General features: G+C 69.0%; 120 protein-coding genes, 2 tRNA genes and 1 pseudogene (2 of these 123 running past the window's edge). 56 read left to right on the top strand and 67 right to left on the bottom strand.

Annotated elements, in window-relative coordinates:
- From ACBJ59_RS36260 to ACBJ59_RS36230, 7 genes are all read right to left on the bottom strand, one after another.
- Positions 1-428 carry the 5' portion of a hypothetical protein gene (locus ACBJ59_RS36260; RefSeq protein ID WP_375114690.1) on the bottom strand. Its footprint begins 112 nt before the window's first position, so 428 of the gene's 540 nt are visible here — the first part of the coding sequence; its start codon is at positions 426-428; its stop codon lies beyond the left edge, outside the window.
- 77 nt (positions 429-505) lie between these two features.
- On the bottom strand, positions 506-634 hold the full coding sequence (locus tag ACBJ59_RS36255) for a hypothetical protein (RefSeq protein WP_375114689.1): 129 nt from the start codon (positions 632-634) through the stop codon (positions 506-508).
- The gene (locus tag ACBJ59_RS36250; RefSeq protein ID WP_375114688.1) at positions 631-915 is read right to left on the bottom strand and encodes a hypothetical protein; all 285 of its coding nucleotides are present in this window, start codon (positions 913-915) and stop codon (positions 631-633) included. The genes ACBJ59_RS36255 and ACBJ59_RS36250 overlap by 4 nt, the downstream gene beginning before the upstream one ends.
- A complete protein-coding gene (locus ACBJ59_RS36245; protein WP_375114687.1) occupies positions 912-1,481 on the bottom strand; it encodes a hypothetical protein in 570 nt (189 codons plus the stop codon). Before ACBJ59_RS36245 ends, ACBJ59_RS36250 begins: the two co-directional genes overlap by 4 nt.
- The gene (locus ACBJ59_RS36240; RefSeq protein ID WP_375114686.1) at positions 1,471-2,436 is read right to left on the bottom strand and encodes a ParB/RepB/Spo0J family partition protein; all 966 of its coding nucleotides are present in this window, start codon (positions 2,434-2,436) and stop codon (positions 1,471-1,473) included. The genes ACBJ59_RS36245 and ACBJ59_RS36240 overlap by 11 nt, the downstream gene beginning before the upstream one ends.
- A 92-nt stretch (positions 2,437-2,528) precedes the next feature.
- Positions 2,529-2,864, bottom strand: coding sequence for a hypothetical protein (locus ACBJ59_RS36235; protein ID WP_375114685.1), 336 nt, complete (start codon positions 2,862-2,864; stop codon positions 2,529-2,531).
- Positions 2,861-3,121 carry a helix-turn-helix domain-containing protein gene (locus ACBJ59_RS36230; protein ID WP_375114684.1) on the bottom strand — a complete coding sequence of 87 codons (261 nt, stop codon included), beginning with the start codon at positions 3,119-3,121 and terminating at the stop codon, positions 2,861-2,863. The genes ACBJ59_RS36235 and ACBJ59_RS36230 overlap by 4 nt, the downstream gene beginning before the upstream one ends.
- A 179-nt stretch (positions 3,122-3,300) precedes the next feature.
- Here ACBJ59_RS36230 and ACBJ59_RS36225 point away from each other — a divergent pair, with 179 nt between their 5' ends.
- Complete coding sequence (locus ACBJ59_RS36225; RefSeq protein WP_375114683.1) at positions 3,301-3,789, top strand: helix-turn-helix domain-containing protein; 489 nt, start codon at positions 3,301-3,303, stop codon at positions 3,787-3,789.
- Positions 3,790-3,966: 177 nt separating this feature from the next.
- Positions 3,967-4,350 (top strand): hypothetical protein, encoded by a 384-nt coding sequence (locus ACBJ59_RS36220; protein WP_375114682.1) that lies wholly within the window; start codon positions 3,967-3,969, stop codon positions 4,348-4,350.
- Between the two features lie 58 nt (positions 4,351-4,408).
- Here ACBJ59_RS36220 and ACBJ59_RS36215 read toward each other — a convergent pair whose 3' ends face one another.
- Positions 4,409-4,672 (bottom strand): hypothetical protein, encoded by a 264-nt coding sequence (locus ACBJ59_RS36215; protein WP_375114681.1) that lies wholly within the window; start codon positions 4,670-4,672, stop codon positions 4,409-4,411.
- A 508-nt stretch (positions 4,673-5,180) separates the two neighbouring features.
- Here ACBJ59_RS36215 and ACBJ59_RS36210 point away from each other — a divergent pair.
- Positions 5,181-6,923 carry a hypothetical protein gene (locus ACBJ59_RS36210; RefSeq protein ID WP_375114680.1) on the top strand — a complete coding sequence of 581 codons (1,743 nt, stop codon included), beginning with the start codon at positions 5,181-5,183 and terminating at the stop codon, positions 6,921-6,923.
- Between the two features lie 99 nt (positions 6,924-7,022).
- Here the strand turns inward: ACBJ59_RS36210 and ACBJ59_RS36205 are convergent.
- The 5 genes from ACBJ59_RS36205 to ACBJ59_RS36185 all read right to left on the bottom strand — a co-directional run bounded on the left by ACBJ59_RS36205 (position 7,023) and on the right by ACBJ59_RS36185 (position 9,290).
- Positions 7,023-7,095: transfer RNA gene (locus tag ACBJ59_RS36205), tRNA-Thr, on the bottom strand.
- Between the two features lie 39 nt (positions 7,096-7,134).
- Complete coding sequence (locus tag ACBJ59_RS36200) at positions 7,135-7,365, bottom strand: transposase (protein ID WP_364127574.1); 231 nt, start codon at positions 7,363-7,365, stop codon at positions 7,135-7,137.
- Between the two features lie 85 nt (positions 7,366-7,450).
- Entirely contained in the window at positions 7,451-7,972 is a 522-nt protein-coding gene (locus tag ACBJ59_RS36195; protein WP_375114679.1) for a C40 family peptidase, read from the bottom strand.
- Positions 7,973-8,015: 43 nt separating this feature from the next.
- The gene (locus ACBJ59_RS36190) at positions 8,016-8,978 is read right to left on the bottom strand and encodes a GH25 family lysozyme (protein WP_375114678.1); all 963 of its coding nucleotides are present in this window, start codon (positions 8,976-8,978) and stop codon (positions 8,016-8,018) included.
- A 108-nt stretch (positions 8,979-9,086) separates the two neighbouring features.
- On the bottom strand, positions 9,087-9,290 hold the full coding sequence (locus tag ACBJ59_RS36185; RefSeq protein WP_375114677.1) for a hypothetical protein: 204 nt from the start codon (positions 9,288-9,290) through the stop codon (positions 9,087-9,089).
- A 232-nt stretch (positions 9,291-9,522) separates the two neighbouring features.
- Here ACBJ59_RS36185 and ACBJ59_RS36180 point away from each other — a divergent pair, with 232 nt between their 5' ends.
- Genes ACBJ59_RS36180 through ACBJ59_RS36170 form a run of 3 tightly spaced genes read left to right on the top strand, consistent with a single transcriptional unit; the run spans position 9,523 to position 11,756 of the window.
- Positions 9,523-10,467 carry an ATP-binding cassette domain-containing protein gene (locus ACBJ59_RS36180; protein WP_375114676.1) on the top strand — a complete coding sequence of 315 codons (945 nt, stop codon included), beginning with the start codon at positions 9,523-9,525 and terminating at the stop codon, positions 10,465-10,467.
- On the top strand, positions 10,448-11,191 hold the full coding sequence (locus ACBJ59_RS36175; RefSeq protein ID WP_375114675.1) for an ABC transporter permease: 744 nt from the start codon (positions 10,448-10,450) through the stop codon (positions 11,189-11,191). Before ACBJ59_RS36180 ends, ACBJ59_RS36175 begins: the two co-directional genes overlap by 20 nt.
- Before the next feature lie 46 nt (positions 11,192-11,237).
- Positions 11,238-11,756 carry an NUDIX hydrolase gene (locus ACBJ59_RS36170; protein WP_375114674.1) on the top strand — a complete coding sequence of 173 codons (519 nt, stop codon included), beginning with the start codon at positions 11,238-11,240 and terminating at the stop codon, positions 11,754-11,756.
- On the opposite strand, the gene ACBJ59_RS36165 is transcribed toward ACBJ59_RS36170, so the two are convergent.
- Entirely contained in the window at positions 11,753-12,424 is a 672-nt protein-coding gene (locus ACBJ59_RS36165) for a flavin reductase family protein (RefSeq protein WP_375114673.1), read from the bottom strand. The genes ACBJ59_RS36170 and ACBJ59_RS36165 overlap by 4 nt on opposite strands.
- Before the next feature lie 80 nt (positions 12,425-12,504).
- Here ACBJ59_RS36165 and ACBJ59_RS36160 point away from each other — a divergent pair, with 80 nt between their 5' ends.
- The 3 genes from ACBJ59_RS36160 (at position 12,505) to ACBJ59_RS36150 (ending at position 15,368) form a co-directional block, all read left to right on the top strand.
- The gene (locus ACBJ59_RS36160) at positions 12,505-13,035 is read left to right on the top strand and encodes a DinB family protein (RefSeq protein WP_375114672.1); all 531 of its coding nucleotides are present in this window, start codon (positions 12,505-12,507) and stop codon (positions 13,033-13,035) included.
- 73 nt (positions 13,036-13,108) lie between these two features.
- Positions 13,109-13,861 carry a DinB family protein gene (locus ACBJ59_RS36155; RefSeq protein WP_375114671.1) on the top strand — a complete coding sequence of 251 codons (753 nt, stop codon included), beginning with the start codon at positions 13,109-13,111 and terminating at the stop codon, positions 13,859-13,861.
- A 136-nt stretch (positions 13,862-13,997) separates the two neighbouring features.
- Complete coding sequence (locus ACBJ59_RS36150; RefSeq protein WP_375114670.1) at positions 13,998-15,368, top strand: carotenoid oxygenase family protein; 1,371 nt, start codon at positions 13,998-14,000, stop codon at positions 15,366-15,368.
- Positions 15,369-15,462: 94 nt separating this feature from the next.
- On the opposite strand, the gene ACBJ59_RS36145 is transcribed toward ACBJ59_RS36150, so the two are convergent.
- From ACBJ59_RS36145 to ACBJ59_RS36130, 4 genes are all read right to left on the bottom strand, one after another.
- A complete protein-coding gene (locus ACBJ59_RS36145; RefSeq protein WP_375114669.1) occupies positions 15,463-17,049 on the bottom strand; it encodes a CATRA conflict system CASPASE/TPR repeat-associated protein in 1,587 nt (528 codons plus the stop codon).
- Entirely contained in the window at positions 17,046-17,390 is a 345-nt protein-coding gene (locus ACBJ59_RS36140; RefSeq protein ID WP_375114668.1) for a CATRA system-associated protein, read from the bottom strand. Before ACBJ59_RS36140 ends, ACBJ59_RS36145 begins: the two co-directional genes overlap by 4 nt.
- Before the next feature lie 100 nt (positions 17,391-17,490).
- A complete protein-coding gene (locus tag ACBJ59_RS36135) occupies positions 17,491-18,216 on the bottom strand; it encodes a TetR/AcrR family transcriptional regulator (RefSeq protein WP_375114667.1) in 726 nt (241 codons plus the stop codon).
- Positions 18,217-18,236: 20 nt separating this feature from the next.
- On the bottom strand, positions 18,237-19,442 hold the full coding sequence (locus tag ACBJ59_RS36130; RefSeq protein ID WP_375114666.1) for an FAD-dependent monooxygenase: 1,206 nt from the start codon (positions 19,440-19,442) through the stop codon (positions 18,237-18,239).
- Positions 19,443-19,647: 205 nt separating this feature from the next.
- On the opposite strand from ACBJ59_RS36130, the gene ACBJ59_RS36125 reads away from it, so the two are divergent.
- Positions 19,648-21,087 (top strand): M20/M25/M40 family metallo-hydrolase, encoded by a 1,440-nt coding sequence (locus ACBJ59_RS36125; protein ID WP_375114665.1) that lies wholly within the window; start codon positions 19,648-19,650, stop codon positions 21,085-21,087.
- 33 nt (positions 21,088-21,120) lie between these two features.
- Entirely contained in the window at positions 21,121-21,420 is a 300-nt protein-coding gene (locus ACBJ59_RS36120) for a response regulator transcription factor (protein ID WP_375114664.1), read from the top strand.
- A 41-nt stretch (positions 21,421-21,461) separates the two neighbouring features.
- On the opposite strand, the gene ACBJ59_RS36115 is transcribed toward ACBJ59_RS36120, so the two are convergent.
- The 4 genes from ACBJ59_RS36115 to ACBJ59_RS36100 form a co-directional block, all read right to left on the bottom strand.
- Positions 21,462-22,664: an RNA polymerase sigma factor gene (locus tag ACBJ59_RS36115; protein ID WP_375114663.1), complete on the bottom strand. Its 1,203-nt coding sequence runs from the start codon at positions 22,662-22,664 to the stop codon at positions 21,462-21,464.
- Positions 22,661-22,999, bottom strand: coding sequence for a YciI family protein (locus tag ACBJ59_RS36110; RefSeq protein ID WP_375114662.1), 339 nt, complete (start codon positions 22,997-22,999; stop codon positions 22,661-22,663). The genes ACBJ59_RS36115 and ACBJ59_RS36110 overlap by 4 nt, the downstream gene beginning before the upstream one ends.
- 27 nt (positions 23,000-23,026) lie before the next feature.
- Positions 23,027-23,173: a VOC family protein gene (locus tag ACBJ59_RS36105; protein ID WP_375114661.1), complete on the bottom strand. Its 147-nt coding sequence runs from the start codon at positions 23,171-23,173 to the stop codon at positions 23,027-23,029.
- Between the two features lie 413 nt (positions 23,174-23,586).
- Positions 23,587-25,035: a cellulase family glycosylhydrolase gene (locus tag ACBJ59_RS36100; RefSeq protein WP_375114660.1), complete on the bottom strand. Its 1,449-nt coding sequence runs from the start codon at positions 25,033-25,035 to the stop codon at positions 23,587-23,589.
- A gap of 221 nt (positions 25,036-25,256) precedes the next feature.
- Here ACBJ59_RS36100 and ACBJ59_RS36095 point away from each other — a divergent pair, with 221 nt between their 5' ends.
- From ACBJ59_RS36095 to ACBJ59_RS36080, 4 genes are all read left to right on the top strand, one after another.
- Positions 25,257-25,898 (top strand): dihydrofolate reductase family protein, encoded by a 642-nt coding sequence (locus ACBJ59_RS36095; protein ID WP_375114659.1) that lies wholly within the window; start codon positions 25,257-25,259, stop codon positions 25,896-25,898.
- Positions 25,899-26,095: 197 nt separating this feature from the next.
- Positions 26,096-26,326, top strand: coding sequence for a hypothetical protein (locus ACBJ59_RS36090; RefSeq protein ID WP_375114658.1), 231 nt, complete (start codon positions 26,096-26,098; stop codon positions 26,324-26,326).
- A gap of 136 nt (positions 26,327-26,462) precedes the next feature.
- Positions 26,463-26,825 carry a YciI family protein gene (locus ACBJ59_RS36085; protein WP_375114657.1) on the top strand — a complete coding sequence of 121 codons (363 nt, stop codon included), beginning with the start codon at positions 26,463-26,465 and terminating at the stop codon, positions 26,823-26,825.
- Entirely contained in the window at positions 26,822-28,030 is a 1,209-nt protein-coding gene (locus ACBJ59_RS36080) for an RNA polymerase sigma factor (RefSeq protein ID WP_375114656.1), read from the top strand. Before ACBJ59_RS36085 ends, ACBJ59_RS36080 begins: the two co-directional genes overlap by 4 nt.
- 7 nt (positions 28,031-28,037) lie before the next feature.
- On the opposite strand, the gene ACBJ59_RS36075 is transcribed toward ACBJ59_RS36080, so the two are convergent.
- Positions 28,038-28,712 (bottom strand): hypothetical protein, encoded by a 675-nt coding sequence (locus ACBJ59_RS36075; protein ID WP_375114655.1) that lies wholly within the window; start codon positions 28,710-28,712, stop codon positions 28,038-28,040.
- Here ACBJ59_RS36075 and ACBJ59_RS36070 point away from each other — a divergent pair.
- Positions 28,611-28,922 carry a hypothetical protein gene (locus ACBJ59_RS36070; protein WP_375114871.1) on the top strand — a complete coding sequence of 104 codons (312 nt, stop codon included), beginning with the start codon at positions 28,611-28,613 and terminating at the stop codon, positions 28,920-28,922. The two genes, ACBJ59_RS36075 and ACBJ59_RS36070, sit on opposite strands and share 102 nt — an antisense overlap.
- Positions 28,923-29,274: 352 nt before the next feature.
- Here the strand turns inward: ACBJ59_RS36070 and ACBJ59_RS36065 are convergent, their stop codons facing one another.
- Entirely contained in the window at positions 29,275-29,406 is a 132-nt protein-coding gene (locus tag ACBJ59_RS36065; RefSeq protein ID WP_375114654.1) for a hypothetical protein, read from the bottom strand.
- Between the two features lie 275 nt (positions 29,407-29,681).
- Here ACBJ59_RS36065 and ACBJ59_RS36060 point away from each other — a divergent pair, with 275 nt between their 5' ends.
- Positions 29,682-30,701, top strand: a complete 1,020-nt coding sequence (locus ACBJ59_RS36060) for a hypothetical protein (RefSeq protein WP_375114653.1) — start codon at positions 29,682-29,684, stop codon at positions 30,699-30,701.
- Positions 30,702-30,754: 53 nt separating this feature from the next.
- Here the strand turns inward: ACBJ59_RS36060 and ACBJ59_RS36055 are convergent, their stop codons facing one another.
- Both ACBJ59_RS36055 and ACBJ59_RS36050 read right to left on the bottom strand, forming a co-directional pair.
- Positions 30,755-31,387: a response regulator gene (locus ACBJ59_RS36055; RefSeq protein ID WP_375114652.1), complete on the bottom strand. Its 633-nt coding sequence runs from the start codon at positions 31,385-31,387 to the stop codon at positions 30,755-30,757.
- Positions 31,327-32,436 carry a sensor histidine kinase gene (locus ACBJ59_RS36050; RefSeq protein WP_375114870.1) on the bottom strand — a complete coding sequence of 370 codons (1,110 nt, stop codon included), beginning with the start codon at positions 32,434-32,436 and terminating at the stop codon, positions 31,327-31,329. The genes ACBJ59_RS36055 and ACBJ59_RS36050 overlap by 61 nt, the downstream gene beginning before the upstream one ends.
- Before the next feature lie 327 nt (positions 32,437-32,763).
- Between ACBJ59_RS36050 and ACBJ59_RS36045 the strand changes: the two genes are divergently transcribed.
- Both ACBJ59_RS36045 and ACBJ59_RS36040 read left to right on the top strand, forming a co-directional pair.
- The gene (locus ACBJ59_RS36045) at positions 32,764-33,582 is read left to right on the top strand and encodes a helix-turn-helix transcriptional regulator (RefSeq protein WP_375114651.1); all 819 of its coding nucleotides are present in this window, start codon (positions 32,764-32,766) and stop codon (positions 33,580-33,582) included.
- 26 nt (positions 33,583-33,608) lie between these two features.
- Positions 33,609-34,406, top strand: coding sequence for an SDR family NAD(P)-dependent oxidoreductase (locus tag ACBJ59_RS36040; protein ID WP_375114650.1), 798 nt, complete (start codon positions 33,609-33,611; stop codon positions 34,404-34,406).
- A gap of 595 nt (positions 34,407-35,001) precedes the next feature.
- Here ACBJ59_RS36040 and ACBJ59_RS36035 read toward each other — a convergent pair.
- From ACBJ59_RS36035 to ACBJ59_RS36025, 3 genes are all read right to left on the bottom strand, one after another.
- Positions 35,002-36,072: a CU044_5270 family protein gene (locus ACBJ59_RS36035; protein ID WP_375114869.1), complete on the bottom strand. Its 1,071-nt coding sequence runs from the start codon at positions 36,070-36,072 to the stop codon at positions 35,002-35,004.
- 64 nt (positions 36,073-36,136) lie between these two features.
- Entirely contained in the window at positions 36,137-36,715 is a 579-nt protein-coding gene (locus ACBJ59_RS36030; RefSeq protein ID WP_375114649.1) for an RNA polymerase sigma factor, read from the bottom strand.
- Positions 36,716-36,751: 36 nt separating this feature from the next.
- Positions 36,752-37,105 carry a hypothetical protein gene (locus tag ACBJ59_RS36025; protein WP_375114648.1) on the bottom strand — a complete coding sequence of 118 codons (354 nt, stop codon included), beginning with the start codon at positions 37,103-37,105 and terminating at the stop codon, positions 36,752-36,754.
- Positions 37,106-38,155: 1,050 nt separating this feature from the next.
- Between ACBJ59_RS36025 and ACBJ59_RS36020 the strand changes: the two genes are divergently transcribed.
- Both ACBJ59_RS36020 and ACBJ59_RS36015 read left to right on the top strand, forming a co-directional pair.
- Complete coding sequence (locus ACBJ59_RS36020) at positions 38,156-38,524, top strand: hypothetical protein (RefSeq protein WP_375114647.1); 369 nt, start codon at positions 38,156-38,158, stop codon at positions 38,522-38,524.
- 159 nt (positions 38,525-38,683) lie between these two features.
- Positions 38,684-39,139, top strand: coding sequence for a hypothetical protein (locus ACBJ59_RS36015; RefSeq protein ID WP_375114646.1), 456 nt, complete (start codon positions 38,684-38,686; stop codon positions 39,137-39,139).
- A 3-nt stretch (positions 39,140-39,142) separates the two neighbouring features.
- Here ACBJ59_RS36015 and ACBJ59_RS36010 read toward each other — a convergent pair whose 3' ends face one another.
- A complete protein-coding gene (locus ACBJ59_RS36010; RefSeq protein ID WP_375114645.1) occupies positions 39,143-39,325 on the bottom strand; it encodes a hypothetical protein in 183 nt (60 codons plus the stop codon).
- A 68-nt stretch (positions 39,326-39,393) separates the two neighbouring features.
- Here ACBJ59_RS36010 and ACBJ59_RS36005 point away from each other — a divergent pair, with 68 nt between their 5' ends.
- Entirely contained in the window at positions 39,394-39,552 is a 159-nt protein-coding gene (locus ACBJ59_RS36005) for a hypothetical protein (RefSeq protein WP_375114644.1), read from the top strand.
- A 34-nt stretch (positions 39,553-39,586) separates the two neighbouring features.
- Here the strand turns inward: ACBJ59_RS36005 and ACBJ59_RS36000 are convergent, their stop codons facing one another.
- Complete coding sequence (locus ACBJ59_RS36000; protein ID WP_375114643.1) at positions 39,587-39,976, bottom strand: hypothetical protein; 390 nt, start codon at positions 39,974-39,976, stop codon at positions 39,587-39,589.
- 11 nt (positions 39,977-39,987) lie between these two features.
- Here ACBJ59_RS36000 and ACBJ59_RS35995 point away from each other — a divergent pair, with 11 nt between their 5' ends.
- Positions 39,988-40,155 (top strand): hypothetical protein, encoded by a 168-nt coding sequence (locus ACBJ59_RS35995; RefSeq protein WP_375114642.1) that lies wholly within the window; start codon positions 39,988-39,990, stop codon positions 40,153-40,155.
- A gap of 1,224 nt (positions 40,156-41,379) precedes the next feature.
- Here ACBJ59_RS35995 and ACBJ59_RS35990 read toward each other — a convergent pair.
- The 3 genes from ACBJ59_RS35990 to ACBJ59_RS35980 all read right to left on the bottom strand — a co-directional run bounded on the left by ACBJ59_RS35990 (position 41,380) and on the right by ACBJ59_RS35980 (position 44,106).
- Positions 41,380-41,751, bottom strand: coding sequence for a hypothetical protein (locus ACBJ59_RS35990; protein ID WP_375114641.1), 372 nt, complete (start codon positions 41,749-41,751; stop codon positions 41,380-41,382).
- A gap of 711 nt (positions 41,752-42,462) precedes the next feature.
- The gene (locus ACBJ59_RS35985; protein ID WP_375114640.1) at positions 42,463-43,005 is read right to left on the bottom strand and encodes a hypothetical protein; all 543 of its coding nucleotides are present in this window, start codon (positions 43,003-43,005) and stop codon (positions 42,463-42,465) included.
- A gap of 498 nt (positions 43,006-43,503) precedes the next feature.
- Entirely contained in the window at positions 43,504-44,106 is a 603-nt protein-coding gene (locus ACBJ59_RS35980; RefSeq protein WP_375114639.1) for a hypothetical protein, read from the bottom strand.
- A gap of 427 nt (positions 44,107-44,533) precedes the next feature.
- Between ACBJ59_RS35980 and ACBJ59_RS35975 the strand changes: the two genes are divergently transcribed.
- Positions 44,534-45,004 carry a hypothetical protein gene (locus ACBJ59_RS35975; RefSeq protein WP_375114638.1) on the top strand — a complete coding sequence of 157 codons (471 nt, stop codon included), beginning with the start codon at positions 44,534-44,536 and terminating at the stop codon, positions 45,002-45,004.
- Positions 45,005-45,577: 573 nt separating this feature from the next.
- Here the strand turns inward: ACBJ59_RS35975 and ACBJ59_RS35970 are convergent.
- A complete protein-coding gene (locus ACBJ59_RS35970; protein WP_375114637.1) occupies positions 45,578-46,135 on the bottom strand; it encodes a hypothetical protein in 558 nt (185 codons plus the stop codon).
- Positions 46,136-46,817: 682 nt separating this feature from the next.
- Here ACBJ59_RS35970 and ACBJ59_RS35965 point away from each other — a divergent pair.
- From ACBJ59_RS35965 to ACBJ59_RS35940, 6 genes are all read left to right on the top strand, one after another.
- Entirely contained in the window at positions 46,818-47,561 is a 744-nt protein-coding gene (locus ACBJ59_RS35965) for a tyrosine-type recombinase/integrase (RefSeq protein ID WP_375114636.1), read from the top strand.
- 509 nt (positions 47,562-48,070) lie between these two features.
- Positions 48,071-48,637 (top strand): ArsR/SmtB family transcription factor, encoded by a 567-nt coding sequence (locus tag ACBJ59_RS35960; protein WP_375114868.1) that lies wholly within the window; start codon positions 48,071-48,073, stop codon positions 48,635-48,637.
- A 10-nt stretch (positions 48,638-48,647) separates the two neighbouring features.
- On the top strand, positions 48,648-48,818 hold the full coding sequence (locus tag ACBJ59_RS35955; protein WP_375114635.1) for a hypothetical protein: 171 nt from the start codon (positions 48,648-48,650) through the stop codon (positions 48,816-48,818).
- A gap of 725 nt (positions 48,819-49,543) precedes the next feature.
- Complete coding sequence (locus ACBJ59_RS35950) at positions 49,544-51,049, top strand: hypothetical protein (RefSeq protein WP_375114634.1); 1,506 nt, start codon at positions 49,544-49,546, stop codon at positions 51,047-51,049.
- Positions 51,049-51,951 carry a DNA adenine methylase gene (locus ACBJ59_RS35945; protein WP_375114633.1) on the top strand — a complete coding sequence of 301 codons (903 nt, stop codon included), beginning with the start codon at positions 51,049-51,051 and terminating at the stop codon, positions 51,949-51,951. Before ACBJ59_RS35950 ends, ACBJ59_RS35945 begins: the two co-directional genes overlap by 1 nt.
- 174 nt (positions 51,952-52,125) lie before the next feature.
- Positions 52,126-52,689, top strand: coding sequence for an NUDIX hydrolase (locus ACBJ59_RS35940; RefSeq protein ID WP_375114632.1), 564 nt, complete (start codon positions 52,126-52,128; stop codon positions 52,687-52,689).
- Here the strand turns inward: ACBJ59_RS35940 and ACBJ59_RS35935 are convergent.
- Positions 52,667-53,884, bottom strand: a complete 1,218-nt coding sequence (locus ACBJ59_RS35935; protein WP_375114631.1) for an XRE family transcriptional regulator — start codon at positions 53,882-53,884, stop codon at positions 52,667-52,669. The two genes, ACBJ59_RS35940 and ACBJ59_RS35935, sit on opposite strands and share 23 nt — an antisense overlap.
- A gap of 120 nt (positions 53,885-54,004) precedes the next feature.
- Between ACBJ59_RS35935 and ACBJ59_RS35930 the strand changes: the two genes are divergently transcribed.
- The 12 genes from ACBJ59_RS35930 to ACBJ59_RS35875 all read left to right on the top strand — a co-directional run bounded on the left by ACBJ59_RS35930 (position 54,005) and on the right by ACBJ59_RS35875 (position 61,986).
- Complete coding sequence (locus ACBJ59_RS35930; RefSeq protein ID WP_364666911.1) at positions 54,005-54,418, top strand: hypothetical protein; 414 nt, start codon at positions 54,005-54,007, stop codon at positions 54,416-54,418.
- 8 nt (positions 54,419-54,426) lie between these two features.
- The gene (locus ACBJ59_RS35925; protein ID WP_375114630.1) at positions 54,427-54,720 is read left to right on the top strand and encodes a hypothetical protein; all 294 of its coding nucleotides are present in this window, start codon (positions 54,427-54,429) and stop codon (positions 54,718-54,720) included.
- A 41-nt stretch (positions 54,721-54,761) separates the two neighbouring features.
- Entirely contained in the window at positions 54,762-55,160 is a 399-nt protein-coding gene (locus ACBJ59_RS35920) for a hypothetical protein (RefSeq protein ID WP_364666906.1), read from the top strand.
- A 104-nt stretch (positions 55,161-55,264) separates the two neighbouring features.
- On the top strand, positions 55,265-55,981 hold the full coding sequence (locus ACBJ59_RS35915) for a GntR family transcriptional regulator (protein ID WP_375114629.1): 717 nt from the start codon (positions 55,265-55,267) through the stop codon (positions 55,979-55,981).
- A gap of 122 nt (positions 55,982-56,103) precedes the next feature.
- Positions 56,104-56,529 carry a plasmid replication, integration and excision activator gene (locus tag ACBJ59_RS35910; protein ID WP_375114628.1) on the top strand — a complete coding sequence of 142 codons (426 nt, stop codon included), beginning with the start codon at positions 56,104-56,106 and terminating at the stop codon, positions 56,527-56,529.
- Positions 56,530-56,796: a hypothetical protein gene (locus ACBJ59_RS35905; protein ID WP_375114627.1), complete on the top strand. Its 267-nt coding sequence runs from the start codon at positions 56,530-56,532 to the stop codon at positions 56,794-56,796.
- Positions 56,793-57,104, top strand: coding sequence for a hypothetical protein (locus ACBJ59_RS35900; RefSeq protein ID WP_375114626.1), 312 nt, complete (start codon positions 56,793-56,795; stop codon positions 57,102-57,104). The genes ACBJ59_RS35905 and ACBJ59_RS35900 overlap by 4 nt, the downstream gene beginning before the upstream one ends.
- Before the next feature lie 86 nt (positions 57,105-57,190).
- Entirely contained in the window at positions 57,191-58,612 is a 1,422-nt protein-coding gene (locus tag ACBJ59_RS35895; protein WP_375114625.1) for an FtsK/SpoIIIE domain-containing protein, read from the top strand.
- Entirely contained in the window at positions 58,609-58,812 is a 204-nt protein-coding gene (locus ACBJ59_RS35890) for a hypothetical protein (protein ID WP_375114624.1), read from the top strand. Before ACBJ59_RS35895 ends, ACBJ59_RS35890 begins: the two co-directional genes overlap by 4 nt.
- A complete protein-coding gene (locus ACBJ59_RS35885; protein ID WP_375114623.1) occupies positions 58,809-60,422 on the top strand; it encodes a replication initiator in 1,614 nt (537 codons plus the stop codon). Before ACBJ59_RS35890 ends, ACBJ59_RS35885 begins: the two co-directional genes overlap by 4 nt.
- Positions 60,419-60,610, top strand: a complete 192-nt coding sequence (locus ACBJ59_RS35880) for a helix-turn-helix transcriptional regulator (RefSeq protein WP_375114622.1) — start codon at positions 60,419-60,421, stop codon at positions 60,608-60,610. The genes ACBJ59_RS35885 and ACBJ59_RS35880 overlap by 4 nt, the downstream gene beginning before the upstream one ends.
- Complete coding sequence (locus ACBJ59_RS35875) at positions 60,607-61,986, top strand: tyrosine-type recombinase/integrase (RefSeq protein ID WP_375114621.1); 1,380 nt, start codon at positions 60,607-60,609, stop codon at positions 61,984-61,986. Before ACBJ59_RS35880 ends, ACBJ59_RS35875 begins: the two co-directional genes overlap by 4 nt.
- A gap of 236 nt (positions 61,987-62,222) precedes the next feature.
- Here ACBJ59_RS35875 and ACBJ59_RS35870 read toward each other — a convergent pair.
- A tRNA-Tyr gene (locus tag ACBJ59_RS35870) sits at positions 62,223-62,307 on the bottom strand.
- A 332-nt stretch (positions 62,308-62,639) separates the two neighbouring features.
- Between ACBJ59_RS35870 and ACBJ59_RS35865 the strand changes: the two genes are divergently transcribed.
- Both ACBJ59_RS35865 and ACBJ59_RS35860 read left to right on the top strand, forming a co-directional pair.
- Positions 62,640-63,131, top strand: coding sequence for a YajQ family cyclic di-GMP-binding protein (locus ACBJ59_RS35865; protein WP_187414195.1), 492 nt, complete (start codon positions 62,640-62,642; stop codon positions 63,129-63,131).
- A gap of 278 nt (positions 63,132-63,409) precedes the next feature.
- Positions 63,410-63,883, top strand: a complete 474-nt coding sequence (locus ACBJ59_RS35860) for an NUDIX hydrolase (protein ID WP_375114620.1) — start codon at positions 63,410-63,412, stop codon at positions 63,881-63,883.
- Here the strand turns inward: ACBJ59_RS35860 and ACBJ59_RS35855 are convergent.
- The 8 genes and pseudogenes from ACBJ59_RS35855 to ACBJ59_RS35820 all read right to left on the bottom strand — a co-directional run bounded on the left by ACBJ59_RS35855 (position 63,858) and on the right by ACBJ59_RS35820 (position 74,105).
- Positions 63,858-65,351 (bottom strand): hypothetical protein, encoded by a 1,494-nt coding sequence (locus ACBJ59_RS35855; protein WP_375114619.1) that lies wholly within the window; start codon positions 65,349-65,351, stop codon positions 63,858-63,860. The two genes, ACBJ59_RS35860 and ACBJ59_RS35855, sit on opposite strands and share 26 nt — an antisense overlap.
- A gap of 8 nt (positions 65,352-65,359) precedes the next feature.
- On the bottom strand, positions 65,360-66,211 hold the full coding sequence (htpX, locus tag ACBJ59_RS35850; RefSeq protein WP_364130460.1) for a zinc metalloprotease HtpX: 852 nt from the start codon (positions 66,209-66,211) through the stop codon (positions 65,360-65,362).
- A 166-nt stretch (positions 66,212-66,377) separates the two neighbouring features.
- A complete protein-coding gene (locus tag ACBJ59_RS35845) occupies positions 66,378-67,922 on the bottom strand; it encodes an NADH-quinone oxidoreductase subunit N (RefSeq protein WP_375114618.1) in 1,545 nt (514 codons plus the stop codon).
- Complete coding sequence (locus ACBJ59_RS35840; protein ID WP_375114617.1) at positions 67,919-69,733, bottom strand: NuoM family protein; 1,815 nt, start codon at positions 69,731-69,733, stop codon at positions 67,919-67,921. The genes ACBJ59_RS35845 and ACBJ59_RS35840 overlap by 4 nt, the downstream gene beginning before the upstream one ends.
- A 55-nt stretch (positions 69,734-69,788) precedes the next feature.
- Positions 69,789-71,786 carry an NADH-quinone oxidoreductase subunit L gene (locus ACBJ59_RS35835; protein ID WP_375114616.1) on the bottom strand — a complete coding sequence of 666 codons (1,998 nt, stop codon included), beginning with the start codon at positions 71,784-71,786 and terminating at the stop codon, positions 69,789-69,791.
- 251 nt (positions 71,787-72,037) lie between these two features.
- Positions 72,038-72,319, bottom strand: a pseudogene (nuoK, locus tag ACBJ59_RS35830) (NADH-quinone oxidoreductase subunit NuoK); the annotation flags it as partial.
- Positions 72,319-73,023 (bottom strand): NADH-quinone oxidoreductase subunit J, encoded by a 705-nt coding sequence (locus ACBJ59_RS35825; RefSeq protein WP_375114615.1) that lies wholly within the window; start codon positions 73,021-73,023, stop codon positions 72,319-72,321. The gene ACBJ59_RS35825 and the pseudogene nuoK, both read right to left, overlap by 1 nt.
- Positions 73,020-74,105 carry a 4Fe-4S binding protein gene (locus ACBJ59_RS35820; protein ID WP_375114614.1) on the bottom strand — a complete coding sequence of 362 codons (1,086 nt, stop codon included), beginning with the start codon at positions 74,103-74,105 and terminating at the stop codon, positions 73,020-73,022. The genes ACBJ59_RS35825 and ACBJ59_RS35820 overlap by 4 nt, the downstream gene beginning before the upstream one ends.
- A gap of 269 nt (positions 74,106-74,374) precedes the next feature.
- On the opposite strand from ACBJ59_RS35820, the gene ACBJ59_RS35815 reads away from it, so the two are divergent.
- The 3 genes from ACBJ59_RS35815 (at position 74,375) to ACBJ59_RS35805 (ending at position 77,790) form a co-directional block, all read left to right on the top strand.
- Positions 74,375-75,613 (top strand): serine/threonine-protein kinase, encoded by a 1,239-nt coding sequence (locus tag ACBJ59_RS35815; RefSeq protein ID WP_375114613.1) that lies wholly within the window; start codon positions 74,375-74,377, stop codon positions 75,611-75,613.
- A gap of 626 nt (positions 75,614-76,239) precedes the next feature.
- Positions 76,240-77,142: a hypothetical protein gene (locus ACBJ59_RS35810; RefSeq protein ID WP_375114612.1), complete on the top strand. Its 903-nt coding sequence runs from the start codon at positions 76,240-76,242 to the stop codon at positions 77,140-77,142.
- Positions 77,143-77,421: 279 nt separating this feature from the next.
- Positions 77,422-77,790, top strand: coding sequence for a nuclear transport factor 2 family protein (locus ACBJ59_RS35805; protein ID WP_375114611.1), 369 nt, complete (start codon positions 77,422-77,424; stop codon positions 77,788-77,790).
- 465 nt (positions 77,791-78,255) lie between these two features.
- Here ACBJ59_RS35805 and nuoH read toward each other — a convergent pair whose 3' ends face one another.
- The 4 genes from nuoH to ACBJ59_RS35785 all read right to left on the bottom strand — a co-directional run bounded on the left by nuoH (position 78,256) and on the right by ACBJ59_RS35785 (position 80,901).
- Entirely contained in the window at positions 78,256-79,197 is a 942-nt protein-coding gene (gene nuoH / locus ACBJ59_RS35800; RefSeq protein ID WP_375114610.1) for an NADH-quinone oxidoreductase subunit NuoH, read from the bottom strand.
- Entirely contained in the window at positions 79,190-79,729 is a 540-nt protein-coding gene (locus ACBJ59_RS35795) for an NADH-quinone oxidoreductase subunit C (RefSeq protein ID WP_375114609.1), read from the bottom strand. The genes nuoH and ACBJ59_RS35795 overlap by 8 nt, the downstream gene beginning before the upstream one ends.
- On the bottom strand, positions 79,726-80,247 hold the full coding sequence (locus ACBJ59_RS35790; protein ID WP_375114867.1) for an NADH-quinone oxidoreductase subunit B: 522 nt from the start codon (positions 80,245-80,247) through the stop codon (positions 79,726-79,728). Before ACBJ59_RS35790 ends, ACBJ59_RS35795 begins: the two co-directional genes overlap by 4 nt.
- 282 nt (positions 80,248-80,529) lie before the next feature.
- Positions 80,530-80,901, bottom strand: a complete 372-nt coding sequence (locus ACBJ59_RS35785; protein WP_375114608.1) for an NADH-quinone oxidoreductase subunit A — start codon at positions 80,899-80,901, stop codon at positions 80,530-80,532.
- Positions 80,902-81,022: 121 nt separating this feature from the next.
- Here ACBJ59_RS35785 and ACBJ59_RS35780 point away from each other — a divergent pair, with 121 nt between their 5' ends.
- From ACBJ59_RS35780 to ACBJ59_RS35755, 6 genes are all read left to right on the top strand, one after another.
- Complete coding sequence (locus tag ACBJ59_RS35780; protein ID WP_375114607.1) at positions 81,023-82,504, top strand: polysaccharide deacetylase family protein; 1,482 nt, start codon at positions 81,023-81,025, stop codon at positions 82,502-82,504.
- 33 nt (positions 82,505-82,537) lie between these two features.
- A complete protein-coding gene (locus ACBJ59_RS35775) occupies positions 82,538-82,627 on the top strand; it encodes a putative leader peptide (protein ID WP_311132193.1) in 90 nt (29 codons plus the stop codon).
- 124 nt (positions 82,628-82,751) lie between these two features.
- A complete protein-coding gene (locus ACBJ59_RS35770) occupies positions 82,752-84,596 on the top strand; it encodes a 2-oxoacid:acceptor oxidoreductase subunit alpha (RefSeq protein WP_375114606.1) in 1,845 nt (614 codons plus the stop codon).
- Complete coding sequence (locus ACBJ59_RS35765; protein ID WP_375114605.1) at positions 84,589-85,635, top strand: 2-oxoacid:ferredoxin oxidoreductase subunit beta; 1,047 nt, start codon at positions 84,589-84,591, stop codon at positions 85,633-85,635. Before ACBJ59_RS35770 ends, ACBJ59_RS35765 begins: the two co-directional genes overlap by 8 nt.
- Before the next feature lie 128 nt (positions 85,636-85,763).
- A complete protein-coding gene (locus ACBJ59_RS35760; protein ID WP_375114604.1) occupies positions 85,764-86,663 on the top strand; it encodes an NAD-dependent epimerase/dehydratase family protein in 900 nt (299 codons plus the stop codon).
- Between the two features lie 9 nt (positions 86,664-86,672).
- Positions 86,673-87,572, top strand: coding sequence for a glycosyltransferase family 2 protein (locus ACBJ59_RS35755; RefSeq protein WP_375114603.1), 900 nt, complete (start codon positions 86,673-86,675; stop codon positions 87,570-87,572).
- A gap of 3 nt (positions 87,573-87,575) precedes the next feature.
- Here the strand turns inward: ACBJ59_RS35755 and ACBJ59_RS35750 are convergent, their stop codons facing one another.
- Genes ACBJ59_RS35750 through ACBJ59_RS35740 form a run of 3 tightly spaced genes read right to left on the bottom strand, consistent with a single transcriptional unit; the run spans position 87,576 to position 91,808 of the window.
- A complete protein-coding gene (locus tag ACBJ59_RS35750) occupies positions 87,576-88,937 on the bottom strand; it encodes a hypothetical protein (RefSeq protein ID WP_375114602.1) in 1,362 nt (453 codons plus the stop codon).
- A gap of 9 nt (positions 88,938-88,946) precedes the next feature.
- A complete protein-coding gene (locus ACBJ59_RS35745; RefSeq protein WP_375114601.1) occupies positions 88,947-91,028 on the bottom strand; it encodes a glycosyltransferase in 2,082 nt (693 codons plus the stop codon).
- Between the two features lie 3 nt (positions 91,029-91,031).
- A complete protein-coding gene (locus ACBJ59_RS35740; protein ID WP_375114600.1) occupies positions 91,032-91,808 on the bottom strand; it encodes a WecB/TagA/CpsF family glycosyltransferase in 777 nt (258 codons plus the stop codon).
- Positions 91,809-91,977: 169 nt separating this feature from the next.
- Between ACBJ59_RS35740 and ACBJ59_RS35735 the strand changes: the two genes are divergently transcribed.
- The gene (locus ACBJ59_RS35735) at positions 91,978-92,529 is read left to right on the top strand and encodes a dTDP-4-dehydrorhamnose 3,5-epimerase family protein (protein ID WP_375114599.1); all 552 of its coding nucleotides are present in this window, start codon (positions 91,978-91,980) and stop codon (positions 92,527-92,529) included.
- Here the strand turns inward: ACBJ59_RS35735 and ACBJ59_RS35730 are convergent.
- Together ACBJ59_RS35730 and ACBJ59_RS35725 are read right to left on the bottom strand one after the other, a co-directional pair.
- Complete coding sequence (locus tag ACBJ59_RS35730; protein WP_375114598.1) at positions 92,465-93,847, bottom strand: O-antigen ligase family protein; 1,383 nt, start codon at positions 93,845-93,847, stop codon at positions 92,465-92,467. The two genes, ACBJ59_RS35735 and ACBJ59_RS35730, sit on opposite strands and share 65 nt — an antisense overlap.
- 3 nt (positions 93,848-93,850) lie before the next feature.
- Positions 93,851-94,588: a hypothetical protein gene (locus ACBJ59_RS35725; protein ID WP_375114597.1), complete on the bottom strand. Its 738-nt coding sequence runs from the start codon at positions 94,586-94,588 to the stop codon at positions 93,851-93,853.
- Positions 94,589-94,734: 146 nt separating this feature from the next.
- On the opposite strand from ACBJ59_RS35725, the gene ACBJ59_RS35720 reads away from it, so the two are divergent.
- Complete coding sequence (locus tag ACBJ59_RS35720; protein ID WP_375114596.1) at positions 94,735-95,607, top strand: DUF6492 family protein; 873 nt, start codon at positions 94,735-94,737, stop codon at positions 95,605-95,607.
- Here the strand turns inward: ACBJ59_RS35720 and ACBJ59_RS35715 are convergent.
- From ACBJ59_RS35715 to ACBJ59_RS35675, 9 genes are all read right to left on the bottom strand, one after another.
- Positions 95,586-96,605 (bottom strand): hypothetical protein, encoded by a 1,020-nt coding sequence (locus ACBJ59_RS35715; RefSeq protein ID WP_375114595.1) that lies wholly within the window; start codon positions 96,603-96,605, stop codon positions 95,586-95,588. The genes ACBJ59_RS35720 and ACBJ59_RS35715 overlap by 22 nt on opposite strands.
- Before the next feature lie 64 nt (positions 96,606-96,669).
- Positions 96,670-97,545: a glycosyltransferase family 2 protein gene (locus tag ACBJ59_RS35710; protein ID WP_375114594.1), complete on the bottom strand. Its 876-nt coding sequence runs from the start codon at positions 97,543-97,545 to the stop codon at positions 96,670-96,672.
- Positions 97,532-98,986, bottom strand: coding sequence for an oligosaccharide flippase family protein (locus ACBJ59_RS35705; protein ID WP_375114593.1), 1,455 nt, complete (start codon positions 98,984-98,986; stop codon positions 97,532-97,534). The genes ACBJ59_RS35710 and ACBJ59_RS35705 overlap by 14 nt, the downstream gene beginning before the upstream one ends.
- Before the next feature lie 10 nt (positions 98,987-98,996).
- Positions 98,997-99,956, bottom strand: coding sequence for a hypothetical protein (locus ACBJ59_RS35700; RefSeq protein ID WP_375114592.1), 960 nt, complete (start codon positions 99,954-99,956; stop codon positions 98,997-98,999).
- Complete coding sequence (locus ACBJ59_RS35695) at positions 99,950-101,227, bottom strand: DUF4910 domain-containing protein (RefSeq protein ID WP_375114591.1); 1,278 nt, start codon at positions 101,225-101,227, stop codon at positions 99,950-99,952. The genes ACBJ59_RS35700 and ACBJ59_RS35695 overlap by 7 nt, the downstream gene beginning before the upstream one ends.
- Positions 101,224-102,243: an NAD-dependent epimerase/dehydratase family protein gene (locus ACBJ59_RS35690; protein ID WP_375114590.1), complete on the bottom strand. Its 1,020-nt coding sequence runs from the start codon at positions 102,241-102,243 to the stop codon at positions 101,224-101,226. The genes ACBJ59_RS35695 and ACBJ59_RS35690 overlap by 4 nt, the downstream gene beginning before the upstream one ends.
- A 1-nt stretch (position 102,244) precedes the next feature.
- Positions 102,245-102,916: a PIG-L deacetylase family protein gene (locus tag ACBJ59_RS35685; protein ID WP_375114589.1), complete on the bottom strand. Its 672-nt coding sequence runs from the start codon at positions 102,914-102,916 to the stop codon at positions 102,245-102,247.
- Positions 102,895-103,671 (bottom strand): glucose-1-phosphate cytidylyltransferase, encoded by a 777-nt coding sequence (locus tag ACBJ59_RS35680; RefSeq protein ID WP_375114588.1) that lies wholly within the window; start codon positions 103,669-103,671, stop codon positions 102,895-102,897. The genes ACBJ59_RS35685 and ACBJ59_RS35680 overlap by 22 nt, the downstream gene beginning before the upstream one ends.
- Positions 103,668-104,870 carry a class I SAM-dependent methyltransferase gene (locus ACBJ59_RS35675; RefSeq protein WP_375114587.1) on the bottom strand — a complete coding sequence of 401 codons (1,203 nt, stop codon included), beginning with the start codon at positions 104,868-104,870 and terminating at the stop codon, positions 103,668-103,670. The genes ACBJ59_RS35680 and ACBJ59_RS35675 overlap by 4 nt, the downstream gene beginning before the upstream one ends.
- Positions 104,871-104,929: 59 nt before the next feature.
- Between ACBJ59_RS35675 and ACBJ59_RS35670 the strand changes: the two genes are divergently transcribed.
- Positions 104,930-105,508, top strand: a complete 579-nt coding sequence (locus ACBJ59_RS35670) for a dTDP-4-dehydrorhamnose 3,5-epimerase family protein (RefSeq protein WP_375114586.1) — start codon at positions 104,930-104,932, stop codon at positions 105,506-105,508.
- Here the strand turns inward: ACBJ59_RS35670 and rfbD are convergent.
- The 4 genes in view from rfbD to ACBJ59_RS35650 are tightly spaced (at most 28 nt apart) and all read right to left on the bottom strand, a layout consistent with a single transcriptional unit that may run on beyond the window.
- Complete coding sequence (gene rfbD / locus ACBJ59_RS35665) at positions 105,490-106,341, bottom strand: dTDP-4-dehydrorhamnose reductase (RefSeq protein ID WP_375114585.1); 852 nt, start codon at positions 106,339-106,341, stop codon at positions 105,490-105,492. The genes ACBJ59_RS35670 and rfbD overlap by 19 nt on opposite strands.
- Before the next feature lie 28 nt (positions 106,342-106,369).
- Positions 106,370-107,296, bottom strand: a complete 927-nt coding sequence (rfbB, locus tag ACBJ59_RS35660) for a dTDP-glucose 4,6-dehydratase (RefSeq protein ID WP_375114584.1) — start codon at positions 107,294-107,296, stop codon at positions 106,370-106,372.
- Positions 107,293-108,360, bottom strand: coding sequence for a glucose-1-phosphate thymidylyltransferase (locus ACBJ59_RS35655; protein WP_375114583.1), 1,068 nt, complete (start codon positions 108,358-108,360; stop codon positions 107,293-107,295). Before ACBJ59_RS35655 ends, rfbB begins: the two co-directional genes overlap by 4 nt.
- A gap of 2 nt (positions 108,361-108,362) precedes the next feature.
- Positions 108,363-108,377, bottom strand: the 3' end of a protein-coding gene (locus tag ACBJ59_RS35650; protein WP_375114582.1) for a sugar transferase. The gene runs 1,440 nt beyond the window's last position; the window shows 15 of its 1,455 coding nt (coding positions 1,441-1,455); the start codon falls outside the window, past its right edge; it ends in the stop codon at positions 108,363-108,365.

Raw genomic sequence — 108,377 nt, 5'->3', positions numbered from 1 at the left:
GGCGTCCCGTCATGCCAGGCGCCGACGCCCTCGATCAGGTCCTCGATCTGCAGGTCCTCGGGAGAGACATCCGCCCCCGCGAGCACCATGTACAGCTCGCGGGCGGCCTCAACCAGCTCCCGGTCGCCGGGCTCGGCGTGCAGCGGCCACGAGCCCCGCATCGACTCCCAGCACTCGGCGTCCTTGTTCGCCGCGACCGCCAACGCCCCCAGCGCGCACAGTTCGCCCTGCTGGTTGTCGTAGGAGCCGAACGCGCGTCCGTGCTGCTTCAGCAGGTCTATGCCGGCGAGGAGGATCCGGTGGGGTGCGGGGGTTTCCGCCTGCTTCACCTCGTCGGCGTACAGGTTCGGGAAATGCGTCTTCAGCCACTCGAAGTGGTCGACCTGGCGGGCAACGTCGGCCGGCGCCTGGGGAAGTACTCTGTTCATGACTCCTGCTCCTTGTCGTGGTCCGACTTGGGATGAGCGGGTGGTCTGCGAGGTCAGCCCTGGACGGCTGGCCTCGCTCAGTTCTGGGGCTTGCGGTGGTGTCGGCCGCGGTAGACGTCCGCGGAGTCGAGGCGGTCAAGCGAGGAGACCCGCAGCGACAGGCCGAGAGTCATCAGGAAGGCGCCCCAGCGCTCAGCGGCGGTCACGACGCTTCGGCGGTCACGGTCGCGGTGAGCAGCTCGTACAGGCCATGGCATTCGGTGCAGGAGCAGGCCACGATGTAGCTGCCCTCCGACTTCCCGCCCGGCGGGATGATCCGCTCGATGACGTCGCCCGCCCGGTCGTAGGTGGGGCGGAGTGTCGCCTCGCCGGGCGTGCAGTTCTGGCACTTGCACGGCTCCGGGCAGTAGGCGGTGCGTCCGCCACGGCGGTCATCGCGGTGGAAGTCGGCGCAGCCGCACTGGGTACAGGAGTGGGCGATGATCACTTGTCGCCTCCCTGCGCCATGGGCGGGCGGAAGTCATCGACACGCTGAACGCCCTGCTGGCGGAGCCAGTCACCCAGGAGTCGCGCACCGCTGCGGGCTTCGATCTGCGCGAGCCGCCTCTTATCCTCCTCGCGGGCGTTCTCCAGCTCCCACGCTTCCAGGTCTGCCGGCGCAGCCGCGGCCAACCGCACACGGCTCCGCTCAATCGAGAGCGGGGCGCTCAGGATGTCGCGGAGAACCGCTTTCCAGGCGTCTCCTTCGCCCCACCCGAGCGGCATCTGGCCGGTCCGGGCGATGTCGCGGAGGAACTTGTTGGCGCGCCTTGTCGCCGTACCCTCGCGCTGGTAGACCCGACGACGGGCGGCGTCAAGGAACACCTGCGTGTAGTCGGGTTGCTCTTCGAGGCTGTCGGCCGTCCTCTTGACGACCGTCTCCATCCATTCTTTGTCTCCGGAGTCGTACCGTTCGGGGCGCTCGTCCGCCAGCCAGTTGTCGATGAGGTCGTTAAGTTCCTTGAATTCCGGGCTCTCGTCGCCGAGATACTCGTCGGGCTCGTCATGCGCCATTGCGGCTTCTCCATTCGGCGGTGATTCGTTCGAGTTCTTCGCGGTCGCGGTCGCCGAGGCCGGCGAGAATGTCCGCCACGTATGGGCTTTCGAGGCTGTCGAGGACGGTCCGGATCGCGCCCCACCCGCTGACGACGTTGCGAATGCTGGACTGGTGGCGGCGAACCGCGTCGTCGCGTTCTGCTCGCCACTGCTTGGCGAGCGTCAGTGCCTCAGCCCATGTGACCGAGCCGTCCTCCGCTCGCTGGCAGAACGTAGGAGGCGGAGCGCCATCCGCGTTGCGCATCACGTCGTACTCGGCGACCTCATCGCGCAGTTTGAGATCCCTCCGACGCTCATCAAGAAGCTTGAGCGCGGCGGTGAGAGTGAGACGCTCCTCTGTCACCTGGTCCGCTAGATCAGCGGCTTCGGCACGCAGGAGTGCGATGTCGCTGTTGAGCGCGTCCTTTTCCCTTTTTCGCTCACGAGCAACTTCGTACGCCTCGTTGAGCGGCTTTGTGCCAGCCGAGACTGCGTCCGCGAGATCCGGCGCGAATTTGAGGACGACCTGAGCGTGGCCCACGTATTGCTGACTGACGCCCGCGCGAGACGCCGCCTCTTTCTGGCTACTATTTTTTAGTAGCGCCTGCGCCGCAACCATGGCGATCTGCCCCTTGGTCAGGTGCCGCCTGGCAATGTTCACCGCAAGGGCATATCCGTCTGGATCGTCGCCTTCGTATGACACAAACGACGGTTCGATCCCTGCCAGCTTGCATGCGGCATAGCGATTCCGGCCGTCGAGGATGCGCCCCGTAACGTCGAGAACGATCGGCTGAAGCAGACCCCGCGCCTTGATGTCGGCCGCCAACTCCTTCAGTTCGTCGGCGGCGAGCATAGGGAACAGGTCGGCCACCGGGTGGACGCCGATGTCCTCAAGGTCATGAGCGCCGTTGGCGGCGTTCGCGTTCTCGGTCACACGGTCCTCGTGTTCAGAGTTGAGGGTGGGTAGGGAAGCGCGGGATGTCCTCCCGCGCGCCCCGGTCGTCGCATGGCCGGGGCAAAGTCATGTCAAGCGCCGTCGCGGTACAGGCGGCTCACGGTGAAATCCGCAGCCGGGACCTTCGAGTTCTTGGGGGTCGCGGCTCGCGGACGCGGCGTCGGACGCGTGGGAGGCTGTGCCTCGCGGCGCTGCGTACGCTCCGACTTCTCCGCTGGCTTGCGCTTCTTAGGCTCTTGGGCGCCGCTGCGGATGATCTCGGCGATCTGCTCGTCGGTCCACCAGACCTGCCCGCCGATCTTCGTGCGTGGGATCCGGCCGGCGGCTCCCGCCTTGTACATCCAACTCGCGCTCTTGCCGACCTTCTGGCCGGCTGCTGCTGCATCGTGGAGTGTCGGCGGAGTCATGCCGACTCCTCGAGGGCCGCGTCAATCTCGACGACGTGGAACAGGTCGTCGAACGTTAAGCCGTACTGCTGCACCCGGAGGAGGAGACGTGCTTGGAATTGCGGGCCCGGGTCAGAGCGTCCGCGAATGACACGGCTGTACTGCCCTTGGTCAACCCCCAGCGCCTCCGCGACCTCGGTGGCGGTCTTGTAGCCGAACACCTCTTTGAGCTGCTCGTCCACGCCGTCGCGCAGTCGGATGGTTGCTCCTTGACTCATGTACATAGACATTAGCTATGTACATGGCGCAACACAAGAGGTACTGCCCGTTGACCTGGAACGGTCTAGTTCGTAAGGACCTGGTGTTATGAGTGTGGCGCAAGAGATACAGCGCTGACGTGGTCTTATGCACATATGCAAGCTGGACGGACCATGCGCATGGCCCTATGCTCTTGTACATGGTCAAGTCGCCAAGTTGGCCCGTTGACCGCTTCCGCGAACTGATCGACCAAATCTTGCGGGACACCGGGCTGCCTCAAGTCCAACTCGCCGCACTCGTCCCCATGGACCAGTCGCAACTCAGTCGCTGGAAGTCAGGATCAAGCAAACCCAAGCCCGAGAGTCTTCAAGCTCTCGGGGAGGCGCTCGTAGAGCGCTACCCCCACTTGGGAATCGGGCCCGACGAGCTGATCGACACCGTGTACCCCAGGGACACGACCGAGGTCGTTGATCGCGACGACTCTCAAGGGAAGCGCGCCACGAAGCCACCCATCGACTACGCCAACATCACGGATCCTTCCCCACGGGAGTCGGTGATCTTGTCGGCGATGGCCGCTCTTCAGCAAGAGATGCGCGCCCTGCACGAAAAGATCGACGCCCTTGCCGAGGAGCGAAACGCCCGTCACGACGAGGCCGGCAATGGTGCGCAAGATCGAAAGGGAGCTTAGGTCCACCTAAGTACACATAAAGCTGAACATTTCCTGGCAGCGGATTGTCACAGAATGAACACGATCCGCCAAGGGATATGGACCCCATAACGCGAACAGGCGTCATATAAGGGTCCCGACAGCTCATAACGGCGAGGGATTAAAACGAACTGCGCATCCTGGGGAGGTGCGGGCGTTTTGACGTCCCCACGAAGCAACGAGGCTTCCTCGAACGGAAAATCGTCGTACGACACTCTGATCAGAAAGGCACTGCGCCTCCTGCGCCGCTCCTCGGCGCGCGAGGAAGTACTCACAGCCCAACTGGCGCGAGCGTTCCTTGAACGCGACCGCCTCCAACAGCAGCTCATCATCGCCGAGAGCGACGCTCACGCCCAAGCCGAGATCAGCAAGGTCATGCGGTCGGGCTCGGGGGAAAAGCTCGTGGTCATCCAGCACGACGGTATGACCATCCGCGCGATCCTGCACGCGCCCGGAAGGCGGGCACCGGCGCGCGAAGCCGCCGTCTGGAGATGCCTGCGCGACACCGCAATCAATGCGCGGGAGTCGCACCATGAACGATGATCCCGAAAACGTCCAGGAATACCGCCGTCAACGCTTAGAACCAGAGATCGCCGCCATGTCAGTCGAGGTAGATGGCATGGACAAACCAACCCTGATCGTCAATATCGATGATCCCGGCGCGAGAGGCGCGATCAAGAAACTCATCATATGGATCGGAGCGATCAGTATCGGGACCTTCGTCGAATGGGCGCGAAGATCGACCAAAAGGCAAATCGTGGTAGCCGTCGCAGGAACGGCCACGATGACTTACGCCGCCACAGCGGCAGTTGACGAGATCACTAGAGGGAGAGCGCCACAACCCGCACCGATCATTGCTCAGCACGTCGTTACGGTCACACCACAACCACGCTTGACCGTAACGACGTCACCGAGTCCGAAACCTACGCCCTCCGCGAGGCCCACCCGCTCGCCGTCATCACCCCCTCTCCTGGCTGTTCTGTCCTCTCCTCCGGCGCGCTCAGGAGTGTCACGAGAGACCCGCCCGACACCCACCAGGGAGCGAACCTCGCCACCCAGCGGCCCGACAGGCGCCGCAAGTTCACCGACGCCAACCGCACCAGCAACCACCCAACCGTCGACGACCGAACGACCAGGACCGAATCGGGTGGAGACAACCCCCGACGCTGAACCGACCCCGCGTCCATCGTCCGCCCCACCACAGGATGACCCCCCGGAGACGGCCCCGCCCACCCCCGACCGGCCCACGCCGCCCCCCGCGAACGACCGCGACTGTGTGGTAGGCGTGGATCTGCCCCCGATCATCGACATCTGTGTGTTGGGGTAGACCCAACCCCTTTGCCTAACCCCTCACCCTCGCAAGGAGCTGCCTCATGGCGTTCCATCAGATACGTAAGGACGGCGTGATCGTCGCCCGCTGGAAGAAGGCGGACGGCACGTGGGGCACCAAGTCCCGGCACCCCGACACCAAGGAGCATTGGGAATCGCCCAAAGAGGCGGAAGCCTGGGGCGAGTGGATGGAGGACCTCGAACGCCGCGGCCTCGCCCCGGACTACTCCCGCAAGCGCAGGAAACCCGAGCCCGAGCCGGCGGAACCGGAAGTCGACGGCGTCACCGTCGACGAGTGGTTCGCCCGATGGTGGCAAGGACTCGACGTCGGGCTACGCTCCCGCGGCAACTACGCCTACCTCTTCCGGGCTCACGTGCTTCCCGAGTGGGGGGGCTGGAAGCTCGCCGACATCAAGGCGTCCGACGTCAACGCCTGGGAACAGCGCATGCTCAAGGCAGGCTATGCGCGCGATGGGGTCGCGTCCGGCGCGCGGACAAGACTCGCGACCCTGCTCGGCGATGCCGTTACCGAAGGTTTGATCGGCTCCAACCCGGCGCTGAGGCAGCGGCACCGCGGGCGCCGCTCCGGTGTCGGCACCGCAGGCCGCGGTAAGGAGAAGACGGCCATCACGCCGTTCGAGGCCATCTGCCTGTGCGAGCGGATGGGCGTTCTGTCTGGGCGGAACGACGAGACCATCGCAGGGCTGGTGGCGGCGTGGGGGGCACTTCGGTACGGCGAGCTCATTGGCCTGCAGCGGGAGTACGTCAAGCTCGGCCGGGTCCGTGTGGACTGGCAGTTGATCGAGGACGGCGGCAAGTTCTACCTCGGTCCGCCAAAGGACGACTCCAACCGCGACGTGGACCTTCCGCCATTTCTACAGGACCTGCTGAACCGGCAGATCGCCGCCCACCCGGATCAGCGGTGCCGGTGCGCTCCTGTCACGATCGAAGACCAGGACGAGCAGCCGTGCCAGGGCGGAGGACCGTTCGTCTTCCTGGGCGAGCGTGGCGGCCATCACCGGAACTCGAACTTCGCGCGCCGGGTGTTCGACCCGGCCACCGACGGCTGGTATCCGACGTCGAAAGGCCGGCGCGGGACGAAGAAGAACCGCGAGGATGACGCGAAGGACGGCGTGGTGTATCAGCCGGTCCTGGTGGAGTTGGACACGGCATGGCCCGGCGCTCCCCTGCCGGCATGGCCCGCGGCTGTAGCCGGCCAGCCGTACGAGGCTCCGCGGATCCGCGGGTACCAGCGGCGTCCACTCGGGCTCGGCATCAACGCGGCTTCGTCGAGGGCCGACCTGGTGGTGTTCGCCATCGCGCAAGGCATCGCTGAGGAGCAGGCTCGCGACCTGACACGCGATGCCATCCTGGACTTGTTCGTCCGCTCCCGGTACGTGTCGGAGAACGCTCCAGTGGCGTCGTGGGCGCCGATCGCGGAGGGGTTGACGCCACACGACCTCCGGCATGCGCACTCCACGTGGCTGATGGATTTGGGGACGCCCCTGCAGCTTCGCGATGACCGGATGGGGCACGCGTCGCCGGAGATGCGCGGCATGCGGGGAACGTACACGCACGTGTCTCGGGAGTCGCGGGCATGGCTGCGGGAGCAGTTGGAGCGGCTGTGGCAAGACGCCCTCGCTCGGCGGGCGTGGTTCGGGCTTCACTCACCGGTCAAGATCTTGGATGAGCTACTGGCTCCGTTCCGTGACGGGAAGCGGGAACCGATCGCTCCGTTCGAGGCGCGCGGAGAAGTCCTCGAATTCCCTACCTCGCGGGCGGGTTAATGGGCTTCCATCGCGAATCCATCGCGAAAACGTCCCGACGATCAGAAACGCCCGGCTCCGAGTTTTCTCGGACCGGGCGTTTTGCCTGTTCAGATTGCGAGCCCCCAAACGGAATCGAACCGTTGACCTTCTCCTTACCATGGAGACGCTCTGCCGACTGAGCTATAGGGGCCTGTCCGGCGCTGCGGACAGGTGTAACCATACACGGCACTCAGCGATGATGCGAACTCGTTCTGGCCCCCGGCGGCACCTCCGCCGGCCGCCGCGCGGGAAGATCGATCACCTCACACAGATCGGCCAGATCGACGTGCCTGGCCACCTCCGCCACAGAGGTGCAGTCGGCGACCAGCCACCCGTTCCTGCGCACCCGCAGCACCTGCCGCCCGGCCCGCACGGCGCCCACGACCTCGTAGCCGTCGAGACCGACCCATCGCCTGTCCATAGCGGCACAGATTAGCCGTGGGGTCTCTCAATTTCTGCCACGCCACACGCGTTACAGGCATACCGAATCGGTACGAGTCGGAACCTCAGTACCGGTAGAACCCCGCGAAACCCTTCTTCCCCGCGATGTCGTCGACGCGCACGACGGCCCCGGTCTCGGGCGCGTTCATCATCTTCCCCGCGCCCAGGTAGATGCCCACGTGGTGGGTCCTGACGGACCTCTTCGTGACCTTCCCGAAGAACACCAGGTCCCCGGGCCTGGCCGAGGAGACCCGGCGCATCTTCCGCACGTGGTCGTCGGTGTTCCCGGGCCCCAGCACGTCCTCGCCGTGCGCCAGCGCGTACACCCACCGCGCGAACCCCGAGCAGTCCAGCCCGCGCGTCCTGGCGGCCGGGCAGGGCCTGATCTTCCCCCTGTAGCCCCTGCACGTCCCCTTGGACGGGCCGGGGTCCGAGCTGTGGCCGCCGCCCCACGAGTACACGATCCCGCGCTGCTCGATCTCGTACGCGAGCCGCACGATCAGGGGCGGCGCCGGCAGGCCCAGGGGCACGGAGGCCGTGGCGGTCAGCAGGAGCAGCGCTACTGCCACGGTTAACCGGCGCTTCATCCCGCACCCCCTCAAAGCTCGGGCCCCTGGGATTCATCCTGCCTTATCCCGCTTTGAGGGTGAGTTTCACCGAACCGACCGTCACATACATGCCCACGGTGCCCTTCGTCTTCCTGGGCTTGGTGGTGAACGTGAACGTCACCTTCTCCCCGCGCGGCAGCTCCCCGATCCGGCACGACACCGCCGTGCCGCTGTACTTGCACCCCGGCGCCCGCACCACGCGCTGCCCGCCGAACGCCCGTCCCGACACCTTGACGTCCTTGACCGGGTGCGGCCCGGTGTTGGAGATCGTGACGGTGTAGGCCTTCCTGCTCCTGGCCGCGCCGGACACCTTCACCTCGGCGGGCGGGTTGGCCAGCGACTTGAGCTGGGACTCCGAGCCGTTGAACGCGTTCCCGCCGCCGACCAGCGGGCCCTTCTCGGCCGACTGCCAGAACGTGTGCTTCTTCCAGCTCTTCGGCAGCTCGCCCGGCTCGGTGCCCCAGCGGGCCAGCCAGAGCGGGTTGGACCTGAACTTGGTGGAGTCGCCCGTGCAGGTCTGCCACCAGCTCGTCGTGGTGTAGATGATCGCGTGCCGGCCGGTCGCCGCCCGGTACTTCTTGGTGAAGTCCTGGAGCCAGGTGACCATGTCCCCGACGGACAGGCCGTAACAGTTGTTCTTTCCGTTCTTGTCCTTGTACGGGTTGTCCTCGATATCGAGCACACCCGGCAGCGTTTGGCCGTCGCTGACCCAGTTGCCGCCGTTCTGGAGGAAATAGTCGGCCTGAGTTGTCCCATCGGATTCGTGCGGTTGCGCAAAGTGATACGCGCCGCGGATCAGGCCGGCCGCGGCGGCACCGCCATACTGGGCTTCGAAACGGGGGTTGCGGTAGTTCGTCCCCTCGGTGGCGTGCACGAACGCGAACTTCCCGCCCCCGGAGGCCACGCCCTGCCAGTCGATGTCGCCGGTCCAGTTGCTGACGTCCACCCCGGGTACTCCATCGGCCGCCTCGGCGACCCCGGTCATACCGACCATAGCAATTACCGCAAATAACAACAGACGTTTCACGCCGGAGATCATTGCGGAGTTACGCACAATTCCGCAAGCCCAGAAATATCCACCGCTTTTGACGTATCAACCCAATAGACCGGTCCGAGCCCCAGCGGCCGTCCCCAGCCGCCGGCTCCACTCGCGCCTGTCCACGCCGTCCGGCCTTTCGAGCACGTCGGCCAGCGTCTCCTCGATCGCGTCCTTGCTGAAGACGGGCGGGCCGAGCGCCTCCCCCAGCGCCCGCGCCGGCGTCGTCTCGGCACATGCTGGGGATGCTGGCAGAGCCATGTGTGGAAGTCCGTGCGGAAATCGTGCGGACGTGGCAAAGAAACCGCACTTCAGGGGCCGGAAACTCGCCACGTCAGAGGTGGCGTCCCCGACGGTGTTTCCGCAGGTGGGGGCGGTATATGAACGTAACATTCGCGTTTGCCAAACCGGGTTAGTCCTGCCCAAACTGGATTCGATCCTCGACTGCGGCCCCGACCAGGGGTTTCTTCGCCATGCCCGGAGGAGACCGACCATGATCCATGCCCGGGGACTGACCCGAGTGTTCAAAGTGAAGAAGAAGGAGACCGTAGAAGCCGTACGCGGGATAGACCTCGACGTGGAGGCCGGCCAGCTCGTGGCGTTCCTAGGGCCGAACGGCGCCGGCAAGTCCACCACGCTGCGTATGCTCACCACCCTCCTGCCGCCCACCTCCGGCACCGCCTCCGTGGCCGGCCACGACGTGGCCACGGACCCGGCGGCCGTGCGGGCCCGCATCGGGTACGTGGGGCAGCGCAACAGCGCGGGAGAGGACTTCCTCGTCCGCGACGAGCTCGTCACCCAGGGCCGCTGCTACGGCCTGCGCCCCAAGGAGGCGGCCACCCGCGCCGACGAGCTGCTCGACCTGCTGGACCTGACGCCGCTGGCCAAGCGGGTGCCCGGCACGCTGTCAGGGGGCCAGCGCCGCCGCCTGGACATCGCCCTGGGCCTCATCCACCGCCCCGACCTGCTCTTCCTCGACGAGCCCTCGACCGGGCTCGACCCGAAGAGCCGCGCGGAGATCTGGGAGCACATCCTGCGCCTGCGCGAGACGTACGGGACGACCTTGTTCCTGACCACCCACTACCTGGAGGAGGCCGACAACATGGCCGAACGGGTGGTGATCATCGACGGCGGGCGGATCATCGCGGACGGCACCGCGGGACAGCTCAAGAACGACCTGGCCGGGGACCACATCACCATCACCACCAGCACCCCGCAGGAGGCGGAGCAGGCCGCCCGGATCGGCGACGGGACCGCGGACGGCACCACCGTGCGCCTCAAGGTCGCCCAGGCCACCGCCGCGCTGCCCGACTACCTGCGCACCCTCGATGCCGCCGGCATCAAGGTCACCACCGCCGAGACCACCCGCCCCACCCTCGACGACGTGTTCCTGCGCCTTACCGGGAGAAGCCTCACCGATGACGACATTCCTGCGTGACACCACCACCATCTTCTCCCGCGAGTTCAAGCCGAGCCTGCGCAACCCCGCCGCGCTGCTGTTCGAAATGGGACAGCCGCTGCTGTTCCTGTTCCTGTTCGGGTCGCTGCTGGGCGGGGCGGTCGGCTCGTCCTGGCAGTGGTTCGTGCCCGGGATCCTCGTCATGATGTGCCTGACAGGGCCCATGAGCGCCGGCTACACGCTGCTGGTCGAGCTGATCGGGGGCGCGATGGAGCGGCTGATGGTCACGCCGCTGAACCGGACCGCGATGCTGGTCGGCAAGAGCATGAAGGCCATGCTCGTCCTCCTCGTGCAGGCGGTGCTGATCATCGTCCTGGCGCTCCCCCTGGGCTTCGAGCTGCACACGGCGGGCGTGCTGGCGGGGCTGGCCCAGCTCGTGGTGTTCGGGGTGGGCCTTGGGGCGCTCTCCTTCGTCCTGGCCATCAAGTCGGCGCCGGGCGGGACCCTGTTCTACATCGTCAGCCAGTCGATCCTCTTCCCGCTGCTGCTGCTCTCGGGCGTGCTGCTGCCGCTGGAGAGCGCTCCCGGGTGGCTGCGGGTGATGGGGCAGGTCAACCCGGTCACGTACATCGTGGACGCCCAGCGGGCGCTCTTCGCCGGCAACCTGACCGACCCCTCGGTCCTGTACGGTACCGTCGCCGCCTGCGCCATCGCCGCGGTCGGCCTCTATCTGGGCAACCGCAGTCTGCGCCGGGGAGTCTGAGCCTCGCTTTGACATCCGATTCGGATGGCGATGACAGTGAGGAACTATGACTCACACGGTGAAGGCGACGACCACGGTGCCCTGGATCCCGGTGGCGCATCGCCTGGACCTGATCCTCACTGACACCCTCCCGCCCGCCGGCGCGACCACGTCGGCGTTCGCGTTCGTCTCGGACGAGGCCGGCCGGACCCTCATGACGTACGTGGACCGGGAGGGCCGCGGGTGGGACATCCCGGGCGGCCACCTCGATCCTGGCGAGGGCGCCACCGAGGCGGCGGCCCGGGAGCTCTACGAGGAGACGGGCCTTCACCTGCCGCCCTCCGCCCTGTCGATCTTCGCCTGGCAGCGCATCGAGCTCCTGGAGCCGCCTCCGGCGGGCTACCGCTACCCGGCGCTGGCGTACATGGCGATGTTCCGGGCCACGCTGCCGGGGCCGGGCTCCCCGACCCGGCCGCCCGAGGGCTCGGAGAGCACCCGTGCCGACTGGCTCCCCCGGGCCGACATCGAGCGCCTCTGCGGCCGGCGCACGTGGCTGGTCCTGCTGGACGGTTCGGCCCCGCTCTAGGCGGTGCGGGCGCGCTCCAGGTCGCCGTCGGGGCGGTAGAGCCGTTCGGGGATCCGGGCGAGCGTGGAGTGGTGCACCTGGGGGGTCAGCCCGTACAACTTCTGGAAGCTCATGATCAGCGGCCGCCACGCGTCGGGGTCGACGTGGTCGTCCGTGCCCGCCAGGCGGATCCCGTCGTGCACCCAGACGCGCTGCACCCGTACCTCGAACGCCACCACGCCTCCGTCGTCCCCCACGGGGTGGTGGCGCTCGACCACGGCCTCCATCGCGACCGGGCACTCGGCCGCCCGCGGCGGGGCCACCGTCTCGGAGGCCACGGGCGTGAGCCCGGCCCGCCCGAACTTGTCCGGCACGAACCGGTACCCCCGCTGCTCCTTCCGCGCGGGGATGGGGTCGGAGCCGGTGGTGAGCGCCAGCCGGTCCACCGCGCCCGCGAGCGCGTCGGACGGCAGGTTCAGCACGCACTCACCGGTCCTGAGCAGGTTCTGGGCCGTCTTGGCCCGGACTCCCAGCCCCAGCACGGCCCGCCACCCCAGCCAGAACGCCGACGACATGGGGGCCAGGTTGGGCGTCCCGTCCTCGTTCGAGGACGAGATCAGGACCACGGGGGTGCCGAAGTAGAGGATGTTCGGTTCGATAGCGGTGTGCGTGGCGACAACAGTGCTCATGCCCTCCACTGTCGCGCCGGGCCCGCCCCGGACGCTGGCGACCTTCGGACGTCTCGTTCGAGCCGGTGCATGATGGTCGAATGAGCTGGCGCGCGCCGCAAGTCACCCGGATGGGCCAACAGTTCTCGGTCATGGAGGCGGGCGAGCGCGCGGTCGCGGACGCCTGGCTCGACGCCCACCGCGAGACCCTGCTCTGGAAATGCGCGGGCCTGACCGCCGAGCAGCTCAGACGGCGCTGGGTCGAGCCGTCGAACCTGTCGCTGCTCGGCCTGGTCCGCCACATGGCCGAGGTGGAGCGCGACTGGTTCCGTGCCAGGTTCGCCGGGGAGCAGATCCCCTACCTCTACTGCACCGACGACAACCTGAACGCGGAGTTCGACGGGGTGGACACGGCCGACGCGGAGTCGGCGTACGCGACCTACCTCGACGAGATCGCCCAGGTCCGCCGGACCCTCGCCGGCCGCTCCCTGGACGAGACCTTCACCGACCCGAGACGCAGGATCACCATGTCGCTCCGCTGGGTCTACTCGGTCATGATCCAGGAGTACGCCCGCCACAACGGCCACGCCGACCTCCTCCGCGAGCGCATAGACGGCGCCACCGGTCACTGAACCGCCGGTCACCGAACCGCCGGACCGGGCGCCGGAGCTGTGCCAGGGTCGCCGGGGGGAGCACAATGGCGCGATGGCGGCACGATACGAGAACACCGACGCGTTCCGGGGCGCGAACTTCACCGACGCCGACCTCTCCGGCGCGACGTTCCGCTCCTGCGACCTGCGCGGGATCAGGATCGTCGACTCCTGGCTCGTGGACGTCAACCTGTCCGGCGAGGTGCGGAACCTCATCGTCAACGACGTGGACGTCACCCCCTACGTCGAGGCCGAGCTCGACCGGCGGCACCCCGAGCGCGTGCGGCTGCGCGCGATGCGGACGGCCGACGACTTCCGCGCGATGTGGCGCACGATCGAACAACTCTGGTCGGAGACGATCGCCCGCGCCGAGAGGCTGCCGGAACCCGCCCGCCACGAACGGGTCGACGGCGAGTGGTCCCTCGCCGAGACGCTGCGCCACCTGGTCTTCGCCACCGACGCCTGGGCCGCCCGGACGATCCTCGACCGGCCGAGCCCCTTCCACCGCCTCGGCCTGACCCACACCAGCTACCCGCCCTCCGACGCGGCGGCCCTGGGCATGGACCTGGAGGCGCGGCCGTCGTACGCGGAGGTGCTGGAGGCGCGGGCCGGCCGGGTGGCGCTGGTGCGCGGGATCGTCGAGGACCTCACCGACGCCGAGCTCGAACGCCCCTGCACGCGCCCGCCCGCCCCCGGCTACCCCGAGGAGCCGCGCACCGTGGGCGCCTGCCTGCGGGTGGTCATGGGCGAGGAGTGCGAGCACCGCCGCTACGTGCTGCGCGACCTGGCGGTCCTGGAGTCCCGCTGACCGGGGATTTTTTCGCACCGCCGTACGCTGCGCGTTCTCCGCCCGGCTGACGGCCCCGGCAAGAACAAGACTGTTTCTCCCGAAGTCCTCCCGGCATCCTGACGCGGCCGGATCGAACGACGGGAGAACCCTTCAGATGACGACCGCGCACAACCCCGGCCCGCCCCTCCACCTGGCGGGCAACAACGCACCGGTCACCGAGGAGGTGACGGTGGAGCCGTCCGAGGTGATCGGCTCCGTCCCCGAGGAACTGCACGGGACCTACCTCCGCAACGGTCCCAACCCGCGGACCGGCTGGTCGCCGCACTACTTCGCGGGCGACGGCATGGTCCACGCCGTGGTCCTGGACGGCGGGCGGGCCCGCTGGTACCGCAACCGGTACGTACGGACCCCGCTGTACGAGCACCCCGGCGAGTCCCGCCTGGCCCTGGCCTTCGACCCGACCACCGGGCACGTGGACCACCGGGTCTCCACCGCCAATACCCACCTGGTTCACCACGCGGGCCGGCTGCTCGCCCTGGAGGAGGGAGGCTTCCCGTACGAGATCACCCCCGAGCTGGACACGGTGGGACCGTTCACCTTCGGCGGGGCGCTGCGCACGCCCATGACCGCGCATCCCAAGATCTGCCCGGAGACCGGCGAGCTGGTGTTCTTCGGCTCCCGCCTGCGCCCGCCGTACCTGACCTACTACCGCGCCGCCCCGACCGGCGAGCTGCTCCAGGCGCAGGTGGTCGAGGTCCGGCGGGCGACGATGATGCACGACTTCGCCGTCACCCGCGACCACGCGATCTTCATGGACCTGCCCGTCGTCTTCGACCCGGCCATGGCCGCCGCCGGCGGGATGCCGTGGCGGTGGGACGACGCGCACGGCGCCCGGTTCGGCGTGATGCGCCGCGACGGCGGGCCGGCGCGCTGGTTCGAGGTCGAGCCGTGCTACGTGTGGCACACCATGAACGCCTCAGAGGCGGACGGCGCGATCACGGTCACCGGCTGCCGGGTGCCGACGCTGTGGCGCGACGGCCCCCAGGACGTCGGCGGCGGCCTGCCGAACCTGCACGAATGGCGGCTGGACCTCGCCACCGGCACGGTCGCCGAGCGCCGGCTGGACGACGCGGCGATCGAGTATCCGCGGGTCGCCGACGCCGAGGTCGGGCGGCGCAACCGCTTCGGGTACGTCACCAGCTTCTCGCTGGAGGCCGAGCCGGAACGCTCCGAGATCCACAAGTACGACTTCGCCGCGGGCGCGGCCCGGCAGACGCACCGGCTGCCCGCCGGGCACACCTGCGGCGAGGCGGTCTTCGTCCCGCGGCGCGGGGCGTCGGGGGACGACGACGGGTACCTGATGACCTTCGCCCACGACCGCTCCCGTGGCACCGGCTACCTGGCGATCCTGGACGCGGCCGACCTGGCGGCCCGGCCGGTGGCGGAGATACGCCTGCCGGTCCGCGTCCCCACCGGCTTCCACGGCAACTGGCTCCCTGCTGGGGTCGACGCGGCACAGACCTGAGCGCCGTGTCCCGCGCGGCGCGACTTCGCGCGCCGTGGCCCGCGCTCAGCGGCGTGGCAGCGACCATACCGTTCTCGGCTCGGCGTTCACGTGGTCAGCCGCCCGGCTCCTCGGCACGTCTGACGCGTCGGTTCCGCCAGGCGGACGCGGCGACCGCAACGGCCGCGCAGAGCGCGGACACCGCCGCCGTCCAGGGTGGCGCGGCGAGCGGCACGGGCAGCACGTAGGTCGCCGCCGAGATGGCCAGCCAGCCCACCGCACCGCCGGCGGCCGCGAGGGCGGCGTGGCCCGCGACGGCCGGTCGGGCCGCGACGGGTCCCGGCGAGTACCGGTACGCGACGGTGGGCAGGCACAGGGCCAGCGCGGCCAGCGTCGCGATCAGCGGCGGCTGGATCGGCCCCGGCAACGGGAGCTTGTACGTCAGGGCCTGGATCGCCGCCAGCCCCATCACCAGCGCGCCGAGGAAGGAGGTCTGCAGGAGGGTCAGCCACTCGTGCCGCCGCCGGGCCTCCTCCTCGCGCTCCTGGAGCCGCTGCTGGATGAGGAGCCCGATGACGCGGCCGATCTCGGCGGCGCGTTCCGTGGTGGCCTGGAGGTAGTGGCGGTCGTCGTCGAGCTCGGCCCGGAACCAGTCGATCACCCGGCCGTCGTCGAACAGCACCCGGGGAGACCGGCCGTCCGGCGACAACCCGTCCAGCTCGGAGGCGAGCACCGCCGCCATGTTGGCCTCGGCGATCTCCACCGAACGGCTCATCTCGCCGATCGCGATCGCGGTGAGGTGCAGGCCCGACGAGTCCGCCTGCACCTGGGTCAGCTCCCGCCGGGCGGCGAGCAGCCGGTCGAGGGGAACCGGCTCGTCGGGTACGCCGAGCGCCGCCAGCCCCGCCGCGGCGCCGTCGACGCGGGCACCCAGGTCGCGGAACGACACCTCCGCGGCGTGCACGCGCAGCTGGTAACGCACCTTGGCCATGTGCATGAGGTAGCGGGGCAGCCAGGGGATCCCGGCGGGGTCACCCGACCACACCCAGCGGGCCAGCAGCGCCTGCCGATCGGCGGCGGCCGTGACGACCAGCCGCCTGAGCGCCCGGGCGTCGTCGCCGTCCGGCAGCTCCCAGGCGTCGACCCCGGTCAGCAGGCGCCGCCCGTCCGGTCCCACCGGGGCGCCGTCCTGGCGTACGGCGTCGCGCAGGGCCGCGGGCGGACGTCCCCGGCCACGGCCGGCGGTGTGGGCGGCGAGCAGCAGGCGTACCTCACCGAGCAGGGGCGCCGGGCCGCCCGAGACCTCCAGCCAGGCGCGTTCCAGCGCGCTCCAGCCCATGGCCTCGTCGCGGGCGGGCGCCAGCATGACGCCCAGGCAGAGGACGTCGTGCTCGGACCGCAGCACCAGCTCCCACACCCCCTTCCCCGGGCGTTCCGCCGCGGCCAGCAACGGGGGAAGCGCGCCGGGCAGGTCGTCGGGAGCGCGGCCCGTCAGTCGTGGGGAAGGCGCAACGGTCAGGTCGTCGGGAGGTGCCGCGGGAACGCCCAGCCGTGGAACGGCACGGGTCATGCCGAACGTGTCCGCGCACCGCCGCCAGATGTCGAGAAGGCGCCGCCGGCCCGCGTCCGCCGCCGGCCCGGTCAGCGGGGAGAACAGGTAGACGGCCAGCGCGTGATCCCGGAGCAGCGGTCGCCGCCTCACTCCTCCCCACCCTCCGGCGGACCGGACGGCGCAGGCTCGTCCCGCGAAAGGTACGGGGCCAGCGCGTGCACCAGCTTGTTGACCCGCAGGCGTACCCGCTTCGGCGCCTCGCCCTCGGCCCGTCCGTCACCCTCGCCGAGCTTCATCCACTCGCCCCGGGGTGTCAGCCAGTCGATCGCCGTGACGACCGCCAGGAGCGCCTGATCGTCGCCCAGCGCGACGGCCTGGTCGGCCTCGTCGAGCAGCCCGGCCAGCCGGTCCCATTCCGAGGCCGTACGGGGGACCGTGAGAAGCCCTTCCAGTACGTCGTGGGCCTCCCGGGCGGTGGCCGGCTCGATCATGCGCCCATCGTCCACAAAGGCTCCCAATTCCGCCGAAGGCCCCCGTCCTGCCCGCACCTTACGTTGTTCGGCCCGGGTCGGCACGTCTTCCGGCGCCCGCTCAGGTCGACTGTTCGCCGGCCTGGCCACGGTCGATGAGGTCCAGCACCGCGTCCCGGAGCTCGCGGAAGACGGCGACGACCTCCTCGGCGGCCGCGGCGACGGCCGCCTCACCAGGAGGGACGGGCGGGTCGACCAGCAGGCCCACCGTGTCGGCGAGGAGCGCGTCCGGGTCGTCGACGCCGGGCGGGGCCGAGGCCGGGTCGGAGACGGCGGCGGAGAACCCGGTGAGCACGGCGTGCAGGGCGTAGGTCTGGCCGGCCAAGGGGCGGTCGTCGCGGACCAGGCCGTGGCGGCGCAGGATCGGCAGGACCGCGCCGGCCATGGCGGCGGGGTTGGTGCGGGCGTACAGCTCGCGGTCGCCGGCTTCCTGGGTGAGCAGCCGTACCAGCTCGGGGTCGCTCCTGTGCAGGATCCGCGCCAGCGGGAGCCGGTGCGCGGTGCGGACGATGAACGGGGCCAGGCGGCTGGGCCGGACGTTGGCGGGGTCGGCGGTGATGTGGCCGATGGCCGCTTCCAGGGCGGTCAGCTGGTCGCGGGCGAACAGGCCGCGGATGAGGTCTTCCTTGCTGGGCCAGTAGAGGTAGACGGTGCCCTTGCCGACCCCGGCCGCGCGGCTGATCTCCGACACGGTGACCTTGCCCGCGCCGTGGTCGAGCACCAGCTCGCGCGCGCTGTCCAGGATGCGGGCGGCCTTGCGCGAATGGAGTTCGACCAACTGGCTCACCGGTGTTGTCTCCTCTTTCCTCAGGCCGCGGCGACGTCGACGTTCCTGGCCTGCATGTCCTTGGCCATTATCTTGCCCATCGCCCTGCCGATGCCCGGGGCGCGCATCAGGCGCAACATCCCGGTACGCAGGATCTGCTCCTTGCGGTCGTCGGGGGTGAAGAGCCGGCGCATGGACAGGATGTTGTCCTGCTGGTACTGGATGAACGGCCGCATCCGCGCCTCCCAGGCCCGCAGCGCCCCGGGCAGATCGTGCCGCTGGAGCATGCTGCCCAGCAGCTCGCCGCCGGCGATGCCGCTGGAGGCGCCCATGCCGGAGTACAGGGTCAGGCACCAGGCGGCGTCCCCCATCAGCACGACCCGGCCGCGGTGCCAGCGCGGCATCTTGACCTGGTGCACGGAGTCGAACAGGAACTCCGGGGCCCGCTCGAAGCGGGCCAGCAGGTCCTCCAGGAGCGGCCCGGCGGGCTCGGGCCCGAACGCGGCCCGGACGGACTCGATCGGCGGGCGGCTGAACTCGGCGTCGATGTCACCCGTGCGGTAGGAGAACAGCAGCCCCGGGGCATGGTCGGAGAAGGGGAAGGTCCACACCGACCGGCCCGGCTCGGCCAGCACCATCCCCTCGTTCTGGCGGAAGCCCTCGACCGGTCCGTCCAGGACGGTGGCGCCGATCATGTAGTCCAGCGGGTGCAGGTACTCCTCGGGGCCGAAGGCCAACCGGCGCACCGTAGAGCGCATCCCGTCGGCCCCCACCACCAGGTCGAACCGCTCGGTGACGGTGGTGCCGGCCGCGGTGTCGTGCAGCGTCACCGCCACCCCGGAGTCGTCCTGGACGATGCGGGTGGGCACCGTGGAGTAGCGGATCTCCGCGTCGTCCGGCAGCGCCGAGAACAGCCCCTGCTCCACGTCCCCGCGCAGCACCTGGCGGGGCCCTCCGGGCAGGGCGGCCGGGCTCATCCCCGGACGACGGCGCCCGGCCCGATCGACCTCGTACATCGCGAGGTCCGCGGGCCCGCGGTTGCCGATCGCGTCCAGCACCCCCAGCCGCCCGGCGGAGACGACGCCGGTGCCGAACAGCATGATGAAGTACCCGTTCGAGCGGCGCCCGGCCGCCCGCTCCACCAGCACCGGCTCCCATCCGACCTGCCGCAGCCGCACCGCGGTGGCGATCCCCGCGATCCCCAGCCCCACCACCAGCGCGCGGCCACCCTTGCGCGTGCCTGCCATGACGGCTCCTTTCATCGGTTCGCCCCACCAGGCTACGAGACAAACTGACCAAATTGGTTCTGTGGGTCAATTCGTTGTAGGCGGAGCCGGAGATCGGCAACCTGGAGCACTTCCTGCCCGAGCTGTTCGAGGAACGGGCCGGCCACGAACCGTGAGCCGAATCTCCCTCTGGCGCTCGCGGTGCGGAGGAGGTTGATTCAATGTCATGGAAACGAGTCACCCTCATTCGACCCGCCGTACGTTCCTGACCGCATCGGCCGCCGGCGCCCTGGCCGTACCTCTCGTCGCCGAGCCCGCGTCCGCCACCGGGCAGTCCACCACCGGCCAGTCCGCCACCGGCCAGGACGGCCCAGGCCGTCCGACCCCGCCCCAGCGCCCCGACCGGGAGCTACGCGCCCTGTTACGCGAGGTCGACCCCGTCCGGATCAAGGCGGACGTGCTGAAGATGGTCGCCTTCGGCACCCGGCACACCCTGTCCACCCAGACCGACCCGGTCCGCGGCATCGGCGCCGCCGTGGAGTGGGTCCATGCCCGGTTCCAGGAGATCGCGGCCACCTCGGGCGGCCGGATGACCGTCGAGAGGCAGTCGTTCGTCCAGCCGGTCAGCCCGCGCATCCCCCAGCCGACGACCATCACCAACGTCATCGGCACGCTGCGCGGTGACGCCTCGCCGGCGCGCTTGTACGTCGTCACCGGCCACCTCGACTCCCGCGTCACCGACGTCATGAACGCCACCGCCGACGCCCCCGGTGCCGACGACGACGCGTCCGGCGTGGCCGTGGTGCTCGAACTGGCCCGGCTCTTCGCCACCCGCCGTACCGAGGGCACGCTGGTGTTCGCCGCCGTCAGCGCCGAGGAGCAGGGCCTGTACGGCTCGGCGCACATGGCCGCGCGGCTGAAGGAGGCCGGCGCGGACGTGCAGGCGATGTTCAGCAACGACATCGTGGGCGCCAGCTCCGGCTGGGACGGCACCCGCCCCGAACCGCACACGGTACGCCTCTTCGTGGAGGGCGTGCCGACCACCGAGACCCCCGCCGAGGCGTCCACCCGGCAGTCCGTCGGCGGCGAGAACGACGGCCCGTCGCGGCAGCTCGGCCGCTTCGTCAAGGACGTGGCCGAGAACGACGAGACCGGCATGAAGATCCGGGTGATCTGGCGGCGCGACCGCTACCTGCGCGGCAGCGACCACATCTCCTTCATCCGGCAGGGCTACCCGGCCGCCCGCTTCACCGAGCCGCGCGAGAACTACGACCACGAGCACCAGGACGTACGGGTGGAGGACGGCGTCCAGTTCGGCGACCTGCCGGAGTTCGTCGACTACGCCTACACCGCCCGGGTCGCCAAGGTGAACGCCGCGACGCTGTGGTCCCTGGCCCAGGCCCCCGGCACGCCGAAGAACGTCCGGATCAACGCGACGAGCCTGACCAACGACACCACGCTCACCTGGGACCGCGGCACCGATCCCGACCTGGCCGGCTACGAGATCGTGTGGCGGGAGACCACCTCGCCGGAGTGGACCCACGCCATCGACGTCGGCGACGTCACCACGGCCACCGTCGACCTGGCCAAGGACAACGTGCAGTTCGGGCTGCGCGCCGTGGACCGCGACGGCCACCGCAGCCCGGTCGCCTTCCCCCGGGTCTAGGCCCGGCGGGGCCGGTAGGAGCAGCGCGCGCCGATGTGGACGGTGGCGCGCAACTCCTCGGCGATCACCGGGTCGGCGATGCGGGTGAGGGTGCGCTGGATGGCCTGGCCGACCGCGATCCCGACCCTGACCCCGACCGAACGGACGGTCGCCGAGTACGCCGTGCAAGGGCTGTCCAACCCCGAGATCGCCGCCCGCCTCTTCGTCAGCCGAGGCACCGTCAAGACGCACCTGGCGCACGTCTACGCCAAGCTCCACGTCGCCAACCGCACCGAACTCGCCGGCCAGGCCGCCGACCGGCTCGACACCCTGGAGCGGCGGGAGCTCCCCTGATCGACGGCTCCATTCCGGTGAGCCACCGCCTGGTCAGGACCTCAGTCCCAGCGCAGCCGGTGCTCCAGCAGCTCCTGCTGGGCCGGGTTGACGGTCAGCTCCAGGGCCCGCTCGTCGGCCCGCCGCGCCTCGTCGCGGCGGCCCAGGTCCCGCAGCAACTCGGCTCGGGTGGCATGGAACAGCGCGTAGCGCTCCAGCGCCGGGCCGAGCTCCGCCAGCTCGGCCAGCGCCGCCCGCGGCCCCTGGCCGTAGCGCACCGCGATCGCCCGGTGCAACCGGGTCACCGGCGACGGCGCCAGGCACAGCAGCATGTCGTACAGCACCAGGATCTGTGCCCAGTCGGTGTCGGCGAAGGTCTCGGCCTCGGCGTGACAGGCCACGATCGCCGCCTGCAGCTGATACGGGCCCGGCCGGTGGTGGGCGCGGGCGGCCCGGATCAGCAGGGCGCTCGCATCCTCGATCGCCTTCCGGTCCCACAGGCCGCGGTCCTGGTCGGCCAGCAGCACCAGGCGCCCCCCGGCGTCGAAGCGGGCCGCGCCGCGCGTCCGATGCAGCCGGATCAGCGCCAGCAGCCCGGCCACCTCGGGCTCCTTCGGCATCAGGTTGGCCAGCAGCCCGGCCAGCCATTCGGCCTCCTCGACCAGGTCGCGCGCCTGGGCCCGCTCGGCCGTGCTGGACAGGTAACCCTCGTTGAACAGCAGGTAGACGACCGCCAGCACCTCACCCAGCCGCTCCGGCAGTTCCTCCTGCGACGGGACGCGGTACGGGATCCCGGCCTCGCCGATCTTCCGCTTCGCGCGGGTGATCCGCTGCGCCACCGTGGCCTCCGGCACGACGAACGCCGCGGCGATCTGTGCCGTGCTGAGCCCGCACACGACCCGCAGGGTGAGCGCGATCTGTGCCGGACGCGACAGCGCCGGGTGGCAGCAGGTGAACATCAGCCGCAGCCGGTCGTCGCGCGCGGCGGGCTCCGGCCAGGTGAGCTGAGCGAGCTTGGCGCGGTAGTTCGACTCGCGCCGCAGCACGTCCAGGCCGCGCCGCCGGGCCACGGTGAACAACCAGGCGTCCGGCCGGTCCGGCACGCCTTCCTCGGGCCAGCGGCGCAGCGCGGTCTCGACGGCGTCCTGGACCAGGTCCTCGGCGGCGGAGAAGTCGCCCAGCAGCGACACCAGGGAGGCGGCCAGCCGGCCCGCGTGCTCGCGTACCGTGCCGGCCAGCACCTCCTCGTGCACCGGCTCCCTCATGTGACGGGGCGGATCTCCACGACCGGGCAGGCCGGCCACGAACGGGCCAGCCGCAGCGCCTCGTCCAGGTCGGCCACCTCGACCTCGGCGAATCCGCTGACCACCTCCTTGCCCTCCACGAACGGCCCGTCGGTGACCACCGGCTCCTGCGCATCCAGCCGCACCGTGGTCGCCGTGTGCACCGGCGCCAGGTGCACGTGATGGGTGATCTTGTCAGCGTGCTCGGCGAACCACCGGCCCACCGCCTCATAGGCGGCCTGCTGCTCCAGCTCGCCCATCGCCTCCAGCTGCTTGGCGAACTGCTCGGTCTCGACGAACATCAGCACGTACTTCATACCGGCCTCCTCGATCCTGCGGTGGTGTCAGCTTGCGGGGAGCGTGGCGTACAGATCCACGCCGTTGCCGTCCGGATCGGCCACGGTGGCGTACCGCATCCCCCAGAACGCGTCGAACGGCCCGGCGATCCCGCGGCAGCCCGCCTCGACGAGCTCGGCGTACTCGCCGTCCACCCCGGCCGGGTTGCCGAACTCGAAGCACAGCAGGCCGGACGGCAGGTCGCAGCCGGCGTGCTCGGGCGAGTGCTCATCGATCTCGAACTCCAGGCCCAGCCCGGGCGTATAAGGCGATCGAGGCGTCCATGTCGGACACCACGATGTCGATGATGTTCAGCGTCGGTTTCATGTCCGTCTCCACGGTGCGATCGGCCGGTGCTCTGCTACCCGGCCTTTGACTGGAAGACGATCGGCGAAGCCCCCGGCACGACATGGGCGCGGAGAATCTCGGACGCGTCCACGGTAAATCTCGGACGCGTCCACGGTTCACGAGCGTCGGGCGGGCAGCACGTGGGTGCGGTGGTCTGCCGCCCGGCACGCCGGACGCGGGCGCCCCTCCTCGGGACGCCCGCGCCACACGCCTCACAGCGTCAGAAGTCGTCGGCGGTGCGGATCCGGTCACGGACCCAGACACCGGCCTCCTTGAGGTTGCCCGTCCCGGCGAACGGGCCGTTCGGGCAGGTTCCGGTGGTGAAGACGGCGCCCGTACGGAAGTCGTCGGAGAAGTTCCAGTTCACCCAGCTGATCTTCTTCTGGGCCAGCAGGTCGAGGTACTGCTGCGACCTGGCGAAGTTGTTGGCTCCGTCGCCGGACGCGGTCTGGGTGCCGAACTCGGTCACGAAGATCGGCAGCTGGTCGGCGGCCCGGGACAGCGTGTTCAGGTATTCGGTGCCGTGGGAGGCCGCGTAGAAGTGGAACGTGTACATGATGTTGGCCGCGTTGACCGGGTTGTTGACGATCTCGGTCTCGTTGCCGCCGCCGGAGACGCCGAGCGACGACCACGCGCGGGTGCCGACCAGCACCGGGGCGTCGGGGTCGTACTGCCGGATCACCGGGATGAGCTGGTGCGCGTAGTCGCGGATGACGGACCAGGTGACGGCGTCGCCGTTCGGCTCGTTGGCGATCTCGTACAGGACGTTCTTCTTGCCGTTGTGCCGCTGGGCGATCTCGGTGAAGAACGTCCTGGCCCGGCTGAGGTTGTACATCGGGTCACCGGGGGTGAGCATGTGCCAGTCCACGATCGCGTACATCCCGCGGGCGGTGGCCATCTCGATCAGGGAGTGCACGCGGTCGGTGAACAGCCGGGGGTTGGTCTCGTAGCCGCCCTCCTGGATGTACATCGAGATGCGCAGGACGTCGGCCTTCCAGTCGTTCGCCAGCGCGTCGAGCGAGGCGTCGTTGAGGCACTGGTTGTACCACTGGATGCCGTGGCTGCTCATGCCGCGCAACTGGATCTGCTTGCCGTTCTCGTTGCAGAGCTTGATCCCGCAGACCCGCAGCTGCCCGTTGGCCTGAACCGGAGTGCCGCCCCCGCCGCCCGTGGGAGCGCCGTAGACCTCCATCTCCCACAGGGAGTAGCCGTAGGGGGTGCCGCGTTGCGTGCCGTAGACCCGCACGTACCGGCCGCTGCCGCTGATCGTGAGGTCGTCGGTCGCTCCGTCGCCGGCGGTGGTGGAGTAGACGTCGCTCCAGGTGGACCCGTCGGGCGAGGTCTGCACCCGGTACGCCCTGGCGTAGGCGACCTCCCAGGTCAACCGCACCCGGGAGACGGTGTGCGTGGAGCCGAGGTCCACCCGGATCCACTGCGGGTCCACCCCCTCGGCGCTGGCCCACCGCGTGGACGCGCTGCCGTCCACCGCCTTGCCCGGCTCCAGGCCGGCCGCCTCGACCGAGGAGGCCGTCGCGCTCTTGCCCTGTGACACCAGTGGGTCGGCCGCCGCCGCCCGCGCTCCGGCCGCGCTCGCGCCGGACGGCACTACCAGCGGCACCACCAGCGCGGCCACGACCGCGAAGATCCTCGCACCTGCACTTCGCCTCACGAACGGCTCCGATCTTTCGGGGGTCGCTCAACACCGGGCGCGCCGTCTCCGGCGACCCGGTTAGGAAAGTTTCTTAACTTGCGGCGCAGCTTAAATTGACACCGGGCCTTACACAAGGCCCAAAATTCCAGGAAGGTTCGTCGATTTCGATGAGTTCGCGGCCGCCCACGGGTCCAAGTTCGTACCGGCGAACGAGCCGGGACACGAAGGAGAAGGACACCATGGGCACGATCCACATCGACCTGTTCGCGACGCTCGACCTGGTCGGCCAGGCGCCGGGCGATCCCGAGGAGGACCCCGACGGCTTCCCGTTCGGGGGATGGCAGGCTCCCCTGTTCGACGAGACGGTCGGCCGGCACGTCGGTGCCGGGATGGAGGGCATGGACGCCCTGCTGCTGGGCCGCAGGACGTACGACATCTTCGCCGCGTACTGGCCGGACCAGGTCGACGGCGTCGACGGCGGGATCGCCACGCTGTTCAACAGCATCCCGAAGTACGTCGCCTCGCGGGGCAACCCCGACCTGAGCTGGGCAGGCTCGACGCAGCTGGGGCCCGACCTGGTGGGCGCCGTGCGCGAGCTACGTGACAGGCACGAGCACGTCCACGTGATCGGAAGCCTGAACCTGGTGCAGACCCTCCTGCACGAGCGCCTCTTCGACCGGCTCAACCTGTGGATCTTCCCTGTCGTGCTGGGCGTCGGCAAGAAGGTGTTCGACGGCGGTGAGGTGCCGGCCAACCTGGTGCTCCTCGAACCGCCCGTCACCTCGTCCACGGGCGCCGTACTCCTGCGTTACGGCCAGGGAGCGGGGACCCCCGGGAGCGGGGACATGCGACGCGAAGACCGCGGCGTCGCCTCGGGCTGACGCCTGCACCGTCTGCGGCACGTACCGACTCGCTGAGATCGGCTGGAGGCATGGGGCCAGTCCGCACCTGCCGGTGGAGAGGAGGCTCACGTGTTGTTCACCCGCCTCCGCGCGGGGGTGGTGGCCGGCATGGTGCGGGCAACGAAGGAGTCGAGCCATGGTCGACGATCGCCCATACGGTGTGGCTCGTCGGTTTCGTGCTGCTGGCCATCGCCTGCGTCGAACTGTTCCGCCGGGTACGCAGCCGCGGTGCCGGGCAGATCCTCGCCAGGGTGAGTCTGGCAGTGGCGCTGATCAGCCTCACCGCCTCGATCGCCGAGATGCTCGTCGACCTGTACGTCCTGTTCGCCACCGACGATCACGCGCAGTTGAAGGCCCTTGACCAGCAGATCCGAAGCATCCCGGCCGCCGACCCGATCACGCCGTAGGGTCCGCGGCCCGCCCCTGTCCCGCCGCCGGACAAGATGGCTAGATTTTCTTGAGAGCAGGTGTCGATCCGGGTGCAGCCCGTTCGTAGTCAGGTGACCGGGCGGACGGATCCGCCCCTGGGAGAGGAACACCACCATGCCGCACTACATGTTGTCCGTGCACAGCGTCGAGGGCCAGGTTCGCGAGCCGATGTCCGAGGAGGAGATGCGGCGCTCCCACGAGCGGCTCGGCAGCATCGAGCAGGAGATGAAGTCGTCCGGGACGTGGGTCTTCTCCGGTCGCCTGCACGACGCCGACACCGCCACCGTCGTACGCGCCGCCGGCGGGCAGATCGTGACCACAGACGGCCCCTTCGCCGAGTCCAAGGAGCGCCTCGGTGGCTTCTACCTCATCCAGGCCGCTGACCTCGACGCCGCGTTGGCCCTGGCCGCGAAGGTCACCGCGGCCATCGACACGCCGATAGAGGTACGCCCGTTCGCCGCCGCGTCCGAAGAATGACCGGTGCAGGCCAGGACCTGATCGGCCGGGTCTTCCGCGAGGAGTACGGCCGGTCGCTGGCCATGCTGATCGGCCTGCTCGGCGACATCGACGTGGCCGAGGACGCGCTCCAGGAGGCGTACACGCTGGCGCTGGACAAGTGGCCGGCCGAGGGGCTGCCGCCCAACCCCGGCGGCTGGATCACCACCACCGCCCGCAACCGCGCGATCGACCGCCTGCGCCGCCGGACGCGCGAACGACGTCTCCTGGGCGAGGCGGCGCTGCTGATCCCCGACGGCGACCCGTCCCCGGAAGGAGGGGCCGTGCCCGACGACCGGCTCAGACTGATCTTCACCTGCTGCCATCCAGCCCTGGCGGCCGAGACGCAGGTCGCGCTCACCCTGCGGCTGCTCGGCGGTCTGTCCACCATCGAGGTGGCCCGCTCCTTCCTGGTGACCGAACCGGCCATGGCACAGCGCCTGGTCCGGGCCAAACGCAAGATCAGGGCCGCCCGCATCCCGTACCGGATCCCCGCCGACCACGAGCTGCCCGACCGGCTGCCCCCGGTGCTGGCCGTGATCTACCTCATCTACACCACCGGCCAGCCCGACCCGGGCGAGCGGGGCCTGTGCGGTGAGGCGATCCGGCTGGCCCGCCTGCTGGCCGCGCTGATGCCCGACGAGCCTGAGGTCGCCGGCCTGCTGGCCCTGCTCCTGCTCATCGAGTCCCGCCGAGCCGCGCGCACCCGGCCGGACGGCAGCCTCGTCCTGCTCGGCGAGCAGGACCGTGGCCGGTGGGACCGCGGCCTGATCGAGGAGGGACACGCGATCGTCCGCCGCTGCCTGGCCCGCGACCGTCCCGGCCCGTACCAGCTCCAGGCCGCCGTCAACGCGGTCCACGCCGACGCCCCGACCGCCGCCGACACCGACTGGCCACAGATCGTCGCCCTCTACGACCACCTGTACGCCCTCACCCCCACCCCCGTCGTCGCGCTCAACCGCGCCATCGCCGTCGGCGAGACCCACGGCCCCGCCACCGCCCTGGCCCTGATCGACCGGCTCGACCTGGACCAGTACTACCCCTTCCACGCCACCCGAGCCGACCTGCTGCGGCGCCTGAACCGCCACGGCGAGGCAGCCGCCGCCTACCAGCGCGCCGCCGCCCTGGCACCTCCCGGCGCCGAGCGGGACTTCCTCCACCACGGCGGCCGCACACCGCCACCGTGAACCGCCGTCACCCCATGTGACCTGGGTCGGGGCCGGTGCCGGGCGCGCTGCCGGGGTTCCGGTCCAGGTCGCGGAAGAAGCGCTCCGCGGACGCGTCCTGCGGATAGGTCAGCTCGATGCGCAGCTCGTCCAGGGTGACCTCGGCGGGCGCGTCGAAGCGGGCGACCATCCCGATCGTACGCACCACCTGCCCGCCCGCCCGGAACCACGGGCACACCACCAGCTCGGAGGGCGGCGCCGCCGGGCGGGCGAGACCGCAGACCGCCGATTGGGCGAGGTCGACGAGTTCGCGCAGTTCTTCGTCGAAGGGCGCCAGGGCGAGCTGGTGACGCAGTCGGGCCAGCCCGGCCCAGGCGACCTCGGGCCAGTTCACGATCAACGCCGCGGTGGCCGCCGGGTCGGCGAAGTAGCGGCGGGCGATGTTGGTGCCGACCAGCTCGCCGAACAGCGCCGAGCACGCCCGGTTGGCGGAGATCACGTTCCAGCACCCGTCGACCGCCGCGGATCCGGCCGCTCCGGCCGTCGAAGGCGCCCGGTCGCGGGCCGGGTCTGCACCACCGGCGTACGGCTGGTACCCCGGGTGACCGAGCTGATCGTCGCCTACGACGACGGCGCCCGCACCTTGACCTATGAGGCGACAGGGGCACCGGCGTTCGTCACCCTCGCCCGCAACCGCTGGCACATCACGCCGATCGACGCCGACAGTGCGCGCGCCACCTACGAAGGGCGGTTCGAGACCCGCGGTGCGCTCGGCGGGCTGGCCCGCTGGTGGATCCTCGCCCAGGTCAACCGCACCGGCCGCCACCTGCTCGACGACCTCAAGCACTACGTCGAGCGCGGCACGCCGTCGCCGCGTAAACAGCGTCCACTGGGCAGGCGGACGACCGTCTGAACACGTGGCAGCACCCCTGTCCGGCTGCGTGTCGTGTTCGCAGGGCACCTGGCCCTGGCGCCACCGTCATCGGGATCCACCGCCGCAGCCGGGCAGGCCGGCACCGCGTGATCGTCCAGACACTCCAGACTCCGAGCAGAGCCCACAGTGCGGAACTCGCGTTCAGCAGCCGCCCGTCGAGATCCCAGTGGTCGCGATGGGCCGGGTCCAGGCCCAGCGTCCGCCCACCGCCCACGAGGACCAGAGCAGGCCCAGCCCGGCGGCCACGGCCATCCCGGCGAAACCGATGGTGAGGAAGACCGTCTCCCCTTGCGAGGCGGAGCCGTCGCCGCCATCACCACGGAGACCGCGTTCAGCAGCACCCAGTCGGCGGTGCCGTACCCGTCCAGGCCATGCCGAGCAACCCCGCGCCGACCCAGAAGACCTTGACCGCCACGTACAGCGACATGCTGAGCGCCGCGCCACAACCCGCGAACCTAAGCACCGTGCTCCATCGCGCGCTCACCCCCCACTTCGGCGGCAAATCCACCAGTACCTTGCGTCATTTGACCCCCGAATCCCCAAGCGTGCTGATCTAGACGCGCCCTGAGTGTCGCGGGGTGTCGATCGGACGGGATCCCTCGAGGTGTGAAAAGCGCAGACGCTTCTCCCCTGTCCGGGGAAAGGGCCGTGATGCGTGCCGAAGGGCACCTCTGCCGGCCGCAGGAGGTGCCGAACGGCATCTGGTCCACCGGCCGGCCCGGCCGGAAGGCTTGACGCATGAAATCCTTCACTTCCGGCCGGTACGGCTACGCGGCCGCGCTCTGGGCGCTGCTCTACGGTGCGCTCGGCGCCGGATGGGCGCTGGGGATGCCGGGCTTCCCCTGGGGCGCCGAGGACCCCGACCCCGACGGGCAACTGTCGATCCTGGCCTGGACGACCCCGGGCTTCGGCTGGTGGATCGTCGCCTTCTCGGTGATCACCGCGGTGACGGCGCTGGCGCTGAACCGCAGGAGCGCCAACCGGGCGCCGTTGTTCCTGGCCTGGCCAATCGCCGCGCTCCTGATCCTGGTGATTCCCGACTTCCGGGTGATGATGGGTGTCGCCTACACGCCGTTGCTGCTGGTCGCCCCCGCCTTCGGCTGGGACCTGGGCGGCGCCACGCTGGCCGGCGCCTGGACCTGGCCGGTGCTCAACCAGCTCGTGTGCGCGCTCGGCGGTCTGCTGCTGGCCGCCGCGGCCCTGGCCGCCACCCGCGACCGGGAGCGCGAGAGCTGGTTCACCCCGGAGCGCGGGCGCATCGCGGTGTACGTGGCGGTCGCGGTGCCGTTGTTCTACTGCGCCACCCGGTGGGCGTGGGTGCTGGGCATCCCCCTCGGCGTCAGCGAGGGTTTCCTGGCCGACGCCCCGCAGGGCATGTGGCTGGCGGGCGCCTACCTGGCCACCTTCGGCGCGTGCGGCGGCGTGCTCACCCTGGGGCTGACCCAGGGGTGGGGAGTGATCTTCCCGCGCTGGATGATCGGAGTGCGCGGCAGGCGAGTGCCGCCGCTGCTGGCGGTCATCCCCGCCGGGTTCGTCTCGATCATCGTCACCGTGGCGGGGATCACCTACATCAGGTCGATGATCGCCGGCCGGTTCTCCTGGGCTGAGTGGGGAGCCTGGCTGCCGGAGTGCTTCTGGCCGATCTGGGGCGCCGCCCTGGCCATCGCCACCGTCTGCTACCACCGGCGCCGGAAGTCGGACCCGCGGCAGGCGGAGAAGGCCCAGGCGGTCCTGACCGGAGACGGCGCCGGACGCTGAACCGCACGCTCCCGCACGCGCCCGCACCGCGGTACGGGAGCTGTGGCCCGCGGTCAGGGCTCGGCGCGGCCGGTCGCCCATGCCCAGGCCGCGATGGCGACGCGGTTCCTGGTGCCGGTCTTGCGCTGGACGGCCGCGACGTGGTTCTTCACCGTGCCTGGGGAGAGGAAGAGTTCCGCGGCGATCTCGGCGTTGGTCCTGCCGTGCGCGAGCAGCGCCACGACCTCGTCCTCCCGTTCGGTGAGGACGACGTTCGGCGTACGGTGCGGCAGGTCGTCGTGGCGGCGCAGCAGCCGGACGGTGAGCTGCGGGCTGATCAGCATGTCGCCGTTCATCGCGGCCCTGATGGCCTCGATGAGCAGGGTGGGGCCGGAGCGTTTCAGGATGAACCCGGCGGCGCCGTGCCGCAGCGCCGCGTGGACGTACTCGTCCAGACCGAACGTCGTGACGATCACCACGTGGATGTCGGTGCCGGCGAGGGCGCGGGCCACCTCGATGCCGTCGGCCCCGGGCATCCGGATGTCGGCGAGCACGACGTCAGGTTCGATCGCCTTGGCGGTATCGATCGCGGTGCGGCCGTCGGCGGCCTCGGCCACGACGGTCATGTCCGGCTGGGCGTCGAGAATCATGCGGAAGGCGCTTCGGATGCCTTCCTGGTCGTCGGCGATGAGGATGCGGGTGGACACTCCGGCGATTGTGCCAGCAGCAGATACACGGTCAGCGACCACCCATCGCCTACCGCCCTCGTGACCAGTTCGCCGCCCTGCGCGCGGACAAGCTCGGTCAGACCGGGCAGGCCGGACCCGCCACGCCGGCCGCTCCGCGCTCGAGTCACGCCGTCGTTGGTCATCGTGATCTCCAGGCGGCCGGGTCCGGCGCTGACGCCCAGGTCGACGCGGCCGGCCTGGGGAGCGTGCCGCCGGACGTTGGTGAGGCCTTCGACCACGACACGGTAGGCCAGGGCGGCCGCCTCCGGCGGGATCGCCACCTGCCGGTCCAGCCGCGGGTCCATGGACAGGTGGACCGGAGCGGGGCCGGCGGCGGAGAACCGTTCGGCCGCCTCACGGATGCCACCGAGGCCACCGGTGGAGGTGAGGGGCCGGTCGTGGTGGAGCATGTCCAGGGTACGGTCCAGCATCGACATGGCGCGCTGCCCCGCCACCTCGACGCGTTCGAGCGCCTGCCGCGGATCCCCCGCGACCCTGCCCGCCTGGGCGTGCGCCACCATTTCGCTGATGTCGTGAGCAACGAAGTCGTGCAGGTCCCTGGCGAGCTGGAGTCGCAACGCGGTGCGCGTGTCGGCCACGGCGCGGACCTGCCGTACATCGAGAAAGCGCAGGTAACCCCCCACCGCGACGGCAACGACCGCACCCGCCCCCCAGAACGCGCACACGCCCAGCCCTTCCAGCGGTGAGACCGGCGTGAAGAAGCGCAGCAACCAGGTGGCCGCGGCCACGCCCGCCGCGGGCACGGCCAGCGCCGCCCGCCGAGCCGGCGCGTACCGGGTGATCAGGCCGGCCAGCGTCATGAGCGCCAGGCTCTCGATCATGCCCAGCGCGGCGGCACCCGGCTCGGGCCGCACGGCGCCGATGACATGAGCCAGCGTGACGGCCAGCGAGCCGACCGCGCCCACGCACGTCAGCGCGGGCAAACGCGACCGCAGCGCCGAGCGCGACAACCCCGCCACCGCCACCGTCACGCACACCAGCAGCGACAACGACACGGCGATCCACATCAAGCCCACCGGATCGACGATACGTGCCCCTCCCAACTCGGCCACAGGTGAACGTCACGGAGGCCGTTTGTCCGGAAACGTGCGCCTTTCGGGCGCCCTGCCGACCAGGCGCGACACCGCCCAGAAACCTCCGTCCGCCAGAAACGCTGCGGCACAGCGCGCTCCCACGCCAGTCGGCTGACCGGGCCCGGGCCGGTCAGCAGTTCCTCAGGGGCGGCGACACGCGTGGGCACTCCGGACAAGCGAGGTCCGTTAATCACGACATAGCATGATCTAATGGACATTTCGCGGCTTCCCACAGACGCACGGCAGCGGCGCAGTTCCGAGATGCGCGCGTTCCTCCGGTCGCGGCGAGCCCGGGTGACGCCCGCCGACGTGGGCATGCCGGCAGGCGAGGGCCGCCGTACGCCCGGGCTGCGGCGGGAGGAGGTGGCGGTGCTCGCCGGCCTGGGAGTGTCCTGGTACACCTGGCTCGAGCAGGGACGCGACATCAACGTCTCCGCCGACGTCCTGGACGCGATCGCCAGGGTGCTGCGCCTGGAGCCCGCCGAGCGCGAGCACCTGTACCTCCTCGCCGGCCTCAACCCGCCGCAGGCGGCGCCGTCCGAAGGCCGGGTCCCCGATGCCGTGCGGCGGCTGCTGGAGGGCTGGCTGCCGCGGCCCGCGTACGTCATCGACCGGCACTGGAACGTCCTCGCCGCGAACCGCGCGGCGGAGATCGTGTTCCAGTGCAACGAGTACGACCGCAACTGCCTGGTCAGCTTCTTCACCAACGCCCGCTACCGCGCGGCGGTCGTGGACTGGCACGACGCGGCGCGAGCGATGATCGGCCTGTTCCGGGCGGACGCCGCCCGTTACCCGGACGATCCCGAGTTCGGCCGCCTGGCCGCCGACATGTGCGCCGCGAGCTCCGCCTTCGCCGAGATCTGGGCGGAACTCCCCGTGGGCGGCCCCACCCACGGCACCAAGGCCCTGGAGATTCCCGGCCTGGGAACGCTGACCTTCGAGGCCACCACCCTGCCGCTGCCGGAGCTGCCCGGCCACCGCCTGTCGCTGCACACCCCCGCACCCGGCACGGGAACGGAGGCCCTGCTGCGGCGCTTGGTGGTGGTGTCAGACCCAGGTTCAGCCAACACTGCCGCGTAGGCGCGCACCGTTCGACGATTGTCGGCATGAAGCGATTCACGAACAGAACAGTTCTGATCACCGGCGGCACCAGCGGCATCGGCTTCGCGACCGCGCGCCGGCTCCTCGACGAGGGCGCGTACGTCGTCATCACCGGCCGCGACCAGGCCCGCCTCGACACCGCGGCAGAACGCCTGGGCTCGCAGGGCACCGAGGGCTCCCAGGGCTCCGAGGGCTCCCAGGGCTCCCAGCGGGTCCTGCCCGTCCGCGCGGACGTCAGCGTTGACGCCGACCTCGATCTCCTCGTGCGACGCATCGAAACCTGGCGCGGCACCCTCGACGCGGTCTTCGCCAATGCCGGAATCGCGGACTTCCGACCGGAGTTCACCCCGAAAGACTTCGACCACACCGTCGGGATCAACTTCAAGGGCGTGTTCTTCACGATCCAGAAGGCGCTGCCGCTGATGGGAGAAGGAGGCGCCGTCGTCATCAACGCCTCCTGGACCCTGCACCGCGGCCTCCCGGTGGCCTCGATCTACGCCGCGAGCAAGGCGGCCGTGCACAATCTCGCCCGCACCCTCGGCACCGACCTCGCACCGCGTGGCATCCGCGTCAACTCCGTCAGCCCCGGCTACATCGAGACCGAAATGTACCGGTCCGCCATCGACCCCGACGCGGAGACCCGCATCACGGCGGAGGTGCCGCTCGGCTCGCTCGGCCACCCGGACGATGTCGCCGCCGCCGTCGCCTTCCTGGCCTCGGACGACGCGTCGTACATCACCGGTCAGGACCTCGTCATCGACGGCGGCCTCGTCGGAGCGGCCCCCCTCGGGCTGCGCCTGTGACAGCCGTGGGGGCCCGGTACGGTGCCGGCCGTAGGCAGGAGCCGGACACAACACAAACCGACCTGGCAGCGTCTCCTCTGATCAGGAGGCGTTTCCCTGCTGATGGGAGGTGATGGGTTGGACCCGTCGCAGGCTGAGCCCACGGATTTACAGGGCCAACGGACCCAAATCAGCTCCAGGGCCAGTCGTGTGTTCTGAAGGCTGAGCACCGCCTACGGCTGCCTGACCCCGAGACGCAGCAGAGGCCCGATAGGGCCTCTGAGCTGCGCAGACTGTGTGCGGCAGGCACAAGCTTCGAACTTGCGTAGGCAGAGCCGACGGTTCTACAGGGCGTGGGCCCGTTGATGGCTGCACAAGGCATCTGACCTGCGATGTCGCACTCACAGTCACCCTTGCAGGCTCGTCCCTAGCTTCGTCGCCGGTGAGAGCTGCTACGTGATCGACTGACTTGGCGGCGGGAAGGCGGAGGCGGCGTTCCTGCGGTGGCTGGATGAGCTAGTCAGGTGTCCGCCCTCAGCGCGGCGCCTCACTGGAGATGCCCCGCACCGCATGCATCCCACCGGCCCGCCGGCCAGCCCGGCTGGCGGGCCCCCGCCTAAGGGCGTTGCCCGGGTTCGTCCACCACGGCGATGGCGGTCCGGGTGGATTGGCGGTAGACGGCGCCCGCCTCGATCACCCAGCCGCCCGTCGGGCTGGGGCTGGGGGATTCGCCGCCGCGCCACACGAAGAACCCGTTGTGGAGCGTGTGGTCGCGGACGGCGGTCTCCCTGACGGCGCGGTAGGCGAAGGTCTCCGGGTCCAGGAACAGCTCCGACCGCAGCCATTCGCGCGCCTCCAGGCTGACCGCCAGCGCCGGACGCCCCTCGGGGTCCGTCGCCGCCTCGTTCACCGTGACCCCCGGCAGGAGCGCCATGGCGCGGAAGACCGTGGCCTCGACCTCGGGCGGCACCACGTTGTCGGAGAGCAGGGTACTGAGCAGCCCGAACGTGAACACATCACCACTGACCGGATCCGGGGCCGCCTCGTTACCGGCGAACCTCTCGCGGATCCGCTCCACCACCGCCTCACGACGGGCCGTGCTCTTCCGGAACAACGCCAGCAGCGCCTCGGGATCGGTGGGCAGGGCGGCGATCGTGGCGTAGTCCTTGGGCGTGTTCCCGCCCAAGTTGCGGATCTCAAGCATGCCGTCGCGGTCTCGGGCTACCAGCTCGCCGTCGGCGCGTCGCCAGGCGGCCTCCGCCTCACTCTCCAGCGGCGTCCGCGCGGTCACTGTGTCGCCGTCGCGGGCCTTGTGGAACCAGGTGCGGGTCTCGGTGTAGATCCACTGATCCGGGCGCGGCTCCCCGAAGGACCTCGCCTGTGCCGCATCGGCCGCCCTGGCCAGGACCACCTGCGCGTGTGCCGCCGGGGTCGGTCCGTCGTGGAGCTGGACCGCCGTCAGGCCCGCCGTCGCGACCACGGCCACCGCGGCCACGGCGAGCGCCCGTACAGCCCACCTGCGCCGTGCGACACGCCCCGGAATCAGGCGCCGGTCGACGGCCGCCCGGCTCAACAAGCCCGCGGGACCCCGGACCTCCCCCAGCGAAGCCGGAGCCGAAGTCGAAGTCGAGCCCGAAGCTGAAGCCGAAGCCGCAGGGCCCCCGCTCGCGCGCTCCAGCAAGGCCATCCGTGCCGCGTGCCGTACCTCGGCCACCGGTGGTTCCGGCTGCCCCCACGCCTCACGCAGCGTCTCAAGATCGTTCATCATCGATCCTCCCCAGGACCGCCTGGATCCTCTTGCGGGCACGATGCAGCCGCGAGCGGGCCGTACCGGCCGGAATGCCGAGCGCCCGGCCGGCCTCCTCCGATGTGAGCTCGGCCCAAGCGACGAGCAGGAGCACGTCACGGTCGGCACCGGAAAGCCCGGCCAGCGCTGCCGCCAGCCGGTTGCGGTGCGCGACGGCGTCCAGCGAGGACGCCACACGGTCGGCGTGATCCTCGCCCGGCTCCTCGGCGCCGGTCCTGGCCAGCGCCCGGTACTGGCGCACCTCGGCCCGATGATGGCGGGCGATGAGGTTGGAGGCGATCCCGAACAACCACGGCCGCGCGTCGGCCCGGCTCACGTCGTACTGCTCGCGCTTGTCGAACGCGATCAGGAAGGTCTCCGCCGCGACGTCGTCGGCCAGGCTCCGGCCCAGCCGCCGGTCGGCGTAGGCGTGGATGCCGTCGTAGTGGCGGTCGAACACGGCGGCGAACTGCTCCGGCTCCCGCCACGAACGCCGGATGAGCGCGGCGTCCTCGACGGCCTGAACCGGCATCGTCACGCTCACCTCTCGGTCCTTGGTTCCATCGATCCTGCCCTTCTGTCACACCTCCTTCGCCGACCGCCGGAAAAGTGTTCGCGGGCGAGGCGACCACCACGGTCGCGCGGCACCCGCAGCCGCCAAAGCGCCAGGCTGTGCCCGCGACGGCCCGCCGACGTGGGTCAGCCCAGTCATGACGCCTTCAGGGTTCATCCCGAAGGCTGCGGCGACGAGTTTGGGATCCATGGTGTTGACCAGGTCGATCAGACGGGTGGAGCGCAGCATCCGCGGTGAGATGCCGGCCGGGTCCAGGACGTGGCTGACATAGGCGACGGAGGCCGGGTTCCGGCCCGCTTCTGTGCCTTTGGTGACGATCAGATAGGAGTTGCTGGTGCGTTGGGTCTCGCGGTGAGCCATGCACCGCTGCACGATGGTCCAACTGATCGGGTCCAGGGGCACCGGGTGGGGGCGTTGCCCGAGGCGGATGGTGCGGCCGGCCGGATCGATGTCATCTAGCCGCAGGTGGCCGACCTCGCTGCTGGAAGCACCGTGCAGCAGGGCGAGGATGCCGAGCAGAGCCTCGTGCGGGTGGACGGCCGGGTCAGTGTCTCGCGCGGGAGCGCGCGGGCGTTATTCCGCGACTCATTCCCGATACTCGTGTCCTTCGCGTAGTCGCGTAACGGACCGGATCCCGTCAACGCAGTTGCCCTCAGCTGCGACCCAGTGGCCTCGCGGGCACTCCGGGTAGAAGCCGAAGACGTCAGGGACAGCGTCCAGGGCCGCGGGTCTGACGGCAATGGCTCCGGACAACCAGGAGGACGCGAAGGCGATCACGTGCCCTACGCGTGCCCTACGCGACAGGACGCGAGGGGAGTCATGGGGAATCATGGGCAGTAACGAAGAATGGCCCCCGACCGCGTCCTAGCTGGTCAGAGGCCATTCCTCCTGGCGTGGCAGGTGCAAGGTTCGAACTTGCGCAGGCTGAGCCGACGGTTTTACAGAGCACTGTCGACCGAGCCATCTAGTAGGGCTTGACCTGCTGGAGATTCCTCTTGCACGGCTTGCCGACCTGTCATGGCGACGCGCATACGACGGACGAGACGTCTCAGCTCACCTTTTGAGCAGTGCGATCGCGCTGGAGGTGCCCCACCCGTTGACGCATTCTGACGATCAGCTGGGTTGCCGGCGCATCTGGCCGCTGATCATCGTCACCCCCCAACTCCTTCAGCATCACTGCGAAGGCAGGCGCCCCCCGGCAAAGGGGTTCCGCCCGAAGTCATCTCTCGATGCCGGGTGACCAGGCGTATTCCGGTCGTATTCCACGCTGCTGCCGACGGGTGCAACGATCACTCCGGTGAACCTCGGGCCGCCGGGATCGCTCATGTCAGAAGCCTCGTCAGAGGCCGTATTCCACCCTGGCACCAGGCGCTCCGGCGGGCTGATCTTCGTCCGAGAGAAGGAAGAACGATGAACCCGCTCAAAACGGTCACCGTCGGGGTCGCTGTCGCGGTGGCGAGCGTCATTCTCGCGCAACCGGCCTTGGCGGCGAGTTTTCAACGGGATGTCGGCGACGGGATCGTCCGCTACGCCGACCCTGCCAACGAGCTGTGCGTCCGGGCCGATGACGCCACAGGGACGGCCTGGGTGGAGGTGACCCTGACCCGCCCGGGTGTGATCGGCAAGCCCATCGTCATCAGAGACGACAACATCCGCCACCCCGACGCCACCTGCGCGGTGCTCCCCGCCTTCGACAACGTCACCTACCGGGCCGATTACGAGAGCTACTGGAGCGGGCGAGACACCGTCCTGCGCGGGACGTTCACCTTCCAGACCTGACGCTCAGACAGGGCCCCCGCACCATCGATCGCCACTCTTCGTCGCGATCCGCCACGAGGCGATACCTCGCACATCTCCCCCCGCCGGCCACGCGGAAGCGCTGAAGTGCACGCCCCAAGGCCAACCGAACCAACCGAGACATCTCTTGCTGGAGGACTGTTGAAGACACGCATGCTGGGCGCCGTGCTGGGCATCGCAGCGTTGAGCGGGCTGCTGGTGGCAAGTCCGGCGCAGGCGGCCGACGGAGTGTCCTCCGCCCGCGTGGACCCCTTCGAGAGCGCGGAGGGCCGCGACTACGGTGGTGGGTCCGTCCGGGCGACCGTCGACTTCGTCAGCCGGACGAAGGTCGTCTTTCGGAACTTCACGGTGCGCGACCTCTGTCCCGGCGACAACCTTCCGATAGAGGGCCGGGTTTGGTGGGAACACACCGACGGAACCTACGGGTACGGCGCCTGGAAGTCGGACACCAACGGCTGCGGCGACGACGGCACCAACTTCGGAAACATCACCCGCACCGGCACCAAGTCCATATCGAAGGTCTACGTGCAGGTGTGCAGCACGTATTGCGACCACAGCGCGGCCCGATACAACCAGTACGTACACCCGGGCCGCTGACGCTCAGGCTTTCCGCTGGTCGGCGTACCAGGACTTGATGACGTCGCCGATGATGGGCAGGCGTTCGTCGAAGGGGATGAAGGCGGACTTCATCGCGTTGATGGCGAACCAGCGGAAGTCGGGCAGGCCGTAGCCGAAGGCGTCGGCGAGCAGGGCGAGTTCGCGGGTCATCGAGGCGCCGCTCATCAGGCGATTGCAGGCACTCGAAGGCGTCCAGGTGCCGGGTGGGCGGGTAGCCCGCCTCGGCACCGGCGATGTCGAAGCCGACCCCCCCGGCGGCGCGGTCGGCGATCGCCGAGCCGGCGATCGCCATCCACCGGACCCGGTGCCGTATCGCCGTCAGCCGCGACGTCCTGTGCGCCATGCTCCACACCAACACCCCCTACCAACCACCCACGCTCCACGCGGCTTGACCAACCCCATAGCGGCACCCCCGGACACCTCCGCTCAACCGCCGACGTAGTGGAAGCCCGGCTTCGGGTGCATCAGGAAGTCGTGGTGTGAGATGTTCCATGCGTAGGCACCGGCCATGAGGAACTCCACCACATCGCCCGTCTTCAGGCTCACCGGCACGTGCCGCGCCATGGTGTCCTTCGGTGTGCAGAGCTGGCCGACTATCGTGGCCGGCTCCCCCCGCTCGTCAATGACCACGGGCTGGCTGTGCCCCTTGGTCGCCGGGGTCCTGATGTGGTGGGTTCCACCGGCCACCACGGCGAACAGCTCCCCGTGGACGCGCTTCACGTCCATGACTAGCGTGACGTACCGCCCGCAATAGACAGAGATGGACCGGCCCGGCTCGATGCGCAGCGTCTCGCCGGGGCGTCGGAGAGCGGCCAAGCTTCGCAGTCATGTACTACTCCGCACTACGCCCGGCGGAAGCCGCGGAGCTCACAACCGACGAGATCGACCTGCCGGACGTCGAAAGCGGCGACGAGTGGCGATGGTTCTGTCTCGGCAATTCGGCGCCGGCCGTCGGAGCCGACTGGTCGTGGAACGGAAAGCGCCGGGAGTCGTGAGAGCTCAAGCACCGTGCACGTACGGCGGTCCGACCGGTGCCGATCCCGCCACCCTTGGTGACCATCCTTCGCGCTCACCTCGCGACGTGTGGCGTAAGCCCAGACGGTCATCTACTCGTAGGAGAGCGCGGCGGCCCGCTCTCGGAAAGCGTCTATGGCCGTGTCTGGCAGAAAGCTCGTAAAGGAGCGCTGAGCAGGGCTGAGGCCGCCTCACCCCTCGCAGCCCGGCCATACGACCTATGGCACGCCGGCGTCTCAACGTGGCTCAACGCCGGGGTTCCGGCCCCTCAGGTCGCCGAGTGGGCAAGGCATAGCGTCAACGTGCTCCTACGGGTCTACGCGAAGTGCATCGTCGGGCAAGACGACTTCGCCCGGAAGCTCATCCCCGAGGCGCTGAAGCCTACGTGAGGCCGACTGAACGCCGACGCGCATACGACGCGAGCACCCGTAGAGCACCGTTGACGGCCATGGACAGTCGTACACAACGAGAGAGGCCCGTCACCGCGATTCCGCTGGTGACGGGCCTCTTCCCGCTGGTGTGGCAGGTGCAAGGTTCGAACTTACGTAGGCTGAGCCGAGGGTTTTACAGCTCGTGACCCTTCCAGCGACGAAGTCGTCTCTGACCTGGTGTGCAGTAGGCTCACGACGCAGTCAGCGACATGATCGTTGCACGCATATTGCACGTCATCGTGAGCTGTTGCTAGAGACCCAGCCGGCACCTATCCACATTCTCACTGGCCGCCCTACCCAGAGGAGTGCTCGTGTCCTTGACCACTGAGACTGCAACCGCCTCTGAGCAGTACTTCACCCGGTACGGAAGACGGCGCCACAGATTGGCACGCTTGTATGGCGACACGGTGAAGCTCCTGGTCGCCCAACACGGGATAGAGGCCCTTGACCGGATAGAGGTAGATATTCGGTGCGCATGCTGCGACGAGGAACAGGCGCGTGCGGAACGGCTGTCGTGGATGAAATCCATGTACCGCCGACGGAGGAACGCCCGTCGATAGGGGAGAATAACCCTCCGATACCTGGGGGCGGGGTGGATGACAGAATCGGACCTGCGCTGTCCGCTTGGGAATTGCAGGGATCTTGGCTCGTAGGGGTCGTGACCTGCGGCTGAGACCGGTCGTGAGTGACCGTGGTTGACCCTTCGTTGCCGCCCTTAATGGCACGCTGATCATGCGGCAGGGCGGGCTCTGAAGACAGCTCTGAGCCGCAGCATCACGTTCGAAGCCGATCCTCCTGAGGGTCATAGCAGTTCAGCCCCAGTTGGGCCGCGACCTGGACCGCGTACGCCGAGGCTTCCTCTGCCCGGTGGTACCCCATAGGAAAGTAGATGTACGGCCCTGCCGCCTCTCCAATCAGTGGAGATGTGGACCAGGGGATGTCTTCGTACTCGTCGTCATCCTCGTCTACGTCGTCCAGATCCGGCCAGCGCTGCAAGAGCTGCTCAACGAACTTCGCGATCAAGGGAGTCGGCGGGATTTCAACATCGGTGTCGATGTACTGCTCGTACAGGGCACTATGCGTCTCCCCAGCTTCTTGATCACTGGACGGGCGCTCGCCCTCCCAGACCGCAAGGTCGTAGCTCATGCACAGATGATGCCACTTTCCAGACGACACACAAGATCGTCACCAAGACCACGATTCCACTCATCTGCAGGAGCGGAGGTGGCCTCTCATGCACAGTATGGACGCGGGCATGCGTGAGGAAGTACGGGCAGGCGGCCGCTTATCCGGTGATTCGGTGCTGAGGAACGAAGCACCGGATAGTCGATCGCCCCCAACCAGCAACGGAGGCCAGCCCACACGTGGCGATCGTAGGGGCTGTATCCGTGCGGCGACCCGGGTCGGTGCGTTCGGTTAGTACGGCGCAGCAGGTCTGCGGTGGCCGGCCCGGTGTCCCGCCACCGTCCGGGACCGGCCCCCAGCCCGCACGCCCGGACGGCGGGCGGGCGGGCGGAGGGCCGGGGTACGGCGGCGCGCCACGCCGCCGTCTTGATACCTAGAGAACGACTCGGCAACTCGGCAGTCCTGCAAGTTGTCCACCGGCGGTGGCCGGCTCAAGTGCGTGGCCTCCCGGCTGACCGTCAAGGACCTGGCCGCGCTGCTCGCCTCCAGGCAAGCCCGCCCGGCACCGGATCAACCCGTTGCCGAACCGCCGATCGAGGCCAGCGCCGTCGAGGTCGACCGGCAGGTCAGCTCCATCGGCACCATCAGCCTGGCCAACCGCGCCCTGTGCATCGGCGCCCATCTGGCCGGCCCGACGTGTCACCGTGCGCCTGAACGGCATCACCGCCCGCGTCATGGACGAGGAACGCCTGCTGCTGCGCGCCGTGCCCTGCCCGCTCCCACTCCGATGTAGAAGTGGGTATAGGTGCGGCCGGCTCCGGACAGTTTCAATTCGTAGCGGAAGCCGTCTTTCTCCCGGACGAAGAGGCCGTCTCCCTGACGGGTGAAACCCCTATCGTGCCTGTCGGGATGAAGCGGGCCGACGGAATCGAGTAACACGTCGTCGAACGTGGGGTTCGCGGGAACGCGGCCCTTTTTCAGCTCGCATGCGCTCTCGTGGAACTCGGTCCTTTCCCGAGCCGGTGCCGCCCAGAATATCTCGAGTCCACCGGCGGGCGTTCCGGCGGCCCCGGTTGAAGGCTTTGCCCGGCTGTGGAGCCTTGTTATGAGACCGGTGACCGGATCGGTGACAACTCTGATCTCGATCCGAGCGGATTGAGGCGCACCCGGAGCCGAACGGCCGCCTCCCATGCTGCCAAGGGTTTCCAGATCGAAGCTTATCGAATAACCCTTCAGCGCTTGGCCGTCACCTGCACAGGACGCGACGGTGACCATTCCCGCCGATGTGAGGGCCGCTGACGCGAGCACCGTGGACAGTCTTCCCGGCCGCCTGCTCGAACCGCGCGTGTTCATCGGGTCAGGACTTTCGCCAAACAGGCCAGGAATGTTGCTTGACTCTCACCTCGGGCAGGTCTCCAACTTTCACCGTCAGATAGCGAAAACGTCCCACTGCCTCTACTACCCAGACCTGATCGCCGAGTCTGTGGACGGGGATCAGCTCGGTGCCGCCCCACCACCTGACAGCCCTGACACGGACCTCATCTCGGCTGAGTCCCCACGCGAAAGCCACCCGCCTCCGCCGGAACGGGCCGATCCTGCTGGCGTGCTGCCGATTCCCCAGCATTGTGAGGGTACGCGCCCGCACTTGACCGGCCGCATCAAGAGTTCTCGTCCTCGTGCGATCCGGCCGTGCGGCCGGACCATGCGCGATGCGCACAGAACCATCGGGTGACACCTCGAACGCGAAACGCCACCCGGAGAGCACTACTTCACTCAACAGTTGATCCCATTGGTCTGGGTGTTGTCGCTGGCGGTGTACACCTGGTCCGAGTGGCTTTCGCCGTACGCCCAGACGGCGTAGTCATATATGCCCTGTCCACCGCAGTAGGACGCCATGTCCACCGTAACCACGGACTGCCAGTACTGCCGCTCGGAATCGCCGTCGAGCCACTCCCAGCCGTACCTGCGCGACCTGTACATGTTCGCCTCGACATAGATCTCCGGCACGCTGCTCGGGCACTCCGAGCGTGCGTCCGAGAATATCGTCGAAGCCGCTTTGTACGGTGCCGTGACGAACAGCCAGCACCCATTGGCTATGGGTGTCGAGGATTTCACGCCGGGGTCGTCCGACGGACTCGCGGTGTGCGGAGCCGGCTTGTTTTCCGCGGGGTGGGTGTTGAGGTACTCGATGATTGCTTGTTGTGTGTGCTTTCCGGCTCCGGGGAAGTCGCTGACGCGGGTGCCGCGATTCCTGCCGTAACGGCCAGTAGGGCGGCGCCCGCCAAGGCTAAGCCCTTGGGCTTCATGATGATGCTTCATTCCTCCATTGCGCTGGTTGGCATGTTCGAGTTGATCAAATGACACGAAAAAAAGCATGTCAAGAGTCATAATCGGGCAAGTCGAACTTCCCGAATTCTGGGCGGTTTGCGGCTTTGAACCTTGGTGTAGCTGTGCTGCAGTGAATGGATCCAGGCCAGGCACCCGCTGAGCCCTTTTACCTCACAAGGTGGGCTGCCGGTCGGCGTCTCCCGTCGGGTTACCGGCCCAGCCGGGAGAACTGGTCGTCGGTCAGCTTGAGGGGGTGCGCGGCGAGGTTCTCCTCCAGGTGTGCCGGAGAGGTCGTGCCGAGGATGACCTGGCCGGCCCGCCGACGTTGAGCGAGAAGTTAAGGCACGCTACCGGACCCGCCGTTGTCGCCGGGCCTGGCCGCGGCCAGGCTGGAGGCGTTCGCGGATCTTCTGGATCACCGCGCCCGCACCCCTGATCCACCCAGTTCCCCGCACGACAGAATCGGTCCATCAGCATGCCGTCCCGCCTCGACCCGTTCGCCGGCTGGCTTCGCGGCCACGCCGTCCCGCTCACCCACCTCGACCCCGAGGCACCACTCGACGACCTGAAGCCGCTGCGCGAGTTCGTCGGCGACGCCCGCGTGGTCCCCGTCGGGGAGAACTCCCACTTCATCACCGAGTTCTCGCACCTGCGCCGGCGCATCCTGCGCTTCCTCGCCGAACACTGCGGTTTCACCGTCCTGGCCTTCGAGTTCGGCTTCAGCGGAGTTTCGTGCAGACCACTTCGCGCATCCGTGCAGACGGCTTGGGAAACCGACAACGGTGATGATTTTGGTTCCGTCCTTTTGGGTTTCGGGACCGTTTCAGGATGTTGGCGTGGAGTCGCCCAGCTCCACCGCGGTGTGCCCACGAGCGAGAGCGTGCTTCTGGCCGCCGTGCTCAGGTCATCACGAGGACGGGGTCACGACGCGTTCGTAGAAACGTAGTGGCCGGTAGCCGGTGGCGTCGAGCTTGGCCAGTTCGGTGTCGACGATGGTTGATCACACGGAGGTCGGTCCAGTAGCACGTGCCCCGCGCCAGCGCTTAGAGGGCGGCGAGAGTGCTGTCGGAGTAGCCGCATTGCCGTCCCAAGGTATTTGAGTCCTTTCCTGAGGGCTCTGTGACGCTCCTTCTGACGGTAGACGCATGCGTTGCTGGAGCCAGTGTCACCGCAGACACATCACATCCGCTGCGGTCCACCAACCATGATCGATAGGGAACGCATAGGGAACGATCAACCGTAGAGCGCCGGTGTCACCCGTGGACAGCCGGACACAACGCGAGAGGCCCGTCACCGCGTTTCCGCAGGTGACGGGCCTCTTCCCGCTGGTGTGGCAAGTGCAAGGTTCGAACATGCGTAGGCTGAGCCGACGGTTTCACAGGGCGTCACGCGTTCCGGTTCCACTTGCCCACCCACCTGCGGTGGGGTGGTATCCAATGCCACGTGCCTCAAAGATCATTCCGGGCATATTCCGGATCATGAGATGGAGCGCGGTGAGCGGTCGTCCCACACGAGCGGGTCAGTGGATGCGCCACTCGTCGGCCGGAATGCAGTCGAACATGGTGTTGGCCCAGTCGTTGGGCCTGCCAAAGACCAGCCGGGTGAGCAGAACGTCGCCGGCTCGCTGCGCACGCGGGTATATCCCCAGCTCTTCTGAGCCGACGTCCCCTTCCGGGGTGAACCTTACTTCCCTGCCGGTCTTCTCCAGGTAGGCGCTGAGATCAGCTGAGAGCTCTGAAGGCGGCCGACCTACCAGCCGGATCCCATCGAACGAGACCTGGGGTCCGGACAAGGCGTCGACAGTAATGCAGGTCAATCCCATAGGCCCGACGTAGTACCCCACGGTGTCCTCTCGGTACGTGGGAGCGCCCACGGCGCGGAATCGCGTACACAACTGCTCGAAGGGGCCGACCTCGCCGACTGGGGAAACCTCGGATGTGTATCCGCGAGCCTCCATCACGACGACCGCTTCCTGCAGGCTCATACCGAAGCGCAGAGGGCCGACACGTTCAAGTGGCGCATAGTCCCACTGCGCTCGATCGGATTCGTCTACCACCGTCCATAGGTCATGCAGCATGTCCCGGCAACTCCTTCGAGCTCTGCCTGTTGGATGAGGTGGGCACCCTATCGGCGTTGCCAGTACGGGCCCTCACCGAGCGCTACTTCTCCGGCAGTTCGGACGCCTTCTTGCAGAGCGATCAGCCACGTTGGCCCGGTGGTCCAGGGTGAGGAACGAACCCTGGACCTTCGATCGCCCCCAGCAATCTACGGCGACCGGCCATGCAGTGGCGATCGTAGGGCTGCATCTGTGCGGCGGCGTGGCAATCCCGGTCGGAGCGCTCGGTTGCTACGGCGGGACCGGCGTGCGGTGCCCGGCCCGGTGTCCCGCCGCCGTCTGGGACCGGCCCCCAGGCCGCACGCGGCGGCCAAGACTCGCGACAGCATCTCCGATGGCCTCGCCACGGTCCTGCCCGCCCTCACGAAGGACCGTCCCGGCCGCCCGGACGCGAGACCTTGCGCACGGCTCTGCGCATGTACGCCCTCCTGCCTGAGGCCAAGCGCCCAGATGTGCCGCTGGAGAGAAAACAGTCGCTGTGGTGGCTGGAAGGTGCCTCGCTCGACCTGACCGACCTGAACGAGACCAAGACGGTACGCCTGGCGCTCGATGCCCTCGCGCTCCGCCTAGACGGCAAAGCAGCGAGCGCCAACACCATCCGCCGCAAGCGCGCGCCGTTCTTCGTGCCGTCCTGGAGTACGCGGTGGAGCTGGAGGAACTGCCCGCCAACCCCGTGCACAAGGTCAAGTGGAAGCCTCCGAAGACCACGGAGACGGTGGATCCGCGGGTCGTGGTGAATCCACGCCAGGCTGAAGCACTGCTGACCGCAGTGGCCCCCGTAGGCGGGCGAGGTCGCGGGCCTCGGCTCCAAGCCATGTTCGCCTGCATGTACTACGCCGCCCTACGTCCTGGCGAGACCGTCGCTCTCAGGAAGCAGGATTGCCATCTTCCGGCAACTGGCTGGGGCCGCATCCTCGTCGACGTCTCTCGTCCCGAAGTCAACGTCCAATGGACCGACACAGGTGACGCCCACGAGGAACGCGGCCTCAAGCACCGGGGCCACGACGACGTCCGCCCGGTCCCCATCCCACCCAAGCTGGTCAAGATCCTTCGGCAACACATCGAAGAGTTCGGCGTCGCCCCGGATGACCGGCTGTTCCACAGCGAACGCGGCAAGGTCGTGGCCTCGACCGCGTACACCGAGGTCTGGCAGGACGCCCGAGCCCTGGCGCTCACCCCCGCCCAGGTCGCCTCTCCCCTGGCCCGCAGACCGTACGACCTGAGACACGCCACCGTCTCCCTCTGGCTCAACGCGGGCGTACCAGCCCCCGACGTAGCCGAACGGGCCGGACATGGCGTGGATGTGCTCCTCAGGGTCTACGCCAAGTGCCTGGACGGCCAACAGGAGATCGCCAACAGGCGGATTGAGGACGCACTCGCCGCATGATCACTCAACACCACTCCGAAGGGTCCCGGAACGCCACCGGGACCCTTCGGCGTTCCCAATGCGTTCCCACGAGCACGCGATCCGCAGAGATTACGGATCAAGGCCCCCTACCAGGGGGAACGTCCCGTGATCCATTCCGGGCATGTTCCGGGACCTGCGACAACGGGCCGCTCACGGCGGCATCCGGCTGCGTACCCCTGAAACGCAGAAGAGGCCCCGAAGGGCCTCTGACCTGCAGCTACTGCTGGTGGCAGGTGCAAGGTTCGAACTTGCGTAGGCTGAGCCGACGGTTTTACAGCGGGTCGACGTTCCTGACTGCATCAGGCCCCTGACCTTCGGGTACGACTCTCGCTTGCCCGCGACCCGAGAAGATCATCCCGCGCATGTCCCGCGAGGCAGCGGCAGGCACGATCATCCCTTCATGCCACCACTCGACGCCACCGACGCGTGATTTCAAGATCCAGTAGACGTCTTGAGCATTCTCACCCGCTGGTCTTACCGTCGTGGCCATGCGACAGATTGATGACCTGGACGTGCTCAAGGTCATGACCAGCCCGTTTCGGATGAAGCTCTTTAACCTCCTCTTCCAGATCGGCCCGGTCACGGTGAGCGAGCTCGCCAGACGGATGGATGCCGACCCCGGCCAGGTCAGCTATCACCTGCGGCAGATGCAGGAACATGCCTTGATCGAGGAAGTGCCGGAGCTCGCTCGCGACAGCCGGGAACGCTGGGTGCGGGCGGCCATGGGCGGGTTGGCAGTGACGGGCCTGGAAACCCCGGAAGAAAGAGCCGTGGTGCGGGCGTGGACTTCACAGTGGGTGATCGACCAGTTCGAGCGGCTGCGCGACTGGGAACGCACTCATAGGACGTTTCCCGAGGACTGGCAGAACGTGGCCTTCGGAAGCAGCCGCCACCTACGGCTCACCAGCGACGAGCTCGCGCAGCTCCGCGACCAGCTCAATGCCGTGCTGGAGCCGTGGCGCGAGCTGACCAGGTCGCGCGTCGAATCGAGCGCGACTCCGCCGGACACCCGCCCGGTCTTCCTCTTCTACCACGCCTTCCCCCAGGACCCCTGAGGAGCCTTCCATGCATCACCTGTATGAAGAGCTCGTTCGTGCGGACCTGGCTGAGCAGCGAGCCGAGGCCGCACGGCTACGCATGATCCCGCAGCGCTCGCGCCAGCCTGTCCTTCCCCGGATACGCGGCAACTTCGCGATCACGCTCCGCCGCCTCGCCGACCACCTCGAACCTGCGTGACAATCCCGGAACCTGAGCGCCCCAGCCAAAGGCTCCGTTCCAGGCGGTACAAGGCAGGGGTGGTCAACCACGTTCCTCGGTGAGCCAGGGTGAGGAACGAACCCTGGATCGTCGATTGCCCCCAAGCACGTACGGCGTCCAGCCATGCAGTGGCGATCGTAGGGCGGCACCTGTGCGGCGGCGCGGCAACCCCGGTCGGGGCGTTCGGTTGGTACGGCGGGGACGGCGTGCGGTGCCCGGCCCGGTGTCCCGCCGCCGTCCGGGACCGGCCCCCAGGCCGCACGCCCGGACGGCGGGCGGGCGGAGGGCCGGGGGTACGGCGGCGCGCCGCGCCGCCGCTTGATACTCACAAGAACAATTCGGCAGTGCGCGGCTGCGTCTCTGCGCCCTCAACGTGTCCGGTCCATGGAGTGCATCGGATCGGTGGACACCCTGAGGCCACCGCTCTGCGGTGGACACCCAGCAGAACGCGACCTTTGCCGCGCTCACCTTGCAAGCGACCAGATGGCATGTCATGATCACAATCGCCGGAGAGTTGCACGTGATCGCCCCAAGGACAAGCTGTCACTGCCTTGGGACACAAGTCACACAAATGGCACATGGAGGGAGTAATAGGGTTGCACCGTCAGGAGCACCCCGGGATCCCATATAACAATATGTAATCAGCTGCCTACACGAGAGAATTCCGTTTGTGGCTCCGCGTATGCGGTGGCATCCTAGCTGACATGGTGACCGACGAAGATCTCCCCATCTCAAGTCTCCTCCTTGACGTCAAGAACCCGCGCCACCGTGAAGTGGCAAGCCAGGAGGAGGCCATCCGTGCGCTCCTTGGTCACCAGCCAATCAAGCTCTACAACCTCGCCGTCCACATCATTGAGAATGGCCTCAGTCCCATCGACGGACTGGTGGTTCTCCGGCAGGGAACCGAGTACACCGTACTCGAAGGAAACCGTAGAGTGGCAGCCCTCAAGCTATTGCTGAAGCCCGCGATCTGCCCGCTTCCGCGCTATCGGAATCTCTTCACGGAGCTGGCCAAAAGGGCCTCTTTGCCTACAGTCCTTAGGGTAAAAGTCGTGGACTCCAGGGAAGAGGCAATGCCCTGGCTAGAGGTACGGCACGGCGGCGAACTCGACGGTGCTGGAACGGTTCGATGGAGCACAGGCCAGCGCACGCGTGCATTCGCGGCAGCGGGGACTCAGGAATACAAGGCCCTTGCAGTTCTCGACTGGGTGTTCGAGAAAGCTGAGGCTGGAGCCAATGAAACGCTCTTTCAGCTGGCTGAGAATATCTTCGACAGCAAGATCACTACCTTCGGCCGCCTAGTCGGAGATCCCGAGTTCCGTGCGTACTGCGGATTCGACCTTGTTGGCCATGACATGCACTTGACCCAGAGCGATAGCGCAGTACTCGTACGTCTCAATCAGGTACTGCTCGATCTCGCGGGAGACCTGACAGTATCCGCCCTTAAGCTCAAGGACCAGAGAAAAGAATACGTCCGGACACTCGCCGAGAGGCTCGGTGAGTCTGTTGACTCCCCCTCGACCGATGACACTGCTGCTTCCGAGGACCCGAAGTCGTCAACAGATAGATCAGACGAAGAAGCTGCCAAAGAGGGATCAACGGCTGGAGATTCCGCGGGTGCGGGTTCAGGCAGCAATGAGGCTGACAGCGCAGGTGGTGGCAAGGCCGGCGACGGCAGTGATGACGACGGCGGTGCTACGGCCACCGCCGAAGGCGATGAAGAAACTTCTCCCAAACAGAAACCTGATAGTAAAAGGACCGAGCGTGAGCGGGCTCGGTCAAAGAAGCTATTTTATGCTCTGAGACTCCGGAACTGTGGCCCGCGCACCCGAGACATACTCCGCGAGGCTCAGAAACTTGACGCGGACACCTTCAGGAATAGCGCGGCTGCACTCACCAGGATGGTGATCGAATTCGTAGTCTCGCAGGCCATTGTCGACTGCGGGTGGACTCCGCCGCCTAGGGATGAACTGCGCCAGAAGGTGCAGACGTGTATTACTTATCTAGATCCATCAGGGAAAGATAAGAGATACAAGGATATCCGCAACCAGGTCGGTGCGCCTGACAGCATCATTGGTGGAAGTACTCTCAACGCCTTCCTCCACAACCCCAACTACTTCCCTACCGCGGTGGAGCTACGTTCAATCGCGGACAAGTACGTCGACTTCCTGAAGGAACTCGACTCGGCGATTGGACAGGCAAAGACCTGATGCAATACGTGAGTCCTCTTCGGTACCCGGGCGGCAAGGGCAAGATGACGGAGTTTCTTGCGCGGCTCATCCGGGTTCAACGACCACGTCCAACAACATACATAGAACCATTCGCTGGAGGTGCAGGGGCGGCAGTCGCGCTCCTGCACCTTGAGGTCGTTGACCGCATCGTTCTAAATGATCTAAACCGAGGAATCTCGCAATTTTGGCGATCTGTATTCTTCAATACAGCAGAGCTAGTGGACAGAATTAAGTCCTGCGAGGTGACCATGGAGGAATGGCATCGACAACGAGAAATCTACAGATCCGACTCAGCCGAAGGCATAGACCTGGCGTTCGCGGCGTTTTTCCTAAACCGAACTAATAGATCTGGCATATTGGGCGCCAGGCCAATCGGAGGACTAGAGCAAACTGGTAATTGGAAGATCGATGCACGGTTTAACAAAGATGACTTGATCGATCGGATCGAGAATCTAGGTGCTTACAGACACCGAGTAGAGATTCTCTCAGAAGATGGAATCCAGCTCATGTCATCTCTAAAGGATAAAAAAGGTACCTCGTTCTCGTACATTGACCCTCCTTATCTCGGACAGGGCGATGAGCTGTACATGAATACCTTGTCCTGGGCAGATCATTTGCGGCTGGCGAAAACGATTACGGGAAACCAACTTCGCTACTGGCTACTTACTTATGATGTAGACCCGCGCGTCGAGAAGCTCTACCCCGATCAGCGTATCGCACAGTTTTCGATCTCTCATACCGCGGCGACACAACATGTCGGAGTCGAGTACATGGTTGTATCGGATCGGCTTGAGGTTCCAAGCCTTGATGGAATCTCTCGGAGAGACGGATCGTGGCTAGAGCGACGTTCCACAGATCCTGATGAACAAGCTTTCGGTTAGCATTACTTGTACAACCCCAATTGGCTTTTCAGCATCCATATGGAGCTGGAAGTCCCTCACGCGTAGAGTTCTGACGGCCAGTTATACAGTTCCACAAGTTGTCTCGTGCAATCCCTCATGGGCTTTTGCGATGAAGCTGTGTACTGCGGGAGACTGAGGCGGTAGCTTCGCGGTGTGAGTGATGACGCTGAGCTGACGCGCTGGGTCGTGCACGGGGAGCGGTTGCTCTATGACAACCGGTGGATCCGATTGGGACTGGCCGACGTGGAAATCCCGGGCGGGGAGCGGTTCGAACATCACGTCGTGCATCTGGATCGTGCCGCAATCGCTGTCGTGCTGGATGAGCAGGATCGTGTGTTGATGATGTGGCGGCATCGGTTCGTATTCGATCGGTGGGGGTGGGAGCTTCCGGGTGGGCTGATCGAGTCGGGTGAGGATCCGATGGTGACGGCTCTGCGGGAGGTGGAGGAGGAGACCGGGTATCGGCCAGCGGGTCTTGAGCGTCTGGTGTCGTATCAGCCGATGGCGGGGATGGTCGACTCCGAGCACATCCTGTTCGTGGGGCGTGGGGCCGAGCAGGTGGGTAAGCCTGAGGGTGAGGTGGAGGCCGACCGGCTTGAGTGGATCCCCATGAGTGAAGTCCCGGAGATGATTGCACGCGGGGATATCTGGACGTCGGGGACGTTGATCGGGTTGCTTCAGGCTCAGGTGTGGCTCAACGGCCGAGGGCGCGGTTGACGGCTTTGGACAGGTCGTCGATGCGCCGGCGTTGGCGGCGGCTGCCGGTCATGGTGGCCAGTTGTTGAGCACGTTGGATGTGGGGTTGGGCGGCGTCGGGGTTGCCGAGGGCGAGGAGGGCGTGGCCGAGGTCGCAGCGGACGCCGGATTCGGCTCTGTTGTAGGTGCCGTCCATGCCGGCCAGGGCTGAGCGGAGGTCTTCGGCGGTGTCGGGGTCGCCGAAGCGGACGAGGCAGTTGCCGCGCCAGCGGGCTATGTGGTGGGCGTTGATGGACAGGTAGGGCATGTCCGGGTCGCTGTCGCCTTCGGGGAGGAGGATGGTGGCTTGGTCGAGGGCTGCGCGGCAGGTGGTCTCGTCGCCGAGGATGGCGGCGGCTTCTGCTTCGGCGGCTGAGAGCCAGGTGCGGAGGCGTCCCGGTACGTGGTGGCGGTGCTGCTGGTGGACGTGCTGGAGGAGTTCGGTGGCTTCGGCGGGGCGGCCGAGTTCCATGAGGACGTAGGCCTGTTCGCCGGAGACGTAGGCCAGTAGGGCTGGGTCGTCGGCTTCATAGGCGGCGGCTTTGGCGCGTTCGTAGTGGGTCCAGGCGTCGTTGAGTGCCAGGGTGTTGATGGCCTGCCAGCCTGCGAGTGAGGCGGTCTCGGCGAGGAGGTGGGCCAACTGGGCGCGGAGGCCGGGGCGGATGGCGTGGCGGTGGGCGCGTTGGATCTGGGCCATTTGGGCGTGCATCTTGTCGGCGATGGCGGGGCCTCCGAGGCGGCGGTCCAGTAGGCGCAGGTTGTTGGTGTCGGTGCGCAGGATCATGACCGTGGTGGCGTCCACTACTGCGGCGGCGTCCAGGCGGCTGAGGAGTTCGGTGGTTTGTTCTTCGTGTGCGTCGTCGTGGTCGCCGGTGGGTGAGGCGGTGTCGAGCGGGGCTAGGCCGAGGAGCATGCGGGCGTGATCGGGCAGGCGTAGGCCGGCGGCGATGCGTTCGATGACGGCGAGTTCTTTGATGGTGCCGTTGCCGTGCAGGATGGCGTTGACGCGGGGCTGGCCGAGGCCGGTGGCGGTGCCGATGCGGACCTGGCTGGCGCCGTATTTGCCTGCTATACCGAAAAGTCCGGCAATGTCGCGCTTTCTGAGAATCTCCCGGGTCTGTTCCTGTTCCCAGACCGTGACGGGTAGTTCAATGGGGTCGAACGCGCCATTCTGCATTGCTGACCTCCGGCTTTAGCGCCCGGATGATGCATTCCCTCGCGCGGCGGAGCCTATATCCAAGGGTCGTATATCAGCGTGGGATAGGTCTGAAAAGTATGGGCAATCATGCTGTCCGGCATGACAACGCCAGTCAGATGCACAGAGTGCGACGGACGGGGATGGAAGATCGTCACCCGGCGCGGACACGCGACGGCCGCGGGGATGGGCCTGGCGGCTTCCGCCCAGGAAGAATGCCTGCACTGCCAGGGGCCGGCCGAGACGCCGCAGGAGCGGTTCGACTGGGAAGTCCGCATCCCCACGCAGGAGGGTGACGTTCTGGGGCCGTGCGGGTCCTCAGGGTTCCAGGCCACCGCGATGGATGAGCTGCGTAAGGCGATGCGCCGCATCCCCGGTGACGCCTCCGTTCAGGGCACCATCGTCCACAAGGTCTATGACTTCGGCGCAGGTCCTGACGCTGTGTCAAGCCGTCTTATCTTCCGCGCTTACCTCGATCGGGCGGGGTACATCCTTTTTGAGCGGCTTGCCAAATGAGCGCCCCGATGCTGATCAACGTCGATCCCTTCCGGTCGGCCGAGCTGCTCCAGCAGGAATTGCGTTATGACGGAATCAATGCCGATGTCCATGATGGTTATGGGCTGGCGTTGGTTTCGGTCTGGGTGGGGCTGGTCGTCTGGTGCGACGGCGGGCGGTTCTGGTGGCGTACCGGGTGGAATCCAGAGCGTCACCGGGTCATTTACGCGTGGCATCCGACGGATGATCCGTTCCGGGCGGCTCGCCGGATCGCCAGGCGTTACGCCGAACTCCGCTCCGTCTGGACCGTGGAGCCGTTGTGAGTCCGGCAGTGTCGTCGCGGGTCGGGTGGCGGGCGACGATCGTGGACACGCTGCACAGTCATGCGTCCACGCGTGCTCATCGTTCGGAGTTGCTCGGGCGTGAGGGTGTGGTGGTGGCGGTGCTGAGCAGTGGCACGACGGCGTTGGTCGAGCTCGACGGTGATGACTGGGAGCTGCCGGGTGGCGTACGGCGCTGGTCGCTGCGGTGGGATGACCTCGATCTGAAAGAGCTGGTCGACGTGCCCGCTCCCCCGGCGTACGTGACCGGGTGGAGGAAGACGGGGCAAACGGTGGTGCTGCATGCCGTGGAGCCGGGCGCCAAGACGGCGGTGTGTTCGGCGTCGGCAGGGCCGTTGCCGATGTGCGGCTGGTCGGTGCCGTTCTCCGCCACCGCATCGAGGGCCTGTTCCAGATGTGTCGCTCTGGTGAAGGGCTCCTGAGCGGGCTACATCCTGCTGTCCTTTGGATCAGGGCCGCTGACAGGCGTTGCCTCAGCCGGTACTGTGCTTATGCGCACAAGTGGAAGAGTGAACGGGCGGTTGAGATGGGCATGGATTTCGCCCCACCCAAGTACGCGCAGGTCATGCGGACGATTCAGGAACGGATCGAATCGGGCGAGTACGCCCCGGGCGACATGCTGCCGTCCGAAACGCAGCTTGTGCGTGAGCTTGGTGTCGGCCGGACCACTGTCGTGCGTGCCCTGCAGACCCTCGCCATGCAGGGGTGGATCGAACGCGAGCACGGACGCGGGTCGTTCGTCAAAGGCCGGCCCCAGAGCCCGGCCGAGACCGTACGCCCCAGCCTGGGCACGACCGAGCAGGGCGAGGATCCTGATGCGGTCCTGGAGGCGGGGCGCGTACCGGCTCCCCGTCATGTCGCGCGCCTGCTGGGTGTCGCCGAGGGAACTCCGCTGATCGCGCGGAAGAGAGTGGCGCGGCAAGCCGATGTGATCTCAGCGGTAGAGACCATCTGGGTGCCGCTGGAACATGCCATCGGCACCGACCTGGACAAGCCCGAGCCCTTGCGGCGGGGCATCCGCCAGCATCTCCAGTCAGTCAAGCATCTGCGCTTCGACCACATCACCGAACGAGTCAGCGCGCGTAAGCCCACCCAGGACGAAGCCGAGCTGCTCGGGTCGTCCAACCCGGTGCTCGGCGTGCTGGCGACCGTGCACGATCCGGCCGGCAACGTGCTGATGGTGGTGAGCCTGGCACTGCCCGGGACTCTGCACGAGCTCGAAGATGTCTTCAAGGTGAGCTAACTCTTACCCGCCATTTACCGCTCAACCACTTGTGCGGACGAGTTGCGATCTCTTACTCTCAACTCATGCGGACAAGTGGACGAGCGAACGAACAGCTGTCCTCCGCTAGAGAGAGGAACCACATGGCCATCCAGGGACCGATCCCCGTCACCTACTCCATGGTCTTCCCGCACGGCTGCTACATCGTCGGCGAGGTCGAGCCCGTCAAGGACTTCGACGCCTCGTCCAACGGCCGGTTCGTGCAGGCCCGCGACAAGCAGACCGCCGAGCTGATCTGGCAGGTCGCGGTCATGGACGGTGACCCGACCCTCAAGCCCGCCCAAAAGACGGTGGCGGTCAAGATCCTCGCGCCGGTCCAGCCGGTGCCCCCGCAACCCATGCCGGGGCTGCCGTTCACGCCGGTCGCGTTCGACGGCATCACGGTCACGCCGTACGTCAACGCGGCCGGTCGCCTCGCGTACTCGATCAAGGTCCGCGAGATGCACGCACCCCGCCAGCAAGCCCAGCCCGCCCAGAACAAGGCTTCGGCCGGAAAGGATGCCGCCTAAATGACCCGACGCCGTACGCCGCGCAACAGCGTGATCCGGCTGACCACCGGGCACGCCGCCCGCACGCTCAGCCACCCGTTCGCCCGCCGTGAGCCCGTCCTGGCGCTCGACTTCGGCGCCACCTCCGTCCTGGTCACCACGGACGGCCCGGTGACGGTGGAGGACCTGGAGTTCGCCCGCCAGCTCGCCCACGCGGCCCACCGCTTCGCCCGCTCCGTCGAACGCAGCTTCTACGGCCTGCCCGACGGACAGGGGGTCGCGGCATGAGTTCCCACCCGTACACCTACGTCACCCTGTCCCTGCGACCGGAGTCCACGCCGCACGTCGGCGTCTCCTTCCACACGCCCGGCCTCAAGGTCCGCGCCGGCCTCCTGCTCAGCAGCCCGCGCCCGTACCTGGAGCTCTACTCCACCGAGGCAAACGTGCACATCTCCACCACCGGAGCCGGGCCAGTCACCGAAGCCGACCTGACCACCGCCCGCGAGATCTTCAACGCCGCCGCTCGCTACCTAGCCGACTGCGAGCACCTGCACGCCGAGCAGTCGGCCGAGGACGCCGGAGACTCGGCGGCCTGACGCAAGAGGCGGGGCCGCTGGAAGCGGCAACTTCCGGCGGCCCCTCGGTTCTCCCCTGACTCCACATCACGAGAGGTACCCAGCTTATGTTCAAGCGGCTGCCTGGCGACGAGGCGCGCAACCTCGTCTCCACCACGCCCGACACGGCCGTCGTCTTCCGCCCGGCCGTCGTCACCACACCCGCCCTCCTCACCATCGTCATTCTCGTCGTTCGCACGGTCGCCAGGCTCGTCCGCACGGTCTGGCGCCACCCGATTGCGGCCCTCATCCCGACCGCTCTCGGCGCTGTCTGGTACTTCTACGGCTGGCCACTGGCAGCGGCCCTGTCCGGGACGATCGTCTTGGCCCTGACCTCGTGGGCGTTCCTCGACCGGCCGTCATTCGCCCGTCTCGTCGGCTACCGGCTGCTGGCCTGGTGGCGGCTCATCTGGATCTACCGGCGGCACTGGCAACCCGTCATGATCGTCTCCGGTCTCGGCCGTCACCTGCGGGGCCGGGACTACCTCCCCCGGCTGGGCAAGGTCACCTGCACCTCGTGGGCCGACCTGGTCACCGTACGCATGCTCAAGGGCCAGACCGTCAAGGACTGGGCGGATCGCCTCGACCACCTGGCCCAAGGCTTCGGCGCGAAGTCGTGCCGCGTGGCGGTGTCCCGCGCTGGATGGCTGACGCTGACCTTCCCGCGCAGCGACCCCCTCGCCTCACCCCTCCCAGCGCTCGATATCCCAGAGGAGCCGACCGTGGGGCCGGTCGAGATCGGCAAAGGCGAGGACGGGCGGCCGTGGCGGCTCAAGGTACACGGCACGCATGTCCTTGTCGCGGGCGCGACCGGGGCCGGCAAGGGGTCGATCATCTGGTCCGTCATCCGCTCCCTTCTCCCGGCCGTCAGCGCGGGCCTGGTCGAGTTGTGGGCGCTGGATCCCAAGCTCATGGAACTGCCCTACGGCCGCGACCTGTTCGGCGATCGGTACGCGGCCACGCCCGAGGAATGCGCCGACCTGCTCGACGAGGCCGTGAGCGTCATGCAGAAACGGGCGGCTCGATTCGCCGGATCCCAGCGCTCCCACATCCCTACTGTTGAGGACCCGTTCGTCCTGGTCGTCGTCGATGAGGTGGCGTTCCTGACCGCCTATCAGTCCGACCGGCAGCTCAGACAGCGCATCTCCGCTGCCCTGGCCACCCTGACCACTCAAGGCCGCGCGGTCGGCGTCGGCGTCCTGGCCGCGCTCCAGGATCCCCGCAAAGAGGTCATGAACGTCCGCAACCTCTTCCCAGACAAGATCGCTCTCCGCCTGGACGAGTCCGAGCAGGTGGACATGGTCCTCGGCGACGGCGCACGCGACCGGGGGGCACTCGCCGACCACATCTCACCCGTCCCGGAGCAGGGCGCGGGCGTCGGCTACGTCCGGCTGGAGACCAGCCCCGAACCCATCCGGGTCCGCGCCGCCTACGTCTCCGATCACGACATCCGCGCCATGGTCGACGCCTTCCGCGGGGAGGCCGCGTGAAGGTTTGCTTCCACGGCACCGCCGACGAGATCAGCTTGGTCGTAGGTCGTCCGCTCATGGTCCTGCTGGCCGCGCGTGATCTGCCCCGCATGCGGGTCTTCGAGCTCTACCACCCCCACGTCCACGCCAACGCCTTCCACGACCACTACCGGCTCTGCGCCCTGATGACCGAGACCACCGACGAAGGGAGGACCCCATGACGCACCCGCACGACCGCGCCCTCCCCCGTGCCGTCCGCCAGGCCATGCCGATGGCCCGCGACGTGCTCGTAGAGGTCGCCAAGCAACACGGCGTCTGCATCCGGCCCGTCCCGCTCAAGCGCCTCGACGTCGTCACCGGCAAGTGGGAGATCATCGACGTGCCGTGCGGGGCCACCCTCGACAGCAAGTGCCCACCGTGCGCCAAGCGCAACAAGCAGCTCCGCAAGGCCCAATGCCGCGAGGGCTGGCACCTCGACGCCGAACCCGCCATCACGCCCGACGAGCCGAACGAGGAACAGCGCTGGCTGGTGGAATTCCGCGCCGACTACCAAGCCCAGCGCGACGCCGCCGAAAAGGCCGGCGACGACACCACCGAACTGGATGCGATCATCGCGGGCCTGGACGAGGAGATCAACGCCGCAGGCATGCGCGGCAATGTCCTCGGCCGTACGGCCGCCAAGCGCTCGCGCTCCACCCGGCGGAGACAGGACGCGCCGGACCTGCCCAAGCGCAAGATGGCCCACACCACCCTGGGACGCACCTTCCAGGGCGCAGGCGGCAAGGTCTACCGGCCGTCCCTGTTCGTCACGCTCACCTTGCCCTCCTACGGCAAGGTTCGCGACGGCGTACCCATCGACCCCGGCACCTACGACTACCAGCGTGCCGCGCGAGACGCGCTGCACTTCTCCAAGCTCGTGGATCGCTTCGTGCAGAATCTGCGCCGCGTCGCGGGCTATGACGTGCAGTACTTCGCCTCGGTCGAGCCACAGAAGCGGCTCGCCCCACACCTGCACATGGCCATCCGCGGCACCCTCCCACGCGCCGAAATCAAGCAGATAGCCGCCGCCACCTACCACCAGGTCTGGTGGCCCCAGGCTGACAAAGTGCGCTTCGACGGTGACCACCTGCCCGTCTGGGACGAGCAGGCCGGCTACCTCGACCCGGTCACCGGGGAAGTTCTGCCCACCTGGGACGAAGCCCTCGACACGCTCGACGAAGACGCCGAACCGCTCCACGTGATCCGCTTCGGCGAACAGGTCGATGTCCAAGGCATGCTCGCGGGCACCCCGGACGCCGACCAGTGCATCCGCTACCTGTCCAAGTACCTCACCAAGTCACTCGGCGACGCCCTCGACGGCGGCCAGGCCCAGCAGCAACATGCCGCCCGCATGCTCGATGCCCTTCGCTACGAACCGTGCTCGGCGACCTGCCCGAACTGGCTCCGCTACGGCATCCAGCCCAAGGACGCCAAGCCCGGCATGCACCCCGGCCGATGCCGTGGCAAAGCCCACAAGCCCGACCACCTCGGCTATGCCGGACGCCGGGTCCTGGTCTCCCGCAAGTGGAGCAACAAGACCCTCGCCGAACACAAGCAGGACCGCCGCACTTGGGTCCTGGAAGCCCTCGGCCAGGCCGACGAGCCCACCGACCCACACCGCTACATCTGGCGGCCCGTCCCGGCCGGCGACGCCAACGTGCCACCCCTCGCCGCCAGACTCCTCCGATCCGTCCACGAACGCCAACGCTGGCGCGCCCACCTCCGCGAACTGGAAGCCAGAGCAGACGGCCAAGACCTTTCGGCAACCGAGGACCTGGGGAGGGCCGCATGACCAAGCACGACGAACTTTTGACCGTCCGCCAGGTCCTCGACGAGCTCGGCGGCGTCTCCCGCCGCACCTTCTACCGCTGGCGTGAGATTGGCAAGGCGCCGGACGGCATCCGTCTGCCCAACGGCGAACTCCGCATCTACCGCAGCGACCTCAACGCCTGGCTCGAATCCCTCCGGAGCGCCGCATGACCACTTCGTACGACGTGAAGTTCTGGGAGATCCGGCGGAACAAGTCCAGCAAGTCACCCTCCTACGAAGTGCGTTGGAAGGTCGGCGGCCGGGAGAAGTCCAAGACCTACAAGACCAAGGCCCTCGGCGAGAGCTTCCTCACCGACCTACGACAGGCCGCAAGACACGGTGAGGCATTCGACTTGGAGACCGGTCTCCCCGAGTCGATGACCAAAGCCAAGGACGCGCGGACGGTCCTCGACTTCGTGAAGGCCTATGTTGAGGCGCGCTGGCCGTACGCGGCTGCCAAGAGCCGAGACAGCATGTCCGACGCCCTGGCGACGGCTCTCCCGGCACTGACGAAGGAAAAGGCCGGACGCCCGGATGCCGCGCTCCTCCGCAAGACCCTGCGCCACTACGTGCTGCTGCCCGAGGGGAAGCAGCCTGCCATGCCTGCTGATATCGCGCGTGCCGTCCGCTGGCTGGAGGCCGCATCGCTCAACATGGCAGACCTCAACGAGACCAAGGCCGTCCGCCCAGCTCTTGACGCCCTCGCCCTCCGCCTCGACGGCAAGCAGGCCGGCGCCAACACGATCAGGCGGAAGCGCGCTGTCCTGCACCACGTCTTCGAGTACGCGGTAGAGCTGGAAGAGCTGCCGTCAAACCCGCTGCACCGGATCAAGTGGAAGCTCCCGAAGACTACCGAGACCGTGGATCCGCGGGTCGTGGTCAACCCTCGCCAGGCCAGGGAACTCCTCGTGGCGCTCACCTACGTGGGCAAGCGCCAGCGTGACGGGAAGGGGCGGGGGCGTCGGCTGATGGGCATGTTCGCCTGCATGTACTTCGCCGCCCTCCGGCCCGGTGAGGCGGTCAGCCTCCGCGAGCAGGACTGCTACCTCCCGGCGGACGGCTGGGGACGGCTCACGCTCGACGGCTCGCGCCCCGAGGTGAACCGCCGCTGGACCGACAGCGGGGACGCTCACGAGCTGCGCGGCCTCAAGCATCGGGGCGAGGACGACGTCCGCCGCATCCCCATCCCGCCGGAACTGGTCAAGATCCTTCGGCAACACATCGAAGAGTTCGGTGTCGCGCCTGACGGACGGCTGTTCCGCAGTGAGCGCGGCGGCGTGGTCGCCTCGACGGCCTACACCGAGGTCTGGCAGGAAGCCCGCACCCTCGCCCTCACACCGGCTCAGGTTGCCTCACCGCTCGCGCGGCGGCCGTATGACCTGCGGCACGCGGCCGTCTCGCTCTGGCTCAACGGCGGTGTACCGGCTCCAGAGGTAGCCGCCCGGGCCGGCCACGGGGTGGACGTCCTGCTCAGGGTCTATGCCAAGTGCATCGACGGCCAGGAGGAGATCGTCAACCAGCGGATCGCGGACGTACTCACTGCATGAGATCACGGACGGCACCACTCGAAGGGCTCCGGTATCCCCGGGGCCTTTCGACGTTGCAGGGGCCACGTCATCCGGCGCATACTCCGGATCATGGGCCTCGACCTGGGGAAACGTCCCCAGGTCCATCCCGCGTATGTCCCGTGACCACCGACAAACGGCCGCTCACAACGGCATCCGGCTGCATACCCCCGAAATGCAGAAGAGGCCCCGTAGGGCCTCTGAGCTGCACTTACTGCTGGTGGCAGGTGCAAGGTTCGAACTTGCGTAGGCTGAGCCGACGGTTTTACAGACCGCTCCCTTTGGCCACTCGGGCAACCTGCCGTGCCATCCGCTCTCGCGGCGACAGAAAGAAGAATAGCGGACTTCCGAGGTGTACGTGACACCGGTTTGTCCCGAGCCGGATCCCGGGTTAGCTCCCTCCCCGAAACAGGCGCCATCACGCCCGGTTCGCCGGCCGCGTGTCGCGGAGCGGGGTGGCGGGGGTGGGCCCCGGAGGGCGGGCGGGGTGGGGGTGGACGGAGCTGGCAAAGGGGATTCTTTGCGTACGGGGGTCGGGGTCCTGCACGGCGGGCCGATGCTGGCTAGGCTCGTTCGCTGGGTCCGCGCTTATCAGGCTCGGGCCGATTCCCTTCGCAGCTGAGAGGATGGGTGTTTTGGCCGATTCGTCTTTCGACATCGTCAGCAAGATCGACCGCCAGGAGGTCGACAACGCTCTGAACCAGACGGTCAAGGAGATCGGGCACCGCTTCGACTTCAAGGGTACCGGGGCGAGCATCAGCTGGTCCGGGCAGAACAACATCGAGATCAAGGCGAACAGCGAGGAGCGGGCGGGTGCCGCGCTCGACGTGTTCAAGGAGAAGGTGGTCAAGCGGGGGCTCTCGCTGAAGATCCTCGACGCGGGCGAGCCCAAGCTGTCGGGCAAGGAATACCGCATGCTGGTCAGCCTGAAGGAGGGCATCGACCAGGAGAACGCCAAGAAGATTTCCAAGTTGATCCGGGACGAGGGGCCGAAGGGGATCAAGGCCCAGATTCAGGGCGAGGAGCTGCGGGTCAGCTCGAAGAAGAAGGACGACCTCCAGGATGTCATTTCCCTGCTCAAGGGGAAGGATCTGGACATCGCCCTGCAGTTCGTGAACTACCGCTGACAGAGCCCCTCCGTACGGCTCTGAGTGGTGAATCGGTGCTGGAAGACCGCCGCGGGACATCGAGGCACACGGCCGGGCGCGTTGCTCGTGAGAGCGCGTGTCTCACCTGTGCCTCGGGCCGGCCAGCCAGCCAGCCAGCCGGACTCTGCCCCGGTTGGGGACGTTCGGCCACGTCCACGCCTGTAGGCCAGTCTGTAGGCACATCTGTACGGGGTTCCGCCGGAGGGTCGGTGGTACGCATCACGCGTCTCGTGAGGCTTCCGCCGTAAGCTCGGAACGTGACGAAGATCCCCCTGCGCCGGTTCACGGCACGCGTGTTGCCCATCGATGAACAAGACCGAGTCCTCCTGCTTCATGGCTTCGATCCAGCACAGCCGGAAAAACGCTTCTGGTTCACGATCGGCGGGGCCGTGGAGGAGGGTGAGACGCTGGAGGACGCTGCCGCGCGGGAGTTGTACGAGGAGGTCGGGATCCGGGCGGAGATCGACCGGTTCACGGGGCCGCATGCGACGGGGCTGATCGAGTTCACCTGGAGCCAGTACGCCTTCACCCAGGACCAGAGCTTCTTCGCCATCCGGGTGGGCCCCGACGCGGCCGTGTCGTTCGATCACATGGAGCAGATCGAGAAGGACACGACGACCGCCTACCGGTGGTGGACCGTGGCCGAGCTGGACGGCACCGAGGAGATCGTCTATCCCGAGGACCTCGGGGCGATCATGCGGAAGATCATTGCGGGCGAAGAATCCGCGTAGCGCCCGCGATCAGCGCCGTCGCCAGGATCCAGCCGCAGACGATCAGCCCGTACGCGAGCCACTGCGTCCATCCCGCCGGGTCGAATAGCTCTCGTTGCCCAAATGCGGGAATCGGGAGCAGTAGGTCGAAGGTGTAGGCGAAGGAGTTGAAATCGGGGCTCTCCGTGGGTTTGAGGGCCCTCGGGGGGTTGATGGCGAAGACGACCGTTCCGACCGCGAGGAGGAGCGTGAACCACACGCCCGCCAGCCAGGGGCGGTAGCCGTAGCCGACCGCGAGGTCGAGCAGCCGCCCCCACACACGGCCCCCGAACCCCTGCGTCTGCCGCCGGGCGCGGAGCTTGGCCAGCTGGGTACGCCGGGCGAGCGCGTCGTTGCCGTCACGGAGATACCAGGCGGCCAGTTGCTCGTACGGCTGCGGTCTGAAGCCCTCGGGGTCGCGCGTGACCCACTTGATCCGCTCGGGCACGCCGGAGCCGCGTAATCGGTCGTAGGTAAGGCCGTTCAGGCGCAGCTTCTCCGGCCAGGTGGAGAGGTGGTCGGTCAGCGTGCCGAGCCTCGTGTGCGCCAGCGTGACGACGCCATCGATGGGCTGCGCGGGCCTGAGGTCGAGCTCGCGGGCCTCCATGTGGCTCAGGTGGAGGGCGTAGAGGGTGTCGGGGCTCCGGACGGTTCCACCGAAGGCGAGGGTTCCGTTGATTCGTGCGCCTCGTAACCGTACTGAGCCGATCGCGAGGAAACCGTCGGTGCAGCGCATGGCGTCCTCGACGACCAGGTTGTCTGCATAGAGCGCTTCCTTTCCGGGATTGCGGAGGGTTGCGCCCTCCAGGAAGAAACCGCCGTTCAGGCGGGCGCCGAGCAGGCTGATCCCGCCGGTGAAGTCGGCATTGCGCAGGTACATGCCGGAGTCGACGACCATGGCGTTGGCGTACATGGCCCATTCCTCGTCGTCGTCGGCCACCACCTTCGTGCCTCCCAGCCACAGGCCGTTCTCCAGCTGGGCCCGGTTCAGGCGGAGGGTGCCGGTGATGTCGGAGCCGGAGAGGCTGAGGTGGCCGGCGACGCGGATGTCGGCGGCGACGAAGCCGGGGAAGCTGCAGTCGGTCAGGCGTACGGTGCGGGTGGTGGAGCCGGTGAGGCGGACGGGTTCGTCCAGGTGGCAGCCGACGAGGATGAGTTCGTGCGGGATCGTGCCGCCGACGATCTCAAGGCGGCCGGTGATCCTCGCGCCGCGCAGGCGTACCGCGGGGACCGAGCCGGTGCCCGCATCGCGGGCGCCGAGCAGCAGCCAGGCGATCACTTCGGCCCTGATCGAGCGGTCGGGGCCCCAGGTGTCGCCGTCTTTGGGCGCGTTCGCTCCGGCCTTGCGGCTGGCGCCGATCTCGAACGGGCCCAGCTCGACGGTCTCGCCCGTGGGGAAGGCGTTCCAGAGCCGGCGCTCTGCCTCGGTCAGCCGCGGAGACCTGCCCATCTGGCCCACTAGCGGCGGTAGCCGGCCATGCGCTCGAGGCGGGCGACCCGCTCGGACGTCGGCGGGTGGGTGGAGAACAGGCGGCCGAAGCCGGAGCCTCTGAACGGGTTCGCGATCATCATGTGGGAGGCCGAGGTGAGGCGGCTGTTCTCGGGGAGCGGGAGCCTGCGGGCACCCATCTCGATCTTGCGCAGGGCCGAGGCCAGCGCGAGCGGGTCGCCGGTGAGCCTGGCGCCCGCCTCGTCGGCCTGGAACTCCCGCGTACGGGAGATCGCCATCTGCACCATCCCGGCGGCCACCGGGCCGAGCACCATCATCAGCAGCGCGCCCACGAAGCCGGGCCCCTCGTCATCGTCCGAGCCGCCGAAGAACACGGCCATGTAGCTCAGCCAGGTGATCATCGTGGCCAGCGCACCGGCCACGGAGGAGATGAGGATGTCCCGGTTGTACACGTGTGATAGCTCGTGCCCGATCACTCCGCGCAGCTCGGCCTCGTCCAGCAGCTGGGTCAGGCCGTACGTGACGCACACCGCGGCCTGGCGCGGGCTTCTGCCCGTCGCGAACGCGTTCGGCTGCACCGTCGGCGAGATGTACAGGCGGGGCATCGGCTGGCGGGCCTCGGTGGACAGCTCGCGGACGATCCGGAAGAGGGTGGGCTGCTCCACCTCGCTGACGGGCCTGGCCCGCATGGCCGAGAGCGCGATGCGGTCGGAGAAGAAGTAGGCGACGCCATTGCTCAGCAGGGCGAGCACGAACGCGATCCGCACACCGGTGCCGCCGCCCAACCACGCGCCCACCGCGATAATCAGCGCCGACAGTCCGCCGAGCAGAACGGCGGTGCGCAGACCGTTGTGGTGCAAGGTTCCCCCCTTCGTGGTGTGGGTTCACCAGGTCCAACGATGATGACCCGGCTCTTCGTTCCCCGCCGTGCTCAGATGGGGGCGGAGCGCGACTTTCAAGCGGTGGCCGCCGTTCGTGCGGTGGCAGCTGTTCGTCGGCTTTGTCGCGTATGTCGGGGCTAAGCGCTCAGCCCGAGGCCGACAGGGACGTCATGTCCAGGACGAGCTGAGGGGCGATCGAGAACAGGATGGCCGCCACCAGCGCCAGCCCCATGGCCAGCCAGGCCGCGGCGGGCGGCCGATACCGGGACGGCTGCCTTCCGCCGTCGGGGGTGAACAGGCGGGCGGTCCAGATCGCGTAGTAGTAGAGGCCGATCACCGTGTTGACCGCCATGACCAGCGCCAGCCAGCCGGAGCCGCCCTCGATGATCTCGCGGAAGACGAAGACCTTGGCGAAGAGCCCGGCCAGGCCCGGGGGCAGACCGGCCAGGCAGACCAGGCAGAACGCCAGCGCGATGCCCGCCGCCGGACGCCGGAACATCAGGCCCCGGTAGTCGTCCAGCTCGTTGCGGGGGGCCGTCCTGGACACGAGCATGACGACGGCGAACGCGCCGAGGTTCATGGCCGCGTAGATGACCAGATAGGCCATGGACGCGCTCACCGCCCCCGACGTGGCCGCGACCGCCAGCGGCGCCAGGATGTAGCCGGACTGCGCGACCGAGGACCAGGCCAGCAGGCGTACGGCGGAGCGCTGGCGCATGGCGAGCAGGTTGCCCACGGTCATGGTCAGCGCCGCCAGGATCCCCACGATCGGCGTCCAGGTGGCGGCCTGCCCGGACAGGGCGGTGACCAGCACGAGGATCAGCCCCGCGAACCCGGCCGCCTTCGAGATGACCGAGAGCAGCGCGGCCACCGGGACGGGAGCGCCCTGGTAGACGTCGGCGGCCCACGAGTGGAACGGCACCACGGCGATCTTGAAGGCGAAGCCCGCCACCACGAGGACCACCCCGACCGTCACCACCGCGGGCAGGCCCTGCGCGGTCGCCAGTGCCGCGTCCCCCGCCATGCCCGGCGCCGCCACGCGACCGCTGAGCACGGCCCCCAGGCGGGACAGGTAGACCGTGCCCGCGATGCCGTACAGGAGGGACACGCCGAACAGCATGATCGCCGTCGAGACGACCGAGACGACGAAGAGCTTCACGGCGGCCTCGGACGAGCGGCCGTCGTAGCGTTTCATCGCGGTGAGGGCGAAGACCGGGAGCGAGACCAGCTCGAGCGCCACGACGAGCATGATCAGGTCACGGGAGGCGGGCAGGGTCACGGCGCCGACGAGGGTGCACAGGAGCAGGAAGTACCACTCGCCGACGGGGATGGCCCCGCTCGCCAGCTCGGTCATCGACATCAGCACGACCACCACGGCGGCCACGAGCACCATGCCCGCGAACACCAGCGTGAACCTGTCGACGACGAACGAGCACAGCCCCGCCGCCTGAGCGGGACCGCCGGCGAGGCCGGGAGGGACGCAGAAGGTGGACTGCGGCGGGCCGCCCCTGACCGCCTGGGCGATCACGAAGCCCAGGGAGACCAGGACGCCCGCCAGCGTGACGAGCCCCAGGCCGGTCTTCGTCCGCGGGCGGGCCGGCAGGAACGCGTCGAGCAGCAGCACCAGCCCTGCCACCAGGGCGAGCGCCAGAGGAGGCGCGATGGCGAAGTAGTCGATCTGCTGGATCATGAGAGGGCTCCCAGCAGGGCTTGCACGGGCGGCGTGGTCAGCGACAGCAGCAGGCCCGGCCAGAGGCCGAAGAGCAGGATCAGGATCACCAGCGGTGTCCAGGCCAGCACTTCGTAGCTCCTGATGTCCTCCGCCGACACCGCGCGGCCGCTCCCCGGCTCGCGACCGCCCGGCCCCTGCGGCACGACGCCGCCTGTGTACGGGTCGAGGGTGGCCGTCGTGGCGTGTCGCGCGGTCGAGCCGAGGGGGACGGCGGGCGAGCCGGGAGATGTGACCGGCTCTTCATCGGGCGGGCCGAGAGGCACGACAGGACGTTCGTCGGGGGTGGCGCGGATCAGGCGGTCGTCCAGGCCGGCCGGCGTCCCGGTGTCGTCCACAGGGGCCGACGGGCCCTCATCGGGCCCGGTTGCGTGCGGTGCCGCCACCCCGGGAGCGCCCGCCGCCCGTGGCCGGCCGTGGGTGACGCGGGACAGCATGACCAGGAAGTAGGCGGCCGTCAGGACCGCGCCCAGTCCCCCGATCACCATGTACGTGAGGAAAAGGCCGCGCGGCAGCCCGTTCGCCGGCTGGAACGCCCCGAGCAGCGCCAGCATCTCCCCCCAGAACCCGGCCAGCCCGGGCAGCCCCAGCGAGGCGATCGCCGCGAACGTCAGCACCGAGCCCAGCCGCGGCAGCGTCGCCAGCAGGCCGCCGCCGAGCGCGGGGATGTCCACGGTGAGGTAGCGCTCCTTGACCGCTCCGGCCAGGAAGAACAGCAGGCCGGTGATCAGGCCGTGGGCGACGTTGGCGAAGAGGGCGCCGTTGATGCCGACGGGGGTGAGGGTGGCGAAGCCCAGCAGGACGAAGCCCATGTGACCGACGGAGGAGTAGGCGATCATGCGTTTCAGGTCGCGCTGGGCGAGACAGGCCAGGGCGCCGTACACGATGCCGACCACGGCGAACGCCCCCAGCCATGGCGCCACGGCCATCGCTCCCTCGGGGAGGACGGGGATGGCGATCCTGGCGAAGCCGTAGGTGCCCATCTTCAGCAGCACCCCGGCGAGCAGCACCGAGCCGACGGTGGGAGCTTCTGTGTGGGCGTCGGGCAACCAGGTGTGCAACGGCCACATGGGGGTCTTCACCGCCAGGCCGAGGCCGATCGCCACGAACGCCAGGATCTGCACGGATCTGGACATGCCCGCGCCGTGGGACGCGCTCAGGGCCTCGATGTCGAGCGTGCCGGTCTGGGCCCATACCAGCAGCAGGCCGAGCAGCATGACGACCGAGCCGAGCAGCGTGTAGAGGATGAACTTGATCGACGCCGCCCTGCGCCCCTGGCCGCCCCAGATGCCGATCAGGAAGTACATCGGGATGAGGACGATCTCGAAGAAGATGAAGAAGAGCAGCAGGTCGAGGGCGAGGAACGTACCGATCATGCCGACTTCGAGCACGAGCAGCGTGAACACGAGCGCTCTGGGCCTGGCCTGCATGAACTGGCTCGACGCCCGGGCACGCCCCCAGCACAGGTAGACGAAGCACAGGAACGTGAGCAGGGCCGTCAGCGTGATCAGCGGCAGCGAGATGCCGTCGACGCCGAGGTGGAGACGCAGCCCGAGCCCGGGGATCCACGGCTGGTCGACCTCGAACTGCACCTGGGCGGGTCGTCCGTAGTCGAACATCACCAGGAGCAGGAGGCTCAGGGCCAGCGTGGCGCCCGAGAGGAACAGTCCGTACGCGCGGAGCACGGGGCGGAACGTGTGCGGCGAGAGGACGAGCAGGAGGGCGCCGAGCAGTGGCACGGCGAGCAGCGCGACAGGGATCCAGCCCGTCATGCGGTCACCACCGCCCCGGCCCCCGGGAACGGGATTCTGACGCCGGTCCGGCCCATCACGTGAACACCACCGCCCCCACCGCGATCAACAGGACGCCGGCCAGCAGGCCGCTCACGTAGAGCTGGACGTTGCCGTTCTGGGCCAGTCGCAGCACTCCGGACAATCCGCGCGCCGACTTCCCCGAGCCGCGTACCGCGCCGTCCACGACCACGTCGTCCGTCCTGACGACGAGCCTGGCCAGGGCCAGCACCGGGCGTACGAACAGCGCGGCGTAGACGGCGTCCACGTAGAACGCCCGCTCGCACGGCGCCCTCAGCGGGCCCAGCAGGCGGGCCGGGTCGGCGATGGGATCGCTGCGCCAGAACGCGTAGACCACCCCTGCCCCGAGCGCCGCGAGAACGACGCTGACGGCCGCCACGCCCAGGTCCAGGTGCGGTTCGCCGGCGAAGCCCAGCAGCAGGGCGGGGACGGCGAGCAGGATGAGGGGCACGAGCATCGTGCGGGGGGCTTCGGTGACGTCCACGACGTGGGCCGTGCCCGGCTCCGGCTCGGGGAGCGCCACGGCCCTCGGCTCGCCGAAGAAGGTGCGCAGCCAGGCTCTGGTGGCGTACGCGCCGGTGACGGCCACGGTCGCGAGCGCGCAGCCGTACAGGAGGAGGGCCGCCGCGTCGGTCAGGCCGCCCGGCGCGGCGCCGCCGGACAGGGCGCCTTCCATGGCCAGCAGGACGCCGTCCTTGCTGAAGAAGCCGCTGACCGGAGGGATGCCCATCAGGGCGGCGAAGCCGATCGTCATCGTCACGAACGTGACCGGCAGCTCGCGGCGCATGCCGCCCATCTGGGTCATCAGGTTGGAGCCGACGTGGTGGATCACCGCGCCCGCGCAGAGGAACAGCAGCGCCTTGAACGCCCCGTGGGTCAGCAGGTGGAAGATGGCCGCGGTGTCGGAGCCCGCGGCGAGTCCGCCGGCCATGTACGCGAGCTGGCTGACCGTGGAGTAGGCGAGGACACGTTTCAGGTCGTCCTGGGCGAGCGCGGCCAGGGCGGCGCCGAGCATGCCCAGCGCGGCGATGACGGCCAGCACGTCGAGCGTGGGGCGGGCGCCGAGGAACGCCGGGAAGAGCCGGGCCACGATGAAGATGCCGGCGGCGACCATGGTGGCGGCATGGATGAGGGCGCTGATCGGCGTCGGGCCCGCCATGGCGTCGGGGAGCCACGTGTGCAGCGGCACCTGCGCGCTCTTGCCCGCCACGCCGGCCAGCAGCAGCATCGTGGCCGTCACCAGGGTGGCCGCGGACATTTCCGGCACCTTCGCGAGCACGTCGGCGATGCGGAAGCTGCCCGCCGCGACGCCGAGCACGAAGATGCCGAAGAGGAAGCCGACGTCGCCCAGGCGGGTCACGAGGAACGCCTTCACCGCGGCGCGCGAATTGCCCCGGTCTTCCCACCAGTGGCCGATGAGGAGGTAGGAGCACAGGCCCATGATCTCCCAGCCCACGTAGAGGACCAGGAGATCGCCCGCGTAGACGACCAGGAGCATGGCGCTGGTGAACAGGCTGATGAACGCGCTGTAGGAGGGATAGCGGGGGTCGTCTTTGAGGTAGCCGACCGAGTAGACCTGTACGGCGAGGGCGACCAGGGTCACCAGGACGCCGAGGATGCCCGAGAGGTCGTCGGCCTGGAGGGTGAGCGAGATCGGGATGCCGCCGGTGACGATGGTGCCGTAGGTCTGGCCTGTGGGTGGCGTTGTCGCGGTGGTGCCGCCGTTGAGATAGGCGAAGCCTGGGCCCCAGGCGAGCCAGATGGCCAGGATCGCGGAGGCGGCCGTGGGGAGGATCGCGATCCAGGCCGCTCGGGTGTTGGCTCGCCGGCCCGACGCTTGCTGGTGCGGCGCTCGCCGGCCCGACGGTTGGTGGCCAGGCGGTTGGTGGCTGGGCGGTTGGTGGCCGGGCGGCTGGTGGTGCGGCGCTCGGCGGTGCGGTCGGCGGGAGAGCAGCAGGCCCGCGAAGGCCGCGGCGAAGGGCAGGAGTATGGCCAGCAGTGGGAAGGTCGTCACAGCGTGCCACCGCCTCGCTTGACGGGCTGCTCGTCCCCACGTCCGCCGTTCGGGTCCGCCGCCCGCTCTGCGGGGAGGGCGGGCCGGGCTGGGGGTTCGGGTCCGGGGGTGGGGTCGGCGTTGTCGGACCGGGTGCGTGCCGGCGACGTCGGGCCGTCCGGGCGGCCGTCGGCCATCTGATCGGCCGGGCGGTCCGGGGCCGTGGGCGTGCCGGCGTGGTCGTCCGTGGGCTCCGCGAGGTCGCGGAGGTGGTCGATGTCGACGGTGCGGCGGTTTCGGTAGAGCGCCAGCACGATCGCGAGGCCCAGGCCCACTTCGGCGGCCGCGATGACGATGACGAACAGCGTGAGCACCTGGCCGCTGTGCAGGCGGTCGCCCAGCCAGACGTCGAACGCGACCAGGTTGAGGTTGACGGCGTTGAGCATCAGCTCGACCGACATCAGGACGAGGATCGTGTTGCGCCGGGCGAGCACGCCGTAGACGCCGATGGAGAAGAGGAGCGCGGAGATGACCGCGGGGTAGACGATGTGCACTAGTTACCCCCGGTCTGATCGGGTGGCTGGCCGCCCACGATGCGGTCGGGTGGCGGGCTGCCCACGATGCGGTCGGGTGGCTGGCCACCCGCGGCCCCGTCGGGTCGTGAGGTGCTCTCCGGTCGGCCTGGTGAGCCGTCAGGGCTGGACGAGCTCTCGGGTGTCGGTGAGCCGCCGGGGATGTCCGTCCGGGACAGGACGATGGCGCCGATCAGAGCGGCCAGCAGCAGCACGGAGAGCGCCTCGAACGGCAGCACCCAGGTGGCGAACACGCTGGCGCCGAGTTCCTTCGCAGATCCGGGACCGGGCGTGAGCGGGGTGTAGGCCGTACGGAATCCGTCGATCACCACCGTGACCAGGATCGCCGCCGTCGCCACCGCCACCACGGCTGAGACCAGCCTGTTGCCACTGTCCAGGTCGGCGGAGCGGCCGATGGGAGCGCGGGTGAGCATGATGCCGAACAGCAGCAGCACGACCACCGCGCCCACATAGATGAGCACCTGGACCCAGGCCACGAACTCGGCGGTCAGCACGAGATAGCCGCCGGCCAGCGCGCCGAAGCAGAGCACCAGCCAGAGGGCCGCGTGAACGAGCTGTTTGGTCGTGACAACGAGCAGCGCCGAGCCAACCGCTACCGCGCCCAGCAGCAAGAAGACGATCTCTTGCCCGGTGGGTGACAGGTAGGAGGGCACCGCTTCGGTCACGACTCCTCCTCGGACTCCCTCGTGTCGTCAGGACCGAGCCGCCCTGGCGGCCGGATGGACCGTGGATCGGCCATCTTGCGCCGGCGGGGGCTCGCGGCAGAAGTCTGCTCCTCGGGATCGGGCTTCGGCGGCGGTTCGCCCGAGGCTGTGGACAACTCTCCCGACAGTGGCTGCCCTGTGGATGAAGCCTGGCTCTGGTCCTGTTCCGGGGTCTGGTCCGGCTCCTGCGGCCGGGCCTCTTCCTCCGGCCGGGCCTCCTGGGCTTCGCTCGAGGGCCGGGCCTCGCCAACGGGCTGGTCCGCGGTCGGGGGCCGCGGGCGCTCCGTGGGGGTGGCCTCGCTCGTCCTCTCGGTGCCGCGGTCCGCCGGTGGTTCTCCAGGGCGCGTGTCTTCCGGCCCAGGGGTCGCGGAGGGAACGTCGCCCTGGGACGTGGGCGGCAGGGCGCCTGGGGGGCGGATTCCGCGTACGTTCGTCATCGGCCGGCGGGGGCGGCCGCCTGGGGCGGGCGACGAAGGGCCGGCTTCGGGGGCCTTCGTGGGCGGCTCGGCAGGGGTGCCGGGCGTGGGCTTCGTGTCCGGGGTTCCGGGCGCTGGCTCTGGGGTGGCTTCGGCGCTCGGCGGGGTGGCCGGCCGTTCCTGCGGGGTGGGCTCGCCGCCTTCGGGGGTGGCCGCGGGTGTCGGGGCCGGCGGGGTGGCCGTACGGGAGCGTTGAGCCGCCGGTGTACGGGCGGGGCGGTCGGACGCCGGGCGGCGGGGCGCGGCCGTCAGTTCCTTGGGGGGTTCGGCACCCGGGTCGTGGGCCGGAGGCGGGGGGACGGTCTGGACCCAGGTGGCCAGCGTGTCCTTCTCGTGAAGGAGGTTGCGGATGTCGCCTTCCGCGTACTCGAACTCCGGTGACCAGAAGAGCGCGTCGAAGGGGCACACCTCGATGCAGATGCCGCAGTACATGCACAGCGCGAAGTCGATGGCGAAGCGGTCGAGCACATTGCGCTGGCGGGCGCGGCCTCCCTCAGGGGCCGGGATCGTCTCCTTGTGCGAGTCGATGTAGATGCACCAGTCGGGGCACTCTCGGGCACAGAGCATGCAAGAGGTGCAGTTTTCCTCAACCAGGGCGATGACGCCTCGACTGCGAGGCGGCAGGGCGGGCTTGACCTCGGGATATTGCTGCGTAACCGATTTGCGCAGCATGTGGCGAAGGGTGATGGACAACCCCTTTGCCAGTCCGACTCCCGGTATCCGCGCCATGGTTCAACATCATGACGTACTTGGCCGCGCAGGTGAATGAGCCAGAGCGTTGTCCCCAGTTTTTCCACAGCTGTCCACAGGCTGACGGGAGGTTATCCACAAGCTGTGTGCATGCCCGGTATGAACCAGGGCATGGCGATAGTCTCTCGGCCATGCAGCAAAGCCATCCGATCCGCCCGAGTGGCATGAGGTGGACGGCCGCCGTCGTGTGGGCCCTTCTGCCCCTGTTCACGTGCGGACTGGCGACCCCGTTCACCATCGGGGTCGCGGCTTTCTGGCTGCGCAGCGTCTGGCACGCCTTCGCCGCGTCGGTCTACCTGATGGCCATCGGCTCGTTCGTGATCGCGGCCTTGTCCTACGAGGACTACGAGGACTTCCCCGAGCCCCTGTCCATCCTGGTCTCGCTGGGGCTGCTGGTCAGCTGGATCGGTGGGGTCATCCACTCGGGGATCCTCGTGCCCTTCATGGTGCGCGCCCGGCTCACGGGGGCGGCGTCCGCCCAGGTCGACCTGCGGCAGCGGACCACCGCGCCCACCCACCAGCGACCCGCCCCGCCCGCCCAACAGCGACGGCTAAGGGGGCCGGAGTGGGTCGGGCACTACCGGGTGCTCCAGCCACTCGGGCGGGGCGGGCAGGGAGCGGTTTATCTGGCCATGGCGCCCAACGGGGTGCGGGTGGCCGTGAAGGTGCTGCACGACCTGGGCGATGACGTGGCTCGGGCCAGGTTCGCGCGGGAGGTGGAGGCGGCGCGGCGGGTGGCGACGTTTTCCACAGCTCGCGTGCTCGATGTGAACATCACCGGGCAGCACGCGTACATCGTGAGCGAATACGTGGAGGGGCCGTCGCTCGAGCAGCTCGTCAAGAAGCACGGGCCTCGTGACGAGGACAGCCTGACGCGGCTGGCGTTGTCCACGGCGGGAGCGCTGGCGGCCATCCACAAGGCCGGGGTCGTCCATCGGGATTTCAAGCCGAGCAACGTGCTGATCGGGCATGACGGACCACGGGTGATCGACTTCGGGATCGCGCGGGCGCTTGATCAGGTGACCGTGACGTCCGGGAAGATGGTCGGGACGCCGCCGTACATGTCGCCTGAGCAGTTGACGGGGGAGGCTGTGGGGCCGGCTTCGGACGTGTTCAGCTGGGCTGTGACGATCATGTTCGCGGCTACGGGGCGACCGGCGTTCGGGGAGGACACGGTGCCTGCGGTGTTCAATCGGGTGCTGACCTTTCATCCGGACTTATCGCCGTTGCCTCCTGCTTTGCGGGGGATTGTGGGGTCTTGCCTTAACAAGCGGCCTGAGGAGCGGCCGTCGGCGTCGGATGTGATGCTGGCGATTGTTCGGTGATCGGGTCCGCCGGTCAGCCGGTCAGCCGGTCAGCCGGTCTGCCGGTCTGCCGGTCCGTTGTCGTAGCTCTGCCCTCGCAGACGATCCGCGGTGCCGCCTCCCGTGGAGAACGACGGGCAGTCCCCCTGCCCTGAGTACGGGCATCTGAGGGCGCGTCCGCGGCCGATCAGCCGACGGGCGACGGTGGACGGCGCATGGCCCCACAGCGCGTGGGCTGCTCAGAGTGGGGCCGCTGGCGGTGGACGCTGGCGGTGCGCGCGGACGGTGCGCGCGGACGGTGCGCGCGGACAGTGCGCGCGGAGTACGGCACTTGAGGGCATGTTTGCCCGAACGGCGCACCATCCACGGCCCTGCAGCGCGCTGTGTGCCGCTCACAGGGGCCGCTCACTGTCGGCGGCAGGCAGTACGCATTGCCCGTAGCTGAGGGCCTCGACGGCGGACGACTGATCACGCACGGCGGTTCACCACATGGCGCGGTCGCCCAGGCCAGGTCCAGCCCACCCTGAAACCTTATTTCCGCCTTATCCGTCGTATCTGAATAGGGGGCTTCAGTAGGTGGGGGATGACGAGTGATTCAACTTCAACCATGCGCAGGGGCAACAAGAGACAGCCGATGCCCCACAACGGTGCTGACGTCCGGCCAGCACCAAACACTGACGGTCACCGACAAGGCATCGGGCGATTCGGTGACTCTGACGCCGGCGCTTCTCTACCGCTACCGCCACTCCCCGACGCCGGCCTCCGACGAAGATGCCGCGCCCGTTGAGGGGTTAGCGGCTCTGGACGCCGACGGGCTGGTCCTGCTCGACCTGCCGGGCGACTGGTACGGCCCTCACCTGGAGGAGTTGGCGCAGAAGGCCGGAATTCCCCTGGAGGACATCGGCTTCCGCTCCTCCAGCAAGGTCCGGGCGGCCCTGGCCTCCCGCGCACCCGGTTGGCGCCGGATCCGCGGGCTCCCGCTCCCGTCCACCGCCACATGGCGTAAACCGGTCGCCATCGGTACGGCATTCGCCGGTGTCGCCTTGATGGCTTACCTGGCCTCCTCAGGAATGTGGGTCGCCTGGCGCGGCATCGCCACGATCGGCCGAGTGCTCCTTGACTTCCTGGACGCCAAATGGCTGTTCATGGCCTTCAGCCCCGCGCTTCTTCTCATCCGCCCCGCACGCATCAAATTCCATCGTTTACGCGTGAAACGCGGCTTGGCAGTGGGTCCCTACGGCGGGCCGTACCTCATCCTGGGGTCGTTCAACAAGCTCCACATAACCCGAGCCGGCGTGGTCATCGCCGACGTACGCCTGGGCGAGTCTCCCGGCCGGGCCTTCAGCCTGCTCCTCTACCGCTACGAGGGCCTGACCGGCCTCTTCATCCTCGACATCAAAGGCCGAGCTCTCCATCACCTTCCCGGCCACTGGTCTCCCCAGGACGTGGAGCACTTCGCCAAACGACACGACCTGCTCCTGGCCGTGCACCGGCTGTCCCGCGAGGAATACCTGGATCTGGCCAGGAACAGCCGGGAAGCCACCCCCTGACCCCAGCCGTCGAACGGTGGTCGGTTGCAGTCGAAGCTGTCGGTGTCCGCGTGTTGTCGTCGGACCTCGTGTCGGGTCCAGGTTGAGGTGACAATTTCCGCTTGTCCTGTGCGGTGGAATGTGTGGCGCTCTGCGCCTGCCGGCATGGGTGTCGGGTGTTCAGGGTCAGCTTGTCGAAGTGATGTCGAGAACGCGCTGGCCGCTCCGACCTTCCTACGAGGGCACCGCTGGGTCGCACAGCGGTGCCTCATGGACGAGACCCGATTCGAAGGAGCAGCCATGTCACGGAACATTGAGACCGTCAACACCTACCTGGACGGTTTCCGCAAGAACGATCACGAGCAGATCCTGTCCTGCCTGACTGACGACATCGAGTGGACCGTCTTCGGCGCCTTCAACCTGACCGGCAAGGACGCCTATGACAGGGCCATCGACGGCCCGCCCGAACTCGTCGACCCTCCCCACCTGGAGGTCGTGCGCATGGTCGAGCAGGGCGATGTCGTCATGGCGGAACTCACCGGGACGGTGAAGCGAGTCGCGGGCGGCGAGCTGCGCATGTCCATGGCAGAGGTGTTCGTCATGCGCGACGGCAAGATCGCCGAGCGTCGTGCCTGGGTCATCGAGCTGAAGGAGAACGACTACCGCTGACCGGAGGGGTTCGATCACGGGCGGCCCGGCTCAGCGACGACGATCCTGCCTGGGCCGCCCGATATCTGGAGTGTCACGGCCTTCGCGACCAGACTTTTCCACAGGACCTGGAATCCGCCGGGTCAAGGTGTAGAACGACCGGGACCGCCAGTGTGCACACGTACTTGTCGGACCGCAGTTCAGCCGGGTGGTCGCTCACCCACGGTCAGCCCGCGTCCCTCAAGGCCAACCGGTGGCGGCCCTCCAGGGTGCCCGTATCCACGCAGGGTGAGCCCACGTCGCCCACGGCGAGCGCCTGTCGAGCAAGTGAAAGCGTGTCCGTTCAGGATGGATGAGCCGGTGATCATCCGGGGCGAGTAGGTGTCCGGGGGGACGTGCGTGTGTCCGTTCAGGGCGAGGCCGCGGCCCGTGGGCGGGGTGCGCATCCAGCGCAACGACCCCAAAGGGAACGTCGGGTGGTTTCCCTCAGATGAGGACCCTGACCACGCCGGTGAGGGCCAGTTGGGCGAGGGCCAGGGGGACGAGGACTGCCCAGGCGAGTTTCTGGAGCTGATCCTCACGGAGCCGGGGGAAGGTGACGCGCAGCCAGATCACGACGAACGCCAGCAGGAAGACCTTCAGCAGGGTCCACAGCCAGCCGGGCAGGAACGGGCCGTGCCAGCCGCCCAGGAACAGGACGGTGGTCAGGAAGGACAGGACGACGATCCCGACGTACTCGGAGAGCATGAAGAGCGCGAAGCGCATGCCGGTGTACTCGGTCATCGGGCCCATGATGATCTCGGACTCGGCGATCGGCATGTCGAACGGGGGGCGGCGGAGTTCGGCCAGGCCGGCCAGGAAGAACACGATGCCGCCGACGGCCTGCCACGGCAGCCACCACCACTGCCAGGCCTCGACGATGCCCGGGATCGAGAGCGTGCCGGCCGCCATGGCGACCGATGCGGCGGCCAGGACGAGGGGCAGTTCGTACGACATGAGCTGGGCCGCCGAGCGCATCCCGCCGAGGACCGAGTATTTGTTGGCCGAGGCCCAGCCCGCCATGATCGAGCCGAGGACGCCGATGCCCATGACGGCGAGCACGAAGAACAGGCCGAGGTCGAGGTCGACGGCGACGAGGCCGCGGTCGATGGGGATGGCGATCAGCACGACCAGGTACGGGACGAGCGCCACACCAGGGGCGATCATGAAGATGCGGCGGTCGGCCGCGGCCGGGATGACGTCCTCCTTCTGGGCGAACTTCACCCCGTCGGCGATGAGCTGCGCCCAGCCGTGGAAGCCGCCCGCGTACATCGGGCCGAGGCGCGACTGCATGTGGGCCATGACCTTGTGCTCCGTCTGGCCCACGATCAGGGGCAGCACCAGGAACACGACGAGGATGACGACGAAGCTCAGCACCACTTCAAGCATCGGGTGGCCCCCAGTCGGCTGGAACTCCTGGCGGAAGCGTCTTGCGGCGGCTCGGGGCACCGTGTCCGGACTCGCCGGGCTCCTTGGCCCCGGGCCACGCCTTGGCCACGCGCGCCGCCAGGATGAAGTCCTTGCGCAGCGGGTGGCCTTCGAAGCCGTCGGGCAGGAGGAGCGGGACGAGGTAGGGGTGGCCGTCGAAGATCACGCCGAACATCTCGTACGTCTCGCGCTCGTGCCAGTTCGCCCCCCGGTAGACGCCCACGGCGGTGGGCAGGTGCGGGTTCTCGCGGGGCACGCGGGTGCGGAGGAGCAGGCGGCGACCGGCGACCGGGTTGTAGACGTGGGCCACGACGAGGAAGGCGTCCGGCGGGTCGTCGACGCCGGTCAGCCAGTCGAAGAAGGCGTGGCCGAGGTCGTCGCGGGCGTAGGTGAGCAGCTCGATCCAGTCGGCGGGCGCGACGTCGACGGTGGTGTCGCCGTACGACTCGGAGATCTGGGCGCGGTCGCCGAACCGCTCGGCGATCCCGCTCACGCCTCCTCCGGCTGCGACTGCGTGTGCGAGCGGGACCAGACGTAGCGGTCGCTGAGCTTCTCTCCCGCGATCTTCTCCTGGAGCTTCGTGATGCCGTACAGGAGAGCCTCCGGTCTGGGCGGGCAGCCGGGGACGTAGACGTCGACGGGAATGATCTGGTCCACGCCGTTGGTGACGCAGTAGGAGTCCCAGTAGGGGCCGCCGGTGTTGGAGCAGGCGCCGAACGAGATCACGTATTTGGGGTCGGGCATCTGCTCGTAGAGGCGCTTCACGGCCGGGGCCATCTTGTCGGTGACCGTCCCTGAGACGATCATGAGGTCGGCCTGCCTCGGGCCGTTCGCGAACGGGATCACGCCGAAGCGGATGAAGTCGTGGCGGCTCGTCGAGGTCGCGATGAACTCGATGGCGCAGCAGGCCAGCCCGAAGTTGAACACCCACAGCGAGTAGCGGCGACCCCAGTTGAGCACGAAGCGCATGGGTTTGGGGGCCAACCGCGAGATCGGGCCCACGGTGGGCATCGGGAGATCCGTTGCTGCCATATGGCCATTCTTGCGCGGATCACAGGTCAGGCAAAGGAATCTTCCTTGGGAGGACGTGGCGTTGGTGGTATCTGGGGGGATCTGGGGGTTGCGTGGTGGTTCCGCGGCTCGAGTAATCCCCACGGGTGGGTCGGGGAGGCCGTCAACGTGCGCGCGCAGTGCCGTGCCGTCCACAGCGAGCTGTGAACGAGGGCCTCAAGGCCGGGTACGCCCTGGGTCGCGGACGAGCCGGTGCTGTGATCGGGCCAGCGGGTGACGATCTCAGGTCCAGCTCAGGACCCGCTTGCGCCAGGCGTAGACGATGCCCAGCGCGATGAAGCCGAGGAAGACGAACATCTCGACCAGAGTCGTCAGCCCGTAGCCGGGCGCGTCGAAGACGGTGGCCCAGGGGAACAGGAAGACGGCGTCCACGGCGAACACGACGTACAGGTACGTGAAGACGTAGTAGCGGACCTGCGACTGCGCCCAGCCGTCGCCGATGGGGTCGACCCCGCACTCGTACGTGGTCAGCTTCTCGGCCGTGGGCCTGTTGGGGCGGAGGAGACGGTTGGCGAACATGGCTCCGGCCACGATGGCGACACCGATGGCGAGCAGCGCGGCGACGAGCACGTAGGACCCGAAGTAGCCGTCCATGAGGGGATGGTAACCCAGGAACAGCGTCAACCCCCGGTACGTACCCAGCCCGGTCAAAGCCTCTGGACCTATCGTCAAAAATCGGGGTAAATAGTAAGATCAACCCCATACCCTGACAAGCATGCGCAAATCGCGATTCTTCTCCGGAATCGCTCTGCTGGCCCTCTCGGCCTCCGGATGCGGCCTGGCCGCCGCCTCCAACGAGAGGGACGTCATGGTCCCGGCAGAGCCGACGATGATCGACTTCGTCGACCCGGCGACCATCGTCGGTCTGTCCACCAGGACGCTGACCGAAGGCGACTCCACCAGCAGCCGGTACGTGTACATCAACTATCCGGACCTGGCCACCGCCCCCGCGCTCAACGAGGCCCTGCAGGAACAGGCCGAGCGGCAGCTCCGCGACTTCCGCGCCTACACAACGGGTGACGAGCCCGTGTACCCCCGCCCCGAACTGAACGTGGACTGGCAACTCGCCGCCGCGTCGCCGCAGGCCATCGGGGTACGGCTGCGCACCGGCCAGTTCCTGGGCGACAATTGGGGCAACTCCACGCGTACCTACTGGTTCGACCCCCACAAGGGCAAGGCCGTCGACTCCACCGGGCTGCTGTCCGGCGAAGCGGCGCTCGAACGGCTCGCGACGCTGGTCAAGGAGCAGCTCAAGAAGCGCGGCTCCCAGGTCGAGCTGGACATCGTGCGAGCGGGCGGGGACGAGTTCGACTCGATGGCGTTCAACAGCGGCGGGGACCTCGTGGTCGAGTTCGACGACTGCCAGCTCGGGCCGTGCTCGCTCGGCCGGCTGGCCGTGGCGGTGCCGGCCGGGCAGGTGGCGCCGCTGCTGTCGGGGCTGGGGCGGCAGGCGCAGGAGAGCGTACGGGAGGCGGCCAAGGGCGCGATGTCCGGCGACCGGCCCCATTTCGCCCCCACGACCAGCCCCGACGCCGTCAGCAACCGGGCCGGCAGCGTGGACTGCGCGCGGGTCAAGTGCGTGGCGCTGACGTTCGACGACGGGCCGGGGCAGTACACCGGGGAGTTGCTCAACCGCCTGGCGAAGGAGCGGGCGCGGGCCACGTTCTTCACGGTCGGCAGCAACGCGGCCGCCCAGCCCGCGCTGCTGCGCCGGATGAGCATGGAAGGCCACCTGGTCGCGAATCACAGCTGGGCACATAGGGACCTGTCAAAACAGGCCAGCAGCAAAGTCGCCGACTCGCTGGAGAAGACCGGGAACGCGGTGGCGGCGGCCATCGGGCAGACGCCGACGGTGGCACGGCCGCCGTACGGTGCCGTGAACCAGCAGTTGCGCGACGTCGCGCGCCGGCTCGGGCTGTCCCTGGTCACGTGGGACGTGGACACGAGGGACCAACTCGGGGGCACGAAGGACGACATCGCGAACCGGGCCGTGCGTGAAGCGCATCCAGGTGCGATCATTCTCATGCATGACATTCATCGGGAAACCGTGGATGCGGTTCCGGACATCCTCAAAAGGTTGCGCGGGAAGGGTTACAGCTTCGTCACCGTTCCTGAGTTGTACGGCTCTGCGGGGATGCAGGCCGGACGCCTGTACAGGTCAGGGAACGAGCTGCCGGGTAAGCAGCCCCTGACGTAGCGCACGTGCTGGGGGGACGTATAGTTGGCGCTCGTGACCCGAACCGTCCTGTTCGCCCGCCTGCATGTAGACCTCTGCAGGCTCGCGTCCGGGCTGTGTCGTCGTTCTCCCACCTCACCCTGACTGACTCCGACCGCGTTTCCCGCTTTACGCGGCATGCAAACGCGTGACCTTTCGAGGATCTAGCATGGATACAGAGAACGCGCCTACTGCAACCGCGCATTGGCGCGTCGAGGAGGACTGAGCTGTGGCAAAGCAGGTCCAGCAACTCGACCGCGTGATCATCAGATTCGCTGGAGACTCCGGCGACGGCATGCAGCTCACCGGCGACCGCTTCACCGCGGGCACGGCGGAGTTCGGCAACGACCTGTCGACGCTCCCCAACTTCCCCGCCGAGATCCGCGCGCCCGCAGGGACCCTGCCCGGTGTGTCGAGCTTCCAGCTCCACTTCGCCGACCACGACATCCTCACGCCCGGCGACGCGCCGAACGTGCTCGTGGCCATGAACCCGGCCGCGCTCAAGGCCAATCTGGGCGACCTGCCCAGGGGCGCGGACATCATCGCGAACATCGACGAGTTCACCAAGCGCAACCTCCAGAAGGTCGGCTACACCGCCAACCCGCTGGAGGACGATTCGCTGAGCGAGTGGCGGGTGCACGCGGTGCCGCTGACCTCGCTCACCGTGAAGGCCCTCGAAGGTTTCGACCTGTCCAAGAAGGACGCCGAGCGGTCGAAGAACATGTTCGCCCTCGGCCTGCTCTCGTGGCTCTACCACCGGCCGACCGAGCAGACCGTCAAGTTCCTCGAGCAGAAGTTCGCCAAGAAGCCCGACCTCGCCAAGGCCAACATCGCGGCCTTCCAGGCAGGCTGGAACTTCGGCGAGACGACCGAGTCGTTCTCGGTCTCGTACGAGGTCAAGCCCGCGCAGCTGGCACCGGGCGTCTATCGCAACATCTCCGGCAACCAGGCGCTGGCCTACGGATTGATCGCCGCGGCCGTGCAGTCGAAGCTGCCGCTGTTCCTGGGGTCATATCCGATCACCCCGGCCAGCGACATCCTGCACGAGCTGTCGAAGCACAAGCGCTTCGGGATCCGCACCTTCCAGGCGGAGGACGAGATCGCGGGTGTCGGCGCGGCGCTGGGGGCCGCGTTCGGCGGCGCGCTCGGCGTGACCACGACGAGCGGCCCGGGTGTGGCGCTGAAGGCGGAGACCGTCGGCCTGGCGGTCACCACCGAGCTGCCTTTGATCATCGTGGACGTGCAGCGGGCCGGGCCGAGCACCGGCATGCCCACCAAGACCGAGCAGACCGACCTGCTGATGGCCATGTTCGGCCGCAACGGCGAGTCGCCGGTGCCGATCGTGGCGCCGATGTCGCCGAGCGACTGCTTCGATGCTGCGGTCGAGGCGGCCAGGATCGCCGTCAAATACCGCACCCCGGTCATGTTGCTCTCGGACGGCTACCTGGCCAACGGCTCCGAGCCGTGGCGCCTGCCCGAGATTTCGGACTTGCCAGACATTTCGCAGGAATTCACGACTGAGCCCAACGGCGAGGACGGCGAGTTCCTGCCTTTCAAGCGTGACACCGAGACCCTCGCCCGCCCGTGGGCCATCCCCGGCACGCCCGGGCTGGAGCACCGCATCGGCGGCATCGAGAAGGCCGACGGCACCGGTAACATCTCCTACGACCCGAACAACCACGACCTGATGGTCCGCACGCGGGCCGCCAAGATCGCCGGCATCGACGTGCCCGACCTGGAGGTCGACGACCCCAGCGGTGACGCGAGGGTGCTCGTCCTCGGCTGGGGCTCGACGTACGGGCCGATCGCCGCGGCCGTACGGCGCATCAGGCGGGAGGGCGGCAAGGTCGCCCAGACCCACCTGCGCCACCTCAACCCGCTGCCCGCCAACACCGGCGAGATCCTCAAGCGCTACGACAAGGTCCTGCTGCCCGAGATCAACCTCGGCCAGCTCGCCCTGCTGCTGCGCGCGAGATACCTCGTCGACGTGATCAGCTACAACCGTGTGCGCGGGCTCCCGTTCAAGGCCGAGGAGCTGGCCGGAGTCATCCAGGACGTGATCGACAGTGACTGAGCTGGTGAACGGGAAGGGCTTGTCGCTCATCCCGAAGACCGACGTGAAGCAGAGCCTCAAGGACTTCAAGTCCGACCAGGAGGTGCGCTGGTGCCCGGGGTGCGGTGACTACGCGATCCTGGCCGCGGTGCAGAGCTTCCTGCCCGAGCTGGGGCTCAAGCGCGAGAACATCGTGTTCGTCTCCGGCATCGGCTGCTCCTCGCGGTTCCCGTACTACCTGAACACCTACGGGTTCCACTCCATCCACGGCCGGGCGCCGGCGATCGCCACCGGGCTGGCGGCCTCCCGCCCCGACCTCAGCGTCTGGGTGATCACCGGTGACGGTGACGCGCTGTCCATCGGCGGCAACCACCTGATCCACGCGCTGCGCCGCAACGTCAACCTGAACATCCTGCTGTTCAACAACAGGATCTACGGCCTGACCAAGGGCCAGTACTCCCCCACCTCCGAGGTCGGCAAGATCACCAAGTCGACCCCGATGGGCTCGCTGGACAAGCCGTTCAACCCGATCTCGCTGGCCATCGGCGCCGAGGCGTCGTTCGTGGCCAGGACCATCGACTCCGACCGCAAGCACCTGCAGTCGGTGCTGCGCCAGGCGACCGAGCACCGCGGCACGTCGCTGGTGGAGATCTACCAGAACTGCAACATCTTCAACGACAACGCCTTCGAGCAGCTCAAGGACCCCGAGGTCCGCGACGACATCACGCTGCGGCTGGAGCACGGGCAGCCGATCGTGAGCGCCTCGAAGGCCGTCGTACGCGCGCCGAGCGGCGGCATCCAGGTCGTGGCCCGCGACGGCGTGAGCGAGGACCAGATCCTCGTGCACGACGCCCACAACCCCGACCCGTCGGTGGCCTTCGCGCTCAGTAGGCTCGACGAGCCGGCGTTCGAGCACGTGCCGATCGGCATCTTCCGCCAGGTCGACCGCCCGGCCTACGACGTGCTCATGGCCGAGCAGCTGGAGGAGGCCGTGGCCCAGAAGGGTCCCGGCGAGCTGGAGGAGCTGCTGCTGGGTGGCGACACCTGGCGCATCGGCTGACTCACCCGCGCACCTGACGCCGCCGCCCGCTCGGGCGGCGGCGTTCGTGTTTCCGCACTTGCTGCATTCGTCCGTGTAACAGGCCATGGCCGGACGGGGATGCACCAGTGACCACGGGGGGAGTGCTCATGGCATGGAAGGGCAGGCGGGCCCTGGTGACGGGGGCCTCGGGCTTCATCGGCGGGCATCTCGTCACGCGCCTGGCCGCGCTGGAGGCCGACGTCCACGCGGTGAGCCGCAGGCCGGCGGCGGACGGCGCGGTGCGGTGGCACCAGGTCGATCTGCGTGACCAGGAGGCGACGGCCGAGCTGCTCGGCGCGGTGGCCCCCGACGTCGTCTTCCACCTGGCCAGCGAGGTCAACGGCGCCAGGGACCCGCAGGTGGTCCCGGTCACGCTCGCCGGCAACCTGCAGAGCACGGTCAACCTGCTGACCGCCGCCGTGCGGCACGGATGCCGCATGGTGCTGGCGGGCTCGATCGAGGAGCCCCGGCCGGGCAACGGGCAGGCCGCCGCGCCGTCGCCGTACGCGATGGCCAAGAGCGCGGCGTCGGGCTACGCCGACCTCTACCACCGGCTGTGGGGACTGCCGTGCACGGTCCTGCGGCCCTCCATGGTGTACGGGCCGGCGCAGCGGGACACGGCGAAGCTGGTGCCGTACGTGACGCTGGCACTGCTGCGCGGCGAGGAGCCGCGCCTGACCAGCGGCGCCAAGGTGGCCGACTGGGTCTACGTGGACGACGTGGTGACGGCCTTCGTCGCCGCCGCCGAGGACGACCGGGCCATCGGGCGGTCCATCGACGTGGGCACCGGGGTGAAGACCTCGGTGCGCGAGCTGGTCGAGCACCTCTACGCGATCGCGGGCGGCGGCGCGCGGCCGGGCTTCGGCGCGGTCGCCGACCGGCCGCTGGACATCACGCAGGTGGCCGACCTCGGACCGGCGCTGGAGCTGATCGGCTGGCGGCCCACCGTCGAGCTGGCGGACGGGCTGCGGCGCACGGTCGCCTGGTACGCCCAGCAGGCGTCATAGCGGGCACCGATGCGCATCGCCGCGGTGATCGTCACCTACAACAGCGCCGACGTGCTGGCCGGCTGCCTCGCCTCGCTCCCCGCGGCGGCCGAGGGAGTGGAGCTGGCCGCGGTCGTGGTGGCCGACAACGCCTCGGCCGACGCCGGGCCGGCCATCGCCCGGCAGGCCGGGGCACTGCCCGTGATCCCGGTCGACCTGGGCAGGAACGCCGGCTACGCCGCGGGCGTCAACGCCGGCCTGGACGCGCTCGATCTTGACGCGCTCGACGCCGTCTACGTGCTCAACCCGGACTGCCGGCTGCGCCCGGGCTCGATCGCGCCGCTGGCCGAGGCGCTGCGCGTGTCCGGGCGCGGCATCTCGGTGCCCAAGCTGGTCAACCCCGACGGCTCGCTCCAGCCGTCGTTGCGGCGGATGCCCACGCTGGGCCGGGCGCTGGCGGAGGCGCTGCTGGGCGGCACGCTGGCGGGGCGGCTGGGGCGGATCGGGGAGGTGGTCACCGACCCGCGCGCGTACGAACGGCCGGCCTCGTACGCCTGGGCCACGGGGGCGGCGATGCTGATCTCGGTGCCCGCGCTGCGCGCGGTCGGCCGGTGGGACGAGTCGTTCTTCCTCTACAGCGAGGAGACCGAATACTGCCTGCGCGCCGCCGACCTGGGCTGGACGACCTGGTACGAGCCCCGCGCGGTGATCGAGCACATCGGCGGCGCCGGCGGCACGGACCCCGCCCTGGCCGCCCTGCTCGCGGTCAACCGGGTCAGGCTGTTCAGGCGGCGCCGGGGCAGGCCGGCGGGCGCCGCCTACCACGCGATCCAGCTGCTCGGCCAGGCCGTGCGCGCGCTGGCGGGGCGGACCGTCGCCCGGGCCTGCCTGGCCGCGCTGCTGCGCCCCGGGCGGGTGCACGTGCCGTGAGGCTCAGAGCGGGATCTTGTAGATGTGGTAGGAGTGCTCGGCCGCGAAGGAGTCGCTGAAGCGTCCGGACCCGTCGATGGGGACCGTGCGCCCTTCGAAGAGGACCTCGGCCTGGCTCGCCTCGACCCCGGCGGGCAGGGTGAGCCGGCGGGTGCCCGGTTCGGCGTCGCGGTCCGGCATGGCGAAGACGTAGAGGGCGTCCCCGTGCCGCTTCAGCATGGTGTCCAGTCCCTTGCCGAACTCGTGCTGGTAGGACTGGGTGTTGAGCACGGGGGCGAGCTGGGCGATCCGCTTGTTCAGCTCGACGACCGTCGGCCTGATCCGGTCGCCGCAGCGCTCGCGCAGCACGTGCTGCGACTGGCAGGGCCCGCCGAAGTTGTGGTTGAAGTAGAGGATCCCGCGGGCCTCGTGGATGAGCGAGCTCATCACGGCGCCGGCCAGCTCGTCCGGCTCGATCGTGCGCTTGTCGTCGACGCCCGGCCAGCCCACCTCCACGACCGCGTAGACGGGCTGCAACTGCTTGTCGAGGGCGTCCAGCCGGCGGAGCTTCTCGATGATCATGCCGTAGTTGGCCGCCCGCCGGCACTTGTCGAGGGGCACGTTGATGTAGTTCTTGGCGTCCTGGCAGATGCCCTCGCTGGTGTACCAGTAGACGTCGGCCGAGGTGACGTCGGTGTAGTCGTTGACGAACCGGCCGGCCTGCTGGTCGTTCTCCCAGATGATGACGCCCTTGCCGAAGTTGGCGTAGTGCAGGCGGCCGTCCTTGGGCAGCCGCTTCTTCTGCTCGGTCAGCACGGTGTAGCCGCAGCTCTGGTCCTCGGGGACGCACAGCGGCCCCTCGCCGGGGTGGTTCCCGGTCCATTTCGCGTCACCGGGGCCCGCCCACATGTCGGCCTCGTCGTCGATCACCCAGCCGACCGTCTCGTCCCCGTGGCCGTCCAGCGGCTTGTCCGTGAACGCCCACATGCCGCCCTCGCGGACCCGCTGCGCGCTGCTGGTGCTCGTCAGGCCCATGTACGTGTTCAGGCCCAGCGCCTTGTCGCCTGCGGCGTCCCCGGGCTCGACGACCGACTCCAGCCAGACGCCGACGGGGAAGAACGCGGGGTCGGTCCAGCCCGCGGTCGCCATCCCGCCGAACTTGCCGTAGTAGGCGGGCCCGCCCTCCCACGGCACCCTGGGCAGGGCCTCCAGCGACGCGCCACGGGACGGCGTCGCGGGCTGCTCCGTCGTGCCGCCGGGCGGCCTGGTCGGCTCGTCACCCGGCAGGACCTGACGCCACCCGCCGGGATAGAAGTAGAGCAAGGCCAGCACCAGGACGAGGGTCCCGACGCCGAACACGGATAACAGGGACAGCTTTCGCCCCATCGAATCTCCTCAGCCTCTGCTTGGCGGCGCTTCGGCCATGGCCATGAGCTCGGCGGCGCGGGATGACCACGACGCGCCGAGCACGGACTCGCGCAGCGCTTGGGGTTCGCGTGGCCCGCCGTCGTCCAGGATCGAACGGATGGCCGCGATGAATTCGGCGGGGTCGGTGACGGCCCTGACCCGATCAGTATAGTTCGCGAGCTCCGCGAAGTCCGTGCTCACCACGGGGAGGCCGAGCGCCAGATACTCCTTGAGCTTGATCGGGTTCGCGTGCCGGATCCACGCGTTGTCCAGCCACGGCATGATCGCCACGTCGAACCCCGACCCGTACGCCGGGATGTCCTCGTAGGGCCGGAAGCCCAGCCAGTGGACGTTCGGATATTTGGTGAGCCGCTCCATCGGTGCAGTGGCGTCGCCGATGAGCACCAGGGACACGTCGGGCAGGTCCGCCGCGATCCGCTCCAGCAGGTCGAAGTCCACCACGAAGTCGTCGAGCGCGCCGAAGAAGCCCACGCGCGGCCCCGGGACGTCCGCCAGGTCGGCGGGCAGCCGGTCCCTCCTGGTGAAGTGCTCCAGGTCGACGCCGTGGTCGAGGAAGTGGGCCCGGTCTCCGGTGAGGTGGCGCTCCTCGGCCATCAGCGCCCCGCTGACGTAGAGCACGTGGTCGGCGCGGCGCAGCAGGGCCTCCTCCAGCTCCTGGATCGTCCCGGTGTCCGACTCGGGGAACGCGGAGTGCCGGTCCGACCGGTTGAACAGCAGCGCCCGCCTGCGCATCGGCCGGACCACGTCCCAGGCGGTGGGGATGGTCACCATGATCACGGGTTCGGTCAGCCCGATCGCCCGGCACACGACGCGTACCTGGGCGCGTACGAGCACGGCGTTGACCCGCCGTAACAGGGGCGAGCCGTAGAAGGGCAGCGGCAGCGGGGACATGACGTAGAAGTCGGGCATCGGCCTGCGGACGAACTTGGCCACGCTGCGCAGCTTGCGACCGATCCGGCGCAGCGGCTGGGTCGTCCTGCCCGGCGTCGGCATGCGCATGCCGATGCTGTTGACCACCAGCACCTTCCGCCGCCCGGCCACCGAGCGCATGAGCTGGAAGTCGGAGTGGGCCCGGTTGTGGTACCACCAGTCCTGGGCGGAGAAGCAGACGTAGCCGGGCGGCGCCGGCGTGGTCGGCGTGGCGGGCGTGGTCGGCGTGGCCGGCCACCGCGGCAGGGTGAGCAGGGCACGCAGCGCCAGCCGGTGCCGGTGGCCGCGTACGCGGCCTTTGGCGAGGGCCCGCAGCCCCTCGTTGAGCAGCACCGCCGCGCGCATGGCCAGCCCTGGGACCCTCCCGTGCCGCTCGCGGTGCAGCCGGACCCGGTTGGCCGCCGACAGCGCCCACAACGTGCCCGACGTCTGCTGCGCGCCGCCGAGGTGCACCGCCCGCGCCCGGGGCTGGTAGCGGACGGCGAAGCCGCGATCCCCGGCCCGGAGCATGTACTCGGTCTCCTCCGAGTACAGGAAGTACCGCTCGTCCATGGGGCCGAGCGCGTCCAGGCAGTCACGGGAGATCAGCCACGCGGCTCCCGTGGCCCAGTCGGCCGTGCCCTCGCGGGCGTAGCGCGAGCGATCCACCACCAGCTCCCCCAGGGGGGCGAACCGGCCCGCGCGCGGGCCGCCGAGCAGGGCCTCGCCGACGGCTCTGAGCACGGTGGGCCGCCGGCGCAGCGAGAGGTCCAGGCTGCCGTCCTCGCCGGTGAGCTCGGGCACGGCGATGCCGGTCCCCGGTACGGCCAGCGTCTCCCGCAGCCGGGCGACGGCGTCGAGGTCGAGCCGGATGTCCGGGTTGAGCACCAGCACGTCGCAGCCCGCCGCCGCCGCGATGCCGGCGTTCACCCCGGCCGCGAAGCCGCTGTTACGTTCCAACTGGACGATCTCGGCGGCCGGGTCGACCTGGCGTACCAGCTTGACCGTGTCGTCGGCCGAGGCGTTGTCGACCACGATGACCCGGGCCGGACCCTGGTCACGCAGGGCCAGCCGGACCGACTTCAGGCAGTCGGCGACCACCTCGGCGCTGTGATACGTGACGATCACTACCGCTAGCATCGTTCACCTTTCCCGCAGGCGGATGCGCAGGCTCTGGACCAGCAGGCGCAGGGCGAAGGGCATGTCGTGGACCAGGTAGCGGCGGGCCAGGCGGCGCGGTTCGAGCGCGAGCCTGTGCAGCCACTCGCCGCCGCTGCGCTGCAGGAGCGCCGGGGCGCGGCTGAACTGGCCAGCGGCCATCGGGATGCCCGCTCCGCACCCCAGGTGCCAGGCGGCCGGCAGCCGCGCGCGCAGCGTCGCGATCACCCGTTCCTGCTTGGGGAAACCGAGGCCGACGAGCACGAGGTCGGGCGCGGTGGCACTCACGCGCTCGGCGACCTCCCGCAGGTGCCGCGGGTCGGCGTCGAACCCGTACGGAGGCGAGTACGCGCCCGCCACCCGCAGGCCCGGATACCGCTCCGCCAGCACGCGCCCCGCCTCCTCGGGCACGCCCTCGTCGCCGCCGAGCAGGAACACGGAGCGGCCCTCCGCCGCGGCCCGCTCCGACAGGGTGAACACGAGGGAGGCGCCGGTCACCCGCTCCCGGATGGCCGCGCCCGCCAGCCGGCCGGCCCACACCACGGGCATCCCGTCGGCCACCACCACCTGGGCCTGGGCGACCAGCGCGGCGAGCTCGGGATCGCGGGTGGCCGCGCGGACGATGTCGACGTTGGCTGTCACGATCCAACCGCCCTGACCGGCCCGCCAGCCGGCCGCCACTGTCTCGGCCAGCTCCGTCTCCGTGATCACCATCACGTCGATCGCGCCGACCCGTACCCGGGCCGAAGCAGCCGAGGGCACGGCATGATCCGCGGAAATACGATCGCCCCCAGCTTCCGATCGCTCGAATGCCCCTGTTCCAACGGGTAATCGGGCGATATAGGAGGCTTGTTACGTCCGCTGGGGTTAACAGTGAAAGACGCTAAGAAAACGCCCTATTTGATGGCTCGACATGGAATATATAGGGGGCATGAGAGTAGAGCATGGCGCGCTCGACGGGGTGCTGCTGTTCGTGCCGTCCCCCCACCGCGACGACCGGGGGCTGTTCACGCGCACCTTCGACACCGCCGTCGCCAGGGAGGCGGGCCTGACGCCCGAGTCCTTCACCCAGGACAGCCAGTCCCGCTCGCGCCGCGGTGTCGTCCGCGGCCTGCACGGCCGCTCGGGGCGGGGTGAGGCCAAGCTCGTCAGGTGCGCCCGCGGCGCCATGTACGACGTCCTGGTGGACGCCAGGCCCGGCTCTCCCACGTTCGGCAAGACGATGGCGGTGACGCTCGACGACGAGAGCTTCGTCACCCTCTACGTCCCGCCGGGGCTGCTGCACGGCTTCCAGTCGCTCACCGACCCCGTCGACACCTGCTACCGCATCGACCGCGCGCACGATCCCGCCGAGGACCTGTCGGTGCGCTACGACGATCCCGATCTGGGGGTCGACTGGCCGCTGCCCGCCGCCGGGGTCAGCGCGCGGGATCTGGCGGCGGGCTCGTGGGCGGAGCTGTGCCGCCGGCTGGGTTCGGGCTGACCTGCTCGGCCCGCGCGGCCCGCAACAGCGCTCCGGCCGCGCCGACCAGGAGGAAGGACAGCCCGGTCGCCGTCGCGAACGCGATCAGGTCGAAGGTGAACGACCCGACGAGGGGCACGACCAGGCAGGCGGCGATGGTGAGCCCGAGGTCGCGGACACCGGGGTCGGCGCTCAGGTATCTGGCCTTGAGCGCCGAGTAGAAGGCGACCACGAAGAGCCCGGCGAAGGTCAGGGTGCCGAACAGCCCGGTCTCCACCATGGACAGGATGTACTGGTTGTCGAAGATCTGGTGCTTGGGGGCGTACCAGGTCCCCATGCCGCGGCCGAGCCAGAAGTGCCGGCCGATCTCCTGGGAGGCGACCGCGTAGTCGTGCGTCCTGTACTGGATGCTCGGGTCGTAGCCCAGGTTGGTGAACAACCCCAGAATGGCGTTGATCAGGCCGGGCGCGGCCAACCTGATGACCACGAGGAAGCCGGCGGCCACGATCAGCGCCTGCACGCGGCGCCGCGCCGGCCAGCCGGCGAACAGCACCGCGCCGACCACCGCCAGGCTCAGCATGGCCGAGCGCGACACCGAGAACATGAGCCCGCACCCGATCAGCAGCGTGCACACCCACCAGCGCAGCGCGGGCTGCCCCCGCAGGCGCGCCTTCGTGGCCAGGTGCACGCCCAGCGGCAGGATCATGGCGCAGGTGACGCCGAACTCGATCGGGTGGCCGGCGGTGGCGGCCACCCGGCGCAGCTCCGCGCGTTCGAGGACGAAGGTGTCCTCGCTGGTGTAGCGGAGGATCGGCAGTTCCAGGTACGTCGTCAGGTCGATGGAGAACAGGAACTGGAAGGCCCCGATCAGCGACATGACCGTGCCGGCGACCACGACGGTCTTGAGCAGGAAGTCCAGGCGGCGGAACCCGCGGACCCCGTCGCAGACCGTGAGCCCGATGCCGACCGAGGCGATGATCAGCACGAAGGCGTGGTCCGCCATGTTCAGCTCGTCGGACTCCAGGAATCCGGCGGTGGTGAAGCCGTAGGTGGCCACCATGGCGGTGAAGTAGGCGAACAGCGCCGTGCGTACGGGTGTGCGTCCCTTGGCCACCCCCAGCGTAAGCGTGAGCTGCGCGCACAACCACAGCAGCGCCGCCCCCAGGCTCACGATGTTGGCGGGAGTGAGGGAGAGCGGCAGCAGCCTGAGCACCAGCCGGGCGGGCACGATCATCAGCACCACGGCGAACACCGCCGCGACGGTCGCGCCGTCGGCGCGTCCCGGCGCGGGGGCGTCGGCGAGCGCGGGCAGGCTCCTGCCGGGCAGCTTGAGCGCCACCGGTCACGTCCCCCGCTCGGCCGTGGCCAGTTCCCCGGCCTGCGGCTCGGCGGTGTCCCACGGCTGTCCGCGCCGGGCTCTGCGGGCCCGGTAGGCGCGCAGCGGGCCCGCCAGGTTGTCGGCGGCGAAGGCGGCGCACAGCGCGCCGATCGCCCCCAGGCCGAGCGCGGCCGCCGACGAGCGCAGCTTCCTGCCGTACTGCGGGGTCGGCGTGGTCGGCGGCACGGCCGCCCTGATCGTGATGAACGTCTCCGCGGGCGCGTGCACCTGCTTCTGGCGCAGCTCCAGCTCCTTCGCCACCCGGTCCATGACCTTCAGCGCGATGGCGGTGGCCGCCTCCGGCCGGGTGCTCTCGCCCTTGACGAACACCAGCGGGCCTGTGGCCAGCGACTCCAGGTTGTTGGTGCCGTTGGTGACCGCGTACGCGGGATCGCCGTCGACCTTGACGCCCATCTCGGCCACCATGTCGGGGGTGCTCATGACGCTGATCAGCATCGAGGAGGCCACGCTCAGCCCGTGTTCGAAGTTCAGCAGCGGGTTCACCCGGGGAATCGGCGCGTCCGGGTCGCCCGGCGTGACGCCGCCGCTGGTGGGCGCGGTCAGGACGAGCACCGCCTCGGTGCTGTAGGTGATGGGGATCGTGGAGTAGGCGAAGAACGCCGCGCCCATGGCCAGCAGAAAGGCCGGCACCGCGACGTACCATCGCCGGATCAGGACGAGGATGGTCCCCCAGAAATCCACGCGCCCTCCACGTTCTTCCCGCCTCATACATGTCGTGCGGAGCGGGGTGGAGCGTTACATAAATCCCTGTAACACCACCCAAACCATCACGATAAGGAGGTCAGAAGGCGCATCGCGCTGCGCGGGGGAAACTGGAGACCGTCTTCATGAGTTCTTTGGCCGTCGTTACGCCCACGTACGGACCCGACGCCGAACTCTTCGCCCACCTGCACCGATCCGTCCTGGAGTTCACCTCCGACGACACCGTGCACCACGTGGTGATCTCGCCGTCCGACCGGGCGCTGTTCGCCGGCTACGCCGGGCCGCGGTGCCGGATCTGGACGTATCCGGAGATCCTGCCACGCCGCATCCTCCGGCTGCCCGGCGTCGGGCTGTGGGTCAACGCGGCCCGGCCGTGGCCGCCGCTGCGCGGCTGGATCATGCAGCAGGTGGCCAAGATGGCCGTCGCCGCGCGGCTGGAGTCGAAGGTGGTGCTGGTGGCCGACTCCGACGTGGTCCTGGTCCGCCCGGCCACCCCCGACCTGTTCGTACGGGACGGCCAGGTCTGCCTGTACCGGGTCGGCGACGGGGTGCACGAGGGCATGCCCGACCACGTCACCTGGCACCGGGTCGCCCGCGAGCTGCTCGGCCTGCCGGCCTCACCCGCGCTGCCGAAGCCCGACTACGTCAGCTCGCTGGCGTGCTGGGACCCGGCCGTCGTCAGGGCGATGCAGCAGCGGATCGCCTCGGCCACCGGCCGGCCCTGGATCGACGCCTTCGCCGCGCACCTGCAGGTCTCGGAGTTCATCTGCTACGGCGTGTACGCGGACGAGCTGCTGGAGACCCCGGCCCCGGTCAACAACACGCTCTGCCACTTCATGTGGGACACCAACCCGCTGGACCAGGCCGGCGCCCTCGCCTTCGCCGACCGCCTGCCGCCCGAGGCGGTCGGCATGATGATCTCCGCCAAGTCGCACACGCCAATGGAGGCCAGGACTGCCGCCATCCGCCGCTGCGCTCAGGTGGCCGGGTCCGGCTGATCGTCGTCCGGCTTGATGGCCGGGAAGGTCTGGGTGTCCGCGTCGCCCAGCTCCGGGCTGTCCGGCGGGAACTCCGCCAGCGTCCCCAGCGGCGCCTTGACACCGTTGCCCACGACCGCTTCGGCCACGCGCGCGGGCTCCTCGACGGCCTTGCCCGCCTCGCCCTTGCGCACCGGCCCGTGGCCGAACTTGACCAGCGTCCCCTGCATGGGATCCGCGTCGAGGTCGGGCGCGCTGACGGTCACCGGCTCGGGCGTCGATTCAGGCTCCGGCGTCGCTTCGAGCACGGGGTCGAGCACGGGGTCGAGCACGGGCGCGGGCTGCCCGTCCGGCTCGCCGGTGGCCTCGCGGATCGCTCGCAGCCGCTGGTACCCGTAGGCCACGCCGAACCCGCCGACCACGCCGAGCAGCCCGCCGCCCGCCGTCGCCATCAGCCGGTCCTGGATGACGAGTTTGGGCACGGAGGCGGGCATCACGTCGAGGATGCCGATGTGCGTGCTGATCGGCGCGCCCAGAGCGGTCTGCCAGGTGGCCAGCTCCACCCGCACCCGGCGCTGCGCCTTGATCATGACCTCCTGGACCGTACCGGGAGAGGTGCTCTCCACCTCCAGGTAGATGAACGGCCCGTTGGTGCTGATGCTCAGCAGGTCCGGATTGGTCCGGCCGTCGTTGATGGTCAGGGTGGTGGGCCCGCCCTCGGGGGCGCCGATCTCGGCGGCCACGTCCTCGGTGTTCGTGGACAGGATGAGGATGCCGGCCGTGGTCCGCAGCGCGTCGCTGAACTGCAGCAGCGGATTGGTCAGCCCCGGCTTGCGCAACGGCTCGGTCTCCAGCGTCCCGCCGGTGGCGGGGATGGTGAGGACCATGGAGGCCGTGGACACGTAGCGGCTGGGCAGCAGGAAGTACGCGGCCAGGGCCAGCCCGATCGTGGCCAGTGCGATGGGGATCCCGACGGCTCTCTTCCTGGCCAGACCGAAAATAGTCTTCCAGAAGCCCACTATTATTTGCCCCCGTCAGCGTTGTACCGGTACAAACAGGAAATCGCGCTGTTCACTGGACGTGTTACACCAGCCGTGCCATTGCCAGCAATTTCCGGCTCCGGTGCGCGACCGTACGGCGCTGGCGGCGCGCGTACATGCGCACCACGGCGGACCGCGCCCGGCGGCGCCGCTCCGGCGTGAGCTCCGCCTCCGCCACCCATCGCAACAGCTCGCGCAGCTGGAGCGTGTTGGCCAGGCGGGCCTGCCAGGGCGGCACGTCGAGCCGGCGGGCGACGCCCGCGATCCGCTCGACCCGCGTGTTGCGGTACGCCAGCACCTCGGGCACGTGCGCCCACGGGCCGGCCAGCGCGAGCTTGGCGGCGAAGACCTCGTCCTCGCGCAGCATGTTCCGCCGCGGGATCTCGGTCGCCGGGCCACGCCGCAGCAGCCCGTAGAGCGGGTCCATCAGCAGCGGGCTCTCGTTGAGCAGCCGGAGCAGCTCGGAGAGGCGCTCCACGGGGTCGTCCGAGCCCAGGCCCGTGCCCTCGTACGGGCTGGTCCTGGTCACCCCGTCGGGCCCGGTGTAGCCGACCTGGGTGGTGACCAGGATGATCCGCTCGTCGGCCGCGAAGGCCGCCATGGCCCGCGAGAGGCAGGCCGGGTCCAGCCGGTCGTCGTCGCCGATCCAGCGCACGAAAGCGCCCTTGGAGATCCGCGCGGCGTGCATGAAGTTGTTCAGCAGGCCGACGTTGTGCGGGTGCCGGTGGTAGACGATCCGGCGGTCGCCGGCGGCCAGGTCCCTGCACAGCTCCTCGGTGCCGTCGGTGGAGGCGTTGTCCGAGATGACCAGCTCCAGGTGCCCGTAGTCCTGGGCGAGCACCGATTCGACCACGCCTTCCAGCCGCTCGGCGCCGTTGCGTACCGGCAGTGCGATCGAGACCAGTTCAGAGCCGGGCATGGGCCCTCCCTTGGTTCAGCAGTCGTCGGAGTGTCGCCGGCGGCGTGGCGAGCAGCGCGAAGACGAGCAGCCCTGAACCGCCGACGACGAGGAGTTCGAGCAGCGGGTCGCCCTCGAACGTCCCGGTGAACAGCACCATGAGCAGGCCGGCCCCCAGCGTCGCCAGCGCGGGGCGGACCAGCCCGGGAAGGATCGGCTTGACGCGTACGCCCTGCCGGTGCAGCAGCAGGACGCTCAGCGGCAGCGCGACGAGGACGGCCACGACGGCGTGGCCGATGGCCGCGCCCCTGATGCCGCCGTAGTGCGCGCCGGCCAGCAGCGCGGGCAGCAGCGCGATGGCCCAGCCGAGGTTGAGCCAGACCGTGCTCTTGGTCGCGCCGACCGAGATGAGGATGTCCGTGGCCAGGAACGACGTGATCATGCGCACGACCATGACGACGGCCAGGAAGCGCAGCACCCCCGCCGCCGGGTCCCAGCGGGGCTCGTAGAGGAACGCGACGAGCGGATGCGCGAGCGTGGCCATGACCAGCGCCACGGGCAGCACGAAGGACAGCAGCAGCGGGACGGATCGCCGCACGCCCTCCGACAGCGAGTCGCCCTCCTCGGCCAGGCGGGAGAAGCTGGGCAGGGAGACGTAGCGCAACGCCGTGCCGATCAGCCCGGGCACCCAGCTGGAGACGTTGAAGGCGAGCAGGTAGTAGCCGAGCTGCACCTCGCCGAGCACGGCGCCCACGACGACGAAGCTGGAGTTCATCAGCACGGCCTCCAGGCCGAACCCGGCCGCCGACGGCAGGCCGAAGCGCAGCAGCCGGCCGGCCACGGCCCGGTCGAAGCCGTACACGAAGGGCATCCTGGCCAGGGCGAGAACGATGACACCCGTGACCACGGACGCGGCCAGCTGGCCCCAGGCGAAGCTGTAGGCGCCCGCGCCGCCCACGGCCAGCGTGATGGCCAGGGCGGCGTTGACGGCGAAGCCGGCCAGGTTGGCGATGGCCAGCTTGTCCTGCGCGAACTCGCGCATCAGCGCGGCGCTGCGCACCGCGGTCACGGCCTCGACCAGGATGACCGCGGTGAGCAGCCGCACGACGCCGGTCGCCTCCTCGCTGCCGGCCAGCGCGGAGAAGTACGGAGCCCCCGCCCAGAACAGCCCGTAGAGCCCGGAGGCGAAGAAGAACGCGAGCACCGTGGCGGTGGGCGCGATCTCGTCGAGCCGCCCCCGCCACTGGATGACGGCGGCCATGATGCCCGCGTCCTTGACGACCATGACGAACTGCGTGGCCGCCAGGGCGACCGCGTATATACCGAAGTCCCCGGGCGCGAGGAGGCGCGCGAGCACCAGGCTCATGACGAAGGAGGCCGCCTTGGTCACCGTGTTCCCGAGGAGGCTCCATCGCAGTCCACGGCCCGCCTTGCGGCCGATGGATTCGACGTTCTCGTTCATTCCCGCCTTTTCATACCGCTCGTTCCAGCCAGATCTCCCGCCAGAACGGCACGAACTCGCGGGGGCAGTTGAGGCTGTGCACCCCCTCGCAGACGACTTCCTCGAGCACGATGCACGGGTTCTTCATGTGCAGCATCGCGCCGGTCTTCTCGTCGATGCACCGCTCGACCCTGGCCTGCACGCGCGCCGTCCGCCCGCAGTAGCGGGCCATCTCCTGCTCGAAGCCCATGCCGCGGTTGAGCAGGTCGGCGTTGAGCGTCTTGAGGATCTCCTCCTTGGGCTTGACCCTGACCAGCTCTCCCGGGCGCAGGTCGAGGGTCTGCGCGGGCGTGGGGCCGGTGACCCGGCCCTTGAGGAAGCCCCACGGCAGCCCGCCCCTGAGCCACAGCCGCCGCGGCAGCACGCGCCTGGCCAGGTGCTGCAGCCGGTTGAACAGCCCGATGGCCAGGCTCTGCAGGGTCCTGAGCGGGCCCACGTTGCCCGAGCGCACGTCGGTGACGTACTGCGTGACGTTCTTGAGCGGCAGGCACGTCGGCGCCGCCCGCAGCAGCTCGGTGGCCTGGCAGGCGAAACGTTCCGCCCCGCCGTCGCCGGCCGGCTTGCGCGTGTTGACCTCGAGCAGCGGCAGCAGCCGCGGCTCCTGGACCGGAGGCGCGGGCTCGCCCGCCACCCGCCTGATCCAGGCCTCCTTCCAGTACAGGGAGCAGGCGGTCTGGCAGCCACCGTGCGCGGACCCGTCGCAACGGGCCCCCGTCAGGTGAACGGCGCGCTCCATCTTGCGCAGCCCGGTGCGGGCCTGGGTGTCGCACAGCTTGTGCGCCACTTTGTGCACGGTGAGCCGCCGGCCGCAGTAGGCCAGCATCTCGGGCATGAACGGCAGCCCGTCGAGCTCGCCACGCTCGTCCAGCGTGGCGAGGATCTCGGCCTCGCTTCGTACTTCCACCAGGTCTCCGACCCTGAAGTTCAGCACGCCATCTCCTTGACCAGTCCGGCCGCCAGCAGCGCCTGAGCCGCGTCCTCCAGCGCGGCGAACGGCATGTCGGAGCGCTGGGCGATGTCGAGCAGGCTGTGCTCCCCGTCGGACAGGTTCAACACCCATAACATCGCCATCTGCGCCTGTTTCGTGTCACTCCGCCCTCCGAGCGAGCCGTACAGGCCACGTCGGCCCAGTTGCGGTTCGCCGTAAGGGCTGAGGTTGAGCAAGGTGCGATCTCCCTCCAGCACCCGGGTGACCTGCCAGAGCGTCTCCAGCGTGTCGGCCAGGGCGGTGGGGGTGACGAAATTCGGGTTGTCTCCCGACGTGTGATATTCCGGATATCCGGCGTACGGCGTCCTGGTGAGGCTGCCGAACGGCAGGTTGAAGCCCGGCGAGCAGAACTGCCGCTCGTCGTAGCCGTACGGTGAGAACGGCAGCACGTCGTGCGGCCGGTCCTTGAGCACGTGCGTCACGGCCCGGTCGATGCCGGCGTCGCCGCGCCTGCTGCGCTTGTACGTGAGCGACCCCGGATCACCCGCGCAGGCCAGCGTGAGCCCGTGCGCGATCCGGTGCACGCGCTCCCTGTTCAGCGCCAGCCAGGTGATCGCGCCGATCGTGCCCGGCATGAACAGGAAGCGATAGGTGAACCGGGGCCGCCCCCGCTGCCCGGCCAGCCGCCGGGCCAGGCCCGTCGCCACCGCGATGCCGGCCAGGTTGTCGTTGGCCAGCGACGGATGGCAGGTGTGGCAGGAGATGACCACCTCCTCCTCGGTCCTGCCGGGGACGACGTGCTCGGCGATGGTCAGCGAGCCGTCCTGGAGCGTCGAGTCGATCAGCACCTCGTACGGCCCCTCGTCCAGCGCGTCGAGCGTGCTCTGGCGCAGGCAGAAGCCCCAGGTCTCGGCGTAGTAACCGGTCCGGTAAGGGATCAGATCGGGCTGCTCGGGCAGCGTGTGCAGGCGCGGGCGCAGCTCGGCCAGCGAGTACGTCCCCGACACCGGCACGCTGTAGCCCACCACGTGCAGGTTCGACTCGCGGAAGTCGACGACCCGGCGCCCCGTGGCGTCCTTGACGTAGGCGTCGCGGATGTTCCACTCCTTGGGCACCGTCCAGTCGAGCACCTCCGTGCCGGTCGGCACCTCGGTGATCTCCAGCGGGACGTGCTCGCCGACGATCTCCAGCGTGGCCCGCACGCCGTCGCCGGTGATGCTCCTGCACAGCGGGTACAGGCGCTCGACCAGGGCGTGCAGCTCGGCCCCCGTCATGGTCGCAGCTCTTCGCCGATCGTCCCGTCGAGCCTGCGGTCCGACAGCCTGGCCAGGCGCGTGAAGCGGCGGTCGAAGTCGTGCCTGGTCAGCCCGTGCTCACGGTAGGCCTCGGCCAGCTCGGCCGCGCCCGCCTTGACCGTCCAGCGGGCCTCGTAGCCGGGCAGCGCCGCCCGTACCCGCGCGAAGTCCACCCGGTAGGAGCGGGGGTCGTTGCCGGCCTCACCGGTGATCACCAGCCGGGAGCCCGGCACGGCCTCGGCCACCTCCGCGGCGATCTCGGCCACGGTCACGTTGTTGCCCTCGGTGCCGATGTTGAAGGCCCGCGCGTGCACGGCCTCGCGCGGCGCGTCCAGCGCGCGCAGGAACGCCTCGGCGATGTCGCGGGCGTGCACCAGCGGCCGCCACGGCGTCCCGTCCGACAGCACCCGCACCTCCCCGGTCAGCACGGCGTGCCCCACCAGGTTGTTCAGCACGATGTCGGCCCGGAGCCGGGGCGAGAAGCCGAAGGCCGTGGCGTTGCGCATGAAGACCGGGGTGAAGTCGGCGTCGGCCAGCCCCACCAGGTCCTCCTCGACGCGCACCTTCGACTCGGCGTACGGGGTGACCGGCTTGAGCGGCGCGTCCTCGTTCACCAGGTCGTCGCCGCCCGAGGCGCCGTAGACCGAGCAGGTGGAGGCGTACAGGAACCTGCGCACCCCGGCCTCCTTGGCCAGGCGGGCCAGCCGTACCGAGGCGTGGTGGTTGATGTCGTAGGTCAGCTCCGGCGCGAGCGAGCCGAGCGGGTCGTTGGAGAGCGCGGCCAGGTGAGCCACCGCGTCGATGCCGGTCAGCAGGTCCGGCGGCACGTCCCGCAGGTCCACGGCGTGGCCGGGCGGGTCGGCCGGAGGGGGGCCGAGCACGCAGTCGGCGAACAGGCCCGAGTCGAGGCCGATCACCTCGTGTCCGGCCGCCGCCAGCACGGGGGCCATCACGCTGCCCAGGTAGCCCTGGTGCCCGGTCAATAGGATCCGCACGTCAGTCTCCAGCAAGATCGATGGTCAGCTTGGTCACGTGGAAGGCCTCGGCGTAGCGGGCCCCGCACTCGATGCCGCGGATGCGGGCGAGCCCGAGGAACGCCTCCCTGTCGTACCAGGGGCGGTGTCTCTGTGAGGGGTAGTGCTCCTGCAGCAGCCGCACCTTGGCCTCGGCCACCTCGTCGGCGAGCGGGTGGTGGACCGAGGGGCGGCCGAGGTCGCCGTCCCACTTGACGATCTCGTAGCCGAGCACGAGATGGTCGCGGTAGACCGTGGGCACGAGCTCGGCCAGGCCGCGGTGGTCCTGGTGGGCATCGCCGCGCCAGGGCGCGACGATCAGGTCGGGGGCGGGCTGGGCGGCCCGCAGGTCCTCCAGGGCGTTCTTGGCCTCGTCCCAGTGCGCGGGCAGGCGGCCGTCCGGGATCTTGAGCACGGTGAGCCGGAGGTCGGCGCCGGGGCAGAACGCGGCGAGCGCGGCCCGCTCCTCGCGCTCGCGCTCGGTGCCGCCGCCGGACAGCACGAGCGCGTCCACGCGAAGCCCGGGGCGCGCGGCGCAGAGCGTGAGCAGGCTCCCGCCCGCCCCGATCGCGAGGTCGTCGCAGTGCGCGCCCAGGGCCACGACCGCGTCCGTACGCGCGGGCCGCAGGCCGATCACGTTTCCCACAACGCCCACGGCCGCTCGCCGCGGGCCCACGAGCGGTCCAGCTCCAGGCGCTGGTTCACGGTGTCGCTCGGCCGCCAGTAGCCCCGGTGCGGGTACGCCATCAGCCGCCCGCGCTTGGCCAGCTCGGCGCAGCCGTCCGCGACCAGGTCGCCCTGCTCCGGGATGTGCTCGAAGACCTCCTGGCGCAGCACGAAGAAACCACCGTTGACCCAGAGCGGCATCTCGCTGACCGGGGTGATGCCGCCCACCAGGCCGCCCTCGCTGACGTCGATGACGTGGAAGGTGTTCGTGGGCGGGACCACCATCATCGAGGCGCCGGCGTCGGAGGCGGTGAAGCGGTCGATGATGTCGGGCAGCGGGGCGTCGGTGAGCACGTCGGCGTAGTTGGCCAGGAACATCTCGTCGCCGTCCAGGTGCGGGCGCACCCGGCGCAGCCGTTCGCCGATCGACGAGTCGAGCCCGGTGTCGATCAGCGAGACCGACCAATCCGAAATATCCGTGGATAACAGCTCGGCCCGGCCGTTACGCAGGACGAAGTCGTTCGACGCCGTCTCCTTGTACGTCAGGAAGAAGTCCTTGATGTGCTGCGCGCCGTAGCCCAGGCACAGGATGAACTCCTTGTGCCCGAAGTGCGCGTAGTAGCGCATCACATGCCAGACCAGCGGGCGCGGGCCGACGAACTGCATCGGCTTCGGCATGTCGCCGCCGGGCAGGTCGCTGCGCATCCGGGTGCCGCGACCGCCGCAGAAGAGGACGACCTTCACACGACCTCCAGCGTGGGGATGGGGAAGACCAGCCGGCCGCCCCAGTCGCGGATGTAGGAGAGCTGGTCGACCAGCTCGTCACGCAGGTTCCAGGGCAGGACGAGGACGTAGTCCGGCCGGTCGGCGGCGATGCGCTCGGGCGGGAAGATCGGGATCCGGGCGCCCGGGGTGAACCTCCCGTGCTTGTACGGGTTGCGGTCCACGGTGTACGGCAGCAGGTCCGGCCGGACCCCGCAGTGGTTGAGCAGCGTGTTGCCCTTGCCCGGCGCCCCATACCCGACCACCGTGCTGCCGTCCTCGGCGGCGGCGACGAGGAAGCTCAGCAGGTCGCGCCGGACCTTGGCCACCCGCTCGGTGAAGTCGATGTAGCCGGAGATGTCGTGCAGCCCCGCCGCCTTCTCCATCGCCAGCACGTCGGCCACCCGCTGCGAGGGCGTGCCCGACGGCCGGGCCCACAGCCGGATTGAGCCGCCATGCGTGGTCAGCAGCTCCACGTCCACCAGCGTCAGGCCGCCACTGGCCAGCGCGCGCTGCGCGGAGGCGACCGTGTAGTACTGGAAGTGCTCGTGGTAGATCGTGTCGTACTGGTTGAGCTGCATCAGCGTGAGCAGGTGCTGCACCTCGATCGAGACCGAGCCGTCGTCGGCGACCAGCGTGCGCAGCCCCTCGGTGAAGCCGATCACGTCGGGGATGTGCGCGTAGACGTTGTTGGCGACCACGTGGTCCGCGGTGCCGTGCTCCCGCACCACGGCCCGGGCGCTCTCCGGCGTGAGGAACGCCGTCACCGTCGGCACCCCGCGCTCCCTGGCGGCCTGGCCCACGTTGACCGACGGCTCGATGCCCAGGCAGCGCGCCCCCCGGTCCAGCACGTGCCGCAGCAGGTAGCCGTCGTTGCTGGCCACCTCCACCACGAACGAGTCCGGCCGCAGGTCGAGCCCCGCCACGAAGGAGCGCGCGTGCTCCACCCAGGAGGCGGAGTAGGAGGAGAAGTAGGCGTAGTCGGTGAAGGTCTCCTCGGGGGTGATCAGCGGCGGGATCTGCGCCAGCCAGCACGACGTGCACACGCGCAGGTGCAGCGGATAGGTCAGCTCGGGCTCGTCGAGCTGCTCCGCCGTGAGGAACCGCTCGCAGGGCGGCGTCGCCCCCAGGTCGACCACGCCCGTGAGGTCGGTCGAGCCGCATAACCGGCAAGTCTTCATCCACATGCTCCAAGAAGTTGATGTTCCGCTCGGCCCGGTGGTCTCGTTACTGTCGGATCATGGATCCCCTCGGCATCGACGGCGCCTGGCGCCACACGCCGCTCGTCCACGCCGACCCCCGTGGCTCGTTCTTCGAGGCCTACCGCGCGGCCGACCTGCCGCGACGGTTCGAGCTGGCCCAGGTCAACTGCTCCGTGTCCGCCCGCGGCGTGCTGCGTGGCGTGCACTTCGCCGACGTGCCGCCGGGGCAGGCGAAATACGTGATGTGCCTGTCGGGCAGCGTCATGGACGTCGTCGTGGACATCCGCGTGGGATCCCCCACCTTCGGCCGGTGGGAGGCCCTGACGCTGGACGACGAGACGCGGAGCGCCGTGCTGATCGCCGAGGGGCTGGGCCACGCGTTCATGGCGCTCAGCGAGCAGGCGACGGTGGCGTACCTGTGCTCGGAGCCGTACGCGCCGGGCCGCGAGCACGGCATCCACCCGCTCGACCCGGCCCTGTCGATCGGCTGGCCGGCCGGCGTGGCGCCCGTGCTGTCGGAGAAGGACGCCAAGGCGCCCTCCCTCGACGAGGCGCTCGCGACCGGGCTGCTGCCCGACTACCAGGTGTGCCGGGAGTTCTACGCCACGCTGCACTGACGGCTCCTCGACAGGACGGGCCAGGCCGCGTGCAGCGCCGCGCGCCAGTGCCGGATCGGCTCCCACCGGGTGTGCGCCAGCACGCTGTTCGCCGGGCGGGCGGCGGGGCGCGGGAAGGACGAGGTCGGCACCGGGCACACCCGTCCGGGATCCTCGCCCAGCAGCGTGAAGATCTCCTTGGCGAACCCGCACCAGGTCGTCTCGCCCTCACTCGTGCCGTGATAGACGCCCGGCGGCAGGTCCGACTGCGCGAGCCGGACGAGGTAGTCGGCCAGATCGGCGCTCCACGTGGGCTGACCGCGCTGGTCGTCGACCACGTTCAGGGTCCGCCGTTCCCCGGCCAGCCTGATCATGGTCCGCGCGAAGTTGGCGCCGTGCGCCCCGTACAGCCAGGCGCTGCGCACCACGTAGTGCCCGTGCTCCAGCGCCGCCCGCTCGCCCGCCAGCTTGGTCCTGCCGTAGGCGTTCACCGGCCCCGTCGGCGCGTCCTCCGGGTAGGGCAGGAGGCCGGTCCCCGCGAAGACGTAGTCGGTGGAGACGTGCAGGAGCCGGGCCCCGACCCGGTCGCACGCCTCGGCCAGCCAGCGCACCGCGCTCCCGTTGACCGCCAGCGCCTCGGCCTCGTGCGTCTCGGCGTCGTCCACCGCGGTCCAGGCGGCACAGTTGATCACGGCTCGGGGCCGGTAGGCGGAGACGAAGTCGTGCACCGCCCGCCTGTCGCGCACGTCCAGCTCGCCCCGGCCGAGCGCGAGCACCGGCTCGCCGGCCAGCGCGGTCCGGTCGAGGACGTCGGCGGCCAGCATGCCACCCGCCCCCGTGATGAGCCACCTCATGCCGCCTCCTGGCATAAACGGGTGATCACTACCGGGCCCACCAGTCGCGGTGCTCGGCGTACCAGCGGACGGTGGCCTTGAGCCCCTGCTCGAACGGGACCTCCGGCCGGTAGCCGAGGGCCCGCAGCTTGGCGTCGTCCAGGGAGTACCTGCGGTCGTGGCCCTTGCGGTCGGCGACGTACTCGACCATGTCCCAGTCCTGGCCGCAGGCTTCGAGCAGGCGCGTGGTGAGCTCCTTGTTGGTCAGCTCCGCGGTGCCCGCGATGTGGTAGACCTCGCCCGGGCCGCCCTTCTCGGCGACCAGGCGGATGCCCGCGCAGTGGTCCTCGACGTGGATCCAGTCCCGTACGTTGCCGCCGTCCCCGTACAGCGGCACCTTCCTGCCCTGCAGCAGGTTCGTGATGAACAGCGGGATGACCTTCTCGGGATACTGCCTGGGGCCGTAGTTGTTGCCGCAGCGGGTGATCGAGACGTTCAGGCCGTACGTGATCGCGTACGCGCGGGCGATCAGGTCGCCGCTCGCCTTCGACGCCGCGTACGGCGAGCGGGGCCGCACCGGCGCGGCCTCGTCCCAGGAGCCGATGTCGATCGAGCCGTAGACCTCGTCGGTCGACACCTGCACCACCTTCGGCACCTCGGCCTCCAGGCACGCCTGGAGCAGCGTCTGGGTGCCGAGCGCGTTGGTGCGCATGAACTCGGCGGCGCCCTCGATCGAGCGGTCCACGTGGGACTCGGCGGCGAAGTTCACCACCAGGTCGTGCCCGGGGACCAGGTCGGCCAGCAGGTCGGCGTCGCAGATGTCCCCGTGCACGAACTCGTGCCGCACCCCGTCGAGGTTGGCGCGGTTCCCGGCGTACGTGAGCTTGTCGAGGACCGTCACGTACCCGTCATGGAGGTTCCGGACGAAGTGGGAGCCGATGAATCCCGCACCGCCCGTCACCAGAATTCTTGTCATGAACTGATCTGTACCTTGCTGTGATCGCCCAGCACCAGACGGTGGGCTCTGGGCGTGTTGGGCGCGGGGGTGACCTCGACGTCGTGGCCGATCAGCGACGACTCGATGCGGCCGACCCCGGCGATGGAGGCCCGGGGCAGCACGATCGAGTACTCGATCTCGCTGCCGATGATGGCGCAGGCGGCGCCGATCGAGGTGTACGGGCCGACGTAGCTGTCCTGGATCCGGGCGCCCGCGCCGATGATCGCCGGGCCGACGACCCGGGACCGCTCGACCACCGCGCCCGGCTCGATCGCGACGCGGCCGATGAGCTCGCTGGCCGCGTCCACGTGCCCCTGGATCCGCCGCTCCACCGACTCCAGGACCAGCCGGTTGACCTCTAGCATGTCGGTGACGTTGCCGGTGTCCTTCCAGTAGCCCGAGATCACCGAGGACTCGACGCGCATCCCGGCCTCGATCAGCCACTGGATGGCGTCGGTGATCTCCAGCTCGCCCCGCCACGACGGCTTGAGCTCCGCCACCGCCGCGTGCACGGCCGGGCTGAACAGGTAGACGCCGACCAGCGCCAGGTCGCTCTTGGGCCGGGCCGGCTTCTCCTCCAGGCCGATCACGCGGCCCGCGGCGTCGAGCTCGGCGACCCCGAACTGGCGCGGGTCGCCGACCTGGGTCAGCATGATCTGGGCGGCGGGCCGCTCCCTGGCGAACCTGTGCACCAGGTCGTTGATGCCGCCGACGATGAAGTTGTCGCCCAGGTACATGACGAAGTCGTCGTCGCCCAGGTAGTCGCGGGCGATCAGCACGCCGTGGGCCAGCCCGAGCGGCGCCTCCTGCCGCAGGTACGTCACCTGCAGCCCGAATGCCGAGCCGTCGCCCACCGCCTCCTCGATCTCCGCGTGCGTGTCCCCTACGACCAGGCCCAGCTCCTGGATCCCGGCGGCCGCGATGGCCTCCAGCCCGTAGAACAGGACCGGTTTGTTCGCGACCGGGACCAGTTGCTTGGCCGAGGTATGGGTGATGGGTCGTAGCCGTGTGCCCGACCCCCCGGCGAGCACGAGTGCTTTCACCGTTAGTACGCCCCTTC

The organism is Nonomuraea sp. MTCD27, assembly GCF_041950495.1.
Classification (GTDB): Bacteria; Actinomycetota; Actinomycetes; order Streptosporangiales; family Streptosporangiaceae; genus Nonomuraea.
Note: the sequence above shows the minus strand (reverse complement) of the source record. Positions and strands in the feature narration are given on the sequence as shown.

Bases quoted from the DNA above. Each gene is read 5' to 3' on its own strand.
- ACBJ59_RS36245 (WP_375114687.1), bottom strand. From the start codon at position 1,481: ATGGCGCATGACGAGCCCGACGAGTATCTCGGCGACGAGAGCCCGGAA.
- ACBJ59_RS36235 (WP_375114685.1), bottom strand. From the start codon at position 2,864: ATGACTCCGCCGACACTCCACGATGCAGCAGCAGCCGGCCAGAAGGTC.
- ACBJ59_RS36230 (WP_375114684.1), bottom strand. From the start codon at position 3,121: ATGAGTCAAGGAGCAACCATCCGACTGCGCGACGGCGTGGACGAGCAG.
- ACBJ59_RS36225 (WP_375114683.1), top strand. From the start codon at position 3,301: ATGGTCAAGTCGCCAAGTTGGCCCGTTGACCGCTTCCGCGAACTGATC.
- ACBJ59_RS36210 (WP_375114680.1), top strand. From the start codon at position 5,181: ATGGCGTTCCATCAGATACGTAAGGACGGCGTGATCGTCGCCCGCTGG.
- ACBJ59_RS36200 (WP_364127574.1), bottom strand. From the start codon at position 7,365: ATGGACAGGCGATGGGTCGGTCTCGACGGCTACGAGGTCGTGGGCGCC.
- ACBJ59_RS36195 (WP_375114679.1), bottom strand. From the start codon at position 7,972: ATGAAGCGCCGGTTAACCGTGGCAGTAGCGCTGCTCCTGCTGACCGCC.
- ACBJ59_RS36190 (WP_375114678.1), bottom strand. From the start codon at position 8,978: ATGACCGGGGTCGCCGAGGCGGCCGATGGAGTACCCGGGGTGGACGTC.
- ACBJ59_RS36185 (WP_375114677.1), bottom strand. From the start codon at position 9,290: ATGGCTCTGCCAGCATCCCCAGCATGTGCCGAGACGACGCCGGCGCGG.
- ACBJ59_RS36180 (WP_375114676.1), top strand. From the start codon at position 9,523: ATGATCCATGCCCGGGGACTGACCCGAGTGTTCAAAGTGAAGAAGAAG.
- ACBJ59_RS36175 (WP_375114675.1), top strand. From the start codon at position 10,448: ATGACGACATTCCTGCGTGACACCACCACCATCTTCTCCCGCGAGTTC.
- ACBJ59_RS36170 (WP_375114674.1), top strand. From the start codon at position 11,238: ATGACTCACACGGTGAAGGCGACGACCACGGTGCCCTGGATCCCGGTG.
- ACBJ59_RS36165 (WP_375114673.1), bottom strand. From the start codon at position 12,424: ATGAGCACTGTTGTCGCCACGCACACCGCTATCGAACCGAACATCCTC.
- ACBJ59_RS36160 (WP_375114672.1), top strand. From the start codon at position 12,505: ATGAGCTGGCGCGCGCCGCAAGTCACCCGGATGGGCCAACAGTTCTCG.
- ACBJ59_RS36155 (WP_375114671.1), top strand. From the start codon at position 13,109: ATGGCGGCACGATACGAGAACACCGACGCGTTCCGGGGCGCGAACTTC.
- ACBJ59_RS36150 (WP_375114670.1), top strand. From the start codon at position 13,998: ATGACGACCGCGCACAACCCCGGCCCGCCCCTCCACCTGGCGGGCAAC.
- ACBJ59_RS36140 (WP_375114668.1), bottom strand. From the start codon at position 17,390: ATGATCGAGCCGGCCACCGCCCGGGAGGCCCACGACGTACTGGAAGGG.
- ACBJ59_RS36130 (WP_375114666.1), bottom strand. From the start codon at position 19,442: ATGGCAGGCACGCGCAAGGGTGGCCGCGCGCTGGTGGTGGGGCTGGGG.
- ACBJ59_RS36125 (WP_375114665.1), top strand. From the start codon at position 19,648: ATGGAAACGAGTCACCCTCATTCGACCCGCCGTACGTTCCTGACCGCA.
- ACBJ59_RS36120 (WP_375114664.1), top strand. From the start codon at position 21,121: ATGTGGACGGTGGCGCGCAACTCCTCGGCGATCACCGGGTCGGCGATG.
- ACBJ59_RS36115 (WP_375114663.1), bottom strand. From the start codon at position 22,664: ATGAGGGAGCCGGTGCACGAGGAGGTGCTGGCCGGCACGGTACGCGAG.
- ACBJ59_RS36110 (WP_375114662.1), bottom strand. From the start codon at position 22,999: ATGAAGTACGTGCTGATGTTCGTCGAGACCGAGCAGTTCGCCAAGCAG.
- ACBJ59_RS36095 (WP_375114659.1), top strand. From the start codon at position 25,257: ATGGGCACGATCCACATCGACCTGTTCGCGACGCTCGACCTGGTCGGC.
- ACBJ59_RS36085 (WP_375114657.1), top strand. From the start codon at position 26,463: ATGCCGCACTACATGTTGTCCGTGCACAGCGTCGAGGGCCAGGTTCGC.
- ACBJ59_RS36080 (WP_375114656.1), top strand. From the start codon at position 26,822: ATGACCGGTGCAGGCCAGGACCTGATCGGCCGGGTCTTCCGCGAGGAG.
- ACBJ59_RS36060 (WP_375114653.1), top strand. From the start codon at position 29,682: ATGAAATCCTTCACTTCCGGCCGGTACGGCTACGCGGCCGCGCTCTGG.
- ACBJ59_RS36050 (WP_375114870.1), bottom strand. From the start codon at position 32,436: ATGTGGATCGCCGTGTCGTTGTCGCTGCTGGTGTGCGTGACGGTGGCG.
- ACBJ59_RS36045 (WP_375114651.1), top strand. From the start codon at position 32,764: ATGCGCGCGTTCCTCCGGTCGCGGCGAGCCCGGGTGACGCCCGCCGAC.
- ACBJ59_RS36040 (WP_375114650.1), top strand. From the start codon at position 33,609: ATGAAGCGATTCACGAACAGAACAGTTCTGATCACCGGCGGCACCAGC.
- ACBJ59_RS36035 (WP_375114869.1), bottom strand. From the start codon at position 36,072: ATGGCCTTGCTGGAGCGCGCGAGCGGGGGCCCTGCGGCTTCGGCTTCA.
- ACBJ59_RS36025 (WP_375114648.1), bottom strand. From the start codon at position 37,105: ATGGCTCACCGCGAGACCCAACGCACCAGCAACTCCTATCTGATCGTC.
- ACBJ59_RS36020 (WP_375114647.1), top strand. From the start codon at position 38,156: ATGAACCCGCTCAAAACGGTCACCGTCGGGGTCGCTGTCGCGGTGGCG.
- ACBJ59_RS36010 (WP_375114645.1), bottom strand. From the start codon at position 39,325: ATGAGCGGCGCCTCGATGACCCGCGAACTCGCCCTGCTCGCCGACGCC.
- ACBJ59_RS36005 (WP_375114644.1), top strand. From the start codon at position 39,394: ATGTCGAAGCCGACCCCCCCGGCGGCGCGGTCGGCGATCGCCGAGCCG.
- ACBJ59_RS35995 (WP_375114642.1), top strand. From the start codon at position 39,988: ATGTACTACTCCGCACTACGCCCGGCGGAAGCCGCGGAGCTCACAACC.
- ACBJ59_RS35990 (WP_375114641.1), bottom strand. From the start codon at position 41,751: ATGAGCTACGACCTTGCGGTCTGGGAGGGCGAGCGCCCGTCCAGTGAT.
- ACBJ59_RS35985 (WP_375114640.1), bottom strand. From the start codon at position 43,005: ATGGTCACCGTCGCGTCCTGTGCAGGTGACGGCCAAGCGCTGAAGGGT.
- ACBJ59_RS35980 (WP_375114639.1), bottom strand. From the start codon at position 44,106: ATGCTTTTTTTCGTGTCATTTGATCAACTCGAACATGCCAACCAGCGC.
- ACBJ59_RS35975 (WP_375114638.1), top strand. From the start codon at position 44,534: ATGCCGTCCCGCCTCGACCCGTTCGCCGGCTGGCTTCGCGGCCACGCC.
- ACBJ59_RS35970 (WP_375114637.1), bottom strand. From the start codon at position 46,135: ATGCTGCATGACCTATGGACGGTGGTAGACGAATCCGATCGAGCGCAG.
- ACBJ59_RS35960 (WP_375114868.1), top strand. From the start codon at position 48,071: ATGCGACAGATTGATGACCTGGACGTGCTCAAGGTCATGACCAGCCCG.
- ACBJ59_RS35955 (WP_375114635.1), top strand. From the start codon at position 48,648: ATGCATCACCTGTATGAAGAGCTCGTTCGTGCGGACCTGGCTGAGCAG.
- ACBJ59_RS35950 (WP_375114634.1), top strand. From the start codon at position 49,544: ATGGTGACCGACGAAGATCTCCCCATCTCAAGTCTCCTCCTTGACGTC.
- ACBJ59_RS35945 (WP_375114633.1), top strand. From the start codon at position 51,049: ATGCAATACGTGAGTCCTCTTCGGTACCCGGGCGGCAAGGGCAAGATG.
- ACBJ59_RS35935 (WP_375114631.1), bottom strand. From the start codon at position 53,884: ATGCAGAATGGCGCGTTCGACCCCATTGAACTACCCGTCACGGTCTGG.
- ACBJ59_RS35930 (WP_364666911.1), top strand. From the start codon at position 54,005: ATGACAACGCCAGTCAGATGCACAGAGTGCGACGGACGGGGATGGAAG.
- ACBJ59_RS35925 (WP_375114630.1), top strand. From the start codon at position 54,427: ATGCTGATCAACGTCGATCCCTTCCGGTCGGCCGAGCTGCTCCAGCAG.
- ACBJ59_RS35915 (WP_375114629.1), top strand. From the start codon at position 55,265: ATGGGCATGGATTTCGCCCCACCCAAGTACGCGCAGGTCATGCGGACG.
- ACBJ59_RS35910 (WP_375114628.1), top strand. From the start codon at position 56,104: ATGGCCATCCAGGGACCGATCCCCGTCACCTACTCCATGGTCTTCCCG.
- ACBJ59_RS35905 (WP_375114627.1), top strand. From the start codon at position 56,530: ATGACCCGACGCCGTACGCCGCGCAACAGCGTGATCCGGCTGACCACC.
- ACBJ59_RS35900 (WP_375114626.1), top strand. From the start codon at position 56,793: ATGAGTTCCCACCCGTACACCTACGTCACCCTGTCCCTGCGACCGGAG.
- ACBJ59_RS35895 (WP_375114625.1), top strand. From the start codon at position 57,191: ATGTTCAAGCGGCTGCCTGGCGACGAGGCGCGCAACCTCGTCTCCACC.
- ACBJ59_RS35885 (WP_375114623.1), top strand. From the start codon at position 58,809: ATGACGCACCCGCACGACCGCGCCCTCCCCCGTGCCGTCCGCCAGGCC.
- ACBJ59_RS35880 (WP_375114622.1), top strand. From the start codon at position 60,419: ATGACCAAGCACGACGAACTTTTGACCGTCCGCCAGGTCCTCGACGAG.
- ACBJ59_RS35875 (WP_375114621.1), top strand. From the start codon at position 60,607: ATGACCACTTCGTACGACGTGAAGTTCTGGGAGATCCGGCGGAACAAG.
- ACBJ59_RS35855 (WP_375114619.1), bottom strand. From the start codon at position 65,351: ATGGGCAGGTCTCCGCGGCTGACCGAGGCAGAGCGCCGGCTCTGGAAC.
- ACBJ59_RS35845 (WP_375114618.1), bottom strand. From the start codon at position 67,922: ATGATCCAGCAGATCGACTACTTCGCCATCGCGCCTCCTCTGGCGCTC.
- ACBJ59_RS35840 (WP_375114617.1), bottom strand. From the start codon at position 69,733: ATGACGGGCTGGATCCCTGTCGCGCTGCTCGCCGTGCCACTGCTCGGC.
- ACBJ59_RS35820 (WP_375114614.1), bottom strand. From the start codon at position 74,105: ATGCTCTGTGCCCGAGAGTGCCCCGACTGGTGCATCTACATCGACTCG.
- ACBJ59_RS35805 (WP_375114611.1), top strand. From the start codon at position 77,422: ATGTCACGGAACATTGAGACCGTCAACACCTACCTGGACGGTTTCCGC.
- nuoH (WP_375114610.1), bottom strand. From the start codon at position 79,197: ATGCTTGAAGTGGTGCTGAGCTTCGTCGTCATCCTCGTCGTGTTCCTG.
- ACBJ59_RS35790 (WP_375114867.1), bottom strand. From the start codon at position 80,247: ATGCCCACCGTGGGCCCGATCTCGCGGTTGGCCCCCAAACCCATGCGC.
- ACBJ59_RS35785 (WP_375114608.1), bottom strand. From the start codon at position 80,901: ATGGACGGCTACTTCGGGTCCTACGTGCTCGTCGCCGCGCTGCTCGCC.
- ACBJ59_RS35780 (WP_375114607.1), top strand. From the start codon at position 81,023: ATGCGCAAATCGCGATTCTTCTCCGGAATCGCTCTGCTGGCCCTCTCG.
- ACBJ59_RS35760 (WP_375114604.1), top strand. From the start codon at position 85,764: ATGGCATGGAAGGGCAGGCGGGCCCTGGTGACGGGGGCCTCGGGCTTC.
- ACBJ59_RS35755 (WP_375114603.1), top strand. From the start codon at position 86,673: ATGCGCATCGCCGCGGTGATCGTCACCTACAACAGCGCCGACGTGCTG.
- ACBJ59_RS35750 (WP_375114602.1), bottom strand. From the start codon at position 88,937: ATGGGGCGAAAGCTGTCCCTGTTATCCGTGTTCGGCGTCGGGACCCTC.
- ACBJ59_RS35745 (WP_375114601.1), bottom strand. From the start codon at position 91,028: ATGCTAGCGGTAGTGATCGTCACGTATCACAGCGCCGAGGTGGTCGCC.
- ACBJ59_RS35735 (WP_375114599.1), top strand. From the start codon at position 91,978: ATGAGAGTAGAGCATGGCGCGCTCGACGGGGTGCTGCTGTTCGTGCCG.
- ACBJ59_RS35720 (WP_375114596.1), top strand. From the start codon at position 94,735: ATGAGTTCTTTGGCCGTCGTTACGCCCACGTACGGACCCGACGCCGAA.
- ACBJ59_RS35710 (WP_375114594.1), bottom strand. From the start codon at position 97,545: ATGCCCGGCTCTGAACTGGTCTCGATCGCACTGCCGGTACGCAACGGC.
- ACBJ59_RS35705 (WP_375114593.1), bottom strand. From the start codon at position 98,986: ATGAACGAGAACGTCGAATCCATCGGCCGCAAGGCGGGCCGTGGACTG.
- ACBJ59_RS35695 (WP_375114591.1), bottom strand. From the start codon at position 101,227: ATGACGGGGGCCGAGCTGCACGCCCTGGTCGAGCGCCTGTACCCGCTG.
- ACBJ59_RS35675 (WP_375114587.1), bottom strand. From the start codon at position 104,870: ATGAAGACTTGCCGGTTATGCGGCTCGACCGACCTCACGGGCGTGGTC.
- ACBJ59_RS35670 (WP_375114586.1), top strand. From the start codon at position 104,930: ATGGATCCCCTCGGCATCGACGGCGCCTGGCGCCACACGCCGCTCGTC.
- rfbD (WP_375114585.1), bottom strand. From the start codon at position 106,341: ATGAGGTGGCTCATCACGGGGGCGGGTGGCATGCTGGCCGCCGACGTC.
- rfbB (WP_375114584.1), bottom strand. From the start codon at position 107,296: ATGACAAGAATTCTGGTGACGGGCGGTGCGGGATTCATCGGCTCCCAC.